The following is a 115,343-nucleotide window of genomic DNA, read 5'->3' on the forward strand; positions in this document are numbered from 1 at the left end:
TCTTGCTTGTATCGGCATTGTGCTAAAAATCGGTTGTAACGGTGGATAATATATCACTACTAGCATGAGTAGTAATGAAATGATAACCGCCCCTACTAAATACACGTTCCCAAATGGATTACGATGAAAAACAGAATGCTCACTACGACAATCAAATACATGAATAAGCTGAGCAAGTACCAACGTCGCGAACGCTACAGTTTGTGCATATTTGAGTTCATTTGGATGTTGGTTATACGCAATAATAAACGCTACTAACGTCACTGCCCCAATTAAAAAACCTCGACTTATTATTTTCCACGCAAGCCCTCTAGCGAATACCCCTTCTTTCGGGTGGCGCGGCGTTCTCTTCATCACATCTCCTTCAGCCTTATCCAAACCTAATGCCATCGCTGGTAAACCATCAGTAACTAAGTTCACCCATAAAATTTGAATAGGAACCATCGGCAGGGGTAATGCAAGTAACATCGCAAATAACATAACTAAAATTTCTCCAACATTTGATGCTAATAAATATCGGATGAACTTACGTATATTCTCGTATATATTTCTTCCTTCTTTAATCGCTGACTTAATTGTAGCAAAATTATCGTCTAGTAAAACAAGTGAAGAGGCTTCTTTTGCAACATCTGTTCCTGTAATCCCCATCGCTATCCCAATATCCGCTGTTTTTATAGCTGGAGCATCGTTCACTCCATCACCTGTCATCGCTACTATATGCCCTTGATTTTGCAGTGCCTTAACAATTTTTAATTTATGTTCAGGTGATACACGAGCGAATACATACGTATCTTCTACAACATTTTCTAATTCCTCCACATCCATATTCGCGAGTTCTACTCCTTCAACAACGCGTCCATCTGGTGGCAAAACTCCTAATTGTTCAGCAATCGCCATTGCTGTCACTTTATGATCACCTGTAATCATTACTGTTCGAATACCAGCTTCTTTACACTCTTTTACCGCCTGCGCCACTTCTGGTCTTGGTGGGTCAATCATACCTTGTATCCCAACCAACATAAAATCTTTTTCAACGTCTCTTTCATGTTCAATAGAATCCGTTATTTTTAAAGGTTTAAACGCAACTGCAATTGTTCGAAGCGCTTGACTACCTAAGCTATGAATAGCCGCCTGTACTTCTTTTCTATATAGCTCACTTAACGGCTGTTGCTTATCCCCCCATAAAATCGTTTGACTCATTTGTAAAAGAACATCCGGTGCTCCCTTCGTAACAATAAACTTTTTCCCCTCTCGATCTCGTACAATAACACTCATCATTTTTCGAGTTGAATCAAATGGAAATTCACGAATAACTTCAAATTTCCCTTTCAATGCCTCACGTGTTATCCCAGCTTTCATTGCTGCAGCTACAAGCGCTCCCTCTGTTGGATCTCCATCTAATACGTACGCCTTTTTCTTTTGAATAATATTTGCATTGTTACATAGTGAACCAAATGTAAGTAGCTGATAAAGTGCTTTTGTCTTAGCTGGATTCACTTCTTTTTCACCTTTCATAAAAGAGCCATTAGGTTCATATCCTTGCCCTGTCACTTTCCACAATTCTCCGCCTGACCACATATGTGTTACCATCATTTTGTTTTGCGTCATTGTTCCCGTTTTATCAGAACATATAACGGAAGCACAACCTAACGTTTCTACGGCTGGTAACTTTCGTACAATTGCTCTCTTTTTTATCATACGCTGTACACCAAGTGATAAAGCTACTGTAACAATTGCTGGCAACCCTTCTGGAATAGCCGCAACAGCCAGAGACACACCAGCTAAAAACATATGATATACTTCATTCCCTTGATACACACCAGCTAATACAACGAGTGCTGTCAAAATAAGAGCCACAATAATTAATATTTTTCCGAGCTGTTCTAACCTTCTTTGCAGTGGTGTTTCCATTTGCTCTGCATTTTGTAACATATTTGCAATTTGCCCCATCGCTGTATTCATACCAGTTGCTACAACGACTCCTGTACCAGATCCTCGCGTAATCATTGTCCCCATAAAAGCCATATTTTTTTGATCACCAATTGCAACATCTTGCCCTTGCAATGCTTCTACCTTCTTTTGTACAGGTACGGACTCCCCTGTCAAAGCAGACTCTTCAATATATAAACTTGATGCTTCAACAAGACGCACATCAGCCCCAATACGATCACCACTGGAAAACTTAATAATATCACCTAAAACAAGTGCTTTAGATGGTGCTTTTACCCACTTTCCATTCCGCATTACAGTAACTTGTGGAGCGGCTAGTTCCTTTAAAGCTTCCAATGATTTTTCAGCTTTTCTTTCTTGAAAAAATCCGAGAATACCATTGATAATAACAATGGCAACAATAGCAATAGAATCAATGTATTCACCTAAAAACGCAGAAACAATTGTTGCTCCAAACAAAACGAGTACCATGAAATCTTTAAACTGTGCTAAAAATACCATTAGTGCAGAAGGCCTTTTTGCTTCTTCTAATTCATTAGTACCAAATTTCTTTACGCGCCCTTCTGCTTCTTTCTCTGTAAGTCCAACCTTTACATTCGTATTCGTTCTTTCTTCCACTTCATGTGCCCGCATTCCATACCAGTTCATCCTGCCATCGACCTCCTGATTCCAGACATACTCTATTGAAAGCTTATTCAGCCTCGTCCAAAAAAATGCTATAATTAACTTTTAGTTAGAAAGGAGTGTTCATTTATGGCATTCGATGGATTATTTACAAGAGCAATTACACATGAAATTGCAAATTCTCTTTACACAGGAAGAATTTCCAAAATATATCAACCTTCAAAGTATGAGATTTTATTACATATTCGAGCAAACGGAAAGAACCAAAAACTAATTCTTTCGTCTCACCCTACATATGCGCGTCTGCACTTAACGAATCAAAACTACGATTCACCAGCAATACCGCCAATGTTTTGTATGCTTCTTCGTAAACATTTAGAAGGTGGGTTTATTGAAAAAATTGAACAAATTGACTTAGAACGTATTATTCAAATTACAGTTCGCAGTCGGAATGAAATTGGAGACGAATCATTAAAAACATTAGTAATCGAAATAATGGGCCGACATAGTAACATTATCTTAGTAGATACGAAAACAAACGTTATTTTAGATAGCTTAAAACACATATCTTTAGCGGTAAACCGCCATCGTACTGTATACGCTGGAGCTGAATATATTGCACCACCAGCACAACATAAAATTAACCCACTTCAGATTGAAACAAATGATGAATTTATTAGACCACTAGACTTTCTATCTGGAAACATGGATAAACAGCTTGTCGGCACCTTTACGGGAATATCCCCGTTATTCGCAAAAGAAGTAGTGAAAAAAGCTGGTATGGTAAATGAAAAAGCATTAGCGGATGCATTTTTCTCCATACAAAAACCATTATTAACTCATACATATTCACCAGCGATGACTACTTCAAATGGGAAAGAATTCTTTTATCTTTTCCCTCTTGCACACTTGCAAGGAGAAGATAAGACGTTCTCATCTGTTAGTGAATTGCTTGATCGTTTCTTTTTCGGAAAAGCAGAGCGCGATCGTGTAAAACAACAAGCTCATGATTTAGAACGCTTTATGCAAAATGAAAAAAATAAAAACGAGAAAAAACTCATTAAACTCGAAAAAACACTGCAAGATGCTGGAAAAGCAGATAAATATCAACTATTTGGAGAGCTACTTACAGCTAATATGTACGCTTTGAAAAAAGGCGATAAAGATATTGAGGTCGTTAATTATTACGATGAAAATGGCGGAACTGTAAAAATCACATTAGATCCTTTAAAAACACCGTCTGAAAATGCACAACGCTATTTCCAAAAGTATCAAAAAGCAAAAAATTCAGTTGTTGTTGTAGAAGAACAAATCGAAAAAACCAATGAAGAAATTCTTTATTTTGATAGCTTACTTCAACAAATGGAAGCTGCTTCTTCAAAAGATATTGAAGAAATTCGTGAGGAATTAGCTGAAGAAGGTTATGTGCGCAATCGCAAAACGAAAAACGCAAAGAAAAAGCCTACTAAGCCAGTATTAGATAAATATTTAGCAAGTGATGGCACAGAGATTTTCGTTGGTAAAAACAATAAACAAAATGATTATTTAACAACGAAGTTTGCCCGCCGTGATGAAATTTGGTTACATACGAAAGACATACCTGGCTCTCACGTTGTCATTCGTTCTTTAGAGCCTGCTGAAGAAACTTTACTAGAAGCTGCCAAAATTGCCGCTTATTACAGTAAAGCGAAAGAGTCTAGCTCTGTACCTGTTGATTTCACTAAAATACGCCATGTGAAAAAACCGAGTGGTGCAAAACTTGGTTTTGTTACGTACGACAATCAGCAAACCGTATATGTAACACCAGATGCTGATATTGTAATGAAATTAAAAGCGTAAATACAAAAATGCGTTGCTTATAAGCAACGCATTTTTTATATTCGTTCACACTAGTTCATATACCCATTTACTAATTCATAACATCTTGCTTTTGTCATCTTATATTTCTCTTCTGAAGCTTCTATACGCCTCATCGTTCCATTATTTGTATCAGTACCAATTGCTTTAACTTTACTTTCTTTTTCTTTAACCCACGCAATTTGTTTCGTTTTTAACGACTGAAACGCATCAGGTGACATCGTACTTTTTAATGTACTGTAAATTTCATTTAGTTTATTATCCCACAGTTCATAATTTCCTTCTATTTCATTTACTATATCATTGGTTGACATAGCATTCGTATGTTTTTCTTGTTTATCTATAGCAGCTAATTCACTTAAAACATTTGCTCTATCTATCTTTGAAGAAGATTCTTTTTGCGATTGTTTCTCTTCTTTTGAGCCTGTATACGCACTCGAATCCTTTCTCTGTACTTGTTCTGTTTCTTGAATATTTCTTTCTTTCGTTACCTTTTCATACCTATTTTTATCTACATTGTATGAAATAAGAGATGTTTTCGCATTTACAGTAATTAATCCGTTACTATCTTTGAATATGTATTTCTTATCGCCACTATTTTCTTCACTTACAAATGACACATTCTTATCGTCTGGCATTTTTAAAATTCTATTTGCTTCTTCTTTTGTAAGTTTTAAATCTTCAGGAAAAACGAATGACCATTTATCCATTAACCATTCCCCTTCTTTATACACCAAATGAAATTCCCAATCTTGGGCCGCATGACCTATTTCATCTTCTAAACTTAATGTATGTACCGTTAAATTTTCTTTATCTTGTGAAGAAGAAAATCTTATTTCAGTTTGAAAATAATTTGGGAATGGTAACATATCAGTCTCTCTCGATCTATTAAAGTTAGCAAGCAATTCAGGAAGCTGATTCTCTACAAACTTTTCTGAAACCAATCCTTTAACTCCTTTTTTAGCTGTCTCTAAATCCCCAGGATTATTTCGGCTCCATCCATTTTCTTTTTCCATCTCACTAAACGCATTTGCTATTCCATCTACACTCTTTCTTACAATCTTTTTTGCTTCTTTTTCTGTCACTTCTGGCGCTTCATCAAGCTGGTCAATCATTTTATTCACTTGAACTTTGTTTTCACTTGTTTCACACCCCGTTATAACAAGCATACTAGCGGCCAAACAAAATGACATTACTTTACTTAATTTCTTCATACACTCACATTCCTTAACCCAATTTTTTCGTTACATCTCTTTACCTACAAAAAAACGTAACAATCCCTTATTATACCAATTTTTTAATTTATTTATACAAAAAATATAATACTTAAATTAAAAAGATTTTGTTTGCAAGTTTACATTATTGTTCATTCACATAAAAACTTACTGTAAAAATTTTATATATATTTATTTTACATCCGTCTAGTTTTTTTGACACACAGCTACCCTCTTCTCTTTTATTCTAAATAAATATATTGGCACAATTCTTGCTTTATTAATGTAAAAAGGAGGAATTAAAATGAATATAAGAATAACTAACATCCAAAAACAACTACATAATTACGGAATCGACGGGTTACTTATTACAAAGAAAGAAAACCGTCAATATGCAACAGGCTTTACAGGTAGCGCTGGCGTCGTCTTAATCTCTGCCGATCAAGCTGTTTTTATCACTGATTTCCGCTATGTAGATCAAGCGAAATCACAAATAAAAGATGCTGAAATTATTATGCATAAAGGAAATTTAGAAAAAGAAATTGCACATCAAGTATCGAAATTAAACATTCAAAAACTTGGAATTGAAGAAAACAACATGACATTGCAACAATATAAAAACTTGCAAAAATACGTACAGGCGGAAATGATTCAAGTGTGCGAAATTATCGAAAATATTCGTATCATTAAAGACACGCCTGAAATAGAAACAATGAAAATTGCAGCTAATATCGCGGACGAAGCATTTCACCACATTCTTACGTTTCTAAAACCAGGAATAAGTGAAAATGCTGTACGAGATGAATTAGAATTTTTCATGCGAAAAAAAGGGGCTACATCTTCTTCATTCCAAATCATTGTAGCCTCAGGCGTTCGTTCTTCACTTCCCCATGGAGTTGCATCAAATAAAATAATCGAACGAGGGGATATCGTTACATTAGACTTCGGTGCACTTTACGACGGATATTGTTCCGATATAACACGTACTGTAGCAATAGGGGAACCATCGGAAGAATTCAAAAAAATATACAATGTTGTACGAGAAGCGTTAAAACGTGGGACTGAAGCGATTAAGCCTGGAGAAACTGCGAAAAGTATCGATGATATAACGAGGGATTACATTACAGAACATGGATACGGTCAATACTTTGGCCACTCTACTGGGCACGGTCTTGGGTTAGAAATACATGAACCTCTTCGCTTATCTCAAGAAAGTACGGCTACTTTAGAAGAAGGTATGGTTGTTACAGTTGAACCTGGTATTTACATTCCGAACTGGGGCGGTTGTAGAATTGAAGATGATATCGTCATTACAAAAGATGGATATGAAGTTATTACAAAATCAAATCGAGAACTAATTGTTATTCCTTGTTGAAATCACGACCTTTTTTAAAGGAGTTTTTCGTTGCACATAGAATTCTTTCTCTGGAGTCATCGTTTAAGAGGGGGAATTTAAATTGAATTTTGTAATTGATAAGATAGATGGGTTACAGCCTGAATTTTCAAATCTTGTTTCCATGATGAATTACGCTCGCTATACAACAATGCAAGGGGTGGAAGGTTTAACAATTGAGGAACTTGATTATTTATATGATAAGGACACAAATTCAATTGGCATGTTATTGTACCATATGGCCGCTATTGAATTTTACTACCAGATTCATACTTTTGAAGACCGTGAACCAACGGAGGCTGAATTAGAACGCTGGTTACCTGGCATTGAATTAGGCGATCTTGGACGTGAGAAAATAAAAGGAAACGCTATAGAATTTTACATAAATACATTACAAGAAGTACGTTCCAAAACAATCGAGACTTTTCAATCGTTACCTGATGAATGGTTATTTAAAACGACAGACTTTTGGTATGACAAACCAGCAAATAACTATTTTAAGTGGTTTCACGTTTTTGAAGATGAAATCAATCATCGTGGACAAATTCGTTTAATTAAAAAGATGCAAAAAGCTCAAGCAGTAAAATGAGGAAATGCCACCGAATAAGGTGGCATTTTCTTTTATTCATTAACGAATAGCTTTTCGTTTACTATTTTAGTGACTACCACTACCAACATTAAAATGCATATTAAATATAGCATTTTCGCAATAAACAACCACCCTTGAAACATTACAATTCCATCTATTATCTCATTTCCTTTCCATAACAAAAACGGAATTGTACTGATTATAATGACAAATTCGATGCTGAAAACCATTTTCTTTTTTCGACTATATGCTTTCCATTCATTCCAGCGATACATAGGAGCAAAAATCAATACTCCTATACATAATATAACTGGTACCCATTCACTGTTAAGAAATTGTCCTGAAATAACTGATAATAGTAAACAAACTAGCACACCATAATATCCTATTTTTTCTCTCATTCGTACTCCCCCATTCTACTTCTCCTTTAATATGTAACTTGCTATACTTATAACAATTCTTAGAAAAATAACAACTATAATTACAAGATAAAGACCGTTTGCAGAAGACATCCATTCTTGAAAAATAGACATTTTCTCCATTTGTTTCTGACCCTCTATTAAAATAACCCCTGCGAACAATGAGCAAACAACAATGATACCTATCATAATTCCAATACTTTTCTTACTATATTGTTTCATACCATCCCAGTTATATAAAAGTATAAATACAAACCCGAAAACAAGTATAATACTTATCCATTCATTGTTTGTAAATAGCTTTAAAATGATTAATAGACTACAAGATATGATAAACCCCCAAAATCCAATTTTTTTGTGCATAAGCCCTCCTCGAATTCCATTTTTAGGATTAATTGTATTGTAACATCCATTTTCTATCCTTACCATTGCAGTACATGAAATTTTACCTTTTTTTCTGTTTCTTATACTCACATACTTTCCCTACTTTCATACAATAAACTACACGATTGCCTAAGGATGTGAATGTTATGGGAGTTGAATTAACGCTATTACACGCTCTCTATGTTATTTGTTTACTCACTATTATTACCTTTTTTATTCTCCGGAAAGATACTACAATTATTTGTATCGTTTTTATCTTTTTATTAGCATTAACTGCTACAAGTTCTATCCCTCTTGCCGTTAGCGGCATTTTTCAAAGTTTTATTTACGCCATTACTGAGCTATTACCAACTATATTAATCATTTCTATTATCGTATCGATGAGTAACCTACTCGTTCATACCGGCATAAATGATACGATGATTTCACCATTTACAAAGATGATCCGTACCCCTACCCTCGCCTACTGGATTATTGGCCTTTTGATGATGACAATTTCTTTCTTCTTTTGGCCTTCTCCCGCTGTCGCCTTAATGGGAGCTATTTTATTACCGGTTGCTGTACGTGTCGGTCTTCCTCCAATTGGAGTAGCAATTGCTATGAACTTATTCGGTCATGGGATTGCTTTATCCGGCGACTTCGTTATACAAGGCGCACCAAAATTAACCGCAGACGCTGCTGGTCTCCCTGTTTCCAGCGTCGTATCTGCAAGTGTTCCACTCGTTATCGTTATGGGCGTTGTGACAACTTCCGTCGCTTTTTTCTTCTTACGAAAAGAGTTTCATACAGGCTTAGCTATACAAGAATCTATTCTATCAACTGAGTCTTCTAAAACGCTCACTTCATTATCTCCTCGCACAAAGAAATGGCTCGCTATTTGTATCCCTATCGTATATATCATTGATATCCTTTGCATGATTCAATTTCAACTACAAGGAAGCGACGCAACTGCACTTATCGGCGGAACAACTGTTATTATGATTATCATCATTTCTCTCATCGCCTACAAAGGTAATGGACTGAATAAAACGACCGATTATTTCATAGAAGGGCTCCAATTTGGCTTTAAAATTTTCGGACCAGTTATTCCTATCGCTGCACTCTTTTATTTAGGAGATAGTGGCTTTGTGAAAATTATCGGGGACTATTTACCGAAAGATTCACATGGAATCATTAACGACTTAGGCATCGCTTTATCTCAAACTGTTCCTTTAAATCAATATGTATCGGCAGGGACATTAACCATCGTTGGTGTCATTACCGGCTTAGATGGATCAGGTTTTTCAGGTATATCACTTGCTGGTTCCATTGCCAATCTTTTTGGAACAGCACTTGGCCATGGAACAGCTACATTAACAGCACTCGGGCAAATTGCAGCTATATGGACCGGGGGCGGGACGTTAATTCCTTGGGCACTTATTCCTGCTGCTGCGATTTGTAAAGTCGATCCATTTGAACTTGCACGCCGAAACTTTTTACCGGTTGTTATCGGTTTAATTGTCACCACGATCGTTGCGATGTTTATCCTATAACGTAAGCAAGTGTTCTCTTGCTTACGTTTTTTGCTTGTAAAATTCATCATGAATTATCAGTTTTCAAGAGGGATTCGTTATTACTTAGCGAAATTATATTAGGAGAGTAATTATTTCAAAACGTTTACGAGAAACAGATTACTGCAATTAGAAAAGGGGACATACCTATGAATGAATTGATTTTCGTCTTATTAATTTGTCCATTACTTATCTTTATCGTTTCTGTTATTGGAACGCGCAAGACGAAAACGTATTACGTAATGCCGATTGTAACGTTTGCTAGTTTTTTAATAATAGGTGTTATCGCCTTTACTCCAAAATTTTTCTTTTGGGTTGGCATGTACAGCATCTTCTCATTTATTGTTTCTTATATGACTTTATTGTTTGTAAGAGGATATGAGCTTGCAGAAAGCGCTAAGTAGTTAAGGAGATTGTAATATGATTTTCTTTGATATTGATGGAACTTTACTTGAAGTTTTAACAATGATATAAAAAACGACCGCGTTCCCCCGCGGTCGTCTTTTTTCGTGTTACGCTGTGATCCAAGCTTCGTTAGCTGGATTTTTACGCCACTCTTGTAATTTCTTCGTTTCAGCTTGTCCAATCATACCTTTTTCTGCTGCAACTTCAGTTAATGCACTGTAATCACTTAAAGAATATGATGCTACGTTCGCTGCTTCTAACTTTTCTTTTCCTGCTTCTAGCTCGTATGTGAAGATTGATACGATCCCTAATACTTCACAGCCAGCTTCGCGAAGTGCTTCTACACATGTAATTGCACTACCGCCAGTTGAAATTAGGTCCTCTACTACTACTACTTTTTGACCTTTTTCAGCTTTTCCTTCGATTTGGTTCCCTTTACCGTGACCTTTTGCTTTACTACGTACGTAGCACATTGGTAAATCCATACGATCGCTTACCCATGCAGCGTGCGCAATACCCGCAGTTGCTGTTCCTGCAATAACTTCTACAGTTGGGAAGTGCTCTTTAATCAACTCTTCTAATCCAGCTGCAATCGCTTGACGTACTTTTGGATAAGATAAAGTTAAACGGTTATCACAATAAATTGGTGATTTCATACCTGAAGACCATGTGAATGGATCGTTCGGTTGTAAAAATACTGCTCCAATTTCTAATAAATGCGATGCGATTTCTTTTTTCATACTGTTACACCTTCCCACTGTTGTTTTACTGTTTTATACGCTTCAAGCGGATTTTCTGCTTTTGTAATACTACGTCCAACTACGATGTAGCTTGAGCCAAGTTCCCTCGCACGTTTCGGTGTTGCTACGCGCACCTGGTCATTTACATCATCGCTTGCAAGACGAATCCCCGGTGTTACTGTTACAAATTCATTTCCGCATACTTCACGTAATTTTGGAACTTCAAGTGTTGAACAAACAACGCCATCAAGTCCACTTTCTTTCGTTAGTTTTGCATAATGAGCAACCGCTTCTTCTAACGTTTTCTCAATGCCAATCTCTTTTTTCATCATAGCTTCCGAAGTGCTTGTTAGTTGTGTAACTGCAATACAAATCGGTCTCTCTTTTCCTTCTTGCTTACCTTCCTCTAATCCCTCAATCGCAGCTTTCATCATACTGCTTCCCCCTGCAGCATGAACATTTACCATATCAACATCTAGACTAGCTAGGCTACGCATAGCGCTTTTTACTGTATTCGGAATATCATGAAGTTTTAAATCTAGAAAAATCTTATGTCCTTTTTCTTTTAAGTACGTAATAATCGCAGGGCCTTCTTTGTAAAATAACTCCATACCAACTTTGACAAATAACTCTTCCCCTTCAAAGTGGCGCAAGAATTGTTCTACATCTTGTTTCCCTGGAAAATCTAATGCAACGATTAACGACTGTGACATGTTTGCTTCCAGCTCCTTCCTTGACATTCCGAAATGTGATCAAATCCTAATTCATCTAGTAATGCTGGTAACTCTTCAATAATTGTCGGACATACGAACGGATCGATAAAGTTCGCTGTACCTACTGCAACTGCGCTTGCGCCAGCATAGAAGAATTCAATTACATCTTCCGCTGTCTCAATACCACCCATTCCGATAATCGGAATGTTTACCGCTTGGCTTACTTCATGTACCATACGAATTGCTACTGGCTTAATCGCAGGACCTGATAATCCACCTGTACGATTTGCTAAAATTGGTTTAGCTGTTTTTAAATCTAGACGCATACCAAGCAATGTATTAATCATCGTTAAACCATCTGCACCTGCATTTTCAATCGCTTTTGCAATTTCCACAATGTTTGCCACGTTCGGTGACAACTTCACGTATACAGGTACTTCAGAAACCTCTTTTACTCGCTTCGTTAAATCAGCAGCAATTTCAGGATTTGTACCAAAGGCGATACCACCTGTTTTTACGTTCGGACAAGAAATATTTAATTCTAGTGCATGGACATTAGGCGCTTTAGAAATTTCCTTCGCAACCGCTACGTAATCCTCAGCTTGTGAGCCTGCAACGTTTGCAATAATTGGAAGGTCAAATTGTTCTAACCATGGTAATTCCGAATTCATTACTTTGTCTAATCCCGGGTTTTGAAGTCCGATTGCATTTAGCATGCCGCCTGGTGTTTCAGCAACACGAGGCGTCGGATTTCCATAACGTGGTTGTTCTGTCGTCGCTTTAATCATGATTGATCCTAATACACTTAAATCGTAAAACTGTGCATATTCACGACCAAACCCAAAGCATCCAGATGCCGGTATAATTGGATTTTTTAATGATAATCCTGGTAATTCAACTTGCAATCTGTTCATAGTACAACCTCCCCGATTGGAAATACTGGTCCGTCGCTACACACCTTCTTGTAAGAATGTCCACTTGGATCTTCTTGTAAGTGGCATACACACGCGAAACAAGCTCCAATACCACAGCCCATACGTTCTTCTAATGAAATATAGGCTTTTTTCTCTTTGTAACGTCCTTCTAATGCACGAAGCATCGCTAACGGACCACATGAATAAAGAATATCAAAGTCAATTCCGTAATTATCAATTACATCTGTGACAAATCCTTTTGTACCGTGTGTACCGTCTACTGTTGCAACGTACGTATCACCAAGTTCTGCAAATTTTTCTTCATAGAAAACTACATCTTTCGTTTGAAAGCCTAAGATGTGAATAACACGTACACCTTTTGCAACGAGGCGCTGTGATAATTCATAAAGTGGTGGTACACCAATTCCCCCGCCTACTAGTAAAGCTGTTTGACCAGCTTCTGCTTCTTCTACAGGAAAACCGTGTCCTAATGGTCCTAGTACATCTACCATTTCACCTTGTTTTCTAGTTGCTAATGTTTTTGTCCCTTGTCCTTCGGCACGATATAGCATTGTAAATTCGTTCTTCTCTTGATCTACATTACAAATACTAATTGGGCGGCGCAGAAGGGGCGCAATGCCCTCTGCTACCTTAATGTGTACAAACTGCCCTGGTTCGTTCATTTGCTGTACTAAAGTTCCTTGAAGCACTAACTCGTAAATGTTTTTTGCGATTTCTTTTTGATTAACGACGATCATATTTTGCTTTTGCATCATGCATGTACCACCTCGTGACGCTTTGTTTGCGTAATTTCTTTCATTGAATGAGCTGAGAATGTCATAGATTCTAATACTCGTAAGATTGCTCTTGTTGTATCAAGTGATGTTAAGCAAGCCACACCATTTTCTACTGATTCACGGCGAATGCGGAAACCATCACGCGCTGGTTGTTTACCTTTTGTTAATGTGTTAATTACAAACTGTGCTTTTCCTTGACGGATAATATCTAGTAAGTTGTAGTCTTCAGAATCAATTTTGTTTACAACTTGTACTGGGATATTTTGCTCTTCTAATGATTGTGCTGTTCCAGCTGTTGCTAATAAGTTATAGCCGATTTCGTGGAAACGTTTTGCAATTTCCATCGCCTCTTCTTTATCTTTATCCGCTACAGTAATGATTACTGATCCGTGCGTTGGGATGTTAATTCCTGAAGCAACTAATCCTTTATATAATGCTTTTTCCAGCGTTAAGTCTTTACCCATTACTTCCCCTGTTGATTTCATTTCAGGTCCTAATGTTGTATCAACTGAACGTAGTTTCGCGAATGAGAATACCGGAGCTTTTACATATACTTCTTTCTCTTCTGGGTGATAGCCCGTTCCGTATCCTTGCTCTACTAGGTCTTGCCCTAAAATAACTTTCGTTGCAACATTCGCCATCGGTACGCCTGTAATTTTACTTAAGAACGGTACTGTACGGCTTGCACGTGGGTTTACTTCAATTACGTACACTTGATCTTTGAATACTACAAACTGGATATTTAGTAATCCAACAATGTTTAATCCTTTTCCAAGTGCAATTGTATGTTCAATGATTTGTTCTTTTAGTTTTTCAGATAAACTTTGTGGTGGATATACTCCAATTGAGTCACCAGAGTGAACTCCAGCGCGTTCAATATGTTCCATAATACCTGGAATGAATACATTCTCACCATCTGAAATTGCATCTACTTCAATTTCTTTACCAACCATGTAACGGTCGATTAATACTGGGTGATCTGCATGAACTTTAACTGCATTTTTCATGTAGTGCAGCAGTTCTTCTTGACGATATACGATTTCCATCGCACGTCCACCTAGTACGTAAGATGGTCTTACTAATACTGGATAACCAATTTCTTCTGCGATTGCTACCGCTTGTTCTACAGTCGTTGCTGTTTTACCAACTGGTTGCGGGATACCAAGTTTTGTTAAAGCAGCTTCAAATTTATCACGATCTTCTGCACGGTCTAAGTCTTCAAGTGATGTTCCTAAGATTTTCACACCGTGAGCCTCTAATTTCGCCGCTAAGTTAATTGCCGTTTGTCCACCGAACTGAACAATAACGCCTTCTGGTTTTTCTAAATCAATGATGTGCATTACATCTTCGATTGTTAATGGTTCAAAGTATAATTTGTCAGAAATACTGAAGTCTGTTGAAACTGTTTCTGGATTGTTATTAACAATGATTGCCTCATATCCAGCTTCTTTAATTGCCCATACAGAGTGAACTGTTGCATAGTCAAACTCAACCCCTTGACCGATACGGATTGGACCAGACCCTAGTACAACAACACTCTTACGATCTGTTATCACCGATTCATTCTCATCACCATATGTGCTGTAGTAGTATGGTGTTGCAGATTCAAACTCTGCCGCACAAGTATCTACCATTTTATAAACAGGAGTTATATTGCTTTCTTTACGCATATCGTAAATTTCACGCTCCGTTTTGTTCCAAGCAGCTGCAATGTAGTGATCACTGAAGCCCATTTCTTTCGCAGCTTGTAGTACTTCCATATTTCCTACATTCGCTTTTACTTCGCGTTCCATATTTACGATGTTTTCAATTTTTTGTAAGAAGAAGAAGTCCATTTCACACCATTCGTTGATTTCTTCTTTCGTTACACCTTGACGAATTGCTTCTGCTACAATAAACAGTCGCTCATCGTCTGCTTTAATAATGCGTTTTTTCATTGTTTCTTTATCAAGTTCTTTTAAGTGGTCTAATTCTAAGTGATAAATGCCAAGCTCTAAAGAACGAACCGCTTTTAATAATGATTGCTCTAAGTTACGTCCGATTGACATAACTTCACCAGTTGCCTTCATTTGTGTACCAAGTGTTCTGTTTGCTGATTCAAACTTATCAAATGGCCAGCGTGGAATTTTTGAAACAACATAGTCTAATGCTGGCTCGAAGCAAGCGTAAGTTTTTTGTGTTACTGGGTTTATGATTTCATCTAATGTTAAGCCGACTGCAATTTTCGCTGCTAATTTTGCAATTGGATATCCAGTCGCTTTAGATGCTAGTGCAGATGAACGACTTACACGTGGGTTTACTTCGATTACATAGTATTGGAAGCTATGTGGATCTAGTGCAAGCTGAACGTTACATCCACCTTCAATTCCTAATGCACGAATAATTCGTAATGAAGTGTTTCGTAACATTTGATATTCACGGTCGCTTAATGTTTGGCTTGGTGCTACTACGATAGAATCACCTGTGTGAACCCCAACTGGATCGATGTTTTCCATGTTACATACTACAATCGCGTTATCATTCGAATCACGCATTACTTCATATTCAATTTCCTTACAACCAGCAATGCTCTTTTCTAATAAACATTGTGTTACTGGACTATGTTTTAATCCACCGGATACGATTTCAATTAGTTCTTCTTCATTACTACAAATTCCGCCACCTGTTCCTCCCATTGTAAATGCTGGGCGAACAATAACTGGATAACCAATTTCTTTTACAAATTCATGTGCTTCTTCCAGCGTATGAATGATCGTACTAGATGGAATTGGTTCATTTAAATCCTGCATTAATGTACGGAATAAATCGCGATCCTCCGCTTGCTCGATAGCTGATAATTTCGTTCCTAAAATTTCAACTCCGCATTCTTCAAGTATGCCTGATTTCGCAAGTTCAACAGCCATATTTAACCCTGTTTGACCACCTAATGTTGGTAAGATTGCATCTGGACGTTCTTTACGAATAATACGGCTTACGAATTCTAATGTTAATGGTTCGATATATACTTTATCTGCTGTTGCAGTATCTGTCATAATTGTTGCTGGGTTAGAGTTAACAAGGATTACTTTGTAACCTTCTTCTCTTAGAGATTGACAAGCTTGTGTACCAGAGTAGTCAAACTCCGCTGCTTGCCCAATTACAATTGGTCCTGATCCGATTACTAAAATTGTGTTAATGTCTAGGCGTTTTGGCATAACTCTTCCCCTTCTTTCTTGAAGTTTTCAATCATTGCTAAGAAATCTTCGAATAAATCATTTGCATCTTCAGGTCCTGCTGAAGCTTCTGGATGGTATTGTACTGTAAATGCTGGGAACTTCTTATGACGAAGACCTTCTACTGTTCCATCATTTAAAGCAACATGTGTAATTTCAAGCTCTGTATTTTCAACTGATTCTTCTTCTACTGCGTAACCATGGTTTTGAGATGTAATTGCTACTTTTCCAGTTGCAAGATTTTTTACTGGATGGTTTAAACCACGGTGACCGAATTTCAACTTACTTGTATTTGCACCAGATGCTAGAGCGAACAATTGATGTCCTAGGCAAATTCCGAATAAAGGAACTTTACCGATAATGTCTTTTAACATTTCAATTGCTTCTGGTACATCTTTTGGATCCCCAGGTCCGTTACTTAACATAATTCCATCTGGGCTAAGGCGTAAAATTTCTTCTGCTGTTGTGTTGTAAGGAACTACAATTACATCACAGTCACGCTTATTTAATTCTCGTAAAATACCATGTTTCATTCCGAAGTCTACAAGTACAACTCGGTGTCCGCGTCCTGGACTTGGGTATGGATCTTTCGTCGATACGCGTTTCACGTGATCTGTAAATACTGTCGCTTTTAATTGGCTCACGATGTATTCTACATCTGCATCCATGTTACAAAGGCGTCCGCGTAATGTACCGTATTGACGAATTTTTCTCGTTAATTTTCTCGTATCAATTCCTGCTAATCCCGGGATGTTTCTTTCTTTTAAGTAATCATTTAACGAAATTTCATTACGGAAGTTTGATGGATGATCACAAATTTCGTTTACGATTAAACCATTTACAGATGGGTGAATCGATTCGAAATCGTCACGGTTAATGCCGTAGTTTCCGATTAATGGGTACGTGAATGTTACGATTTGACCGCAATATGATGGATCAGATAATGTTTCTTGATATCCAGTCATTCCTGTTGTAAATACAACCTCACCTGACTTTTCGATTTCTCCTCCGAAACCTTTTCCAATTAATACTGTTCCATCTTCTAAGATAAGTTGTCTTTTCATACTAATGCACTCTCCTTTTGCCATGCGATCTTACCACCAACGATTGTCATTACCGGCCATCCTTGGCATTTCCAACCTGCGAATGGTGTATTTTTTCCTTTTGATAAGAATGTTGTTGGATCAATCTCTTCTTCTTGTTCTAAATCAATGATTGTAATATCAGCTGTTCTACCTTCTTTCAGGCGACCTGCTTCTAAGCCAAATGTATCAGCTGGCTTTTCTGTTAAATATTGAATTAACTGTTCTAGCGTAATAACTCCTTTTTTCACAAGGTTTGTGTATAGAAGCGGGAATGCTGTTTCAAAACCAGTAATTCCGAATGGTGCTCTTTCAATTCCTTGTGCTTTCTCTTCCGCTGTATGCGGTGCATGGTCAGTTGCGATCATATCGATCGTTCCATCTAATAAACCTTCAATTAATGCTGCATGGTCTTCTTTTCCACGAAGCGGTGGGTTCATTTTAAAATTAGGATCAGCTGATGGGATATCATCTTCACATAACACTAGGTGATGTGGTGTTACTTCTGCTGTTACTTTAATTCCAGCGCGTTTCGCATCACGGATTACACGTACTGAACCTTTCGTACTTACGTGACATACGTGATAGTGACAATCTGCTGCTTCCGCAAGCAATATATCCCTTGCAATATGTACAGATTCACATACTGATGGGATACCGTTTAATCCGTGTTTCTCAGAAAACTTCCCTTCATGTACACAACCTTTATTAATAAGCGTATTCTCTTCACAGTGCGCAACTACTACCATATCTAATTTTGCTGCACGTTTCATAGCCGCTAACATCATGCTCGCATCTTGTACGCCTACGCCGTCATCTGTGAAAGCAAATGCTCCAAGTTCTTTTAATGTTTCGAAATCTGTCATTTCAGAACCAGCTTGACGTACTGTAATTGCTCCGTATGGTAGTACGTTGACATGTGCTTTTTCTTTAATACGATTTTGCAAGTCTTCCATATGTTCTCTGCAATCTGGTACCGGACGTGTATTTGGCATTGCACAAATTGTAGTGAATCCACCTTTTGCCGCTGCTAGTGTACCTGTTTCAATTGTTTCTTTATGTTCACCACCTGGTTCACGAAGATGTACGTGTACATCTACTAATCCAGGTGCGATTAACTTTCCGTTCACATCGATTACTTCAGCATTATCTGCCGTAATATTTTCTGCTACCTTAGCGATTTTACCGTCTTGTACGAGAAGATCTGTTGCTACAATTTTTCCTTCTTCATTCATATAACGACCATTTTTAAACAAGTAATTCATGTTTCATTCCTCCTAATACATTTGGTAAGGCGCGTTTTAGTACAGCCATTCTTACGTAAACTCCATTTTCCATTTGTTTAAATATGCGTGAACGCTCACACTCAACAAGTTCACTTGCAATTTCAACATCACGGTTTACGGGAGCTGGATGCATAATAATGCTTCCTTCTTTCATACGCTTTTCTCTTTCTACTGTTAATCCGTGTTTCTCATGATATTCTTTCATAATGTCTGTTTCATAATGATCATGACGCTCATGTTGTACACGGAGTAACATCATTACATCCACTTCTGGAACAAGTTCATCTAATGGTTTGTATGTTCCAAATGTGTTGTCTTCACCTTTCCACTCTTCTGGACTTGCAAAGTAAATTGTTGCACCAAGCTTCGTTAATGCTTCTGCATTAGAACGTGCTACTCGGCTATGACGAACATCTCCTACTATTGCAATCTTCAAACCTTCAAATCTTCCAAACTCTTGTTTAATTGTAAGAAGGTCGAGTAGGCACTGCGTTGGGTGGTTTCCACATCCATCTCCAGCGTTTAAGATCGGGATATTCACCTGATCTTTTAGTTCATCGAAGTAGCGATCTTGCTCATGGCGGATGACCACTGCTTTTGTTCCGATTGATTCTAGTGTTCTTATCGTATCGTATAAAGTTTCTCCTTTTTGTACGCTAGATGCATCAGCTGAAAAGTTTAAAACATCTAGTCCTAATCTCTTCTCAGCAACTTCAAAGCTAAATCTCGTTCTCGTACTATTCTCAAAGAACAAGTTTGCAACAAAAGTTTGCTCTGTCGTTTTGCTCTCTTTTCCATTCGCAAAATCTTCTGCGTCTTTTAGGATTTCTGAAATTTCTACTTCCGATAATTCACTCATCGTTAACAAATGGCTCATCGTCATCCCTCATCTTTCTGATTTTTATGTTACCACTTTTGTATTTTTATAACAACCTTTGCATAAAAATACCCTAGTCATGTAAGACTAGGGTGCAAGGAAGAAGCCACCCTTTTCCGTCTCACAGGACTGAATTAAAAGGTTATTTTTATGAAGCAATCTGCTTAGATTGTTTTGTATGTTTTTCTTGTTTTGATTCTGGTAGTAGTAGATTTAACAGTACACCTACAATTGCTGCAAGCGCCATTCCTTCGACTTGGAATGAATCCCCTACGTGAAGTACCGCTCCACCAATACCGATTACTAGTATTATTGATGCAATCATTAAGTTTCGTTTGTCACTTAAATCTGTTTTATCATCTACCATCATGCGTAATCCGCTTGATGCGATTACACCGAATAGTAAGATTGATACCCCGCCCATAACTGGTGTTGGGATCGAATGAATCAGTGCAGAAATCTTACCGATAAATCCGAACATGATTGCGAATACTGCTGAACCGATGAATAAGTATACACTGTATGCTCTCGTAATTGCTAGCACACCGATGTTTTCACCATACGTTGTATTCGGTGGCCCACCGATTAGTGATGCAATTAATGTTGCTACTCCGTCACCGAAGATCGAACGGTGTAAACCTGGTTTTTCAATTAAATCTCTTTTAATAACATTTCCAAGTACAATTTGATGTCCGATATGTTCTGATATTGTTACTAGTGCAACTGGTACCATCAAGAGTACAATCTTCCATGAAAACTCTGGTGTATATGTTACAAATGGTACTGTGAAATCTGGTACAACAAACCATTTTGCCTCAGCTACCGGCTTTAAGTCTACTAGCCCTTGGAAGTAAGCGAAGATATATCCGCCGATAATGCCAAGTAACACTGGTATGATACTGAAAAATCCTCTTCCGAATATCGAGCAAATGATTGTAATTGCTAATGTTACTAATGCTACTGAAAAATGTGTAAAGCTGTATTTGCCATCCGCACCGTTCATCGCCATGTTAACTGCTGTATGTGCTAAAGCTAGACCGATTACCATTACTACTGGACCAACTACGATTGGTGGTAGTAGTTTCATAATCCACTCTGATCCTGATTTCTTAATTCCGAGTGAGATTAAGATGTACACAAGCCCTGCTAGCAAACCACCAAGCATTGCTGCTCCCGGCCCACCTGCCGTTTTCGCTGTTATAATCGGTGCGATAAAGGCGAATGATGATCCTAAATATGCTGGTACTTGACCTTTCGTTATAAGAAGAAACGCTAGCGTTCCTAATCCACTTGATATTAATGCTACTGATGGATTCAATCCTGTTAAAAACGGAACAAGCACTGTTGATCCAAACATCGCGAACAAATGTTGTATACTTAAAAATAACCATTTTCCCGGTTTCGGTACTTCATTAACGTCTAACACTGGCTTTTGTTCCATTGTTACATCCTCCTTCAGTTTAAATCTTTGCAATAAAAAAACTCTTTGTGCCTGTGCACAAAGAGTCCTATACTTTCGTATGCCAAATTTGACATATGAAAGCCAAGACCCTTTGGCAGCCTCACAGGACTACATTTAAAAGGGCTTTACTTATCGTATATGCTTACTCGATCTTGTTGATCTGTCTCTTGCAAATCAACTTCGATACGCTCTTCACTTGATGTTGGAATGTTCTTTCCTACATAATCAGCGCGAATTGGTAATTCACGATGACCTCTATCAACAAGAACCGCCAATTGAATTTGAGATGGTCTACCTAAATCCATAAGAGCATCCATTGCTGCTCGAACTGTTCTTCCTGTATATAATACGTCATCAACGAGGATAACTTTTTTCTTCGTAATATCTACAGGGATATCAGAACCTTTTACAAGTGGTTCTTTATTTTTGGATTGTAGTGTTAAATCATCACGATATAACGTAATGTCTAACTCTCCAACTTCCATTTCTTTTCCTTCAATTTGACCAATTCGTTCTGCCAAACGTTGTGCAATAAAAATTCCACGAGTTTTAATTCCGACAAGAACACAATTATCGACACCTTTATTTCGTTCCACGATTTCATGACTAATTCGTGTTAAAGCGCGGCGAATCATTTGGTCATCTAAAACGACAGCTTTCTCTTGCATGCTCTACACCTCCAAGCTTTTTTTCTTGCGTGAGAGTAATGGTATAAAAAAAGTCCTCTCAGCGTGTGCGAGAGGACTTTTGAAAAAAGGGTACAACATACCCTAAGTATTTCAAACCGTTACCTTCTCAACCTCACGGGGCTGTGTTAAAGGATCATTATTTAACTGTTGTCAGTATCTCAGTTTTCTTATGATTTGTCAATACTATTTTCGTAAAATATTTAATGCGTCTTCAAACACTTCTGGAATCGGTGCCTCAAACTGAATATATTCACCAGTACGAGGATGATCAAAGCCTAAAATACCCGCATGAAGTGCTTGTCCATTCATATCTAATGTTTTCTTCGGACCATACTTCGGATCTCCTGCAAGTGGATAGCCAATATATTTCATATGAACACGAATTTGGTGCGTACGTCCCGTTTCTAAGCGACATTCTACAAGTGTAAAGTCTTTAAAACGTTCTAACACTTGGAAGTGCGTAACAGCGTTCTTACCATTTTCATCAACTGTCATACTTTGACGCTCTTTCTTATCACGACCAATTGGTGCATCGATAGTTCCCTTATCATGCGGAATCACACCGTGTACAATCGCTTTGTAACGTCTCGTTACTGTTTTGGCTACAAGCTGATTTACAAGCGATTCATGTGCCATATCATTTTTAGCAACCATTAATAGTCCAGATGTATCTTTATCAATACGATGCACGATACCTGGACGCATTACACCGTTAATGCCTGATAAGTCTGTACAATGGTGCATAAGGCCGTTTACAAGTGTACCACTTGTATGCCCTGGTGCTGGATGTACAACCATGCCACGTGGCTTATTTACAACAAGCACATCTGCATCTTCATAATAAATTTCTAAATTTAAATCCTCTGGTTGAATATCTAGCGCTTCTGGCTCAGGAATCGTTACTGTAATTTCATCTTCTTCTTTTACTTTATAATTCACTTTTACTGCTTTCCCGTTCACTGTCACAACATCATCTTTAATCCATTGCTGTACTTGTGAACGTGACCATTCGTTATTTATCCCTGTAACGAATTTATCAATTCGCTCGTTTTTTTGCTCTGCTGCAACTGTTACTTGTACTACTTCACTCATTCAATTACTCCTTCGCTTTCTTGCCTTCTAATAATGTTTGAATAATAATTAATACAACACCAATACATAATGCTGAATCAGCTATATTGAATACTGGATAGTTGTACGAGAAAATATACACGTGAATGAAATCCACTACTTCTTGTCTAAATACACGATCAATAAAGTTACCAATTGCCCCGCCCAAAATTAGACCTAACGAAATACCTAGAAGCTTGTCTGTTTTCGCATACTTTTTCATATAAAATACGATAAACACTACAAAAACAACTGTAATAATGTAGAAGAACCACATTTTATTTTCTAAAATACCCCAAGCAGCGCCTCTATTTCGATGTGATGTTATGTATAATACATTGTCGATAATCGGAATACTCGTACCCAATTCCATGTTCTTTACAATTAACCACTTCGATATTTGATCGATAGCAATGACAAATAACGCTATTACATAATATATCATTTTCATTTCCCCCACAAAGACAGTGTACCTCAAAATTTTAGCATAGCTGCTACCTTTTCACAATGAACCTTTATAGAAGAATAAAATAAATTAAAAAAAGGTAATATAATATCGTTGTGCGTATTCATACATTTACCTTTTCATAGAAGAATTCATGAATCGTACGAGCAGTCGGCATTGTCTTCATTTGCTTTGTCGAAATTAATCTCCCCGTCTCTTCACAAATACCGTACATGTCTATTTCCATTTTAAATAATGCGCGTTCTACATCCTTTAAATCCTCTTTTATATCATGTAATAGCAATTTTTTCTTTATCTCTTCCTTAATTTCATATCCAAGCTCTTGGCTGAACTCGACATCATATTTGTGCATTACTTCTTTAGCTAGTCTCTCTTGCAACTCTTTTCTCATCAATTGCAATTCTTCTTTTATTTCCATGTAAATTTCATTCACGTGTACATTCCTCCTAGCTGTAATGTACAGTTAGTGTGTCCGAAATTTATTTGCTTACCTCACACACATTTTTCCTTCACAGGAAAGAGTCTGAAAAGTTTTTTTGATATGCCATCAACAAAAAAAACTGACTGCATGAATAGCAGTCAGTTTTTTATTATTTTATATAGTTTTCTTTAACAACTGTTGCACAACGCTCACATAATGTTTCATGTTCAGCATCTTTACCAATTGTTTCTGAAACTACCCAACAACGTTCACATGTTTCACCAGTTGCTTGCGCAACAACAACCGCTGTATGTTCATACTTCGGTGCATCTGCTGGCGCTTCATCCATCATACCACCAAGTTTATACTCAGAAACGATGAATAATTGCTTTAAGTCTTCGCTAATAGACTCTAACATAGCTTTCATTTCTGCAGTTGGATATAGCGTAATGCTTGCATTTAATGACTTACCGATTACTTTTTCATTACGAGCTACTTCTAGTGCTTTTAACACGTCATCACGTAATGTCATAAATGCATCCCATTTTGTTTTTAACGCTTCCGCGTCATCTAATTGTACAGCTTCTGGCATATCAGTTAATTGTACACTTTCTTCTGTTACGCCTGGAATGTATGGCCATACTTCATCAGCTGTATGCGGTAAGATTGGTGTTACAAGTTTTGTTAACGCAACAAGAACATCATATAATACAGTTTGAATTGCACGACGATCTTCGTGATTTGCACCTTCAATGTATAAAATGTCTTTTGCAAAGTCTAAGTAGAATGAACTTAAATCAATTGTACAGAAGTTATGAATTGCATGATACACAGCAGCGAAGTCGTATGTCTCATATGCTTCTTTAACTTTTGTAATTAAGTCATTTAATTTCACTAACATGTAACGATCTACTTCACGAAGTTCAGCTACAGCTACTGCATTTTCACTTGGCTTAAAGTCGTCTAAGTTTCCTAATAAGAAACGGAATGTGTTACGGATTTTACGATACACTTCTGCTACTTGTTTTAAAATATCATCTGAAATACGTACGTCAGATTGATAGTCAACAGAAGATACCCATAAGCGTAAAATGTCTCCGCCTAATTGATCCATAATTTTCTTCGGTACGACGATGTTTCCAATCGACTTACTCATTTTACGTCCTTCACCATCTAATACGAAACCGTGACTTAATACGCCTTTATATGGAGCTTTACCTGTTACAGCAACTGCTGTTGATAATGAAGAGTTAAACCAACCACGATACTGGTCAGATCCTTCTAAATATAAATCAGCTGGACGCTGTAAATCTTCGCGCTCTTCTAATACCGCTTGGTGAGAAGAACCTGAATCGAACCATACATCCATGATGTCTGTTTCTTTACGGAATTCGCCATTTGGGCTACCCGGATGTGTAAATCCTTCTGGTAATAGATCTTTCGCTTCACGCTCGAACCATACGTTAGAACCGTGTTCACGGAATAAATCTGCTACATGGTTAATTGTTTCATCCGTAATAATTGGATCACCATTCTCAGCATAGAATACCGGAATTGGCACACCCCATGCACGCTGACGAGAAATACACCAGTCACCACGGTCACGAACCATATTATGAAGACGAGTTTCTCCCCATGCTGGTACCCATTTCGTTTCCGCTACAGCTTCTATTAATTCTTTACGGAATGCTTCAATAGATGCAAACCACTGTGCTGTCGCACGGAAAATAATTGGTTTTTTCGTTCTCCAATCATGTGGGTATGAATGTGTAATGAATGTTAGTTTCAGTAACGCGCCTACTTCTTCTAATTTTTCTGTAATTGGCTTGTTAGCTTTATCATAGAATAAGCCTTCAAATCCAAGTGCTTCATTTGTTAATACACCTTTATCATCGACTGGGCAAAGTACTTCTAATCCATACTTTTTACCAACAACGAAGTCATCTTCCCCGTGTCCTGGTGCTGTATGAACACAACCTGTACCTGCATCTGTTGTTACGTGATCTCCTAGCATAACTAATGAATCACGATCGTAGAATGGATGTTTTGCAACTGTGTACTCAAGTTCGCTACCTTTTACTGTTTTCACAACTTCAGCATTTTCCCACTCTAACGTTTTTGCAACTGTCTCAAACAGCTCAGAAGCAATGATAAATTTCTCATCATTTACTTTTACAATACTATATTCAAGCTCTGGGTGAACAGAAATACCTAAGTTTGCAGGTAATGTCCAAGGTGTTGTTGTCCAAATGATGTACTTTTCATCACCTTCTAATACATTCTTTCCATCTTTTACAGGGAATGCTACGTAAATAGATGCTGATTTTTTATCTTGATATTCAATTTCAGCTTCTGCTAAAGCAGATTCACTCGTTGGAGACCAGTAAACTGGTTTTTGACCTTTATAGATATAACCTTTTTTCGCCATGTCACCAAACACTTTAATTTGTTGTGCTTCATAAGCTGGCTCTAAAGTAATATATGGATTATCCCAATCTGCACGTACACCTAAACGCTTAAATTGTTCACGTTGACGTTCTACTTGTTCATATGCATACTCTGCACATAACTTACGGAACTCAGCAACTGTCATTTCTTTACGTTTTACGCCTTTATTTGTTAAAGCTTGTTCAATTGGTAAACCGTGCGTATCCCATCCTGGAACATATGGCGCACTAAAACCAGTCATTGATTTATAACGAACAATAAAGTCTTTTAATACTTTATTTAATGCATGTCCCATATGAATGTCACCATTCGCATATGGAGGTCCATCATGCAATACAAATAAAGGACGACCTTTTGTATGTTCTTGTACTTTTTCGTAAATATTCATTTCAGCCCATTTTTCTTGCATTGCAGGCTCACGTTTTGGTAAGTTCCCACGCATTGGGAACTCTGTTTTCGGCATCAGTAATGTATTTTTGTACTCCATGCTCAATTCCTCCTTACATGTATAAAAGAAATACTTAAAAAACGGAATAAAAAAGAGACTTTCTCATCCCAAAAAGGGACGAGAAAGTCTCCCGCGGTACCACCCTAGTAGATCATATACATATGTATAGAATCCTCTTTATATTCTTAACGCGAATACACGCCTACGCTTACTCTATTTATTCAGCGCGGAACTCCAGGGTGATATTCCCACTATCTCCTTATCCTGAGCTTACACCATCCTCAGTTCGCTATATAAGGTTTGAAAAGGTACTTATCCCTATCTTCGTTTTTCTTAATAAATATGTTGTTTAAAATTATATGTAATAATGAGAAAAACGTCAAGCTTACACTGTTTCTTCTTTTTTCAACAGTTCATCTACTTCGTCTTCTAACTCAATTAGTTTATCCCAATCATCGTTGTTTAACATTTCAAGCTGTGTTTCTAATAACATACGGAAACGAGTTCGGAATACTTTCGCTTGTTTCTTTAGCTCTTCAATATCAAAAGCAACTTTTCTTGATTTTACTAATGCTTCGTTAATAATACGATCAGCATTCTTTTCAGCTTCACGCACAATTAATTTCGCTTCTTTTTGCGCATTACGTTTTACTTCTTCCGCTGCTTCTTGCGCAACAACGATAGATTTGTTTAACGTATCTTCAATATTAGAGAAATGATCTAACTTCCCTTCTAACTGCGCAACTTTTTCTTCTAAAGCTTTTTTCTCACGAATGACCAATTCATAATCTTTGATAATTTGATCAAGAAACTCATTTACTTGATCTTCATCATAGCCACGGAATCCGCGACCAAATTCTTTGTTATGAATATCTAATGGTGTTAACGGCACAACGCCACCTCCAAGTAGTTATCTAAATTTCCTCTTTCAATTATATCTTTTCTTCGACAAAATAGGAGGATTTCCTTCTAAAAAACCAATCATTTTAGTATACCATACAAAATTCTCCATTTGTCGCGTTTTGTTCTACCTTCTACAGAAAATAATTTACTTCGGCCATATCCTCTAACAGAAAAAACATCTCCTGGATAACATTCATAAGAAGTTTGCTCCACTGTTTTCCAATTGACTTTTACTAAACCATTTTTTATGAAAGGTTGTACTTTCTGTCTAGATAAATGTAACATTTCAGCTAACATAACATCTAAACGAAGTGAAGAAACCGTTCCAGATTTCTCCCCCCACGTTTCATGTATTTGTAGAATTTGTTCTCCTTGTACTGCTGATAAGGAGACTTTTACTTTTCCTATTGCTTGTAAGTTCATCTCAATGTACGATACGATTTCTTTCGCAACTACAATTTGGGCACGATTTTCTTGCAGCAAAATATCACCACATTTTTCTCTCGTTAAACCAAGAGACATAAATGTACCTAATATTTGCCTATGTTCTAGCGTATAAAACTTGGAAGGATAGTCAATTTCTAATACTTCTACTTGAAATTCTTCTTCATTTAATTCTAGATAGTCTGGATAAATGAGTGCTCTTTTACGCTCTGCATTAGGCGTTGCACCACCAAATTGCACAGCGACATCTCCTTGTCCAATTACCATAGAAACAATTTGTTGCTGTCTTGGATCAAGGAAATCTGTTAATTTCACTTGATGGTACTCCGCTGTTCGCTTCCACTCCAGCACTTTATCTACAAAGACCTCTTCATCAGGCCTAAAATGTTCGTAAATGCTCATGTATTTAACCTCTTACTATAAGAAATAGCTGAACAAACTGAACAAACCACTTTTAGCAAGTTTTAACGCAAAAATCGCAACGAGTGGAGAAATATCAATCATACCAAGCGGCGGAATAAATCTGCGGAATGGTTCTAAATACGGTTCACAAATTCGCGCCAAGAACTCTCCAAAAGATGATTCCTTTGCACCAGGAAACCATGATAGGAGAATGTAAATAATCAGTGCCCACGAGTAAATCTCGATAGCAGAACTTAACACCATTAAAACTGTTGTCATGGCGTATTACCACCTCTTTATATTTGTTTCTTCTTCTTCACCGAATAACTCTGAAATTGCACCAACAATATCAACATTTTCAGGTGTACACATAAATGTTTTCGGTCCTATTTTTTGAATGTCCCCGCCTATAGCGTATACAGTACCACTTAAAAAGTCAACGATACGTACCGCTTGATCAGTAGACATTCTCTGCAAATTAATTACAACAGCTCGTCTACCTTTTAAGTGGTCCGCAATCCCTTGTGCTTCCGAATATGTGCGTGGTTCTAATAAAACAACTTTTGAAGATTGTTTTGCTGTTTCAATACTCACAACATTTTGCTTCGGTTGCGCTTTTGGAAACGTAACATCTTGTTGTTCTGGTGGATCTTGCTGCTTTTTCATGTCTGTTTGCTCCTTTTCATAACCATATTGAGCTGCTTCTTTTTCTTCCGGTGTATCAAAAAAGAAGTATTTTACTTTTGACCAACTCATAATAAGATTCTCCTTCCTTTTACGCTTTTCCTACTAAAATCGTTCCCAAACGAATATATGTAGCCCCTTCTTCAATTGCAATCGTGTAATCGTTGGACATTCCCATTGATAATTCTTTACATGGCGCATGTAATAACTCTAGCTCCTGCACCTTTGTTTGCAACATACGTAATTCCTTAAAACAGCGTCTGATTTCTTCCTCTTCTTCTGTAAATGGAGCCATCGTCATTAGTCCAACCACTTCAATTTTATCGAATTCTTGCAAACTTTGAATAAAAGAAACAACCTCTTCTATTGCTAATCCTTGCTTCGATTCTTCAGATGAGGTTTTCACTTGAATAAAGCATTTCACTTTCTTATCAGCACGTTTCTGAATTTCTTTCGCCAGGGAAAGACGATCTAACGAATGTAAATAATCAATTTCATTAATGATTTCTTTTACTTTTCTCGTTTGTAATGAGCCAATAAAGTGCCAATTAACTTTTGAACCGAAATGCTCATATTTCTGTAAGAAACCTTCATTTCTATTTTCACCTAAATCGATAATTCCAGTTTCAATTACTTCGTTTGTTTTTTCAATCCCTACAGTTTTTGTCACTGCAACAAGTTTAATATCTTGCAACGAACGTCCAGCTCGAACGCAAGATTCTTTAATAGCTTCGTTTACAATTACTAAATTTTCTTGTACTGTCACTTGCTTCCTTCCTCCTTAAAACCTATGAAACTCAACATTCTTCCTGTCTTACCTTGATCACGACGATGAGAGAAAAATAGTTGCTCTTCACAGCTTGTACAAAGAGATGACATTACAATATGCTCTTCTTTTATGCCTGCTTGTACACATAATATACGATTAATTTCTTTTAAATTAATTGCGTACTGCCCGTCAGAAATTTTTTGATGAGGAACAGCACCGTTAATTACTTTCTGTGCTGCTGTTAATACACGATCATCCACAACATAACAACAAGATCCAATCGACGGTCCAATTGCAACATGAATTTCATCACTTGAAATACCTTCTGCATTCCACTTTTGAATCATTTCCTTTGCAATCTCTTGTACAGTGCCTTTCCATCCAGCATGCGCAAGTCCTATCATACCATGTGATGGTGCATAAAAATAGAGCGGAACACAATCCGCGTAACAAGACGTTAACAGAACATCTTCATTACTCGTATAAATGCCATCTGTTTTTGAAATGCCGTCCTCATATGAATAAACGCCACTTCCTTTTTCCTGTTGCCCTACTTTTTCAACATGATGATCATGAACTTGTTCAGAGCAAATCCAGTTTTCTAATGGTTTTTGTAACTTATTTGCTAAAATGCGTCTGTTTTCATGAACGTTCTCCACGATATCATTCACATGTAATCCTAAATTCATCGCATGAAAGGAGCCCGTACTTATCCCACCATCTTTTGTCGTAAATCCAGCAGTAATGTTTCCAAGTTCTTTCCACGCTTGTAAATACAGTATACCGTCCACATATTTAAATGGTTCTCTCATAATAAAGCGGCTCCTTTTAATTAAAATAACAGAAAAAAGCATGGTACTTCCTGTCTATTTTACCATACTTTTATTTTTTCATAATCCTAACAGAAAAAAAAGAGGAATTTGTAATATTCTTTATGAAATTGTCGGTGTTTGTATTGATTCTGTTACAGTATTAACAGGATCTACTCTTACAAGTATGACATCCTCCCCAATTTTCACAATTTCCTTCCAAGGAATTACAATCTCAACATCTTTTCCAAAAATACCTAGCATACGTGTCTGTTTGGAAATAATAACAGAACAAACTTGCCCTGTGTTCATATCAATTTCAATATCTCCAATATTCCCAATCCTTTTTCCATCTGAAATATTTATAACATCCTTCATCTGTAACTCTGAAATTCGTATCACCATTTTTACCCTCTCCCCCTTATATGACGAATTGGAAGCTGTTTCTCATATTTACAGGAAGCCACCTATACGAAACACCATGCTAGTTTCATTATATGAACACTAATCCCCTACTATGAGCACAAACCATATTACATATAAAAAGGTCTCACCATAATTGGTGAGACCTTATCCTTGAATCGTTTTATTCATTTGTTTAATGGCTGACTTCTCTAAACGTGATACTTGCGCTTGGGAAATCCCAATTTCTTCTGCAACTTCCATCTGTGTCTTTCCTTGGAAGAAACGTTTTCTAATAATCATTTTCTCTCGATCATTTAAACGCTTCATTCCTTCTTTCAATGCTAGTTCTTCAACCCACTGCTCGTCCTTTTGTTTTTCATCACTTAACTGATCCATAACAAAGATAGGATCTCCTCCATCATTATAAATCGGTTCAAATAATGAAACTGGATCTTGAATCGCATCTAAAGCAAATACTATCTCTTCATGAGTTACTTCTAGCACTTTTGCAATATCCATTGCTGTTGGTTCTTTTGAATTTTCTGCAATTAACTTCTCTCTTACTTGCAAAGCTTTATACGCAATATCTCGCAATGAGCGCGATACGCGAATCGGATTATTATCACGCAAATATCTGCGTATTTCCCCAATAATCATCGGCACAGCATACGTTGAAAATTTTACATTTTGGCCTAAATCAAAATTATCAATTGATTTCATAAGTCCGATGCAACCAACTTGGAATAAATCGTCAACATATTCTCCTCTGTTATTAAATCTTTGGATGACGCTCAGTACAAGACGTAAGTTTCCATTCACTAATTTTTCTCTTGCGCTTATCTCTCCACTTTGCATTTCACGAAATAATTTACGCATCTCTTCATTTTTTAATACTGGAAGTTTAGCTGTATCAACACCGCAAATTTCTACTTTGTTTCTCGTCAAAGTGTTCCCTCCTATCGGGAGTTGCTGTACAGTGTAAAGTATTTCCTTTGAAGGGGATTTTATGCATATGGTTTTTTCACTATTTTTCATTTAAATTATCTTTCCTAATACAACTAAATAGAATAAGACCAGCCTACATAACGGCTGGTCTTATTCTTCACACCATTTTATTAAATTCTTTTCGTAATCTTTTTATAATTCTTTTTTCTAAACGCGAAATATATGACTGTGAAATCCCAAGCATATCCGCCACATCTTTTTGCGTCTTTTCCTCTCCTCCAGCAAGCCCAAACCGAAGTTCCATAATTTGTTTTTCACGATCATTTAATTGGTGTAATGCTTTCATTAAAAGGTGACGATCTACAGTAGCTTCTAAATCTTTTGTAATAATATCATCATCTGTACCTAACACGTCAGACAACAATAGTTCATTCCCATCCCAATCAATGTTTAGCGGTTCATCAAAAGAAACTTCCGAACGATTTTTGTTATTCCGACGTAAATGCATTAAAATTTCATTTTCTATACAACGCGATGCATATGTTGCTAATTTTATTTTCTTTTCTGGATTAAATGTATTTACCGCTTTAATAAGGCCGATTGTTCCTATACTAATTAAATCTTCAATATTTATCCCTGTATTTTCAAACTTTCTTGCTATATATACAACGAGCCTTAAGTTGCGTTCAATAAGTAATGACCTTGCTGCCTGATCTCCTTTTGGCAATTTATTCAAAAGAACTTCCTCTTCTTCTTTCGTTAACGGTGGTGGCAACGCTTCACTTCCACCAATATAATAAATTTCATCGGTCTTAATTCCTAATTTCAGCAATACTTTATACCAAAGGTATACTAAATAAAATTTTAATTTCATCATATTATCCCGCCTCTCATTATTAAGCGATCACCATTTTTTGTGAAATCAACATTTTTGGATGCACAATACATTGATACTCCCCATTAGTAGACAGTTGTTGTGTATTTAATCCAATTAATACTTTGTTTACAACAATAGAACTACCTTCATGATCAACTTGCACACTGTCAGGCTTAATTGCCCACAAAAATTGACTTTCTACTCCTACTGCACGGAAAGGAATTAAACGTAATTTTGTCGCCCAACCAGAATCATTTTCTGGTATTTGAGGAATTTCTGTTTTGGAATAAATTTGTTCTGTTAACCAAGATGGTAAGCAATGTTCTAATGATGAAACATGCATAATCATAACGGGTGTTTTTGTTAATGGGTCGTAAAGTTGGTTCCCACTGTCAATAAGACCTGCCAGTTCTAGTTCTTCTTCGGCTAATTGAATTTTTACTTTTACAATTTGGTCATAGTGTATTTTCGTGACCTCTACGCTTTCAATACGCTTTTTAGAAAAATAATAAATTACCGGAAAACCAAAAATAACAAATAACCAACTAATTGGATCGCCGTAAGAAATTGACTGAGATTGAACCAATCCATTTACCATTTCATTCGTTTGCAAAAAGAAATGAGTTCCAATTAATCCTCCGCCAACCATAAAGGTTACAAAGTAAAAAGTAAAAACAGTTTGTGCATAATTTCTAAATGTTGTAAATCCAAATGCTGTATACACAATAAGTAACGAGTACAGTAGTTTCATAATTGGATGTGTCATCATAGAAGCAAAAGGAGTAAAGGCAAAAATAACAATAGTTGAACCTATAAATGCCCCTAACACAAGCCTCCATCTTTTGATCTTCTTTTTTAACACGGTAGCTGTTAATAAAAGCAAAAGAAAATCAATGCAGGCGTTTAACAACCAAACAACGTCGGCGTAAACAACCAAACAATTCACCTCTTTTTTCAAGTTGAGACTAGTATAATGCATATCCAATAGGAAAGTGTGTCAATTTGCGGAGGTGTTTTTTTGTTATTTTGTGATTTCTAGACATAATCTGTCGGTAAAAAATAAAAGTACAAATTCATAGAATGATATACTCTTATTTTCACCAACAAAATATATTGAAATATACGAAATAAAAAAAGACCTGCTTAGCAGGTCTTTTCCATTTAAAAAACAAAAAAGGAGCATGAAAGCTCCTTTTTTTATCGTCTACGACGGTTACGTAAAAATGCTGGAATATCGATATCATCTGAATCTGAATGACGCTCATGTACAACTGGCTCTTCACGCTTCATTTCACGCTTTACTTCACGTTGTTTTGAAGGTTGAGCTACTGGTTGTTGCTGTTGTTGCGTGTGGTTCGCATTCGGACGAATAATTGGTTTTGGTGGTTGAGTTGCAATGCTATCATCAAAACCAGTTGCAATTACAGTTACAACGATATCATCTTTTAATCCTTCGTTAATAACAGAACCGAAGATCATATTTACTTCTGGATCTGAAGCTGAAGCTACGATATCTGCCGCTTCTTGTACTTCATATAAGCTTAAGTTAGCGCCACCCGTAATGTTCATGATAACACCTTGAGCTCCATCAATAGATGTTTCTAGTAATGGACTAGAAATCGCTTTTTTCGCAGCTTCTGCAGCACGATTTTCCCCGTTACCAGAACCAATACCCATTAAAGCAGAACCTCTATTAGACATAATTGTCTTTACGTCTGCAAAGTCTAAGTTAATTAAACCTGGTGTTGCAATTAAATCCGAAATACCTTGAACACCTTGACGTAATACGTTATCAGCTTCACGGAATGCTTCTAACATTGGCGTATTTTTATCAACAATCTCTAATAAGCGATCATTTGGAATTACAATAAGAGTATCTACATTTTCTTTAAATGCTGCAATACCAGATGCTGCTTGCGTCGCACGCTTACGTCCTTCAAAAGTAAATGGACGTGTTACAACACCAACTGTTAAAGCACCTAATTCTTTTGCAACTTGAGCAACAACTGGAGCTGCACCAGTTCCAGTTCCACCGCCCATACCGGCAGTTACGAAGACCATATCCGCACCACGAAGTGCTTCTTGGATCTGTTCTTTACTTTCTTCTGCAGCTTTTTTCCCTACTTCAGGGTTTGCGCCTGCACCAAGTCCACGCGTTAATTTTCCACCAATTTGCATTTTCGTTTCAGCTTTTGATAGATTTAATGCTTGTGCATCAGTGTTCACAGCGATAAAGTCTACACCTTGTACACCGTGTTCAATCATACGGTTTACAGCATTGTTTCCGCCACCGCCGACACCGATAACTTTTATATTCGCTAATTGATCTTGAGTAGTATCAAACTCTAACATGTCGAAATCCCCCTAGAACCTCATTTTTCGTGTCCAATTTTAATCCCATAAATAACGGAATACACGTTTTACTTTTGACATCATGCGGTCATCATTTTGATTATTATTGTTTTGATTACGAGTTTTTTGTTTTGCAGGTTGCTGTTGTACCGGCGTTGGTGCTGGTGCTGGTACTGGTTCAAAATGCTCTTGCTTTTCCTGCACATTTTTCCCACGTAATTTAGCTTTTTGATAAGAATGTTTAATTAATCCAACTCCACTTGTATATTGGGGCTCACGCACACCAATATAATCAGGAGTTGCTACACGAACATTTTCATGTAAAATATCATATGCAAGGTCAAGAACACCTGGCATAGAAGCAATTCCACCAGTTAGTACATAACCAGAAGCCACTTGCTTTACTCCTAACTTACGCACTTCATCTTGAACAAACATTAAAATTTCCTCTACACGAGCCTCTATTATATCCGATAATTCCAACTGAGAATATTGTTCTGTTTGATCACTTCCCATAATAGGAACCGTAAACATCTCTTCTTCAGATGCTGTATCATAAAAAGCATGTCCATATTTCAACTTAATTTGATCTGCATTTTCTGTTGAAGTTTTCAACCCAATCGCAATATCCTTCGTTATATGGTCTCCACCTAATGGTAATACGCTCGTCGCTTGTAACTCTCCATCTTTAAAAATAGATAAAGTTGTAGATCCTCCCCCCATATCAACAAGGGCTACTCCTCTATTTTTTTCATCTGAAGATATAGCAACTGTTGCAGCCGCTAAAGGTTGAAGACAAATATCAACAATTTCAAGACCTGCTTTTTCTACACAACGAAGTAGGTTATGTAGTAAAGTTCTCGAGCCTGTAATAAGTGTACCTTCCATTTCTAATCTTACACCGATCATCCCGCGTGGATCGTTAATCTCGTCAAGACCGTCTACGATGAACTGTCGAGGTACCACATCAATAAACTCACGTTCTGGAGCAATTGACACAACTTGTGCTGCATCTAGAACGCGTAAGACATCTTCATTCCCGATTTCACGATCTTCATTTGAAACAGCGACTACTCCGTGACAAGGAAGTAGCTGTACCTGGTTTGCATTGACACCTACTACAACTTGCTCAATGTGGATTCCCACCATGCGCTCAGCTTGTTCAATTGCTTTTTTAATTGATCGAACAGTCTCGTCTATATCAACTATCGATCCCTTCTTTAAACCATTTGATTTTACATTTCCAACACCAATAATGTTTAAGCTGTCATTAACCATTTCACCAATGATGACTTTAACATTGGATGTACCGATGTCAAGACTAACATATATTTCATTGCTGTTCATTCTTTGGCACCTCCTTCTTTATTTATACCATACAACTCAATATATGGAACAACAATCGCAACTTTACTATTTATAAGAAAAATATTCAACGTCTTTATACGTTTCCCTTTTTTAACCCTATATTTTTCTTATTTTTATTTAGCATTCAATTAAGAATATCGCAGTAAACTATGAATAACTGCTTATCTTGAAATAATTCTATTTCGAGTGTAAAGTTTACCGCCAAGTATAAGTCTACACTAAGATGTACTCATAGAAAAGTGAAACTTGTACCAATACTAGTATGAATCTAAGAATTTTTACATATTTTTCATCAAATGAACCATTCTTCTAAATTCGTATACATATAATAGAACATTCGTTTCGTTTTTTCTGCTATAATCAACGAAAACTACCATTCTATTCTTTTTTTTCTTCCGCACCTAATTCTTTCGTATATGCACCTACTTCTAAGTCAATTAATACCTTCTTACCTGGCTCAATTGTTTTTAAAATAAGCGGATAGGCTTCCATACGTTTTGCAAAATTTTGAATCGTAGTGCTCACTTCATAACCTTCATTCATATATAAAGTAAGATGATCTTCATTCGCATTCGTTGGTGAATAGCGAATCTCCGAAATAGATTTTAAAATAGCTGGTGTTAATTTTTCTAGTTCAGCGATTAACTCCTTCATTTTCTCTTCTTTAAAAGGTTCGAAAATCGGTGCTGCAACAGGAAGTTTTCCATTAGGTAGTACATCAAGCGTTTTTCCATTTTCTAATAACGGTTGTAATTTTCCCTCTTTATTTATATAACCAATCGTTAAATATTCTTCGATATGAATATCAATCTTGTTTGGAAAACGTTTTTTTACATTTACTGCTTTAATTTCTTTTCGCTTCGTTAAGTTTTCTTCAGCTTTATGTGCTGTCACTCGGAAATAACTTGTATCATATGTCACGCCTGAATCCTTCATTACTTGCTCATCCGTCATATAGTGATTTCCAAACACACTAATCTTTTTTATATTACTAAGCGGAGACCGAAAATAAATTAAAAAGAGCACTAATAAAAATAAAATTGATATGTATAAAATCAATCGATGATTAACATTTTTTTTGTTTTTTTTCTTTTGATTTTTCAATTTTGGTACACGATCTTGTAGTTTAATCACTTTACTATTATTCATGTACGATCCCCCTATGTAACATAAAGAACGGCATGTTCCTCATGCCGTTCTTATCTTCTTATTATAACATAAATGATAATGAGCGGAACGAATAACCGTTATCTTCCAATGATTTCTACTTCTGTATGCATATCTACATCAAATTTATCCTTAATTGTATGTTTTATTAATTCAATTAAGGACAATACATCTTGCGCTGAAGCTCCCCCGGTATTAACAATAAAATTGCCATGCATTTCAGAAATTTGAGCTCCACCAATCCTATAACCACGAAGCCCTGCTTTTTCTACTAAATCTCCTGCAAAATGTGGGATTGGATTCCGAAATACACTTCCTGCACACGGGTGATTCCATGGTTGCGTTTCACGGCGGTAATCTTTATTATTTTGCATGCTACGTACAATTTCTTCACGTTTTCCCGCCTGTAATTGAAACTCCGCCTCTAAAACAATACCAGGACGTTTCGTTTGCAATACAGATGCCCGATAAGAAAACTCCAGTTCTTTATTCATTAACCAGTCAATTGTACCGTCTTCAAACAGAATGAGAGCCTTCGATAATACACTCGATATATCCGATTTATGTGCACCTGCATTCATATATACTGCACCACCGACACTTCCTGGAATACCGCTTGCAAACTCCAATCCAGCTAACCCTTGACGACTAAGTAAAGTTGACAATTTAATAAGAGGATATCCACTACCAACTCTTACCTTATGTTTTTCGACCTCTAAGTGATCTAATCCTTCTCCTAAACGAATAACAACACCTTCTATGCCTTGATCAGATACAAGAAGGTTTGAACCGCGCCCAATTACAGTCCACTTCGTTTTGTATTGCTTTACTAACTGTAATGTTTTTTCAATACCGGCTACATGCTTTGGCACAATTAAAATATCCGCTGGTCCACCTATTTTCATAGTTGTATAACGTGCTAACGACTCATTAACTAAAACACGACCAACGTCTGCTTCTATAAGCTCATTTACTAATTGTTCCATAGACAATCTCCCCCATATTAAGTCTCCTTATGACAATAATATGCAGGGCGTTCACCTAACGTTATCCCTCTATTTACGGGCAGTACAGCTCCTAAATCAAAATTCGGCGGTAACAAAGAAGTTAGGCGAGAATCGGGATGCCAGTAAACATCCGATTAGTGAAAGGTAATAATCAACGAGAAAGAATCACTCCCCACTGATAAAAGCCTCACTTTATTTTTTTACAAGCTTATTCATTACTTCATACAGCTTATTTGCTGCATCTGGAATACCTAGTTGCTTAGCAGCTAGCTTCATATTTTGTAATGTTTGTGCATCCAATAAAATCTCATCAATATCACGAATAAGCGTTTCAGCTGTTAAATCTTTTTCAAGTAACATTTTTGCCGCTCCTTTATCAACAACTGAACGTGCATTCTTTTCCTGATGATTATTTGTTACGTACGGACTCGGTATTAACACACTTGGTTTTCCTAACGCTGTTAATTCTGCAAGTGTTGTTGCCCCAGCCCTTGAAACAACAAGGTCTACACCAGTTAGTACCTCTGGCATATTATGAATGAACGGCTTAATAATAACATTGTTCGGGTTCCCTTTTTGCTTCACGGCTTCCATCACTTTGTCATAATGTACTTCACCTGTTACATATAGTATTTCGTAGCTTTTGTTCCCAAACTGTTCAATTGCTTCTACGAAGGCATCGTTAATCGGTCTAGCTCCACGACTTCCACCAAATATAAGTACAGACTTTTTAGGAAGAGAAAGCCCAACTGAACGTTTCCCTTTCATTCCATTTTGATCCATTACCTCTGATGCTCGCGGATTACCTGTCATTACCACTTTTGACTCTGGAAAATGCTCTGTAGCTGCTTCAAAACAAACAGCAACTTTATCAACATAACGACTTAAAAATTTGTTCGTTACACCTGGTACACTATTTTGTTCATGTACAATAGTTGGAATACCTAATTTGGCTGCAGCGTATACAACTGGTCCACATACATATCCACCCGTTCCAATTACGATATCCGGATTAAAACGACGAATATATCGTTTACTATCCTGTACACCTTTTAGAAAACGCATTACTGTTTTCACATTATCTAATGATATTTTTCGTTTAAATCCACTTATAACAATAGATTGAAATGGTATACCTGCTTTTGGAACGATTGTACTCTCTAGTCCATTTTCCGTACCAATATATAAAAATCTTGCTTCTGGATTTAACTTTTTTATTTCTCTAATTAAAGCAAGAGCTGGATAAATATGACCACCAGTACCCCCACCACTCACTAATACACGCACTACTAACTCCTCCGCTTCTCTTTTCTTATTTCCATTATATTTATTTCTATATACATATTGCATTTTTACACACATACGAAAAACCCTGTCTTATAAACAGGGTTTAGTAGCGAGAATGGCGACTTATATTTAATAATACACCTACTGCCATTAACATTAATGTCAAACTTGATCCACCATAACTTAAAAACGGCAAGGTAATACCCGTAACAGGCATCAGTCCTGTTACAACACCAACATTAATCATTACTTGAATCGCAATCATCGCCACAATACCTACTGCTAAAAACGTACCATATAAATCTGGCGCTCCTAATGCGATACGAATCCCGCGCCATAATAATAGACTAAATAATAATAACACAAATGAACCACCAATAAAACCTAATTCCTCGGATAAGATCGCAAATATAAAGTCAGTTTGTGGTTCAGGTAAATAAAGAAATTTTTGTCTACTTTGTCCAAGTCCAAGCCCAAATAATCCACCAGGTCCAATTGCGAGTAATGATTGGATAATTTGAAATCCACTTCCAAGCGGATCTGACCACGGATCTAAATATGATGTAATGCGTTTCATTCGATACGGTGCTGATGCAATTAACCCTACAAATCCTGCTACACCAATCAAACCAAACATTGCAAAGTGAAAGACCCTCGCTCCCGAAATAAATATCATAATGATACATGTCCCAACCATTACCGTTCCTGTCCCAAGGTCTGGCTGTAACATAATCATCCCAAAAGCAAGAAACACAAAACTAAGAGCCGGTAATAAACCACGTTTAAAAGATGTAATCAATTTTTGCCGTTCCGCTAAAAACTTTGCCAAGAAAATAATCATCGCAAACTTCATAAATTCTGACGGTTGAATCGAAAATGCTCCGATCCCAATCCAACTTCGTGCTCCTCCTCGAACAAGACCTACTCCAGGAATAAGAACGAGAATAAGAAGAATGAAGCAAACTAGCAAAATTACTTTTGAATACGTACGCCACACCCAATAATCAATTTTCATAATAAAAAACATAGCTACTACACCAAGACCCGCAAACAGTAATTGTCTTTTTGCAAAAAAGAATGAGTCCCCCATTTTATAAGAGGCCCAAACTGCACTCGCACTATAAACCATAATCATTCCGATTGTCAACAATGAAAGTGTTACGATGATGAGCATAAAATCAGGCGTTTTCTTCATTACCCACAAACACCACCTCTTTAGGCAGAACCTTTTGCCCTATGTAACAAAACATCAGTAGGTGTTAGCCTACTGATGTTTTGATTTACTTTATATAAGTTTATGCACAGCTTGTATAAAAATGTCTCCTCTTTCTTCAAATGTTTTAAATTGATCCCAGCTTGCACACGCTGGAGAAAGAAGAACAACATCACCTTCTTTAGAATGAGCATAAGCTTTCACCACTGCTTCATCTAAAGTATCGACACTTTCAATTATATCTAATCCCGCTTTTTCTGCCGCTCTTACTAGTTTGGGAGCTGTTTGTCCAAATGTTACAATCGCTTTTACATTTTTGAAATACGGAATTAAATCATCGAATTCATTTCCGCGGTCAAGCCCACCTGCTAGTAACACAATCGGTTGTGTAAACGCAGATAGTGCTTTCTCAGTCGCTAACATATTCGTTGCTTTTGAGTCATTATAAAACTTACGGTTGTTAATCGTTGTTACATATTCTAAACGATGTTTTACACCCGTAAAACGTTTTAACACGACCGTAATTGCTTCATTAGAAGTACCTAATAATTTCGCAATACTCATCGCAGCTAAAATATTTTCTAGATTATGTTGACCAGGTAAAACGATATCGCTTACTTCAACAACTTTTTCACCTTTGAAATAAAGAGCGTTATCTTTTATACACGCGCCATCTTCAATTTCTTTCGTTGTCGAAAACAAGATTTTTTGACCTTTAGTATCCGCAGATAAAGCCATCACATCTGCATCATCCGCGTTTATTACACTATAATCGTTTTCTGTTTGGTTTTTAAAAACATTTGCTTTTGCTAAACCATATTCCTTCTTCGTCCCATGATAATCTAAGTGGGCTTCAAATAAGTTTAAGAACGCTGCAATTTTAGGTTGGAACGATTCTACTCCCATCAATTGGAACGATGAAAGTTCTGTAACTACAACTTCATTTTCTTTTGCATCCTGTGCTACTTCACAAGCTACAGTTCCTATATTCCCTGCAATAACAGGATGCTTTTGTCCTTCTTTTAACATTTCAAATGTCAGCATTGTTGTCGTCGTTTTACCATTAGATCCTGTAATTCCAACAAATGGCGCTTTTGAAATACGATATGCTAATTCAACTTCCGTAACAATTGGAATTTGCTTTTCTTTCGCAGCAACTAATATTGGATTAGAATACGGGATTCCTGGATTTTTAACGACAAGAGAAATATTTCTCTCTAATAATTCTAAAGGATGGCCACCGCATACAACGTCCATTCCTTTTGCTTGTAATTCTGCAGCAAGTACATTGTCTGCTAAAGGCTTTCCGTCATTTACAATGACATTCGCCCCTAACTTTTGTAACAATGTAGCTGCTGCATAACCACTTTTTGCAATGCCTAATACAAGAATATTCTTATTTTGAAATTCAGTTACAGTTTTCAATTACATCCACACCCCGATATAAATTCCTAACACAGCTAATAAAAATCCTGCAGACCAAAACGTCACAACAACACGCCACTCTGACCAACCACATAATTCATAATGATGGTGTAATGGACTCATTTTAAAGACACGTTTTCCTGTTGTTTTAAATGAAATGACCTGAATAATAACCGATAAAGTTTCCATGACGAATACTCCGCCAATAATTACAAGTAGCAATTCTTGTTTTAATAAAATCGCTACAGCTGCAATGGCTCCACCTAAAGCTAATGAACCTGTATCTCCCATAAACACTTTTGCTGGATTCGCATTGAATACTAAAAATCCAAGTACAGCTCCTACCACTGCCATACAGAATATCGCTACTCCAAATTGCTCTTGTGCCACAGCAATAATACTAAATGCTCCAAATGCAATAGCAGCTGTTCCTGATAATAAACCATCTAAACCGTCAGTTAAGTTAACTGCATTTGATCCACCAATAAGCATAAATAGTACAAGTACAAAATACGCCCAACCTAATTCAAACTTAACATCCGTTCCCGGAATCATGATGTATGTGTGGAACGCTTGCCCTTTTCCAATTAAAAAGAATGCAATAGCAATAACAAGCTGCCCTACTAATTTTTGTTTTGATGTTAAACCAAGATTTCTCTTCTTAACTACCTTTATGTAGTCATCTAAAAATCCGATTAATCCGTAACCAAACGTCACTAATAGTAATAACGAAACCTCTGCACCTAAATAATTAAACTTAATCGCCATAATAAGTGAAGTTACCATCATAGATACGTATATGACGATACCACCCATTGTCGGTGTCCCTGATTTTTTTTGATGTGACTTTGGTCCCTCATCACGAATACTCTGTCCGAACTTTAATTTTCTTAAAAATGGAATAAACAATGGCGAAAGGGCAACAGAAATTAAGAATGCTACCCCAGCCGTTACTAATAAACCTTGCTCAAGCACATGTAGTCCTCCTCTCACGTTGTTACTCTTCGTTGTTTAAACGCCCTGTAATTGCTTCTTTCGCAACTTCTCGATCATCAAAATGATGAACTTCTTTACCAATAATTTGATACGTTTCATGACCCTTACCAGCAATAATAATGATATCATCTGCTTTCACTTTAGTGATTGCATGGTGTATCGCTTCTTTTCTATCAATAATCACTTCATAATTATTTCCACTTGCACCATGTACCATATCATCTAAAATAGCCGCTGGATCTTCACTTCTTGGATTATCTGATGTGTAAATTGCATGAGTTGCATATTTTGTTGCAACACTTGCCATTATCGGTCTCTTCGTTCGGTCCCTATCGCCACCACAACCAACGATACAATACACATCACCTTTTGCAAATTGTTTTGCAGTTTTTAATACATTTTCTAAACTATCCGGCGTATGTGCGTAATCAACAATAACTGTATAATTTTGTCCTCCATCAACAACTTCAAAACGCCCTGGAACCCCAGCTAGTTCCTTTATAACAGCAATGATTGTTTCTAATTTCACACCCGAAACAAGCCCTGCTGCTGTTGCTGCAAGTACGTTATATACATTAAATTTACCTATTAATTTCATCGTAACATTTACACTTTCATACGGTGTGACAAGGGTAAATGTAGTTCCGCCACTCGTCATAACGATATTTTTTGCCATAATGTCACTTGTTGTATCAATACCATATGTTACAACAGTTGCTGCAGTACTTCTCATATACTCTTCTGTTACATTATCATCGCTATTCAGCACAGCGTACTTTTCACGATTATGATTATAACTATTGCCAAGCTGTGCAAATAGTAACCCTTTTGCATGTTTATATTCTTCCATCGTTTTATGATAGTCTAAATGATCTTGTGTTAAGTTCGTAAACACCGCTACATCGTAATCACATCCGTGTACACGACCAAGATCTAACGCATGTGACGAAACTTCCATTACCGTGCTGTCCACACCTTGTTCAACCATTTTTGAAAACGTCTGTTGAAGTGTTAGTGCATCTGGTGTTGTATTTTTCACCTCAAATGTTTCATCACCGATTTTCATATTAATCGTTCCAATTAGCCCTGTTTTATGACCATGTGCTCGCATAATCTCATCCATAATATGCGATGTTGTTGTCTTTCCATTTGTACCTGTAATTCCGATTAAATGTAACTTGTGTGTCGGTTGACCATAAAAATAATCAGCTAAAACCGCTAACGAACGAAAAGTATTTTTCACAAGTACAACTGGAACGTCAACATCAATTGGTCTTTCCGCAACAATAGCAGCCGCTCCTTGTGCCGCTGCTTGCTTAGCAAAATCATGGCTATCAACCGTATATCCTTTCATACATACAAATAAGCTTCCTTCTTTCACTTTACGTGAATCAGCTTCTATAGATGTGATTTCTGGATTTTCTTTTGGAACAACTGGAAAATCATGCAAACATGATAAAAGTGTATGCAACTTCATTTCACTAAACCCTCTCTACATTGTTTATTTATCTTTTTTTCAGTAAGCAACACATTACCTCCTATATAAGGAGGTAAGTGCTACTGGCCTATTTATGACTGAGACACTTATTGTCTCAAGTTAAGTAACTGTTCTATAAAGAACTCACTTCCACCAATTGTACCATAAAACGTACTATGTTACCTTTAATTCCCGAAGTAAATTCTAATTTTTGAGCCTTCTTTTACTTTAGCTCCCGCTTCTGGTGATTGCTTAATTACTTTCTCTCCATCTCCACTTATATCAAGCTGCAAATCGACGAGTTGTGTTTGTAAATCTTTCTTTTTCATTCCAATTAAATTCGGAACTTCCACAGTTGGTGTATCGCCCCATTTATATTCTTTTTCAACTTGTTCTTTTCTCGGTTTCACTCCCATAACAGGAAGCGCATCTCGAAGGATATTCCCGACAATTGGAGCTGCTACCACTCCACCAAACTGTGTAACCCCTTTTGGATTATCAACAGCAACATACACAACAATCTCTGGATCATCCGCTGGAGCAAATCCGATAAAAGATACAATATAATTATTCTCTAAATATTTACCATCTTTCACCTTTTGAGCAGTACCCGTTTTTCCACCTACACGATATCCATCAATATAAGCACCTTTACCAGAACCTTTCGCTACAACATTCTCTAATGCATAACGAACTTTTTCTGAAGTTTCCTTGGAAATAACTTTTCTTTTCTCAACAGGTGTCTTTTTACTAACAACTTGATTATTTTTCGGATCAATAAACTCCTTAGCTATATACGGCTGATACAATGTTCCACCATTTACAGCCGCCGCTACAGCTGCTACTTGTTGAATTGGTGTAACAGAAACCCCTTGGCCGAATGAAGTTGTCGCTTGCTCTACTGGACCAACTTTATCTAAATTAAATAAAATCCCACTGCCTTCACCTTGCAAGTCAATCCCAGTCTTCTGCCCAAAACCAAAATTACGAATGTATTTAAATAATCGGTCTTTACCAAGGCGATCACCAAGTTCAATAAATCCCGGGTTACATGAGTTTTGAACGACTTCTAAAAACGTTTGACTGCCATGACCTCCTGCTTTCCAGCATTTCAATCTAGCTCCACCGACTTCAGCTGCTCCATCATCATAAAACGTATCCTTCTCTAAGTCTACTAAATTTTCATTCAATGCTGCAGCTAGTGTAATGATCTTAAATGTTGAACCAGGCTCATACGTACTCCACACTGGTAGATTTCTGTTATACACTTCTGGAGAGACACTTTGAAAATCCGCTGGATCAAAACTCGGCCGACTAGACATACCTAAAATTTCACCATTTTTAGGATTCATTGCAATTGCAATCATACCGTCTGGATTATAAGTTGACTCCGCAATATTCATTTCTCTTTCCATAATCCTTGTAATACGCGCATCGATTGTTAATCCTAAATTCAAACCGGCTTCTGGCTTTTTGAAATCATCACCAACATTAGGCATCCTTTGTCCTTTCGCATCTGCAAAAAAACGAACATGACCTTTGTCCCCATTTAGCTCTTTATCATAATATTTTTCTAGCCCCATAAGACCTTGGTTATCGCTACCTGCAAAACCTAATACATGTGATAAAAAGTTTCCAAATGGATAGTACCGGATAGAATCCTCTGCGATATACACGCCCTTCAAACTTAATCCTCGTACTTCTTTCGCTTTGTCATGTGATATTTTCCTTCCGCCTTTATCTAACCTTACAATCGATTCTTTTTTTGTAATTCTTTTATAAATCTCATCTTTTTCCACACCTAATACTGCAGCTAACTTCTCTGCAGTCTCTGCTGGTTTTTCAATTTGCCTCGGTACAACAAAGACAGTTGGAGCACTTTTATTCGTGGCAAGTTCCACACCATTTCGGTCTAAAATTTTCCCACGTTCGGGTTCAAAAGTAATATTACGACTCCATGAATCTTTCGCACGATCCGTTAACATATTCCCAAGAAAAAATTGCACATATCCAAGACGAATATCGATAATAGTGAAAATAAGTATACCTGATATAAGTATAAAAATAAGTCGTTTTCTAACTGTTACATTTGATACACGCATATCGGAACAAGCCTCCCTTACGCCTAGCTTGTTCCAATATATGCTTGTACTTATTTAATTAGAACTTCTTCTCTTTTACCATTACGGCTTTTCTGCTTCTTGTTGTGGTTCGAGTGGCGGTACGAGTGTGACACCTAATTCTGTACCAGGTTGTAATAATGTTCCTTCCGCCACACTTTGCTCTGTTACGTATCCTGTACCAGAAGGCTTCAAGTTAAGCTGTAATGTCTTCGCTAAATTCATAACATCACGCAGTGCCCATCCTTGTATATTTGGCATTGTAGGCTTATCTCCTACCAAGAAGACTCGGTCGCCTTTCAATGTTTGTTCAGTTGCTTTTGGTACTTGTTGCTGTACTTTCCCTTCACCTAGTACGATTGGACGAAGTTTTGCTTTATCAATTGCTTTCCCCGCTTCAGCCATCGTTTTACCAGTTACATCTGGAACAGTAGTTTGTTGTTCTTTCAGATGTTTTTTCGGATCTTTCACTTCATTTGGCTTAATCTTTAAATACTCTAAACTATTTTTTGTTACATATTTAAAAATATCAGCTAAAGGCTGTGCACCGTTCTCATCATCTTTTAATTTCGGCTGTTTAACAGCTACATACACAACAAGTTGTGGGTCGTCCATTGGTGCCATACCTAAGAATGAGAATATATAATTCTGTCTTCCTGTCATATAGCCGCCTTTTCCATCCGGAATTTGCGCTGTCCCTGTTTTACCACCAACTGAATATCCATCAATTTTATAAGCTGTCCCTGTACCTTTCGGAGATGTAACAACACGTTCTAATAACTGTCTTACTTGCGCTGCTGTTTCCTTTGTAACAGGTTTTCCTACTTCTTCTGGCTTATGTTCTAATTTTACTTTGTCTGTTATTGGATCTACAATTTTATCAATTGCATAAGGTTTCATCATTTTCCCATCATTTGCAATGGCCGTTGCAGCTTGTACAAGCTGAATTGGTGTTACAGTGGAACCTTGTCCAAAAGCTGTTGTCACTTGTTGTATTTGCTGATCAAATAAAATTGTATTCGATCCTTCACCTGATAAATCAATGTTCGTTTTTTCATCTAATCCAAAACTATGAATATATTTTCGGAAACGTTCTGGACCAAGTTTTTGATCTCCTAAAATTGCAAACGCTACGTTTGAAGAACGCTCTACCCCTTCATCAAACGTGATAGAGCCCCAACCAGCACCACCGTTATGATCTTTTATTTTCCTATTTCCGACTTGATATGTCCCGGACTGATAATAATCTTGCCCTTTGTACACACCTTCATTAATAGCTGCCGCTAACGTGAAAATTTTCATTGTTGATCCAGGTTCAAATGCATTGGCAATTGCGTCATTGAAGAAATATTTAATTTGACGATCATTAGGGTCATAACTAGGTTTAGTAGACATCGCTAATATTTTTCCGGTTTTTGGATCTGCAACAATCCCTATTAAACTTTCTGGCTCATATTGCTTACTTGCTGCTTTCATCGCGTCTTCTAAATAACTTTGGACACGTTGATCAATTGTTAAATAAGCGTTATCTCCATTTTTAGGTGCCTTTACATTAACTTTTCCACCATCAAGGGATACACCTTTACGATCACCTGTATACGCTACTTCTCCATTAGAAGCACTTAAGTATTTATCCAAGCTTTTTTCTATGCCAAATTGACCTACCGAGGTTCCATTCTCATTTGGTTTTGCATGACCTATAACGTAAGATGCAAAATCACCGTTTGGATACACCCTTGCATTTTCTGTAATAAAAGATATTCCCGGCAATTTCAACGCTTCTATTTGTTCCTTCTTTTCTTTCGTCAAATCCTTGCCTAACGTTCCAAATTCGACTTGACTTCTACCTTCCTTATTTAAAGAAGCTAAAATATCCTCTTCGCCTTTTCCAAGTACTCCTGCAATTTTCTTTGCAGTATCTTCTTTATTCTCAACAGAGTTAGCACCTTTTAGCGCAGCTACTATTTTATAAGAGTTTGCGTCTTGTGCTAACACATGACCGTTTTGATCATAGATGGTTCCTCGGTTCGCTTCAAGAACTCCTTTTTTACTATGCTTTTGTTTAGCAAGTGCATCTAAATCCTGATTATGAACTGTTCCTGTTGATTGTATGTAAAAAAATCGGGCTAATAACAGCAAAAAGAGCAGGAGGAAAAATATCATAAAATAACCTGCTCCCTTATTGGTATGAAATTTAGTCATATTCTTCTTCATCGTTCCTTCACACCTATTGCCTTATTTGAGGCCTTTCACATTATTCGCATTAATTTCTAGCCCATGTTTTTTTGCAACTTCAGCGATTCGTTCATAGCGACTTAACTTCTCTACTTCAGCTTGTAATTCTTGATTTTCTTTTTGCTGCTGTACAATTTTTTCTTCTATCGTCGCTGCTTCTACATTAACTTGATAAAGGCCTGCTTTATTTCCAATAAACGCGACACAGGCATACAATAAAAAGCCAATAAACGCTACATACAACAGTTTTTCGATTCTTGTAATTTTCGCTTTAACCTTCGGCTTAGCCATCTGCTGTGGGGGCGTTTGAATTTGCACCTCTTCTTGCGCTTGTTGTTTGTACTTTACAGCTAAATTAGTCATACCTCTCTCTCCCTTTTATCGTTTTTCAGCGATTCTCAACTTCGCAGAACGCGCACGATTATTTTCTTCTAGCTCTATATCAGAAGGTAAAATCGGTTTTCTTGTAATAAGCTTTAATTTCGGCTTAAATTCATCAGGAATAATCGGTAATCCTGGTGGCAATTGTGGCGTTGTACTATTTCGCTTAAACGTTGTTTTACAAATACGATCTTCCAATGAATGGAATGTTATAACACTAACCCTTCCACCTGGCTTAACCATCTCAATAGCAGATTCCAATGCTTCTTCAAATACTTTTAATTCATCATTTACAGCTATACGAATTGCCTGAAACACCCGCTTAGCAGGATGCCCACCAGTTCTACGAGCAGGAGCCGGAATACCTTCTTTAATTAGCTCTACTAATTCTCCTGTCGTTTCAATAGCTTTATTCTCACGATAAGCTTCAATTTTTCTTGCAATTTGTTTTGAAAATTTCTCTTCACCGTATTGGAAGAAAATCCTTACAAGTTGTTCATATGACCAGCTATTTACAACATCATATGCCGTTAATGGGGCATCTTGATCCATCCGCATATCTAACGGTGCATCATGATGATAACTAAAGCCTCGCTCTGGTGTATCTAATTGTGGGGATGAAACACCTAAATCAAATAAAATACCGTCTACTTCTGTTATACCTATTTCTTGCAGTTTTTCAGCTAAATAACGGAAGTTACTCTTTACTGTTATAAACTGTTCACCGTATGAAGAGAACTTTTCTTTCGCGTTTTGAATCGCTATCTCATCTTGATCAAACGCTATTAATTTTCCACCTTCAGTTAATTGGGATAATAAATAAGAACTATGTCCTCCTCCCCCCAGTGTACAATCTACATATGTACCATCTGGCTTTATATCTAAGCCGTCTACTGTTTCCTTTAAAAGCACTGTTACGTGTTTAAACATTGTTGCACCTACTCTTTTTCCAATTAATTATGTTGAATGTATCCCTTCCTCTAAGCACATATTTCACGCTTAGAGAATGAAATAATACGAAAGAACGACTCATTTAACTTACCAACAAAGGCAACATACTATACAAATCGCTATTTTCTTTTATTATATACTAAATTTTATCATCTTTTGCGGGAATTTAAATAAAAAACTGTCGAAAAAGCGAATAATACGTTTACATTTTGTGCTATTTTGTCATATATTTAAGTATCCAACACAATTACCATATCCAACACTTTTTTGATTGATAATTCAGAAAAAAATCACTTCACAGTAAATTCAACGGAATAAAAATAAAATCCTGCTCCAAAGAGCAAGATTTTATAGTTTTATAACATGATGTTTTCCGTCCCAAGAAAAAGGGTTTTCCATTACACGATCAACGAAATCCAAACCAAACTGATTTAAATAATAACATACATTCCACACACGTTCTTGCGGCGCACCTAATGGACGAAGTGCGAATTGTATACGGCGGAATTTATTTAGCTCAACCTCATACTTTTTCTCAACATTTCTTTTCAACATTCTTTCCAGCAGTTCAATTTGTTCATTAATTTTCAATTCGTTTTTCCCTGCAAACGCACCTAATCCTGGCTCTATTTTCTTTACAAATTGCTGTAAAGATATATGAATATCGGCAATTTCTTTTTTCGCCTTTTCAAAATGATCATCAATCGGTTCCTCTACTCGATTAGACAACCAGTTTTCACGCAGTTTATCGACATCATTTAAAAACGGATCACTTTCTCTCAATTGCAGATCGAATAAATCTGTCGCTATATCTCTCTCCACATAAGTAATTGTAAGACGAGGAACGACAGGTGGCATTTGAAAACCGACAGTATGGAATACTTGTTGTAATTCACTCCAATAAGCTAATTCCCCTGGACCTCCAATAAATGCGAGCGTAGGAAATACATACTCTTGCATAAGAGGACGCGTTACAACATTATTACTAAAACGTGCCGGATTTCTCTCCATTTCTTCAATCAACTCTTCATATGAAAAGGAATGCGCCCCATCCTTTCCAACAAACTTACCTTGATGCTCTTCAAGCAATACTCGTTCATTATCTATTTCCATGAATATATGCACTGCATGAGACTTCGTTTCAATAATCGGTTTGTATCCTAGTTCTTTAATTACTTCCTGCTGATTACGAAGCCCCTCTTGCACCTCTTTATACTTACTTATAATTCGCTTAAAAAATGGAATTTCTAACTTTCTTAATTCAGGATGATGTGAATCAACAAGGATTAAACCAGAATTAGCAAAGATTTTCGTAATAAGATGAGCAAAGAAATCTACATACGTATTCGATTTTTTCAAAGCATCATCAACAAATTTTAATACATCCTTTGTAAAATTTGTTTCTGGGTATGTTTTAAAAATCTCTTCAATCCAACTTCTACAATCTTCAACAGAAAGTTCAGACTCAGAAGCACTCGCCTTTTTCGGATTACGATCATAAAAAATAGTTTTTTTCATCTTTTTATTTTTCGCTACAAAAGTATGGTTAATCTCATCCATATCATGATCTTCACCCGCAATCCAGAAGACAGGGACAACTTTAACTCCTAAACTTTCTTCCTTTTCCTTTGCAAGCTGTAAAATTGAAATAACTTTATGAATTGTATAAAGCGGTCCAGTTAATAACCCCGCTTGTTGTCCAGCTATAACAACATATGTATTTTCATCTCCAAGCGCTTTTACATTTTGAAGTGTAGATTCTCCCGCTTGTAATTTTGTATTATATTCTAATAAATGCGCTACTAAATCTTGGCGGAAAAACTCCCTTTCACGCAAATCATGTAAACGTTGTTTAAAAGCATCTTCTGTTAACATATAATCAAAACATGACTGTATCTCTTTTTTACCGTTCATATAGTCCGCTACAACACCTTGTTGCGGAACAGAGATTTCTTTTATCTCCATATAATTCTTCCTTTCGTATCCAGTTCTCTCACCAATCCACATTGTAGTCAATGTTTCACTTAAAAGCAAAGAATAACACTTATACTCTTGTTTCTAACCCCTTTATTGCATCGAACAAAAATTGAAGTATCGGAACTGGTCGTTGCTGTTTCTTAGCCTCTTCTAATACATACCCAACAATCGCATTAATTTCCGTCTGTCTATTCGCTCTTACATCCGCTAACATAGAGGATGTATTACGAGACGTTCCTTCACACACATTTCGTACCATTTGCCATACCATTTCTTTTTCTCCTCTAATAAGAAATGCGACCTCCTGAAACACTTGCTCCATCATTTGATAAAAAAAACGATTCGTGATTAATTCACCATTCTTAACTCCCAATAACGCTGTCAACGGATTGATACATACATTTACTACTAATTTTTTGCGCATAATCTCTTCCCAATCTGTTTCTATTTGAACTGGAAAATAAGCAACCGGAAAAGAATGAAATATTTTTTTAAAATGTATAGATTGGCCACAAACCACTCCAAATCTCGTTACACCTACTCCAGTATGATGAACGATGTGCCCTCCCTCTTTTTTCGCACCATGTTCTACAATACCAACAGCTATATTTTCACTCCCTATTTGCAGCATCTTTGGAAGATGCGACATTCCGTTTTGCAAAAAGATTAATGATGATGCACCTTCCACAAACGGTAGTATGTCATCTATATGATATTGCTTCACAGCAATAAATATATAATCTAAATTTTGCGCTACCATACTTTCTATCGGTAAAACAGCTGGATATACTGTTTCACATCTTCCATCTCTAATACAAGTTACACCTGTTTCATTTAACTCTTCAGCTTGCTTAGCTGTTCTTGTAAACAACGTAACATCTTGGTTACTTTTTTGTAAATAAAATGTATACAATAGACCAATAGCACCTGGTCCGACAATTCCAATTTTCATTTTCACACAAGGGATTCACATTAAGCGCCCTTGCCTCCCCCCCTTTTTTATATCTTTTTAAAGTACATAAGCACACCCTATAATTTCGTTGTCCTCTGCCAAACAAATACACTCTCACTTTTCACTATGTATATACTGCCTATTAATACGCTTATACTCTTAGTTTAGCAAATCCTCAAAAAAATAATAAAAGAAATATACTATCTTCTTCATAAAAATAAAAAAATGAGTTATACTATTATTATAAATATTTTTACTTTTCTGCATTCAACGAGATAAGAAAAGGATGTGATGTAATGGGATTCCCAAAAGTTGAGCGCTTGCTCATCAATTATAAAACGTTAGATGAATTCAAAAAATTTAAAGGGTGCGGAGCCCAGGAACTATCTATGCTGGAAGAATTGCAAGCAAACATTATTGAAAACGACAGTGAATCTCCATTTTACGGTATTTATTATGGCGGATCACTAATCGCACGTATGAGTCTATATATGAAAAGAAACGGCGGAGAACCATTCGAAATTACAGGTCCTTACCTAGAACTTTATAAACTTGAAGTATTACCAACTTTTCAAAAACAAGGATTCGGACAAATGCTTGTAAATCATGCGAAACAACTCCAATTTCCTATTAAAACGATAGCGCGTATTCATTCAGCTGGTTTTTGGGATAAATTAAATTTCAGCCCCGTATCAGTAACTGATGGAGATTTTTATATTTGGCATCCAGAAACAAATTTGAATGCGGTTACAAATGAAGAATCGGCTTAAGAAATAAAAAAAACAGCTGTATAACAGCTGTTTTTTTATTTCTTAAGCTTCTCTAACTTCTCAGTCGAGCGAGCATTGTTTCTTTCCGCTACCATTACACTTCTTTTTTGATCGATATAATCAAGCAATGTTCTATACTCTTCCTCATATACTGATAATCGCTCCAGAAGACGCTCTCTTTCTGTTTGTAATGATTCAACTTGTTGTTGCAACACCGTTAAAGAGTTTTCATCTTTATAATTTTGCAAGAAATCAATAACATCATTCAACGTAATTGACGTAGGTTCTAACACTTTTGTCTCTTTCACTTCATAATTTTCTACTTTACGAAGTTGCTTCGCTTCCTCAATACGTTCTTTATATTGCTTTCTTACGTAAGAATTCCATCTAAATCCACATGCTGCTGGTGTACGAGATAAATTTTTCCCCACTTCCTTAAAGGCAGAAAGTTGTGTTCCACCTTCTCGAATATGCCGGAGTACTACTTCTGCCAGAAGCAAATCTTCATCATCAGTCCAAGCATCTTGTCTTGTTGTCGCCATTTCTCTAGTCCTCCCTATGCATTTTTTATTAAGCATATGCAGTTACTAGAAAAGATAGAATACAACAACTAAAGATTAAGACAAAAAAAATAAACGCAGAAGATATCTTCTGCGTTTATTTTCCCGCAATTACTTGCTGATTACTTCTTTACCTTTGTAAGTACCGCATGCTTTACATACACGGTGAGCTAATTTCGCTTCACCACAGCTTGGGCACTCTACCATACCAGGTACTGATAATTTGAAATGCGTACGACGCTTTCTTTTTACTGTTTTAGAAGTTCTTCTAAAAGGTACAGCCATTCTTCCCACCTCCTTAAAAGAAATAGTTATTTTCATATGAAGGCCTGAACCAGTCTTCCGATTATTTGTCAAAAAACTTTGCAAGTCCTGCCAATCTTGGATCAACAGTCTTTTCTTTGTCTTCTTCCGAAATCACTTGCCAGTCTTGACCTTGCGTCGGTGCTCCACCAGAAACATCATCACTGAAAATTTGCATTGGAATCTCCAAAAGTATATTTTCCTTGATTACGGGCAGTAAGTCAAGTACTTCTCCTTCTAAACAATGAATTTCAGCTTCAGTTTCAAATTCTTCTTGTGAAGTTTGGAACACCTCAGTTGTTTTAATGTCAAATGGTAATGTCACATCTACTAAAGAGCGAGAACATGGTAAAACCATGCTTCCAGTTATATGTAGATGAAACGTAAACTTACCGGAGCCAAAATCAACTCTTCCCGTTACATGAACAGGATTAATTTCACGAATATCTTTCTCGACCTCTTTTAGCTCACTTACATCTACCATCTCATCCAATGTCAATCCTTTATTTCTCAATTTATTCAATTGATGGATGGACCATTTCATATCATATCACCTCAAGGCAACAAACAAAATTATAGCTAGCCATTTTATATTTGTCAATGTTTTTTCTTTACACTATAATGAAGTCATCATAGTAAATAATATATAGAGTATCACGTTTTTCAAAAAGATGCTACATCGAAAGGAGAGATTACCATAAAAGCTGGTGGTATTGTTGTTGAATATAACCCTTTTCATAACGGTCACCTTTATCATGTGCAACAGACAAAAAAGTTAACACAATCCGATATAATAATTGCCGTTATGAGTGGTCCTTTTTTACAGCGTGGTGAGCCCGCACTCATTTCCAAATGGTATCGCACTAAAATGGCCTTAGCAAACGGCGTAGACCTTGTTGTAGAGCTTCCATACGTCTTTGCAACACAAAAGGCTGAAACCTTCGCAAATGGTGCTATTTCCATTTTAAATGCCCTACATGTTTCTGAAATTTGTTTCGGTAGTGAGGATGGACAAATCGAAAATTTTTATAATACCATCTCCGTACAAAAAAACGAAGAAGAGACTTTTAACTGCCTTGTAAAACAATTCATGGACGCTGGAAATAGTTATGCAAAAGCAACATCGGATGCTTTTTCACACATTTTAACATCCGAAAAAAACATAGATATGTCACAACCAAATAATATTTTAGGCTTCCAATACATTAAAGCAATTCTGTCACAAAATAGCTCTATACAAGCTCAAACTATAAAAAGATTCGCCTCTCATTATCATGATGAAACATTTAATGACCAACATATTGCAAGCGCGACAAGCATTCGGAAACAACTCTTTAGCGAAGAAGGATCATTTACAACAATTGAACCTTTTCTCCCACAGGCAACCACTTCGCTTTTAGCAAATTACAAACAAAACTACGGGATATTACATAATTGGGAACAATACTTTTCATTTTTTAAATATAAACTCATGACAATGTCTTCAGGAGACTTACGACATATATATGAAATAGAAGAAGGTTTAGAGCATCGTATTTTATCAAAAATACAAAACAGTTCCTCCTTCTATTCATTCATGGAAGCATTAAAAACAAAACGTTATACATGGACTAGACTACAAAGAGCTTGTACACACATTTTAACAAACACAACAAAAGAGGAAATACGTAGCGCAAATATAGAACAACATGCACCATATATCCGCCTGCTAGGCATGTCACAAAAAGGACAAACTTATCTTTCAAAAAACAAGAAAAAAATCGAACTTCCAATCCTTACTCATACAAAAACATTTGACCATGCTGCTTTAGATATAGAGAAAAAAGCAAACTCTGTATATTTCTCCATCATGCACGAACCGTTACGCACGCAACTATTAAAACAGGATATAACACACCATCCTATTCGCTATGATGAAACAACTACAAAATTCCTATAAAAAAACCGCTCTATTTCAGAGAGGTTTTTTCCTTATCCATCTTTTCTAAATATGTTAACGCATCATCCAGCGTATCCACTGGTACAATTTTCATTTTTGTTTTAATGTCCTTTGCAGTCTCAAGTGCATTTTTATAGTTCGATTTCTCCGCTCCTTTTTCATTTGGCGCAAAGAACACCTCAGCCCCAGCATCGCTAGCAGCCACCACTTTTTGATTTATACCACCAATCGGGCCAACTTCTCCTTTTTCATTAATTGTACCTGTTCCAGCTATTTCATGTCCTTTTGTTAAGTCTTCTTCCACAAGTTGATTATATATTTCTAATGTGAACATTAAACCTGCGGATGGTCCACCAATTTCATGAGAATTAATTTTCACTTTCGGATCGACCACTAATTCTCTTTCCGTAACGATAGAAACACCTATACCGACACGTCCATTCCCATTAGGAATCGTCTTTACATTTAAATTTTCTTTCAATTGTTTTCCATTTCTCATGTACTCAATACTTACAGCATCGCTTTCTTTTTTCCCAGTCATATATTCAATAAATTGCTCCGTCTTTTCAAATGTTTTTCCATCAACAGCTATAATAACATCACCAAGCTTAAGCTTTCCTTCTGACGGCATTCCTTTTGCCACACCAGCAACTAATACACCTTTATTTTCAAAAGAAACGGAGCGATTTGCACGTTTATATGCATTATAAATTGCTGCATTTTGTGAATCTTTCATCGCATAATTTTGGCGAAATTGATATTCTTCATCACTCTCACCTTTTTGCAATATTTCTTCCGCTTTTGAAATATGTGTATATTTATTAAACTGTGCCGCTATTAAATTCACCACATTTGCTGGTCCCATTGAAACCGTAACAAGCATAAAATCACCAGATTCTTTCGTTCCACCCTCAACTTGAACGTAAGGCTCTAATTTGGCAGCCATTCCTGGTTTTGTTACATAATACGGTAAACGCACGTAAACAAGTAACATCGCCAATATAACCCCTATTAAGATTGCATATATAAACCGAAAACGCTTAAACATTATGTTTCTCCTTCCACTGCTCAATTAATAAATAAATATTTGAAACATGTTTTTCCGCTTCTACTTCTCCAACTCGAATAATGTCTTCAATGTTTGTAAAAGCACGTGAACTAAATTGCTCTACAGCTGGTCGCATCATTAAATCCGATGCAATTTGCCGATTCATTACAAGCTCATGCTGCATAATTTCTATACTTTGCATGATTACGTCATAAATGGACGTAACATCGCCATTCACCTTAATTGGAGACACATCCACAGCGATAACAATATCAGCCCCTAATTCTTTCACAACCGATACTGGGATACGATCAATAACCCCACCATCCACTAATAATCGTCCATCTATTTTTTCTGGTACAAACACTCCAGGAACAGATATGCTAGCCCTCACCGCATCTGCAACTGGTCCACTTGTAAAAACCACTTTTTCCCCCTTCAATATGTCAGTAGCCACAACAGCCGTCGGGATATCTAACTCTTCTAAATTTTTATTATATGTAAACATTTTAATCATATCTTTGACACGTTTTCCAGCAATAAATCCCATTTTCGGTACCGTGAAATCTAAATAATACTTCCGCTTGAAAACAGATGCCAATTTATACAATCTTTCAACGTTACTACTTGCCGCATAAAACGTACCTATTAGCGCCCCCATACTACTTCCTGCAATCATATGAATAGGGATACCAGCTTCCCTTAAAACCTTTATTACACCAATATGAGCAAACCCTTTCGCTCCTCCAGACCCAAGTGCTAAACCAATCTTTGGTTCTTTCATTTTTCTCACCCTTTAATTTTTTTCATTCCTTTTTCATACTTATGGTCTAAATTCACTACGTATCCACGTATACTGAAATGAACGTTTTTTGGGACAAAGGGGGATTTACTTACATGTATGAAAAATGGAAAACCGCTTTCCTTACCATATCAACGCTTTTTTTAACCTTTTCTCTTGTACTCCACCCCCAAGCCGCTTTACAAGCTTCTATTCGCGGGTTAAATATATGGTGGGAAGTTGTATTCCCTTCACTACTACCGTTTTTCATCATTGCGGAACTTCTAATTAGTATCGGTGTTGTAAAATTTATTGGCGTTATATTAGAACCACTCATGCGCCCACTTTTTCGCGTTCCAGGGATAGGTGGATTCGTTTGGGCAATGGGAATGGCTTCAGGTTTCCCTGCAGGCGCCAAACTAAGCGCTAGACTACGAAAAAGCAACCTTTTAACTCAGATTGAAGCGGAGCGCCTCGTTTCTTTCACAAATTCTTCTAATCCACTTTTTATTTTCGGTGCTGTGTCTATCGGTTTTTTTAATAATCCAAAATTAGGGATTATATTAGCGGCTGCCCATTATTTAAGTAACTTTGCTGTCGGATTAATTATGCGTTTTTACGGCCATAATACCGCTTACAAAAATAATACACACACTACAAAAAAACGCCGCTTTCAAAACCCTTTTTTAATTCTTCACGAGACACGCTTACAAGAAAAAAGACCAATCGGTAAATTACTTGGGGATGCTATCGTTTCTTCTATTCAAACATTACTTATGATTGGCGGATTTATTATTTTATTCTCTGTGTTAAATAAAATGATTACTGTATTCCACATTACAGCAGCTCTTTCTTTTATTATGCAACATATTTTATCATTCTTCCAACTAAGTACAGATTTTAGTATACCTATATTATCAGGTGTTTTCGAAATGACACTCGGAAGCCAAATGATTAGTCAAATAAATGAAACCCCCCTCTTACAACAAGCTATGGTAACAAGCTTCATTTTAGCATTTAGCGGTCTTTCTATTCAGGCACAAGTTGCTAGCATATTAGCTGAAACAGACATCCGATTTAAACCCTATTTTTTCGCACGAATTATTCAAAGTATTCTTGCCCCTATTTTTACATTTATATTTTGGACACCATTTTATGAGAAAGTAAGTTCTTTCTCACCTATGCAAAAAGATATTCCTGTATTTTTATCCAAGCATCCTTCTATACTACATGAAATTTGGACATCTTTTATACATTACGGACCAATTTTCACATTATTTTGTCTATATTTATATGTTATTTTATTATTTTTTCGCACGTATAAAGAAAAACCCCGTTCACTTTAACGGGGTTTGAAACTTTTCTTTTAAAGCACGCTCTACAATAGGAGGCACAAGATCTACTACACTCCCTCCATACCTCGCAACTTCTTTCACAATACTCGAGCTTAAAAATGAATATTGGTTGTTTGTCATAATAAAAAATGTTTCAATATTTTCATCTAATTTTCGATTCATAGAAGTAATTTGCATCTCATATTCAAAATCAGAAACTGCTCGTAAACCACGTAATATTGCATTTGCATTACGCATTTTTGCATACTCTACTAACAGCCCACTATGCGAATCTACTTTTACATTCGGGATATCCTTTGTCGCTTCTCGAATTAGTTCTAATCGCTCTTCAACTGAAAAGAATGGTTTTTTAGATGAATTGTTTAAAACGACTACGTACACCTCATCAAATACTTTTGCTCCCCTTTTAATAATATCCAGATGCCCAAGGGTAATTGGATCAAAACTTCCTGAAGAAATAGCTATACTTGTCATTCTGTCCCCTCACCTTCATACTTATAAATCGATATTGCAGTAATCCCATAATTCTCAGCTCGTACTTTTACAAGCTTTCCTATTGAATCAGGTAAAACTACATCATTACCATGCTCTGCCATAATTAATCCATCACTATGTAGCAATCCATGTTGATCCATTACACTAATTAAAGATACAATTTTTTGCTCTTTATATGGTGGGTCTATTAATATAAGATCGAATGACATTTCACGTTTTATAAGCGCCTTTACTGCACGTTCCGCATCATTTCGATATACTTCAGCTTGTTCCTGTATTCTACAACTTTCTAAATTTTGATGAATTACTTTTATCGCTTTACTATCCCTATCAACAAAAATCGCTTTATCGATCCCTCTGCTCAAAGCCTCAATTCCAAGGCCACCACTACCACCAAATAAATCAAGGGCGATACCACCATCAAAATAAGGACCTATCATATTAAAAATAGATTCTTTTACTTTATCTGTCGTTGGACGTGTTGTATTACCAGGAACCGCTTTAAGTGGGTGTCCTTTACATTTTCCTGAAACTACTCTCATCTGTTGTCACTACCTTTATTTCAATCTATCGAGCGATTATAGAAAGCCATTCCCACTTTGGTAACCGTTAACAAATTACATTCACCAAAATATTAGAAAACTCAGCATCAAATAACCACTCATTATTTTTATGTATTCATCTCATCATTCACTAATATGAATCCAATATGTATATTAGTTCCACTTTATCTTTTTTATCCTATCACAAAATAAAAAAAAGAAAAATAAAAAGCCTGACATAAAATTTAATTTCATTATGTATATCTTCATTTAGATTGGACATAAATAATTATAACAACATCACCTTCGATGTTGTTGCCAACCGCGGAGAAGACTTACGTTTCCCCATAAGTTCTTCCTCCGGTTTCTCCTCTCCCTTTGCCTTCTTACTAGTACATGCTAGTATAAGAAGGGCCCTGCTATGCAGGGTTTTTTTTCTTTGTGTGCTTTTCATTTAAAAAGTGAAATGGTACAGTAAAAGAAAGAGGAGGAAAAAATATGATTCAACGCTTTATAGAACTCGGAGAAGGCTACTCTGATTTATATGAATTACTTGAAATTGCCAAAACAAATCAAGAACGTATAGCACATATGTTACAATTTGAAACGATAAAAAACGATAAAAAAGTGTGTTCGCTTGTTGTAATATTAAAACCAACTACTACTGGTGATTTCCAACCATTATACATATGTCGTGAAGGCATTCCTGTATTTGAAAATAAAAAAAGTAAACGTGTCATTTTATTTGAAGAAACGGCAGAGCAACTCGGAAAAAAAGTGGCTACTTTTACTGTAAAGCCATCTACAACTTTCCCAGAAAAAGAACTATTTTTTAATCATTTAATTGGTATTTTACGAATGAACAATTTCATTCCTCCGATGAAATAACACTTTATTTCAATTAAAAAATCCCCCGCTAAATTTAGCAGGGGATTTTTTCTATTAGCTATAATCGTATTCTTTTGCTCGATCAGGACGGGAATTTTCAAATTCCGTTTTTAAATACGGGCGATACGACTGTTCTATCTTTTTCACAAAAGGAAGTTTGTTCAACTTATGCATCATATGCTCAATTTGTTCCATGTCACAATATACTACAGCATATTTTAATCGTTTTGATATGTAATGTATATTACCATATTTCCTTAAAATCTTGGCATGTTTCAATGAATGTAAATAAACAATCATACTTTGTCGTTGCCCGAACATAATCTTCTCCATCTTCTCCTTTTAAAAACATATATTTTATATTCTATGAAAACCAATCAGAAATTTATAACATTACAGGACAAACTCTGTATACGTTTTCTTCCAACTTCTAAAAAACGGGGTACATCACCCCGTTTTTTTACAACCACAACCTCCGCCAGTACCACAACCTCCACCACAGCCACCAGCATCAAAGAATGGATTTCCTGTTGGTACTTTAATGGAAGAAGACACTTCCGAACCGATTGCTACACTAACTTCATCTAATAACTTCTGCAAAGCAGTTTCTGCTCTTTTAAAAGCTGCAACCTTATCATGTAAGTCCACAGAACGCTTTAATTCTCTCATTTTCATCGATACGGTAGTGTAGTCAGGATGGTATTTTCCAAAGCGCTGTACTTCCTCATACCGTTCTTTCATCGCTGTAAATTGCTGAATTAACGTCTGAAGTTCTATATCTTCATGTAATTCTCTATAATACTTACGATAATCTTCTGCTATATCTGAACAGATAATCGCTTTTGCAAGCTGCTCTGCCTTATCTAATATTAATACGCTTTCTAGCGTCGCTACAATCATGAGAGACACCTCCGAGTATCCATCATACCACATTTAGATTAGAACTACTAATTGAAGTGACTTACTCAAAAGAAAGATATAATGAAACTATTTTCACACTATATCCGTACACACTTATACATTAATATGTTCCGCTATATTATATTTAAGAACATCCCATTTCCCACTATTTTGTTTCACATAACTAATACACGCATTTTTTAATGGTGTCTTAAATGTAATTTCATCTGGTTCAATGGCATGTAAAATTGCTTTTATCGCGTGTGAGTGAGCAACAATAATAATACGTTTGCCAAAATGAGTTGTTGCAACATCTTCTAAAGCAGCAAAGCAACGAGCTACAATCTCTTCATCTTGCTCCATACCTTCTACTTTACCCTCAGCAATCAACTCTCTAACAGTCGCAACTGGCTTCCCTGAAGCTTCTCCAAAATTCCGTTCAACAAATCGATTATCTAATAAAATCGATTGTAATCCAGCCGCCTTTGCGATTTCATTAGCCGTTTCTTGCGCTCTAATTAACGGGCTACTTATAATGATATCCCACGTTTCTTCTTGTAAAGCAGCTGCACTTTGACTCGCTTGCTTCTTACCAACTTCATTAAGCGGAATATCTTCTCGTCCCTGAATAATTTCTTGAAAATTCCAATCAGTTTGTCCATGTCGTACTAAACAAATTTCCGTCATGCTGCAACTCCTTTTTAAATAATCAATCTCTATTGTAACAAAAGTTCTGCATGACGGACATATTTTTCACTTGTAATTAGGTTGCATTTTGTTGCTTCATATACTGAAACATATCAATCATGATGGAAGCAACAGCCAATTGATTTTGAAATTTTTCCACTTTATCTGGTATTGTTTTTTTGAAATGTTGCATCGCCGCTAACTCAAAAGCCTCTTTTTCTTCAGGATTTCGTGTTAATTTTCTATACCAGTACGGTTGCTCTCTAATATAGCGAGATAAATCCTCATCAGCCTTTATAAACTCCATAATTTCTGCTCTCATCATCTTTCCCCCTAATCCTTTTGAAAGAAAAACGGGTTATTTTCTGAAGTACTTTGTTCTTGCTGCGTACGGTTACCTTGAAATTGCTGAATAACTTGTTGCACGCTCCCAATAGCACTCGTCACATTAGCTAAATGGTTCTGCATTTGTTCCACGTCCAACTTTTTAAAAAAAGAAAGCATTTGCCCCATCACATCAGCAGTTTTTTCCTCTTCAGTTCGATTATCTTCTTCTTTTTTATTTTCTTTTACCGAAGAAAACGCAGGCGCTCCATCCGGTCTATAAGTTGCCCATATTGGATCTTCTTCACCCAGTAAGTACCATTCTTCATAAAATTGTTGCCAAGTTTTGTGACCACTTCTAACCTCATGAACCATTTTAGGGTGATGGTTTACAAATTCTTTAAACTGTTGAACCGATGGATGTAACGGCCCTTTTGTTGTTGGCATAATCCTCACCTCTCCATGTATATCTACTATATAGTAAGAAAAAAAAGGCACATGGTTCGCCTATTTTTAGACGATTCATGCACCTTTTTTTCTGCTATTTGCATACGGTCAGATTCCCACCTACAATTCAGTGAATACGAAGTAACTAATTAGGTGATGTAACACCCCACCGCTTACAGTTTCGCTTTATTTTCGAATAAAGTTTTGTGTATAAAATTTATCGTATACACCAACACCTAATCCTGTAAATTGTTCATTTAATAAATTCTTTCTATGCCCCTCACTATTTAACCAACCTTGCACTGCCGCAATTCCATCACTATGTTGCGCCGCTATGTTCTCACCAGCAAGTTGAAATCCTACTTTCCCGCGCTGCAAACGATCTCCTAGCGTACCTAATGTAGGTGAGTCATGAGAAAAATAATTATTGTCTTTCATATCTTTACTGTGACCAACAGCAACATCTGCCGTTTCCTGATCCCATGTTAATAATGGTAATTTATGACGACTTCGAATGATATTTGTTAAATCAAAAATTTGTTGCATATTCCCATTTTCTACTTGTTTTATCTTTTCTGGAGTCAATGGTTGTTCTGCTATTAATTCACCTGAATAAACGAGCTGATATGGTCTTTGGCGTAATAAAGTTTCATCATCCATATAACGAACACCCACAAGCTCATGTGTAAATTGATCAAAATACAATTGCGCCCATCCATCTTCTACAGGTATTAACGGTTGTTCCATGACTTCGGTATCAGATAGTTCAAATTGATAACTATTTTTCCCTCTTTTTAATGAAATTTCATGCGAAAGCGGACTTTTTTTATATACTTCTTCATATTTTTCATTTATATAATAAGGTGGAACCTTAACTTGTTCACCAGCAGCGTACGCCGTTATAACTTTACGTTCAGAAACTCCGAATTGAACATACTGAGTTAAATCCTGATTGTATACCCACCATTCATATCCGTATGCAGATGGCTCTATTCGAGAGGGTTCTCCCCACTTCGCTAATAAATTTTCAGAGTCTTCACCAATCATATTTAAAACAGTGTCTGAGGAGTCTTCCTTAATTTGCTTTTTCTTTTTCACAATTTTATTTTCTTGCTTTGATTGAGATGGGGTTAATATATATTGTGAAACGAGTAATTTCCCGTATAAATCAACAGCTAAAATTAAAATTGTAATCATTACGATACGCAATAATTTCTTCAAACGATATACCTCCTGAACAAAACATAAAATTGAGATATACACAAATCCTTTTCTTTCTTTTTGTGTGTACCGTACTCTTTTCACTATATCATATTTTTGTGAAAAAAGTCTGGATTATCCCTTTTCTCTCAATATGAATTGCACTTTCTTATTATTCATACTATTATAAAAATAATGGTGTAACATTAAAAAAGGAGGTATTATATGCAATTTACAAATACGAAATTTAATGGAGCCGTCGTTGAATTAACTCTTTTAACTGAAATCATGGAAAACAACCACTTCGTACTTGCTGGACAGTGGGATTATGAACGGGTTACATACGATTATAAATTTGAAATATTAAAGGATGTTTATTATTTGCGAGTGCAAGGCGTTGCTGTTGAAGGTGACATTGGCAGTAGACACGCTGAAGTAAAACTACTCCCTCCCTTATTAGGAAAACATTATTATCCTCACGGCGTTGAATATGGCGATGATGAGACTTTCCCAACGAATGTACTTCAAAAAAGTGAACAACTCCTACAAAATGTCGAAAAAGAGTTAAAGGAACTTCAAATTATTGATTAACAAAAACAAGCGCATCAATATGATGCGCTTGTTTTTTCCCTCCCCTAAGAATGAATCGTTTTTTTTACTGGATATCCATAAATAGATCCATCTTTTACTTTAATCTCATCTTCCCAAGGAACCTTATATTTACCTTCAGCTAAATCTTTTACAAACGTATATGGATTTTCTTTCACCCCACCAGGAGTTGCTACATATCCTCTTGAACCTAGATTATATATATTATTTTCTAATCCCCATCCTAATCTAGCCTGATCTGCTAGTTCTGGATATACTTCAGCAGTAACAATCTCCCAAGGATTTCGATGCCCCTGTACTAAAGTAGTCCCATCAAAATTACATACTTGTCCTTCACCAAAGTAATAAAATACACCATCATAACCCGCTAAGTTTACCGACAATGTATACATTAAATTCTGCCATGCATTTGAACGATTGGTTAGCATCCATTGTTCACTAACTTGTGTGCTATACCCAGAAATACGAATCAAGACATTTGCACCTTTATAGGCCGCTTCACGAGCTACTTCAGGGAACATGCCATCATGACAAATACAAACAGCTAATTTACTTCCTCCAGGTCCATCACAAACAGGTAAACCTAAATCTCCAGCTTTCCAAGGCTCGACTGGCACCCAAGGATTTAGCTTACGATACTTCAAAATCATTTCACCTTGTGGATCAATAATAACTGCTGTATTATATGGCTCTCCACCATCAGGGTTTTTTTCCATTATTGAAAAAACACCATATACTTTAGATTCCTTACATGCCTCAGCAAATAAGTCTGTTTCTGGCCCAGGCACTGTACATAAAAATTCTTCTGTAGTCCATTTTTTTGTATTGAGCCCTTGTGTACTATATTCAGGAAATACTATCAATTCTAATCCAGGGTAACCTGATTTGGTCGAATGAATTGTTTTTATGATTTGTTGAATTTGTTTATCAATGTCTGCACGTGACTCTACTACTGGTACTGGATATTGAATTAGCGCTGTCAAAAAACCACTAATCGGCTTTACCATACTTCCACTACTACCCATTTAAATTCCCCCTTAAAATAGTTCGTGTTTATTAAAGATAACAATATATTTTTGTAACTCTCTAAAAAACTTGCACCACATATGGAATTATTACGCATGAAAGCTAGTAGTAAATTTTATATCCACTTTTAGTACACGCCTACACTAACTTAACATAAATAATTAGAAAATTCAATCTTTCATAAAAAACTAAAACTAAGTAAAAAAAGCGTATGGAATCCCATACACTTTTTTTACTTAGTTTGTAAATACGGCGGCAATTGTTGCAACTGCTCCTTATCCTTTTCACGTTCTCTACGTGCCCATCTAAAGAATACATAGCCTATAATTGTACCGTACACTATTTCCTGGACAATTTTCATTATGATACCACCAGTTTGCTGGTCTTGTACTACTGGCATCCAGTGCAAAAATTCCGGTCCCGTTATATTTAAATCTGATAAAGTGCCCGCTGGTACACATAGTTCCATCGCTTTCATCCAAGCAGCCGGATCCGTATACGTTGCAAATAACGGGGCTGTCGCAAAAATTATTAACGCACAAGCTGGCGTTAATAATATACCATTAGCAAACATGTAACCAAGTTTCTTTATATCACTTAACGTTTGATATTCTGGTAATGGATTTAACATCGGCCACCACATCATGATTGCTGTAAAAAACAATATAGCGAGACAAATAGGATGAGCAATTTGACTTTGTTTTACCGTATCAAAAACAACTGGTAAATGATAAAAAGAAAACAGGCCGTTAAATACAAACAACGCAATAAGTGGTTTAGCAAATACCTTTAATATAATTTGAACGAACTTAAAAGAAGTAATGTAACGATATAACCAAGTTGGTATACCAAGCAACAGTAACGGTGGAACTGCAATATACATGACTGCCATTTCAAACATATGAGCACTAAATATAATATGGCCAATTAAATCAATAGGCCCTCCCTTTACAAAATACAAAAGAACAATACCAGTCGTAAAATAAAAAATTTGCTTCTTACTTACCTTCGTCGCATTTTCAAATCGCATTCTATAAGGTCCAATAATTAAGAAGTACCCAATAAGAATCGAAAGCATAAATAATAAAAAAATTGGACTCCATAAAGCCTGAAAACCAAATATCCACAAGTTACTCATTTTCACACCTACCTTCGTAAGGTTATCCCATAATATGAAGAGGGAGCTGTGACAACACAAGCTCCCTTATATTTCACTTTTCAAATCCACACAATTGTCATAAAAGCTAAAATTGTAATTAACCCTATTAGCAGGCCAGAGTAAAGAAAGAAACTTGCTGCTTCATGTCCTTTATGGCTCATATGCATAAAATAATACAATTGAAAAATTACTTGTACCACTGCTAATAGTAAAATAAATGGCACAGAGAAAGTCGGACTAAAAGTTTTTGGATACGCCACTGCTACAAATGCAACTAATGTTAAAAAAATCATTAATGCAAACGTAATAACTTGATGCTTCATTTCCTCCGCACTTTTTCTCTTCCGATAAACAAGATCAACTTTAGGATTATTTGTTTGCTTTATCGCCATTGTTTATCCCACCATTCCCATTAAATATACTACAGTGAAAATAAACACCCAAACTACGTCAATAAAGTGCCAATAAATTGATGCAACATAAAACTTCGGTGCATTGTATAAATTTAGACCTCTCTTCGCATTTCTAAAGATTAATGTTAAAATCCAACACAACCCAAACAATACGTGGAGTCCATGTGTACCAACAAGAGCATAAAACGCAGAGCCAAACGCACTACTTCTCATAGTATGCTTAAATTCATGTGTATAATGATAAAACTCATATATCTCAAACCCTAAAAATCCTAAACCTAGCAATACAGTTACTAGTAACCAAAGTTGCATTTTCTTAAAGTTAAAGTTTTTCATGTGATACATCGCATATACACTTGTTAAGCTACTCGTTAATAAAAGCATCGTCATAATGAAAACGAGTGGCATTTGGAACATTTCTTGAGATGTTGGTCCACCATTTGTAGAATTCTTTAATGCTAAATATGTTCCGAATAAGGAAGCGAACAACACTGTTTCGCCTCCAAGAAATAACCAAAAACCGACAAACTTATTTTTCCCTTCAAGGGTTGCTTTTTCAGGCTCTGCTGGAAATGTTTCATTCGTTAATTTTTCATCTACATGCATTATGCCTTGCCCCCCTTATCATCTAAATCTTCCTTATGAATATGGTATCCATGATCATCGATTACTGAACGTAGGAACATTGCGCCAAATGTAATGATTAAACCAACAATTGCTACTAATAACCAGAACTTATCTTTTCCGCCCTGCATATACATTGCACCAAATGCCGCTATAAACAATCCGAAAGAAATGACAAATGGTGAAAACGAAGGATTTGGCATATGAATATCACCAACTGGTTCCGCTGCTGTCATCTCTTTATTACCTTCACGTTTTTCAATCCAAAACGGATCTAATCCGCGAACAAATGGTAGTTGTTTAAAGTTATATTCTGGTGTCGGTGCTGGCATCGTCCATTCTAATGTACGTGCATCCCACGGATCACGACCAGCTTTTTCTTTTGATACTGTCGTTTTAATTACATTGAATAGAAGAACAATCGTCCCAAGAGCCATAAACACCGCTCCGATAGAACTAATCATATTCCCCATTTCCAACCCTTGCCCTTCAAGATATGTGTAGTAACGGCGCGGCATACCAATCAAGCCAAGGAAATGCTGAATAAAGAACGTTAAATGGAAACCGATAAAGAATAGCCAAAACGTTATCTTTCCTAATGTTTCATTTAATACTTTATTAAACATCAGTGGCCAATAATAATGAGCTCCTGCAAGTAAACCAAATACAACACCGCCAACGATTACATAATGAAAATGTGCTACTACGAAATAATTATCATGAAATTGATAATCAGCTGGTGCAGATGCTAGCATAACCCCTGTAACTCCACCCATGACGAATGATGGAATGAAAGCTACTGCCCACATCATCGGTGTCGTAAAACGAATATTTCCGCCCCACATTGTAAAGAGCCAGTTGAATATTTTGATACCAGTCGGAACCGCAATCGCCATTGTTGCAACTGAGAAAATAGCATTAGCAACTGGACCAAGTCCAACAGTAAACATATGATGCGCCCATACCATAAATCCTAAAAATCCAATTAATACAGTCGCAAACACCATCGATGAATAACCAAACAATCGTTTTTTCGAAAATGTCGCGAAGATTTCTGAGAATATTCCGAAAGCTGGGAGTATAAGAATGTATACTTCTGGATGACCGAAAATCCAGAATAAATGCTCCCATATAATTGTATTCCCACCCAATGCTGGATTAAAGAAGCTTGTTCCAAATAAACGATCTAACATTAAAAGTCCTAATCCTACAGTTAACGGTGGAAAAGCGAATAATATAAGCGAAGATGTTACAAATGTCGTCCATGTAAACATCGGCATACGCATATACGTCATTCCTGGCGCACGCATATTAATAATGGTGACAAGGAAGTTAATCCCTCCAATTAATGTACCAATACCTGAGATTTGCAAACCGAGTACATAGAAATCAACACCATGACCTTTAGAGGCTAAAGCTAAAGATGCATAAGATGTCCATCCTGCATCAGGTGCTCCACCTAAAAACCAACTTAAATTTAAAAATACTCCACCAAAGAAAAATAACCAAAATCCGAGTGAATTCAAAAACGGGAACGCTACATCACGTGCACCAATTTGAAGTGGTACAGCGGCGTTCATAAATGCAAACACGAGTGGCATAGCTGCGAGGAAAATCATTGTTGTACCGTGCATCGTCAATACTTGATTATAAGCATCCCCAACAAGAAAAGCGTTGTTAGGAATCGCTAATTGAAGGCGAATAAATAGAGCTTCTATTCCGCCTATTACAAAAAACAATCCACCTGCAATTAAATAGAGAATGGCAATCTTTTTATGGTCTACTGTCGTTAAATAATCCCATATGACAGCACCCATCCCCTGTTTTTTTGCTACAGAACTCACGTTTTCAACCTCCCCTTCGCGAATAATCCCTCTTTACTTTTCAACTTTTAACGTTTGTAAGTATGCATTTAATGCATCAATTTGATCATCCGTTAAGTTGCCATATTTGCCAGTCATTTTGTTTCCTGGCTTCATATTTTCAGGATCTTTCAGCCATTTTTTTAAGTTTTCTTCATTGTTTTCGGCAATACCGGCAACCATATCGCGATCCGCAAAGTTTGCTAAGTTTGGTGCGATACGAGCGGAAGGTGGTCTACTATCATTAGATCCAACTGCGTGACAACCAATACAGCTTTTATTAAATATTTCTTGGCCCTCTTGCGCCTTTGTTGAAGCTACTTCTTTCTTCCCATCAATCTTCTTCATATCAGCAAGCCAATTTTTGTACTCGCTTTCATCTAAAGCTTTCACTTTAAATTGCATTAAAGAATGTGATGGGCCGCAAAATTCTGTACAAAAACCATTATAAGTGCCCGATTTATCTGCCTTTAACCACATTTTGTTCACATTGTCTGTATTTGTATCCATTTTCCCAGCTAAAGATGGAACCCAAAATGAGTGTTTAATATCGGCACCCTTCAAATTTAAATACACTTTCTTACCTGTGGGGATGACTAAATCTTGCGAAGTTACTATCTTTTCTGATTTATAAGAAAATTCCCACCAATAAAGATTCGCTGTTACATCAACAACGATAGTATCTTTATCAATATTCTTTTTCTCCATCGCACTTACATCAGCAAGTTTGAATGTATATGTAACCGTTGGAACAGCTAAGATTAGTAAAAGAATAATCGGAATAACTGTCCATATAATTTCTAGCTTGTGATTTCCTTCAACTTGCTCTGGAATATAATCTTCCTGACCTTTCTTTTGTCGGAAACGCACAATTACATACAAGAAAATAATAGTAACTACTAGTACTACTCCTACCATGATTGCACTCGCCAGTAGAAGTAAATCATATTGCATTTTTGCTACTTCTCCTTGCGGAATTAAAGTAGATTGAAAGGCTTTACCGCATCCCCCTAACAGTAAAGCCAGCAGTGAAACGAACGAAAGCAGTCGCCACTGTTTCTTCATACAAACAACCCCCACTTTCCTTGTGAATTAGATTGTACTTTATAGTTAAGTAAAGTAAATCTCAACGTAAAGAAATCCAATTATGTCGTTGTCTTAGAAGAATGTAACTACAATCATTGATACAAATAAGATTGTTAAATAATTTAGGGAATAAACAAACATTTGCACGGACCATTTTATGTCATCTTTCTTACGGAATCCATAAAATCCTAAAGCGATCCATCCGATGTTAAGCAGTGTTGCAATTACCATAAATGTTATCCCTAGTCCACTCATATAAAATGGTAGTGGTAATAAACATACTGTCCAAATCATAATTTGGCGTTTCGTAATTTCAAATCCATGAACTACAGGAAGCATTGGAATTCCTGCATTTCGATATTCATCAACACGTTTCATCGCTAATGCAAGGAAATGTGGGATTTGCCAAATAAACATAATTAAAAATAACATCCAAGCAATTGGATGACCTAAAGATGGATCGATTGCTGCCCATCCAATTAAAGGTGGAACTGCACCAGATATACTACCTACAACAGTATTTAGTGTATACTTTCTCTTTGTCCATAAACTATATAGAACAACATATGTGAAAGCACCAATAAATCCCATTAAGACTGCCATTGGTGTTGTTAATAATAAAAATACAAAACCAAGAAGTAATATGACTAGTCCAAATGTAAGTGCAAATCCTGGTTTATACTTTCCAGTAACCGTTGGACGGGTCTTTGTTCTTTCCATTAATGGATCGATGTCTCGATCAATGTAGTTGTTTAAACAACATACCCCTGCCATAACTAATCCAGAACCAACGATTGTAAAGAATAACTTATCCAGATTGTCCATTACACTTAATCCATTAAAGTGTAGTGCCAACCAAAATCCTGTAAATACAGTAAGTGTATTTGAGTTTACAATCCCCATTTTAACGAGTGCTTTTAAATCTTGTATCCGAGTTGTTTCCGGTACACTTGTAACAGCGGACTCATCATGCAGCTCACTTGTTGCATGGTTCATCACTCTAACCCCCTCTTAAAACTTTCATCTTTCTTTTTGCGCCTATTTCAAATGAAATAATTCGCTTCTATATAGCAATATTATTACAGTAGAAACATTGTTAACCCATTCTACTACTAATCTACGCCCATACTCCAATATATTAAATCATATTTCCCGAACATTTTGTGAAGAAAACATGAACTTTTTGTGTCGAATATAAAAAACTTCATTCTGACTTGTCCTTATCATAACATGATGTTACCTTCTATAATAAACTATTTTATCCTATTTAACACGTATTCTCCCCATTTCTTTTCAAAATAGCCTATTTTTCACCTAAATTTTTCCTTAGGAACCCTGTTTTTACACCTATTTTCTCCCCCTTTCCTTTCCCCTCCATTTCTTTGCTATTTTATTATTTTTTATATATCATAGGAACTAGCGCGTTTTATTCTATACATAATGGAATGAAAATATTTCGCAATAACTTCATAGCAGAAAGATGGTGAAAGAGATTGCAACGCTTTATTAAATGGTTAGCAGTCATTACAAGCCTTGATTTATTAATAGTTTTATTAGGAGGCGCTTTAGTTACAAAAACAGGTTCTGGTCAAGGTTGTGGTAAATCATGGCCACTTTGTAACGGTGAATTTGTTCCATCTAATTTATCAATGGAAACTATTATTGAACTTAGCCACCGATTAACATCAGGATCAGCTGGAATTCTTGTCACTCTCCTTTGTATTTTGTCCTGGAAATATTATAAACATGTGCGTGAAACAAAAACGTTAGCAATTTTATCCTTCGTATTTTTAGTTGCACAAGCATTAATGGGAGCAGCAGCAGTTGTTTGGGGACAAATGCCAGCTGTACTTGCTATCCATTTCGGTATTTCCTTAATTTCATTTGCTTCTGTCATTTTATTAACGTGTCTTATCTTTGAAATTGACCAAAAATTTGATGCACGTTCTCTTATTATGGACAAAAAAATGAAATTTCATATTTATGGTGTAACAATTTACAGTTATATCGTTGTCTACACAGGTGCTTTAGTACGTCACGAACGAGCTAGCTTAGCCTGTCCAGACTTTCCTTTATGTAGCAAAAACAGACCTATGCCAACTCAACTACATGAATGGGTTCAAATGGGCCATAGAGTTGCAGCAATGTTAATTTTCGCTTGGATACTTTACGCGATGATTCTCGCTATTCGTCATTACAAACAGCAACCTGTAGTATATTGGGGATGGATCATTTCATTTATCCTTGTTACACTTCAAGCTGTAGTAGGGATTTTAGTTGTATTTACAAACGCTAGTTTAGCAATGGCATTGTTACATTCTCTATTCATTTCTTGCTTGTTTGCCGTACTATGCTATTTAGTTATGTTAGGAACAAGAAGTAAAGTGAATGCAAAAGAAGCCGGATCAACTTCTAAACAAACAAAATAATTTAAAACTAAAATCCCTTGCCAATTCGGCAAGGGATTTTTTGCAATAAAGAAAAGAGCTGTATATTTACACAGCTCTTTTTTTATTTTAGTGATCTAATTCAATAAGTAAATCACCCGTTTGAATTGCATCACCATCGTTAACATATACTTTTTTCACTTTACCATTGAACGGCGCTTGAACTGTCGTTTCCATTTTCATCGCTTCTGTAATTGCCATAGAATCGCCTTTTTTCACTTCATCGCCTTCTTTTACAACTACTTTAATTACCGTTCCTGGCATTGTTGCACTAATGTGATTTGGATTTTCACGGTTTCCTTTCACACGTTGTGCAACTGTTGCTTTCACACTCTCGTCTTTCACGACAATTTCACGTGGTTGACCATTAAATTCCAAGTAAAGGACACGATTTCCATCCGGCTGTGGTTCTCCAATTGATACAAGTTTAACCATCAATGTCTTACCTTGTTCAATTTCCACATCAATTTCTTCACCTAGTCTCATACCATAGAAGAATGTCGGTGTATCAAGTACAGATACATTTCCATAAAGCTCAGCAACTTTTTCATAGTCCATAAATACTTTTGGATATAATGCATATGCAACTACATCAAAAATTGTTACTTCGCGTCCAAGTTTATGGAATAATTCTTCTTTTAACGCATCGAAATCTACTGGCTCTAGTAGTTCACCTGGTCTTACTGTTAACGGCTCTTTCCCTTTTAAAATAATCTTTTGCAATTCTTTCGGGAAACCACCGTACGGTTGACCTAAATCACCAGAGAACATTTCAACAACAGATCCAGGGAAGTCCAAAGCATGTCCACGCTCTAAAACATCTTGTTCTGTCAGGTGGTTTTGAACCATAAATAACGCCATATCGCCAACAACTTTTGATGATGGTGTTACTTTTACAATATCTCCAAACATGTCATTCACACGACGGTACATTACTTTCACTTCATCAAAGCGATCTCCTAAACCAACCGCCTTCGCTTGTTGCTGAAGATTACTATACTGTCCACCTGGCATTTCATGCATATATACCTCTGTGTGAGGTGCATTCATACCACTTTCAAACGGTGCATAGTATTTGCGTACATCTTCCCAATAATGAGATAGCTTTTCTAAAGAATCGATATTAACATCTGGTTGTCTTTCATTTCCACCTAGTGCATAGAATAATGTGTTCGCACTCGGTTGTGACGTTTGACCAGCCATAGAACTCACTGCTACATCGACAATATCAACACCTGCTTCAATTGCCTTCGTATACGTTAATATACCATTTCCACTCGTATCGTGCGTATGCAGGTGAATCGGAATCGATACCGTCTCTTTTAATGCTGAAACTAAATCATATGCTGCGTTTGGTTTTAGTAAGCCAGCCATATCTTTAATACCTAAAATGTGAGCTCCCGATGCTTCCAACTCTTTTGCTAAGTTTTTATAATAATTCAAATCATATTTACTACGTAATGGATCATGAATATCTCCTGTGTAGCACATTGTTGCTTCTGCAATTTTACCAGTATCTCGTACAGCATCAATTGCAACTCTCATACCTTCTACCCAGTTTAAACTATCAAAAATACGGAACACATCAATGCCTGCTTGAGCAGAACACTCCACAAATTTTTGAATTAAATTATCTGGATAGTTTTTGTAGCCAACTGCGTTTGACGAACGTAGTAACATTTGAAATAAAACGTTCGGCATTTTTTCACGAAGATCTAGTAATCGTTCCCATGGATCTTCTTTTAAGAAACGATACGCGACATCAAACGTTGCACCGCCCCACATTTCAGCTGAGAATAGGTTTGGTAACATTCTCGCTGTTGGCTCTGCAATTTGATGTAAATCTTTTGTACGAATACGAGTTGCAAGTAATGACTGATGTGCATCACGGAATGTTGTATCCGTTAAAAGTACACGGTTTTGATCCTGTACCCATTTTACTAATCCATCTGCTCCACGCTCGTCCAAAATTTGTTTCGTTCCATTTTGGATTGGCTCTGAATGTTTTAAACATGGAATACGAGCATCTGGGAATATTGGCTTTTCTTTTTTCCCTACTCCTGGGAAGCCATTTACTGTTACTGAACCAATATAATTTAACATTTTCGTTCCGCGGTCTTTACGTTTCGGGAATAAGAATAGTTCAGGTGACACATCAATAAACGAAGTATCATATTCTCCTGATAAGAAGTTTTTATGTTTTACTACATTCTCTAGGAATGGAATATTTGTTTTAATACCACGAATACGGAATTCTTTTAAGTTACGTTCCATTTTTGCAGCAGCTTGCTCAAAAGTAAGTGCCCAAGTTGTAACTTTTACAAGTAAAGAATCGTAGTATGGTGTAATAACTGCACCTTGGAAGCTATTTCCTGTATCAAGACGCACACCAAAACCACCGCCTGATCGATACGCCATAATTTTTCCTGTATCCGGCATAAAATTATTTAGTGGGTCTTCAGTTGTTACACGAGATTGGATTGCAAATCCGTGTACAACCACTTCCTCTTGCTTCGGAACACCTACTATTTTACTATGTAATGCATGTCCATCAGCTATTAAAATTTGCGATTGAACGATATCGACTCCTGTGATCATCTCTGTAATCGTATGTTCTACTTGAACACGTGGATTTACTTCAATAAAGTAAAACTCATCATCTTTTACAAGGAATTCTACTGTTCCTGCATTTAAATAGTTTACATTTTTCGTTAACTTCACAGCAGCATCACAAATACGCTGACGCAGATCATCTGAAAGTGATACACTCGGTGCTATTTCTACAACTTTTTGATGACGACGTTGTACAGAACAGTCACGCTCGTATAAATGAACAACATTGCCTTCTTCATCTGCTAAAATTTGTACTTCTATATGTTTAGGTTTTTCAACGAATTTTTCGACGTAAACTTCATCATTACCAAAGGCTGCTTTCGCTTCTGATTTTGCTCGATTATATGATTCTCCTAATTCCTCACTAGTACGCACAATACGCATACCACGACCGCCACCACCAAGGGACGCTTTAATAATAATCGGGTAATCATACTTTTCAGCAAATTTTTCGACTTCTTCTAATGAATCTACTGGACCATCACTACCAGGTATAACTGGAATTTGTGCTAGCTGCGCTTGTGTTCTTGCTTTCACTTTATCTCCAAACATATCTAAATGCTTACTTTTCGGACCGATAAAGATAATTCCTTCTTCTTCGCAACGTTTCGCGAATTGAATATTTTCTGACAAGAAACCATATCCAGGGTGGATTGCATCTACATGATTACTTTTTGCAATCTCAATAATGCCTTCAATATCTAGATAAGCATCAATTGGTTTTTTTCCTTCCCCAACTAAATAGGACTCATCGGCTTTATAGCGATGATAAGAACCACTATCCTCTTTCGAATAGATTGCAACTGTTTTTAATCCAAGTTCCGAACAAGCTCGAAACACACGAATTGCAATCTCTCCACGGTTAGCTACCAATACTTTTTGAATACGTTGCAGCTTTGTCATGATTTTCCCCCTCTACTTTCCTACCACTCTAGAGATAAAATATATACACACCTTAAAAAGCGTGAAGTTCTTCACTTTCCACATTATATTATACTTAGAAAGCTTCACTTTATTTTTATCCATCATACCTTATTTTTTAACAAATGATAAGTTTTCTGTGCAATTTGTTTCACAAAAATAGTATAGCATACCTCTTCCTTTTCTAACAACTCAATTGTATATCACATTTAAACAAATGTGATATATCTTTTAACTGAAAGAGAAATTAATACATCATATTTAAAACTACTTGAAAATAAAAAACACATCCTGCTCTAAAGCACGATGTGTTTTTTATTTTACAACTACAAGATGTGGTCCATTTTGTTCTCTTTCTTTTATTACACTATTCTGTTGTTTTTCTTCTCGTTTTACATGACTAGCAATATTAAGTAGTATTCCCATCGCAAGTAGATTAGCTATTAAGGAACTCCCGCCATAACTAATAAACGGTAAAGGTACTCCCGTAAGCGGTATTAATCCAGACATACCACCAACATTAACAAAAGTTTGCACTCCCATTAAACTTGCAATTCCGATTGCAATTAAACTTCCAAACGGATCTTTACATTTTTGAGCAATCCTGAATGAACGAATAATAATAAGTAGCAAGCAAATTAAAATAATAGCTACACCAATAAAACCTAACTCTTCAGATATAATAGCCATAATAAAATCTGTTTGCGGTTCTGGTAAATATCCATATTTTTGCACACTATTTCCTAATCCCCGACCATTTAGCCCTCCTGAAGCAATTCCAATAAAAGAATTTACCAATTGGAATCCATCATTCTGAGGATCATTGAATGGATCAAGGAAAACTGAAAAACGTGCCTTTTGGTAACCACTTAATTTATAATTAGCCAGAAAATATAGCGCCGGAATCCATACTATAGAAGTTAAAACAATTCGTTTAATCCATAAGTTAATCCGTACCCCTGAACAAAGAAACATAATCCCGACTGTTCCTGCAATTAACAAATCGGTACCTAAATCATTTTGCTTTAAAATTAAAAACATTGCCATTCCAACAAAACCAAGTGTAAGTCCCGATCCTTTAAAAACAGGTGTATTTGTCTCTTGTCTTCTTGCAAAAAAGCGAGCTAATATAATAATAATTGATAATTTAACAAATTCAGCCGGCTGTATACCTAATATCCAACCTTTTGCACCATTTATTTCCTTACCAAAAATCAAGGCTGCTGCTAGTAAAGCAATACTTCCTAGCCCCATTGCCGATAAAATTATTCGTTTCCTCCAAAACTTATAAGGTAATGAAGCCACAATTGCTAACAATACCGTTCCAATAGCTAAAGTTATTAATTGTTTTTTAAAAAAGTAATTTGCTGGCCAGTTATGCCTCGAAATCGCAACAATGGAACTCGAACTATATACCATTATAACTCCCAGCACACATAAGATAACAAGAGGAAGTAACAATGAATAATCCATTGATTTCCATACTTTTTTCATTTCATTTCCTCTTTCTGTTTCAATTTAATTATTGTTGTATTCCATATGTACATTGATTCTTCCTGCTTTATTATACAAATAAAAAGCTCAAACTAATTTAGTTTGAGCCCCCTTATTTGAACCCGTTATTGTTGTTTGTTTGTAAACGCTTCATGAAGTGCAGATAACTCACGTTCGAGCTCACCTAACATTGCTTTCCCTTGTTCTTCTGCAATAAGACCAAGGCGAACTGCAAAATCGACCTCGCGGGATAGTCCAAACATTTGTGTGTCTAACACTTCTTCATATAATGGACATTGCGGCATTGTAAGATGGTCCATTTGCACCTTAATAAGTCTTAAAATCTTCTCTGCATCCGCTTGTAGAAGGGCTAGTGCCTTTTCCTGATGATTTGCTACTGTCTCAGACGCCAAATTGATTCCCTCCGTTTCCGTCCTACTCTCCTCTATCCTATCTATTAATATTAGCGATAGTTTTAATAAATTGCAATAGAAACATTTTTTGTGACAACAGTGTCTAATGCTATTATACTGAAAAGTGGGAGTATAACACAAATGGGGGAACAACAATGAGCGAAATTTTATTTATTAACGGAAAAGTACGTTTTCCAATCACTATTGATCCAACTGTTTGGATCTTTGATGATCGAAAAGTAGATTTGACAACTTACTTTGATGAAACTAGAGAAAACACGTCTGAACTAGAAACTTATTTAAAAAACACTTCAGAACATTGGGATCGTGAAATTCGTGATGGTGCTGCCTTCCCGCCGATACAACAAAGTGTAAAGAAATATAAAAAAGAACAACTAATTACTGGAACATTTGGTATTCCGTTCCATCCATTCCTTGCTAACGCTGAAATTTTAGAGGACGCTACGCAAGTTGAAATTGAAACGGTAGATCATACAATGACACTTCCATTAGAAACTGTCAAAAATGCTATACTAGGCTTTTCAAAAGAAGGAAAGCCATTAAAAGAAGACGGACCTGTTCATCTCTATTTCAATGATGGATCTAATCGACAAAATCCAATCCGGAACATCCGTAAATTTACAATTATTTAAAGAAAAGGAGTGAGCTTAAGCTCACTCCTTTTTACAATAAATCTGCTGCTAGTTGAGCTAAATTAGATCGCTCCCCTTTAACAAACTTCACATGACCACTAATGCGCTGTTCTTTAAACTTCTCTACAACATACGTTAGGCCATTATTATATTCATCTAAATATGGGTGATCAATTTGCTGAGGATCTCCCATCAATACAATCTTACTCTTTTCCCCTACCCTAGTTAGTATCGTTTTCACTTCATGCTTTGTTAAATTTTGTGCTTCGTCAATGATAATGAACTGATCTGGAATACTTCTCCCGCGTATATAAGTAAGGGCTTCTACTTCAATCGAACCCATTCCAGCTAAAATAGCATCTAACTCTCCTGGCTTTTTCGTATTAAATAAATACTCTAGGTTATCAAAAATTGGTTGCATCCATGGTCTTAACTTTTCTTCTTTTTCTCCTGGTAAATAACCGATATCTTTTCCGACTGGGACAATTGGTCTTGCAACGAGTAATTTTTTATATAACCCTAAATCTTCTGTTTGCATAAGTCCCGAAGCTAACGCAAGTAACGTTTTTCCTGTGCCGGCTTTCCCCGTTAATGTTACAAGCGGAATATCTTCACGAAGCAACAATTCTAATCCCATAATTTGCTGCACGTTTCGTGGTCGTATCCCCCATACTTGTTCATTGTGAAAAATAAGTTTCTTTACCTTCTTACCTAAGTGATCCACAATGCCAAGCGCCGAACTAGAGCCCCCTAATGCATCTTTCATTACTACAAATTGATTTGGGTAAAAAGGATGATTCGCAATTTCAGATAGAGGCAATTCACCTTTCTCATAAAAATAATCCAATTGTTCTTTTGATATATATCCTTCTAAAAAGCCAGAATATATATTTTCTACTTCAATTACGCGATCACTTAAATAATCTTCAGCCTTCAAACCAATTGCATCAGCTTTTACCCTTACGAGTACATCTTTACTTACTAAAATAACAGACTTCCCGTCCTCTTTTTCCTGTTCTTCTAAAGATAGATTTTTTGCTACAGCTAAAATTCGATTATCATTTGTTTTTTCTACAAAAATATCTTGTAGTTGCACAAATGAACGATGGTTTAATTCAATACGAAATGTTCCGCCATTTTCTAGCGGGATACTTTCATGCAGCTTTCCTATTTCACGAAATTTATCTATTAACTTAGATACATAACGAGCATTTCGTCCTACTTCATCCATATAACGTTTTTTCGAATCAACCTCTTCTAATACAACTGCTGGAATCACTACTTCATTGGTTTCAAATGAAAAAATAGATAAAGGATCCTGCAAAAGTACATTCGTATCTAACACATAAATTTTATCCAACCTGTTACCCCCTGACTCCACTTTTAAATTTGTAGAACAAGGGTTTCATCCATAAAATATGGACGAACCATTGTTATAATTATATGTACCGTGTAAACGAGGTAGAATCGAAAATCATAGTCATTAAACCTTTTATTTATTCTTTATTCATTTCTATTCAATATATTACTTTTTATTATAATTATTAACGTTAAATCACAATAACCGATTACAAAAGTGAATAAACGAATTTCTTATTTAGCACATTTATAATTCTCTTATTCCTACTAGTACTTCGTTATCCAGCTTTTTGGCCGCCCGAAGATCGTATGTTTTTTCATATGTTGGTTCAATTGCAAGTTTCGCTCCATAAAACATAACATCACGTACTTCTTGCACATTAACTTCTATTACAGTTAATTTCAAAGAAATACCTTCCATTCTATCTGTCAAAATTTCACCTGCACCACTTATGGAAAATACGGATTCATTCGCCATTATAGTCAATACTACACCTGTATTATGCCTTATATTTTCCACAATACGTGAACGTTGATCTACTGCAAATCGAATACTAGTTTTGCTCACTGCATACACCCAAGAAATAGCACTTACGTTAGGAACTTGTTTTTCGAAATCTGTCGTTGCTATCATCACAATACACTCTTTACGCAACGTTTGTACTAAACCCTCTGTTAAAGTAGGCTCTACTACATTCGCCATATTTTCACCTCCAAACATACTTGGTATATCCTTATCATAACTTATTTTTCGAATTGCGAAAATATTATTTTTTCCCACTATTATTCAAAAACATTATACTTCCATGATATACTTATACTGATAGAATTCGTATTGAGGTGACGAAATGAGAGTCAAATGTATGATTTGTGATAAAAAAGATATGTTAGATGATGAAAATCCTACGGCAAAAAAACTGCGTAATCGCCCTATTCATACATATATGTGCATGGAATGTTCGGAACGAATTGCAGAGCGTACAATGGAACGTCATGCAAGTGGTAATTTCCGATTATATCGTGATAAAAAAGTCGAAGACGATTGGTAAAATGTAAATAAGTCCTTACTCATATAGATAAGGACTTATTTATATTTTTCTGGCTCGCGGTTCATCTGATCCAAGAAACAATCAATGGCTTCTAGCGGAAACCTTGCAGATTTCCTTTCCCCATTCATTTCATATGTAATTAAATACATTTCCTCGTTCTTTTTAACTTCCACATCTTTTAATTTATGTTCTTCATATATCATATTTTGAAATAACAAATACGTTTCTTTTGCAGCACTATCATCCGGACGTGCTTCCGCAACTGTTTTAATTGTTAACCAATTATATAGTGCATCTTGTACTGAACGCATAAAACTTCGCCCCCTCACCCTGCTTTTTGTTGTTTCGCTTGACGCAAACGCAATCTATAAATTCCAAGTACAATTGCCGCTACAACAAGCCCTTCTCCAACAGGTAAAAATACAGCAAAAAAGGTTAATACTGTACATCCAATTGCTAATGATATGTATATTACTATATTTTTTAGTACAGACAACTTTCTAGCAAATCCTAAATTATAGACGAGAGCACTTAATATAATAATCGTCCCATAAAGTAACCACATTCCTAACTCTGGATTTTCATCAACTTTACATAATTTCGCAAAAAAAGACATTCTTTCTAACACTATTTATCCCCCCCTTCTCATAAAAAACAAAATTTCTTTATGTACTTAATACAAGAGTAACCTGCGAAAAAAATACTGTCCACTAAAAAGAGTAAATATTCTAAAAAAAATAAACATAATAAAACAGCTACCTTAAAGGTAGCTGTTTTATTTTTTATGCTTCTACAGATTTCTTTTTCTTAGCAGCTCTTTCACGTTCGCTCTTATCAAGAATCTTTTTACGTAAACGAATTGATTCTGGAGTTACTTCACAGAACTCGTCATCGTTTAAGTACTCTAATGACTCTTCTAGAGTCATTAAGCGTGGTTTTTTCATTGTTGAAGTTTGATCTTTCGTTGCAGAACGAATGTTAGTTTGTTGTTTCATTTTCACAACGTTAACTGTTAAGTCGTTCTCACGAGTATGTTCTCCTACGATCATACCAGCATATACTTCTGTACCTGGTTCAACGAAGATTACACCACGGTCTTCAACTTGCATAATGCCGTATTGTGATGCTTTTCCTGTTTCAAGTGAAACTAGAACACCTTGGCGACGTCCACCCACTTGTCCAGCATGTACTGGTTGGTAGCAATCGAATGTATGGTTTAAAATACCGTAACCACGAGTTAATGTTAGGAATTCTGTTGTGTAACCAATTAAACCACGTGCCGGAACCATGAAAGTAAGGCGAACTTGACCGTTTCCGTTATTCACCATATCTAACATTTCACCTTTACGTGCACCCATTGATTCCATAATAGAACCAGTGTATTCTTCAGGAACATCGATTTGTACGCGCTCTACAGGTTCACATCTTACGCCATCGATATCTTTAATAATTACTTCAGGCTTAGATACTTGTAGTTCATAACCTTCACGACGCATGTTTTCAATTAAGATAGATAAATGCAATTCCCCGCGTCCAGATACGATCCATGCATCAGGAGAATCTGTATTATCTACACGTAAACTTACATCTGTTTCTAATTGTGAACGAAGACGCTCTTCAATTTTACGAGATGTAATAAATTTACCTTCACGACCTGCAAATGGGCTGTTATTTACAAGGAATGTCATTTGTAGCGTTGGCTCATCAATACGTAATAATGGTAAAGCCTCTTCATGCTCAACCGGACATACCGTTTCACCTACGTTGATGTCTTCCATACCTGAAACAGCTACTAAATCTCCAGCTTTTGCTTCTTCAATTTCTTGACGTTTTAATCCAATGTAACCGAATAATTTCGTTACGCGGAATTGTTTTACACTTCCGTCAACTTTCATTAAAGCAACTTGTTGTCCAACCTTCATTGTACCGCGGAATACGCGTCCAACTCCAATACGTCCAACGTAGTCGTTGTAATCAAGAAGTGCTACTTGGAATTGAAGTGGCTCTTCGCTGTTATCAACTGGTGCTGGAATATGTTCGATAATTGTATCGAATAATGATTTCATATTCTCTTCTTGATTTGCCGGATTTGAATCCAAGCTTGCTGTTCCGTTCATTGCTGATGCAAATACAACTGGGAACTCTAATTGATCTTCGTTTGCACCAAGTTCGATGAATAAGTCAACTACTTCATCAACTACTTCATCAGGACGAGCGAAGTCACGGTCAATTTTGTTTACAACAACGATTGGAGTTAAGTTTTGCTCAAGAGCTTTCTTTAAAACAAATCGTGTTTGTGGCATACAACCTTCATATGCATCAACAACAAGTAGAACACCATCAACCATTTTCATGATACGTTCTACTTCTCCACCGAAGTCAGCGTGACCTGGTGTATCTAAAATGTTAATTCTTTTATCTTCATAGTGAATCGCTGTATTCTTCGCTAAAATTGTAATACCGCGTTCTCTTTCTAGATCATTTGAATCCATTGCGCGTTCTTCAATATGTTCATTCGCACGGAATGTCCCCGCTTGACGTAATAACTGGTCAACAAGTGTTGTTTTACCATGGTCAACGTGGGCAATAATTGCTATATTACGTAAATCTTGTCGTTTTTTCAACATGTCCAACTCCTAATGTCTTTTTAATCCTTCTCTATTATAAGAGCGAAGGGGATACAATAGCAATTAAAATAAAAGCAAGAATGAAAATATAGTTGTATTCTTACTTTTGTGAAAGTAAAATGAGATTGGAGGGTGAAGAAATGGAACACATTCAATATCGCTTTTTATTAACCGCAATTATCGGTGTTATTTTCTTAATCGGTATCGGCATTATGATTGCTGAAAATAGTCCAATCGGTATTATTATTTGCATTATCGGTACATTTGTTGCAGTTGGATACGGTTTTGTAACAAAAAGAAAAATGCGCAAATCACAATAACGCTAAAAAGTAAGAAGCTTATACATAGCCTCTTACTTTTTTTGTGGCTCTGATATAAAAGATAACACTTCTTCATACACTCCTGGTTTTGCAACTAGCACACTGTTCTTCTCTATGATAGAAAGTGACGCTCCAGAGAATGTCGTTACCTTCCCTCCAACTTCTTCTACAATTATCTGTCCTCCGCCAAAATCCCATGGTGATAATCTCGGCGTTACATATGCATCTATTCTTCCTGTTGCAACGTACACCATCTCTAACGCTGCACAACCATACGATCTCGTGCCCCTTGCTTTCTTAACAAGTGCCATCATACTTTCCATATTAAGCAATGGATTATCTGTAAGCCATATCGCATTTAAAGCTACAATACCTTGCTCTACAGTTCCTTTTTCCAATTGAGGAATTGATATATCATTACAAAAAGCTCCAGATCCCTTGACTGCATGATATAGTTCATCATGTACTGGATCATAAATAAGTCCAATCTTTCCGATACCGTTCTCATAAATCCCAATTGAAATTGCAAAATTTCTTTTTTGATGAACAAAGTTCATCGTGCCGTCAATTGGATCAATTAACCAAACAACCCCGTCAGAAGACGTTATCTCGTCTCCATAACCTTCTTCTCCTAAAATATTATGATTCGGGAATGTTTCTTTAATTTTCCCAATTAAAAACTGTTCTATCTCTCGGTCCATATTTGTAACTAAGTCAGCTGCATTGGATTTTGTTTCTATAATAAGTGCTTTTTTCATGGATGCTATTAAATGCTCTCCTGCATCCCGAATCCACCGTTTGGCGTGTGCATCGATGTCTTTCCATACTTCTTGCATGTTTAAACACTCCGATCTTTACTGTTCACAGAAAAAACGAACCCTTTATAAGGTTCGCACCAACTAATTTTTTATACATATACTATTATTACGCTTCTAAACGAATCATTTCAAGTCTTAACACTTCTAACTTTTGTACACACTCTTCTTTTTTCTGTTTATCATCTTCCATCATCGCATCATATAAAGTTGCTAATTCATAATCTAGCTCCAAACGTAGCACCGGTATTCTCTTTTCGGCATCTGTTCTCTTTAACGCATTAATCACCTGTCTCATATTATTTGCCTCCTCCCAATATTCGTCTGCCCTCGGACTAGAATTAATTAAATTTTCTGATTTTTTGTTTTATACTATACTATGTTGGATAAATCATCTATGCAACAAAATTATATTTTTTTATTTAAATTTTTTTGTGCTGTTTTTTTTATGAATAGTACAAGCTATGCTAAAATAAAAGCAAAATAGGAGTTGGAGGAACAATCATGACAATACAAACATTCAAGTCAACTGATTTTGATGTCTTTACAGTTGATGGTCTCGAAGAACGAATGAGTGCAATTAAAACGAACATTCATCCTAAGCTAGAAGCTTTAGGGGAACAATTTGCAGAATACTTATCCCAACACACTGATGAGAACTTTTTTTATCATGTTGCAAAACACGCACGTCGCAAAGTCAATCCACCAAACGATACTTGGGTTGCTTTTTCAACAAATAAACGAGGATATAAAATGCTACCGCATTTCCAAATCGGCTTATGGGGTACTCATGCCTTCATATACTTTGGTTTAATCTATGAGTGTCCACAAAAAGTTGAGACGGCTCATGCCTTCTTAGAACATTTAAATGATTTAAAAACAAATATTCCAAATGACTTCGTTTGGTCCATTGACCATACTAAACCAAGTGTGAAATTACATAAAACACTTGAAACCGAAGACTTACAAAAGATGATTGAACGACTAGCTACTGTAAAAAAAGCAGAATTATTAGTTGGTATTCATATATCACCAGAGGAGTTTTCAGCAATGACCAACGAACAATTCCTTGCTAAGATTGAATCTACGATGCAATCACTCCTTCCTTTATATGCACTTTGTAATCGATAGTAGAAAACGGACAATTTATATTGTCCGTTTTTAGTTGTTATCACATTATATCACTTCAGTTTTTATTTTTCAAAATATTTTTTACATTTTTACAAACTTTTGTTCTTCGACTTCCTTTGCTCTTTGAATAGCACGATATATAGAGTATCCACTTACTTCTTGAAACTCTTTATCAATTTTCTTTTCTTCTGCTTTCGATGGAACAATCTCTTTAAAACGACGATATAAACCCATTAATTCTTCTCTTATAATTCCTTTTTCATAAGCTTTCTCAATTGCTTCATAAAACTTCACAATAATAACCATTTCCTCATTTGACCAATCATAATCTAACGGATATTGATATTCCATTTCGCACCTCATTTATCATTTCTTCTTGTTTCATTATGCTATCTTAAAGAGAATATTTTATTCTTCATTATAGCCACTCTGCATTATACACTATTTATTCATTTTAATGGAATTGTCTTCCTCTATTCATTAGTTGAGGCTAACTATTAAACATACTCACCTTAAAAATATTTTTTTCTATACATCTATAATTATTGGTGATATAATGCTTTTGTTTTATAGAAAATAAAGTGAAGCTACCATCTCAAAACCGATTTTTTGAATGGCAGAAAAACAAGCCTCATTCTAAAAAAAGAACTTACCTTTTTTAGAGCAGGATTATATAAAACAAATTATACTAAATATTATGAAGAAGAAGGGGTGTATAGATTGTCCCAATACGAAACACCATTGTTTACCGCTTTAGTTGAGCACAGTAAGCGAAATCCAATTCAATTCCATATTCCTGGTCATAAAAAAGGACAGGGCATGGATCCTACATTTCGCGAATTTATTGGGCATAATGCATTAGCAATTGATTTAATTAATATTGCGCCACTCGATGATTTACATCATCCAAAAGGTATGATTAAAGAAGCACAGGATTTAGCAGCCGCTGCATTCGGTGCAGATCATACTTTCTTTTCTATTCAAGGTACAAGTGGCGCTATTATGACAATGGTGATGAGCGTTTGCGGTCCTGGTGACAAAATCCTAGTACCACGAAACGTGCATAAATCAGTAATGTCAGCTATTATTTTCTCAGGTGCAAAACCGATTTTCATGCATCCTGAAATCGATCCGAAACTCGGTATTTCTCATGGAATCACAATTCAATCTGTCAAAAAAGCACTTGAAGAGCACTCAGATGCAAAGGGCTTACTTGTTATTAACCCAACGTACTTTGGATTTGCTGCAGACTTAGAACAGATTGTACAATTAGCACATTCTTATGACATCCCTGTACTAGTCGACGAGGCTCATGGTGTTCATATTCATTTTCACGATGAATTGCCGATGTCAGCGATGCAAGCTGGTGCAGACATGGCAGCAACAAGTGTTCACAAATTAGGAGGCTCTTTAACTCAAAGTTCTATTCTTAATGTGAAAGAAGGCTTGGTGAATGTAAAACATGTCCAATCTATTATTAGCATGCTTACAACTACATCAACTTCTTACATCTTGTTAGCATCACTTGATGTTGCGAGAAAACGTCTTGCTACAGAAGGAACAGCACTCATAGAACAAACAATACAATTAGCTGAACATGTTCGTGATGCTATAAATTCTATTGAGCATCTTTACTGTCCTGGAAAAGAAATGTTAGGTACAGATGCTACCTTTAACTATGATCCTACAAAGATAATTGTATCTGTAAAAGATTTAGGTATTACCGGCCACCAAGCTGAAGTATGGCTTAGAGAGCAATATAACATTGAAGTAGAACTCTCAGATCTATACAACATACTATGTCTTATCACTTTAGGAGACACAGAAAGTGATACAAATACACTTATTGCAGCATTACAAGATTTAGCAGCAACATTTAGAAATAGGGCAGATAAAGGTGTTCAAGTACAAGTAGAGATTCCAGAAATTCCAGTGCTAGCACTTTCTCCTCGAGATGCTTTTTATTCGGAAACAGAAGTCATTCCATTTGAAAATGCAGCGGGTCGTATTATAGCTGATTTTGTTATGGTTTATCCGCCAGGGATTCCAATCTTTACTCCGGGGGAAATTATTACACAAGAAAACTTAGAGTATATTCGTAAAAACTTAGAAGCAGGTTTACCTGTACAAGGTCCTGAAGATATGACATTACAAACATTACGTGTTATTAAAGAGTACAAGCCTATCAGTTGATAGGCTTTTTTTTCACCTTTTTTCCTTTTCTTCATACGATACTAAAGAATGTAACGTATAGGTGGGGATACTATTATGATTGTAATAGGCCGTTCTATTGTACATCCTTATATTACAAATGAATATGAGCCATTTGCAGCAGAGAAACAACAAATTTTATCAATAATGGCAGGAAATCAAGAAGTTTATTCCTTCCGAACAGCTGATGAACTCAGCTTTGATCTCAATTTACGAGTTAATATTATTATCTCTGCACTAGAACTTTTTCAAAGTGGATTTCAGTTTCGCACATTTCAACAATCCTTTTGCAACCCCCAGTATTGGAAAAGAACATCCCTTGGAGGATTCGAGCTTCTTCCAAACATACCACCTTCTATTGCCATACAAGATATTTTCAAAAACGGAAAACTATATGGAACTGAATGCGCAACCGCTATGATCATTATTTTTTATAAAGCTTTATTATCATTGTATGAGGAAGAAACTTTCAATCGTCTATTTGCAAACCTTTTACTTTATACATGGGACTACGATCAAGATCTAAGACTCATAACAAAAAACGGTGGCGATCTTGTTCCAGGTGACCTCGTTTACTTTAAAAACCCACAAGTGAATCCAGCTACGATTGAGTGGCAAGGAGAAAACACAATCTATTTAGGAAATTTCTTTTTTTACGGACATGGCGTAGGTGTAAAAACAAAAGAAGAAATTATTTATTCATTAAATGAACGACGAGTCCCTTACGCTTTTATTTCAGCTTTTTTGACCGATACTATTACCCGTATAGATAGCCGTATAATGAGCCAATACGCTTCTTCTAGTACACCACAGACATCCATAAGCTTTATTCCAATTAGAGATGATGCAATCGTTGCAACAGTTGGCCATACAACTACAATTTATTAAAAAAGCGCCTACACATGTAGGCGCTTTTTCTTATTATTAAGCTTTTGTATGTTCTTTATGGTCACATTCGCAATGAGATCCACATTTCCCGTATAGTACTGTTGATTTTTCATCTTCAAAATGTCCAATTGTTCCTTCACATACTTGGCATACGATTGTTCCCATTTTCATTTCCCCCTGAGTTTTAATAGTAATCTATTTATCTATCATTAAGCTTTCGCATTATCTTTTCTAGCACAGTCACAATTTGTTCCACATTTTCCGTAAAGTACTGTCGTTTTCTCATCTTCAAAATGTCCGATTGTTCCTTCACATACTTGGCATACGATTGTTCCCATTTTTCATTTCCCCCTAAGTTTATGGTCCTAAAAACTTTTAGCTGTCCATTTCCTATCAATTATTGGGCTTTTGTATGCTCTGTGTGATCACATCCGCAAGATCCACATTTCCCGTAAAGTACCGTTACTTTCTCATCTTCGAAGTGTGCAATTGTACCTTCACAATCTTGACATACGATTGTTCCCATTTTTCATTTCCCCCTAAGTTTATAATCCCAAAAACTTTTTTGTAACCGCTTAACTTTCTGTCTTTATTTTAATATGTTATACTTTTTACGTCAATAGGTTTTTAGTATAACACATTAAATATTTTAAATTTTAATTAGTATGCGATATTCAAATAAAAAACAGCCATATTTATAAGTACGACTGTTTCACATTAATTATTCTTCATATTCCGCATGTAAAGAAGTTGACGGAACTAGAAATTTGAAAAACTGAGCTAACTCCTTCGCTTCCTCTTCTGATCCTAATTTAAAAATCTCCTGTATATATTGAACATTCTCTACATCATCTCTTCCGAGTAAAGTAGACCTTCCTGTTTGCATACAAACAATGAGCGGTTTTCCAAAAAACATATTTGTATAAATAACACCAAAATCATAACGTGTATCATGTGTCATAAACCCTAAAAATCGTACCTTCACACTTTCATGCTCATCATACAATTTTTCAAACATTGGTTTCCACCTTTCTACATCACGTTTCATTAATAGTATATTAAACAAAACATGTAATACTCCTTTTAATTGTCAAAAAATTCAGTAGGATGTAGAATGATAGTATTCTACTAAGTTAGGGGGAACTTATATGCAACACGCCTTTATTACGCTTGTACCAAAATCCAACCAACAATCTGTTTCAATAGATGATATAAAACAACTTTTTCATTATTATAAAACAGTTACTTCTAAAACTGGTGCCCAAATTAATTACACGTATACAAATACCGCTTTTCCTTATGAAATTTTAGATACATCTACAACAACATTAAAACTTCAATCTAATCACGACCGGTATGACTCAATTTATATTGGTGTTGGTATAGAAAATGAACAATTTTTCATCCAAGTTTCTTTACCACCTAATGCAACATATGGTGACAAAGGGAAAGCAAATGAATTTTGCCGTTTTTTAGCGAAGAAATTAGAAGGAGAGTTACAATTATTTAATGGAAGAACAATGTATTTTTATAAACGTTAATTTAAAAAATAAATAATACGATTAAAAATAGTATACAATTCGAACATGTAAGAAATAACGCTTGCTTTCTTACGTGTAATACAAAATACGCTATTACATAGGCTAAATACAGGAATACGAAAAAAAGAATAACTTTATAATGAAACTTATCACCATTCGATAATGTTAATACAGTGGAAAAGCCACTCCATAGTAGTAAATGATAAAATATAACATGTAATATTTTCATGGAACCTTCTCCTTTGACATGCTCTATTTTATTAATATATGGGGTTAAGTTTGAATCAATTACATATTATAGGATGATATATATTACCTTTGAAGTAAGTTACGCCTAAATCATTTGTTAAAGTATTATATATTCATTCGACAAGTACGTTTAAAGACCTTGCAAGTCATTTGATGAAAATAAAAATAGCCCCTCTCTTACAATAAGAGAGGGGCTATTTACATTACTTAAATTATTTTACAATGTGAATTGGCATTCCAAGAGCAACTTCAGCTGCTTCCATTGTGATTTCACCTAATGTTGGGTGAGCATGGATTGTTTGAGCGATATCTTCAGCTGTCATTCCAGCTTCGATAGCTAAACCAATCTCAGAGATAATATCAGAAGCACCTGCACCTGCAACTTGAGCACCTACAAGAAGACCATCTTCTTTACGTGTTACAAGTTGTAGGAAACCGTCAGTGCTGTTTAATGATAATGCACGACCGTTAGCAGCGAATGGGAACTTAGATACAGTTACAGTCATTCCAGCTTCTTCAGCTTGTTTTTTAGTGTAACCAACAGATGCTAATTCTGGATCAGTGAAGCATACTGCAGGAATTCCGATGTAATCGATAGCTGATGCATGGCCACTAATTGCTTCTACAGCTACTTTACCTTCGTAAGAAGCTTTGTGAGCTAATGGTGGTCCAGGAACGATATCACCGATTGCATAGATGTTTGGTACATTTGTACGACATTGCTCATCGATTTCGATGATGCCGCGGTCAGTCATTTTAACTCCAACTTGCTCAAGACCGATTTCTTGAGTGTTTGGACGACGACCTACAGTTACTAATACGTAATCTGCTTCTACAGTTTGGATTTCACCTTTAACTTCAAAGCTAACTTTTACGCCAGTTTCTGTTTCTTCAACGCCTTTAGCCATAGCTTTTGTATGGATATTTACGTTACCTTTTTTCTGTAGAGCACGTTTAACAACAGAGCTCATAGCTTTTTCGAAACCAGCTAAGATTTCGTCGCCAGCTTCTACTACAGTAACTTCTGTACCGAAGTTAGCATATGCAGTACCTAATTCCATACCGATGTAACCGCCGCCGATTACAACAAGTTTTTTAGGAATTTCAGGTAAGCTTAAAGCACCTGTAGAGTTGATAACACGTTTAGAGTATTTGAATCCTGGAATTTCGATTGGTGTAGAACCAGTTGCAAGAACAGCATTTTTAAACGTATAAGTTTGAGCTGCATCTTCAGTCATAACGCGTAATGTATTAGCATCTACGAAGTAAGCTTCACCGCGAATGATTTCAACTTTGTTACCTTTAAGAAGGCCTTCAACACCGCCAGTTAATTTCTTAACTACGCCGTTTTTCCATTCTTGAACTTTTGTAAAGTCAACTTTTACGTTCTCTGCAGTGATACCCATGTCATCAGAATGCATTGCATTCTCATAACGATGACCTGCATTGATTAACGCTTTTGAAGGAATACATCCAACGTTTAAGCATACGCCACCAAGGTTAGCTTTTTCAATGATTGCTACCTTTTGACCTAATTGTGCTGCACGAATTGCCGCAACGTATCCACCAGGACCTGCACCAACAACGACTGTATCTAATTCAATTGGGAAATCTCCTACTACCATTGTTATTACGCCTCCATTACTAATAATTGTGGGTCATTCAATAGACGTTTAATTTGGTTTAACGCTTTTTGAGCAGTTGCGCCGTCAATTAAACGATGGTCAAAGCTTAGAGATAATGCTAATACTGGAGCTGCAACGATCTCACCATTTTTCACAACTGGTTTTTCAGCGATACGGCCGATACCAAGGATTGCTACTTCTGGGTGATTGATAACTGGAGTGAACCATTGTCCACCTGCAGAACCAATGTTTGTAATTGTGCAAGAAGCACCTTTCATTTCAGTTGGAGCTAGACGACCTTCACGTGCTTTACCAGCAAGATCATTGATCTCGTTAGAAATAGTGAAGATAGACTTACGATCTGTATCTTTAACAACTGGTACTAATAGACCTTTGTCTGTATCAGCTGCGATACCGATGTTGAAGTAATGTTTATGAACTACTTCTTGAGATGCATCGTCTAAAGAAGTGTTTAACATTGGGTATTCACGTAATGCAGATGTTAAAGCTTTAACAACGTATGGAAGGTAAGTTAATTTAATACCTTTGTCAGCTGCTACTGCTTTGAACTTCTTACGGTGAGCAACAAGCTCAGTTACATCAACTTCATCCATTAATGTTACGTGAGGAGCTGTGTGTTTAGAGTTAACCATTGCTTTCGCAATCGCTTTACGGATACCACTCATTTTCTCACGAGTTTCTGGATATTCACCAGCTGGAATTGGTTGTGCTTTTGGTGCTTCTTCTTTCGCTGCTGCTGGAGTAGCTTCTACTGCTGCTGGAGCCTCAGTTGCTGCTACAGTTTGTCCACCATTTGCAAATGCATCGATGTCAGCTTTTACGATACGGCCGTTCTTACCAGTACCAGCTACTTTATGAATGTCTACACCTTTTTCACGAGCGTATTTACGAACAGATGGCATAGCGATTACGCGCTCATTTACTACTTCTGCAGTTGCTGCTGGAGTAGCTTCCGCTGCTGGAGCTTCTACTGCTGCTTCTTCAGCTTTTGGAGCTTCATCATGATCGTCACCTTTAAATTTAAGGTTTTCGTATCCAGGAGCATCAAATTTAATTAATGTATCTCCTACGATTGCAACTGTTCCTTCTTCTACAAGTACTTCAAGTACTTTACCTTTAACAGGAGAAGGGATTTCTACTACTGCTTTATCATTTTGTACTTCAAGAAGTACATCGTCTTCATTTACTTCATCGCCTGGTTTAATAAACCATTTTACGATTTCACCTTCGTGGATACCTTCACCGATATCTGGTAGTTTAAATTCAAATGCCACGGAATTCAGCCCCCTGATTCATTTCATTATTATGGAATATGTACAAAAGAAACCAGCATGTGCTGATTTCTTTTGCACATGAAAAACTAAAAATTAGAAGTTCATTACTTTGTTTACAGCTTCAACAATATCCTTGTGGTTTGGTAACCATACGCTCTCTGCTTGAGAGAATGGGAATACTGTATCAGCAGCTGCAACACGTACAACTGGAGCTTCTAAGTTTAAGATTGCACGGTCGTTAATTTCCGCTACAACGTTAGCTGCAATACCAGCTTGTTTTTGAGCTTCTTGAACTACAACTACGCGACCTGTTTTTTCAACAGAAGCGATGATTGTTTCGATATCTAATGGTTGAACTGTACGTAAGTCAACAACCTCTAAAGAGATACCTTCTTTTTCAAGTTCTTCAGCAGCTTTTAATGCAGCGTGAACCATAGCACCGTAAGCGATAACAGATACATCTGTACCTTCACGTTTGATATCAGCTTTACCTAAATCAATTGTGTATTCGCCTTCTGGTACATCTTGACGGAATGAACGGTACAATTTCATATGCTCTAAGTAGATAACTGGATCGTTGTCACGAATCGCAGAGATTAAAAGACCTTTAGCATCGTATGGAGTAGATGGAATAACAACTTTTAGACCAGGTTGTTGAGCCACTAATCCTTCTAAGCTATCAGCATGTAGTTCAGGAGTATGAACACCACCACCGAATGGAGAACGAACTGTTACTGGAGCAGTCCAACGTCCACCAGAACGGTAACGCATACGAGCCAATTGACCAGAAATTGAATCCATTACTTCAAAAACGAAACCGAAGAATTGGATTTCTGGAACTGGACGGAATCCTTCAAGTGCAAGACCAACTGCAAGTCCACCAATACCAGACTCTGCAAGTGGAGTATCCATTACACGATCTTCACCAAATTCAGCTTGTAAACCTTCAGTAGCACGGAATACACCACCGTTTACACCAACGTCTTCACCAAATACAAGTACGTTAGGATCATTTTTCATTTCAACGCGTAAAGCATCAGTGATTGCTTGAATCATTGTCATTTGAGCCATGGCTTACTTCGACTCCTTTTCTTTGTAAATTTCATATTGTTCAGCTAAGTTGTAAGGCATTTTTTCGTACATGATTTCCATTAAATCAGTTACTTTTTGTTTTGGAGCTTGGTCAGCCTTAGCAATTGCTTGTTTGATATCTTCTTTTGCTTCTTCGATTACTGTCTCTTCAACTTCTTGAGACCATAGGCCTTTAGCTTCTAAGAACTTACGGAAGCGTACGATTGGGTCTTTTTGTTCCCATTCGTTTTCGATATCTTTTGTACGGTAACGAGTTGGGTCATCACCAGCCATTGTATGTGGACCGTAACGGAATGTTAAAGTCTCGATTAAAGTAGGGCCTTCGCCATTTACTGCGCGCTCACGAGCGAAAGCAGTTGCTGCGTATACAGCTAATGGATCCATACCGTCTACTTGAATTCCGTAAATACCTGCTGCTACTGCTTTTTGTGCTACAGTTTTAGCTGCAGATTGCTTTTCTACTGGAGTAGAAATTGCATAACGGTTGTTTTGAACAACGAAGATTGCTGGAGCTTTGAATGCACCTGCAAAGTTCATACCTTCGTAGAAGTCACCTTGTGAAGCACCACCGTCACCAGTGTAAGTAATTGCAACAGATTTTTTACCACGTAGTTTCATACCTAACGCAACACCAGCAGTTTGGATGATTTGCGCACCGATAATGATTTGTGGAGCTAATGCATTTACATTCTCAGGCATTTGGTTACCCATAAAGTGTCCACGAGAGAATAAGAATGCTTGGTATAATGGTAATCCGTGCCATACTAATTGTGGTACATCACGGTACCCTGGTAAGATGAAGTCTTCTGCTTCAAGTGCGAAATGACTCGCTAATTGAGAAGCTTCTTGTCCAGCTGTAGGTGCGTAGAAACCTAAACGTCCTTGACGGTTTAAAGAAATAGAACGTTGATCTAATACGCGTGTATACACCATACGACGCATTAATTCTTTTAATTGATCATCAGATAATTCAGGCATAGCTGCTTCATTCACAACTTCACCGTTTTCATTTAAAATTTGTAATGTTTCAAATTGAGCTGCGATAGCTTTCATTTGCTCATCAACATTAAATAGGGTCTTTTTTGTTTTAGTACCCATTCCGTTCACCTCTTCCTCTCTTGAACCATATTCTGAAACGCTTTCACTGGCTATTTTCCAGTTTAAAAAGCGCAACGATGTAAACCAACATGTTTGTCTGTCGGTTGAGAATAATTTTGTGTACCTAACAATCTGTACTAATGTTTTTTCAGAAACATATTAATACAATCTTGATCACGTTTTTTAGTTTACAACTATTCTAATTACGATGTCAATTACTTTGAATACGTTTTTTTATAAATAATATGCAGGTTTCTACTACACAAACGTGTTTTTATTTTTTACATCTGTATTAGTAAGCATTGACCTACTGTTATATTATTCCCTTTTTCACTTATTTTTTCTCTTAGAATAATATGTAAACGATTTAATTCTCTTTAGTTTTTCTCTCTTCGTAACAAAAATATACAAACTACTCTTCCTTTTTTAGGTAAATACCTATACATTTCCACCCCCTCTTCCATACATTATAGTAACCGCAGTATTAGCGGGAAATGATAAAGGAGGTCATCTCATGTACGGATACTCATATTGCTATCCAACTTGTTCATATCCTTCCTACGGTTATGGCGGTTCTTGTGGCGGGTCTGGACGCGGCTTCGCCTTAATCGTTGTGTTGTTTATTCTTTTAATTATCGTTGGTGCTGCTTGCATTCGCTAATGTAAAACGAAACAACTATGGAAAGAAAAAGACGGCTTTGCCGTCTTTTTCTGTTTATCACATACATAACTACTCTATAATAGAACGATTTCCAAAATGCCTACCCTTTCTTGCCGATGACTTTTTCCCTCTCCTTTGGTAGACTAAAGAGGAAAGGAGAGATTACATATGCTTACAATGAAAGATGTTATTCGCGAAGGAGATCCTATTTTGCGCGACGTTGCAGAAGAGGTGTCATTACCGGCAAGCGAAGAAGATACAACTACCTTAAAAGAAATGATTGAATTCGTAATAAATAGCCAAGATCCTGAAATGGCTGAAAAATATAGTTTACGCCCTGGAATCGGATTAGCGGCTCCGCAAATCGGTGTTTCCAAAAAAATGATTGCAGTTCATGTAACCGATGCGGATGGTACATTATATAGCCATGCATTATTCAATCCAAAAATCATTAGCCATTCTGTTGAACGTACATATTTACAGGGTGGTGAAGGCTGTCTATCTGTAGACCGCGAAGTACCTGGTTATGTTCCTCGTTATACAAGAATTACAGTAAAAGCAACTTCTATTAACGGCGAAGAAGTAAAATTGCGTTTAAAAGGTTTACCAGCAATCGTATTCCAACACGAGATTGACCATTTAAATGGCGTTATGTTCTATGACCATATCAATAAAGAAAATCCTTTTGCCGCTCCTGATGATTCCAAACCTCTAGAGCGATAATAATAAAGAGGCGGAAGATTAACTTCCGCCTCTTTATTATGAAATGGGTTCCATATTCACTTATAGCAATCCAGCCCACTTTAGTCCATGATATATACCGTCTTCACTAACATCCTTTGTCACATGATTTGCAAGTTTTTTCAAGTCTTCATGGCCATTTCCCATCACAATACCTGTGCCAACGGCTTCAATCATTTCTAAATCATTTAAACCATCTCCAAATGCATACACTTGATCACGATTAAAACCTAACTTTTCAATGTATTTCTCAATTCCTTTTGCCTTAGAACCACCATTCGGAATGATATCCATTGAATATGCATGCCAACGAATAAAATGAAAATCTGGATAATGATTAATAAACTTTTCCTCTTCATTTACTTCACAAAAAAGTAGTGTTTGATAAATATTACGTTCCTCATAAAAATTAGGCTCATATGCTGGATGCTCAAAGTTTAAGCTTCCAAAGCCTTCTTTCACATAATCATGATATTCCACTGATGCTCTCATATCTTGATGGTCAAGATATACAAGTGGATATCCTTCTTGTTTTGCAAACTGAGTAAACTTATGTAAAGCATCTGGATGTAACGGATTATTAAATATTACCTCATCTTCAAAGACAACGTATTGTCCATTAAAACTAACATAATTATGTATATCAAGTTCCTTACGAATATCTTCGAACATAAATGGCGCGCGCCCTGTCGCAATTGCTACATGTACACCTTTTTCTTGTAACTGTTTTACTGCATCTCGTGTAGATTGTGGAATTTTTTTATCATGATCTAATAATGTTCCATCAATATCAAAAAAGACAATTTTATCATTCATTTGTCAAAATCCTTTCTGGCACTCTATATTCCTATTTTGAATATCACTTTTCAAATTCTAAAAAAAAGTATAACATATTAAACATCTGTGAAGAAAGCGTTCCCTTTCTGACCTTATTTGTAAACTTTGCATATATATATTAGTAAAACATGTGGATACTTGTTCGGATGAATTTTCTTTTCCATTCTTCCTCATACTATACCTATAACTAACGGCTACTAATCGTTACTATAGAATAACTTTCACTGTATGGGAAAGGACAAGACTCACCATTCACTTTTGTCCTATCTCTTATATCAGAGATAGAATTCTCACTAGTAATATGCATGTTTAAAATAAGGAAAGGAAGGAGTAATCATGCTGAAGAAGCTGAAGAAAAAGCTCAAGCGTTATTTAAACGGTCTAGTCCGTAAAAAGACAATCGCTTAAATTGTGCCCATTTCGGGCTTTTTCTTCATTCTCATTCGAAAAAACATGAAAATCGTGACTGTTTGCTTTATAATAAGTAACAGATAATGCAAAACATAGACAAGGAGAGGTTTTCCAAATGATTTTTAAAGTATTTTATCAAGAAAAATTAACTGAGGTTCCAGTACGTGAAAATACAAAAGTTTTATATTTAGAGGCTACGTCTGAAAAGGATGTTCGTACAAAATTAAATAAGTTCGCATATAATATCGAGTTTGTTCAGTCTGTTACTGGCGCTCATCTTGAATATGAAAAAGAAAACGCTGATTTAACATTAGCGGAAATCGTATAGCGATATGAAATTTCTAAAAAACGACCAAGTTGCTGTATTTGCTCTCGGTGGGCTTGGTGAAATCGGTAAAAATACATACGCTGTTCAATTTCAAGATGAAATTATTATAATTGATGCTGGAATTAAATTTCCAGAGGACGAACTTCTCGGAATCGATTATGTAATACCAGACTACACTTATTTTGTGCGAAACGAAGATAAAATTAAAGGGTTATTCATTACACATGGTCACGAAGATCATATCGGCGGAATCCCTTACCTATTACGTCAAGTGAACATCCCGATTTACGGCGGAAAATTAGCAATTGCACTCATCAAAAACAAATTGGAAGAACACGGCTTACTTCGTAAAGCAAAACTTTACGAAATTCAAGAAGATGACGTTATTAAATTCAAAAAAACGTCTGTATCCTTCTTCCGTACAACTCACAGTATTCCAGATTCGTACGGCGTTGTTGTGAAAACACCTCAAGGTCAAGTTGTTCATACAGGTGATTTCAAATTTGATTTCACACCAGTTGGTGAACCAGCTGATTTAACAAAAATGGCTGAAATCGGTAAAGATGGCGTGCTATGTCTATTATCTGATAGTACGAACAGTGAAGTTCCAAACTTTACTATGTCTGAGCGTCGCGTTGGTGATAGCATTCAAGACATTTTCCGTAAAGTAGACGGACGGATTATATTCGCAACCTTTGCATCAAATATTCACCGCTTACAACAAGTTATTGAAGCTGCTGTTGAAAACAACCGTAAAGTAGCTGTGTTTGGTCGAAGTATGGAAGCAGCGATTGAAATCGGACAAAACCTTGGTTATATTCGTTGCCCGAAAGATACATTCATAGATGCATCTCAACTAAACCGCTTACCAGCTAATAAAGTTGTTATTTTATGTACAGGTAGTCAAGGTGAACCGATGGCAGCACTTTCACGTATTGCAAACGGTACACACCGCCAAATTCAAATTATTCCTGGAGATACAGTTGTTTTCTCTTCTTCACCAATTCCAGGAAATACAATTAGCGTAAGTCGTACAATTAACATGTTGTACCGCGCTGGCGCTGATGTAATTCACGGGAAACTTTCAAATATCCATACAAGTGGACACGGTGGACAAGAAGAACAAAAGTTAATGTTACGTCTAATTAAACCGAAGTACTTCATGCCAATTCATGGTGAATATCGTATGCAGCGTATGCACATGAACATAGCAAATGATTGTGGTATCCCTGAAGAAAATTGCTTCATTATGGATAATGGCGATGTTCTTGCTTTACGTTCTGATGAAGCTAGCGTAGCTGGAAAAATCCCATCTGGTTCGGTCTACATTGATGGAAACGGTATTGGGGATATCGGCAATATCGTATTACGAGATCGTCGTATCCTTTCTGAAGAAGGACTTGTAATTGTAGTTGTAAGCATTGATATGAAAGAATTTAAAGTTGCAGCAGGACCTGATATCATCTCACGCGGTTTCGTTTACATGCGTGAAAGCAGCGATTTAATCAATGATGCACAAACATTAATTACAACTCATTTAGAAAAAGTAATGGAGCGTAAAACAACACAATGGTCTGAAATTAAAAATGAAATTACAGACACATTAGCTCCATTCCTATATGAGAAAACGAAACGCCGTCCAATGATTTTACCAATCATTATGGAAATATAAGAAAAAGGACAATGCTATGAAGGCATTGTCCTTTTCTCTTATCTTAAAAAGTGTTTAAATCGATCCACTTCATCGTCATGACCAATGACAATTAATATATCTCCTGCTTGAATATTCTCCGTAGCCCGAGGGGATACGATAACTTCTTTACCTCGTTTAATTGCTACAATATTCAATCCAAACTTCGCACGAATATCTAATTCAATTAAAGAGTGCCCATCAATTTTTTTATTCGCAATAATCTCTACAATACTATGCTCATCTGAAAGCTCAAGGTAGTCTAACACATTGCTTGATGCAATATTATTAGCAATCCTTTTTCCCATATCACGTTCTGGATGCACAATATGATCTGCACCTATTTTACTTAACACTTTTTCATGATAATCATTTTGAGCTTTTACAGTAATATTTTTTACACCCAATTCTTTCAAAATCAAAGTAGTTAGAATACTTGAATTTAAATTATCTCCAATAGCAACGACTACGTGATCAAAATTTCGAATACCAAGGCTTTTTAATACCATCTCATCTGTTGAATCTGCAATTACAGCATGCGAAGCTATATTTGCAAATTCATTAATTTTATCCTCATCTGAGTCGATTGCCATTACTTCCATACCTAATTGAGCTAGTTCTCGGCAAATACTTCCACCAAAGCGACCAAGTCCAATGACAGCAAATTCTTTTTCTTTCTCACCCACAGGAATTCCTCCAATAACTTCAAGTACTATTTATTTTCAGTGTAACACACTTTATATGCGTCACAAAAACTGTAATTAGCTCTTATTTTTGTTTTTGTATATAAAAATATTGTTGCAAGTAAAAAGCGATACCAACAAGTAACATAGCAAATACAAATATATTTCCAAACGAACTAAATGTTTCAAAAACGAATAATAATGTTTCTTGACCAAAAAAGGCAAATAGAAGCTGTATGAATGCAAATAACAACGCCCATATGTAATGATGTTGATGGAATAAATAATGCGTTGCACCTAAAAAAGCAATAAACGAAAAGATAAAGATCCACCAATTTTCTAAAAATAGTTGCCAACTAGAAAATTGATATCCATTTACTAATATCGCAATAAGCGCGATAACTGCCATCGTCGGCACACTCCAAAATAATGCCCGTCCTCTAAAGAAACGAGTGCCTTTAACATCACCTTTTTCATGTGCAATATATGTTAGTACTACTGTGCTTATATACAAAACAGAAAGAATTGTTAAAACGATAATAAGCCAAAAATGTAATTGATAATATTCATGTTCTATATTTGTCACGATTGCAGCTAACATGCATGGAATTAACATTCCCGTCCAACCATCTACTTTTCTTTCATTCCAAAAGACCGTATTACCAATCCTTATTCCTAACAACATAAAAATAATGATACCTAATACAAATAACGTAGTTTTATTCCCTACTAAACTCGTTGAGAAAGCAATTAATCCAATAAATAAAAAGAGCACAAACCCATTCATAATTTCTAGTACAGGTGATAAATATCTCTTCACCCATTTGTATGTTTCGTCATATTCATTATTATCGACTAAACGATAGGCATAAAAACTTATCCCAAAATAAACCGCCGCAATAATAACATACGCATATAAGACGAAACATAAAATCGCACTGCTAATTTGCACGTAATTCCCCACCCTTTTTTCTATGTTTCACATTGATTTTACACACTTTTCATACTAAAAGTAAACATATATAAGTTAGTCAAATAATTAATAATGAGCAGTGGCTAAAAACCCCCTGCTCATTATTAAAACAGTCCAATTAACTTTATTCTTTCATTTGTATGTAAATGTCTAAAATCACTCTATACGAGCGTTACTTACACCTCATAACAAAAAGTTTTTTGGAACCTTCAATAAAGCGGAAGTTTTATTTTCTATTCCCTTTCCACTTTACATATTGGCTTAAAAATGTAATTGCCTTTTCAATCACTTCTTCGTCTGGTTTTAATTTTGCATGATGTAAACCATATTCTGAATTTACTCCAAGCCAAAACATAAATCCAGGGATTTCTCGAAGCATATAACCAAAATCTTCACCTGTCATTGCCTCAGTACATGTAATAACATTCATATCTGTTTGTTTATGTACAAATTGCATAAACTCTCTTGTTAACTCTTCATGATTATATACTTGATGATACATTGCTCCGTAATCTATAATCGCCTCACACTGGAAAGAAGCTTCGATACCTGCAACAATTGCCTCAATTCTGCTTTTCACACGCTTCATTGATTCCACTGATAATGTTCGAATCGTTCCTTCTAAACGAGATTTTTCTGCAATAATATTTTGAACCGTACCACCTGTAATTTTCCCGATTGTAATTACTGCACTATCAAGAGGATTTACATTGCGACTAATAACGGATTGAAGCTGTGTAACAAGATGACTCGCTGCAACAATCATATCATTTGCAGTATGCGGATAGGCAGCATGGCCACCTTTCCCTTTTAAATCAATATATAATTCTGAAGTATTAGCAAATAACAGTCCTTCTTTCGTTGCAATTGTCCCTACAGCGTATTCTGGTGCAATATGAAGACCAAGAATTATATTTGGTTTCCATTCTTTTAACTCTTCACTTTCTAACATAGGAAGAGCACCGCCTGGTCCTTCTTCTGCTGGCTGGAATAGAAATACAAGGTCATCATCTATTCTTTCGCTCACAGCTTTCGTTAGAAGGCCTAAACCGATTGTTGTATGTACATCGTGGCCACATGCATGCATCATTCCTTCATGAATAGAAGCAAACTCATATCCAGTTTCCTCTGTAATTGGCAGACCATCTATATCTGCACGATAACCTATTATTTTTTCTGGATTTTTTCCATTTACTTTAACGATTACACCCGTTTTCCATGTCTTCACTTCCACAAATTCAAGAGAAAGTGTTCCTATATAATCTAAAATATACTGTTGTGTTTTCCATTCCTTAAATCCAATTTCCGGAATTCTATGTAGATCTCTACGAATTTGGACAAATTTGCTTACTGTCATTTTTGCACCTCTATCTATAAAAAGCGTAAGAGCCCATTTACGCTCTTACGCTTTTTTTACTTTTTATTTCTCTGGGTTTAATTGACGAAGCTCTTGTTTAATTTCTGTTTTTGCTTTTGTCTTCTCATCAATTTCTTTAATTACACGTGCTGGAGTACCTGCAACAACTGTGTATGGAGGCACATCTTCTGTTACAACAGCTCCTGCTGCTACAACTGCACCTTTACCTACTGTAACACCCTCTAAAACAACTACGTTTGCACCGATTACTACATCATCTTCAACGATAACTGGTTTTGCAGAAGGTGGCTCAATAACACCTGCAAGTACAGCACCTGCACCTACGTGACAGTTTTTACCGACTGTTGCACGTCCACCAAGTACTGCGTTCATGTCGATCATAGAACCTTCACCAATTACAGCACCAATGTTAATTGTTGCATTCATCATAATTACAGCGTTGTCACCAATTTCAACATGGTCACGAATAATAGCACCTGGCTCGATGCGAGCTTTAATACCTTTTAAATCAAGCATTGGAATTGCAGAATTACGACGATCGTTTTCTACAACGTAGTCAACGATGTGCTTATTATTCTCATCAAGAATTGTCTTAATTTCAGACCATTCTCCGAATAATACACCTGATTTTTTATTCACAAATGCTTGTACTGTTTCAGGGAATGTTACTTCTTTTAAATCCCCTTTTATGTATACCTTTACAGGAGTTTTCTTTTCACTTTTTTGAATAAACGAAATAATTTCGTTAGCGTCCATCATTTTCATTCTTGTTGCCTCCTAAATCCATTTATAATGTTACTCTACCAAACGAAAGAGCGAGTAGCAAGATAATAATCTTATTTTTCCCTTTGAATTTCTTCTATAATTTCTAAAAATGCTTGTACTTGCTTCAACTGCCTTGCCGAGTCACTTGTTAACAACCATGTTTCTCTCGTCAGTTGAACAGGTGTTTTATACATATTTTCCTGTACTTCCTTTAAAACAGTAGAAGGTAAAAGGGCGTAACCTATACCATTTAAAACAAGTTGTTTGCATGTTTCAATTTGGTCAACTACAATCGTTCGCTTAGGCGGATTAGAAAATAAACCATACCACCAATTTTGTATTTGTCCATAATAAGTTGAGTCACTTTTAAATTGAATGAACGGTCTATTTGTTTCTTTTAGCATCGAAATATCTTTTATTTCTTTATCAACTAAATACAGTTCATCTTCAAATAATTGTTGCTTTTGACCTTTATATTCTTGTGTTCCCCTCAGTATAGCAACATGAACGTCTCCTTCATAAAACTGCTTTTGCACTTCACTACTCCATCCAGTAAACAGCGATATCTTTACAGAAGGATATTTATGCACAAACTTTTTCAAAACAGGAGGGAGCCAATATTGACCAATAACTGATGCAACAGCTATTTTTAAAGTTCCATGAGTTTCCGTTCTAAAAACAGCTAGCTCACTTTTTATATCCTCTTCCTTTTGCAACATTTCTTTGGCATAATTTGCAACTTTTTCCCCTTCAGGTGTAATTGTCAATCCTTTTTGTGAGCGAATAAAAAACTTCATTCCCCATTGTTTCTCCATAGATTGTAATCGTTGACTCAGCGCAGGTTGTGAAACAAATAAACGTTCCGCCGCTTTTCTCATATTTGATTCCTGAGCTAACACAACCATCATTTGAAAATCATCAATTTGCAACTTTCTCCCTCTTTCCTTAGCTTCCATACACCTTATTCCATTAAGCTTTCATTCAGAAAATACAATTTTTCAGCGCAAACTTCCCTTATGTTTTATGTCTTTTTTAATATAATACATACACAAGTGATATGCACGAAAAAAAAGTGACTTCTTCGTTTCTATGAAGTCACTTTTCTCACGTTATCGATTATGTTGCCTTACTTTCTTATTCAACAATTTTAAAATAGCCCGACGTGTTAAAATCCCCTCAAAATAGCCTTCTTCATTAACAGCGCAAATAAAAGGATGATCAATTGTCATTTCTAAAGCTTTTGCAAATGAATCTTCTAATTTAAGAAAAGGTATATCTTCCTTCATCACCTGCTCTACTTTCATATCATCAAGTCTTTCAAACTCAATACGCTCTAATCCTAATATACCATCTAATATCATGGCCGTACTAATCAAACCATGTAATTTATACATTGGATCTAAGACAGGTATCGCCGAATATCCAGATTTCACAAGAACGAGTAAAGCATGTTCTAAACCATTTCCAATTTGGACATGAGCTACTTTTTCCGATGAAATCATTAAATCCTTCACAAGAATTTGTTGAAATTCGTCTTTCGGAATACTAATCATATTACATCCCCCATTTTCCCTTTTTCCTGCTTATGTTCATAACTCTATTCACATTTTATGACAGCGTTTTCATATTATTATTTTGTCCTAAATTTATTTCAATAAAAATACAATCACACAGCTATTTTAGCATACAGCACAAAAAAAAGACTACCATTCCGGTAGCACTTAATACCCTTTATTTTTTAATCTGTAAAATAACCTTGTGATTTTTTTATATTGCATCACATCTGTCTGTTTCAAACCATTCTCAATGTCCGTAAGTTCCACAGCTAAAATTTCACTTGCATAATTTTGCTGAAATAAAATATCTAGTAGTAAACTTTCTTCTTCCTTCGTTAAAACAACTTCCCTTTGCATATACCCCTCTCCTTACACTCGCATCGTTACTCACTCTTATTATATAAAAAATTTAACCTATTTAATAGATGTAATATTCAGTTTTTACCAAAAGATATGTAGCAATTATAAACATACAAAAAATCATTTCGTATATCGATTTGCATAACTAAACGCCGCATAAGCATCCGGCTTAATTTTTGCAGTTAATCCCATCGCTCGAATTTTTTCTGTCATATCTAAAATAAATTCTCTTGTTAAACCATCATTCCCAATGTCTAAATGAATTTCCATTATGAATCCAGCCCCATCTTGAGCATAAGGATGCAATAACTCCCATATTGTTTGTATATGAGTAGGCGTAAATAGACATGCGATTTCTTGACTAAACTGCGTTTCTAAATATATTTTCTCACGTAAGGTCGCTGGCTTATCTTTTACTGATCTATGGTGTAAACAACCCCAGGCACCTTTTCCAACACGATGAATATGGATTGCTGTAATAAACCTCGTATCCTTTTGATGCGCTTGCGAGTCTGTCCCAATGGATAATCGATACAAATTTCGCGGATCCTTTTCAATGAAACTACAAATACGGTTAAAGACCATATCAAAATTTAAATGTCTCTCTGAAACATTGTAAAATTTATGTGCACCGTCCACAGAGTCACGTCCTTTCAATTAGACAGACTTTTCGTATTCTCATTGTATGGGACAAAAACTAAAATTATAACTTCCTATCCTTTATTCGTTTCAATATTTCGAATTACAAAGTGACAAACTTGACACGTATAAATTACATTTTGATTAGATTGAGCCGTTAATACATGAATAATCTCAGCAGAACTTTGACAATTAGGACAAATCACAACTGGTAAACGTTCCATACGATAACCTCCTAGTTATATTTCTCCCGCTATTTGCAGAACCCAGCAATTGTGAGAAGTTTAGCTTCACATATTCACCCGGTTGACGGGACTACTTATCCACATGGATAAGCAAACTTGCACGGATTAAATTTTCATTTTAATACCATTGTAGGAAAAATCAAAAACTTCTATACATTACGCTGGAAAGTAATAGAACTAAAAAAGGTACTGCCATATGGCAGTACCTTTTTTATATGTATCAAGAAATGATATCGTAAATCTCAATTGCAACCATGTCGATATTATCGAATTGGTACACTTGAGGTTTTTCACCTTGTTGATACACTTCTAACTCATACATTTCACTTTTATCGAAAAATTTCACGCTACATTTGCGCTCACCGTTCACTTCAAAATAGCGTTGTGCTACTTCACCGCTTTCAGCTTGTTCTTGTAGACTAACAAGTCGAGTTAAAATTCCTTGGAGTAGAGACATGAAATCTCTCCTTTCTCTGATCTTCCTACCAATAGGTTTTACAGCTATACTCATTCTATCCGTCATAACAGAAAAAATGTTCCACACTCTAGGATAAAGGTTATTAGCCAGAAACTCAACTAAAATTTGTCGAAATGCGAAGGAAAAAACAGAAAGAACATATTTCCTCTTCTTTATTGCGGTTTTCATACTGGAAGAATATAATAAAAAACAGAAAAAGGGAGGAATTACAATGAAAAAAATTGAGGTTTATACACAACCTGATTGTCCGCCATGTGTTATTGTGAAAGAATTTTTGAAGCATAATAACGTTGCATATGAAGAATTTGACGTAAAAAAAGACCCTGCTGCTCGCAACCGTCTTTTAAACGACTATGATTCCTATTCAACTCCAACAGTCGTAATTGATGGCGAAGTAGTTGCAGGTTTTCAAATTGAAAAGTTACAACAACTACTCAATATAGAATAGGAATAGGTAAATACCTATTCCTATTCTTATCCCGCTGTTTGTAGGTAGTAAAACTCCCACTAATTAAAAGTTTCACTTTATAATTGTTGCAACCTTTTTATTTCAGTTAAAAGTTCCTGACTTTCATGATATCCTGCTAACTTCCATTTATCTTGATCCCTTTTCAATGTTACAATTTGATATTGTCCACTTTTTGTCCGCTCATATACATATAAATTTTTATGCTCTTGATCATACGACATTTTCGTTTCTGAATTAAAAGAAAACGGTGCTTCTTTTGCCGGAAGTAAATATTCACCACTTTGTTTATCACTTCTGCTATTTTCATCTGTAAATACTTGAAGGAAATTATCTGTAAAATACGGTGATAACGTCTCTATCATCTTATTCATCGGCAAATGCTTCCCACGAATTGAAAACTGGGTTTCATAGCCTTTTTGTATCGTTGTAAATACTTCTTTCCGATCCACTTCCACTTCCTCTTTCCCTAAAACAGTCGTAACACTATAACCAACTAGAAAGGCAACACATACAAATAGAACAAGCCATATTCCATATTTCCTCATTTTTTCACCTTCCTTTTAAAAGAACTTGTCTTTGTAGTATTCATTGTAACAATGATTATGCAAAGAAAGGACAGATTTCGTTCGTAAAATCTTTACAACGATAGACAGCATTTTCATCACCATTTTCACTATTACCAATTTATGATAAAAACAAACAAAAAATGCACGAATCTCTTCGTGCATTAAAATAAAACATCTTCTTCATATAAATATTCATATGATAAATCTATAAATAAAAAGTTGTCATCATCTATTGGGAAAGAAAATGTTCGTACCATTTCGCCCGTTTCGATATCTGCATATAAATCTGAAAGCCTTGCCTTATTCTCAAAACGCATTTTCATGATATTCTCGAGAAAATACGGGCGCCAACTCCAGTTCTTCATATAATAATCCGGCATCACAATCCATTCTCCATCTTTTTTCATAACATTTCCTGATTGTTGGAAACCATCTTCATTACAAATAAATATGCGAAAACTATACTGTGATACACTTTGACTAAATTGTAATAACCAATCATTGATATCTTCATTCTTTTTTTGTTTTGATAAAACATCGCCAATGCGATCGCGTAACATCTCTGTTAAATTATAAATTTTTTGTAACTTCTTCTTTTCATGTTGAATAAACTGATGACATTCATTACCAAGTCGCTCTTTCAAAACATTCGTTTCAATAAAATCAGGTAAACATTCTTTCAAATAATTACCTTGATAATATCTTCCGCCGTTCTTCCAAGCATATTGCAGTTGATAAAAAGCATCTATTTCTTCATATAACAAAGTTGCACCAATTCTTCTAGCAAGTAATGATAAAGAATATAAAATATCTTGATAAGATTGTAAAAGTGCTGTTTGCCTTAAGTTCGTTAAATCTACTTTTAAAATATCAGGTGCTAACACGCTAATACGCTCTAAATTACTTGTGCCCGTTCCGACTTTATTAATCGAAATTTGAATACCATATGTACGATAATACATAAGCAAATGATTAAATTGCTCTATATCTTCTTTACATTCATGCTCTGTAATCTCTAAAACAATTTGTTTTAAATTTAAACCTTGTTCTTCATACCTCAATAAAAGTTGAAGCAAGCTTTCATCATCATCATTCATTAATACATTAGCATTCCGATGTATAAATAATAATAATTTTTGATCGCTTTCTAAATAACGATTTAAAGCTTTTTCTACTATAATATTATCCGCTTCCAGTTGAAATTCACTTGGAATCGAATCATCGTGAAAGAAAGAAGCTAAACTTTGTATGCCCTCTTCTGTTTGAATACGTCCTACTACTTCGTATCCAATTACAGTATGCTCATCAGCACTAAAAATAGCTTGATAATAAGGAAGGACTTTATCCAAGTTACTCATTACATCTAATGCATCTATCAACGTGCTTCCCTCCCTTTACTTTTCAAAAATTATAACATGATATTTACGGAAAAATAATAAAAAATCCCTTCAGTTTTCCTGAAGGGATTAGAGGGGTAAAATGCTAAGGGGAATTAGCAATTCTACTATGAAGAAAAAAGAGGTCTTAAATATAACGTATATATGACCTCTTGTAAACACTTTTCTTTCATATGTCACAATTCCGTCACATTTAACCATAAAAAATGAATCAAACATTCATTTTTTTATCCCTTTTAAAATGGATATTGATGTAAATGTTGTCCTCCATCCATTGTCATGCAAGTTCCATTTATGTACGCAGCTTCATCTGAACATAAATAATAAGCTAGACCAGCGATTTCTTCTGGCGTACCCAGCCTTCCAAGCGGAACACTTTGTATCGTACGTTTAGCCATTTCTTCTGAAATCCATAATTTATCAGCACCGCCCGTACGTTCAATTGGTCCTGGCGCGATAGCGTTAACTCGTATTCCATATTTACGTCCCCACTCAACAGCGAGCGTCTTCGTCATCGCTAATACTCCTGCCTTCGCTGCAGCCGAATGAATAACTCCTGGACCAGCATCCCATGCATATGTTGCTACCATGTTAATGATATTCCCTTTTATACCTTTTTCAATCCAATATTTTCCGACAGCATGACTACAGTAAAACGTACCATTTAACACAATATTAATGACTGAATTCCAGCCATTCACAGATAAATCTTCTGCTGGACAAATAAAGTTTCCAGCTGCATTATTTATTAAAACATCAATTCTCCCAAACTTCTCATCAATCTGTTCAATCATTTTCTGAATGTCATCCGTATTTCTTACATCCATTTGTACAGGTAATACTTGCCCTGGAAATTGTTCAATTTCCAACTTTGTTTCCTCTAGTTTTTCCTTTGTACGTCCTGTAATAACAACTCGTGCCCCTTCTTTTGCAAAACGAGTCGCCATTCCTTTTCCCATTCCACTCGATCCACCTGTTATAATAACTACCTTTTCTTTCACATACATCCCCTCCAAAAAATGAATACATATTCATTTTATCACTTTATTTAATAGAAATCTTTATATTTTTAAACTTTTCTGATATTTTAACGTAAAGAACTTTCTTTTTATTCATTTTTTTTCGTAATCTATACTACTTTTTTATTATGTAAAGTATATTTTAAATAAACTGAAAGGAGATTTGAGTAGCCTATAAATGGAATAAAAACATTGAGGTATACTCATATTTTTATGAAGCACATTACAAGAAGAAATTTTTTAAAAATTGGTATGCGTACTTGTCTCTATTCATTTATAACCAGCAGCATCGGATACTACTATGCTAAATATATAGAGCCCCATTTCATTTCTTTTACACAGCACACATTAAAATCACAACTCATCCCAAAAAGTTTTCATGGTATGAAAATTCTTCAATTCAGCGATTTACATCTCGGATACTATTTCTCGCTTCAACATTTATCTAAAGTTGTTTCTAAAATTAATGCTGTAAATCCAGATATTGTCCTTTTTACCGGAGATCTCATTGATAATTATCAAACGTATACTGACACTCCTTTCGTTGCATCCATTTTAAAAAATATACAAGCCCCCTTCGGTAAATTCGCTATTTATGGTAACCATGATCACGGTGGATATGGAACTGAATACTATGAGCACATCATGCGTGAATCAGGATTTGAGCTATTGCTAAATAGTGAAAAAAGAATTCGTCTAATGGATAATAGTGAAATTTCTATTTTCGGTCTCGATGATATACTACTAGGCAAACCAAAAATAGAGAAAACATTAGCGCATGCACGGCAAAGTACTTATAACATTGTTCTTGTTCACGAACCAGATATCGCGCCCCAAGTTTCTAGATATCCAATCAACTTGCAACTTTCTGGTCATAGTCACGGCGGACAAGTACAAATTCCTTTTTTAGGAACTATTATTACACCTTCACTCGCCAAAGACTATATTGAAGGCTTCTATACAATTCAGGATTTAACTCTCTATGTCAATCGAGGCCTGGGAAGAACACGTGTCCCATTTCGTTTTATGTCAAAACCTGAAATCACAATTTTTACACTCCAACATTCGTAATAATTCGCCTATTTTCTTACA

The 115,343-nt window shown here is 36.1% G+C and carries 121 protein-coding genes and 1 other annotated feature (1 of these 122 running past the window's edge); of the genes, 24 read left to right on the forward strand and 97 right to left on the reverse strand.

Annotation, left to right across the window (positions count from 1 at the left end; all coding sequences use genetic code 11):
- A protein-coding gene (locus tag BUA87_RS19990; RefSeq protein ID WP_001104774.1) for a calcium-translocating P-type ATPase, SERCA-type crosses the window boundary here: on the reverse strand, positions 1-2,598 show its 5' portion. Its footprint begins 126 nt before the window's first position; 2,598 of the gene's 2,724 nt are visible here — the first part of the coding sequence; it begins with the start codon at positions 2,596-2,598; its stop codon lies off the left edge, out of view.
- Positions 2,599-2,703: 105 nt separating this feature from the next.
- Here BUA87_RS19990 and BUA87_RS19995 point away from each other — a divergent pair, with 105 nt between their 5' ends.
- Positions 2,704-4,413, forward strand: coding sequence for an Rqc2 family fibronectin-binding protein (locus tag BUA87_RS19995; RefSeq protein ID WP_000863271.1), 1,710 nt, complete (start codon positions 2,704-2,706; stop codon positions 4,411-4,413).
- Between the two features lie 50 nt (positions 4,414-4,463).
- Here the strand turns inward: BUA87_RS19995 and BUA87_RS20000 are convergent, their stop codons facing one another.
- Positions 4,464-5,645 (reverse strand): lysozyme inhibitor LprI family protein, encoded by a 1,182-nt coding sequence (locus tag BUA87_RS20000; RefSeq protein ID WP_072940530.1) that lies wholly within the window; start codon positions 5,643-5,645, stop codon positions 4,464-4,466.
- A 304-nt stretch (positions 5,646-5,949) separates the two neighbouring features.
- Between BUA87_RS20000 and BUA87_RS20005 the strand changes: the two genes are divergently transcribed.
- Together BUA87_RS20005 and BUA87_RS20010 are read left to right on the forward strand one after the other, a co-directional pair.
- Entirely contained in the window at positions 5,950-7,020 is a 1,071-nt protein-coding gene (locus BUA87_RS20005) for a M24 family metallopeptidase (protein ID WP_001026209.1), read from the forward strand.
- Positions 7,021-7,102: 82 nt separating this feature from the next.
- Positions 7,103-7,627 (forward strand): DinB family protein, encoded by a 525-nt coding sequence (locus BUA87_RS20010; protein ID WP_072940534.1) that lies wholly within the window; start codon positions 7,103-7,105, stop codon positions 7,625-7,627.
- Positions 7,628-7,659: 32 nt separating this feature from the next.
- Here BUA87_RS20010 and BUA87_RS20015 read toward each other — a convergent pair whose 3' ends face one another.
- Positions 7,660-8,028 carry a YoqO family protein gene (locus tag BUA87_RS20015; RefSeq protein WP_002181188.1) on the reverse strand — a complete coding sequence of 123 codons (369 nt, stop codon included), beginning with the start codon at positions 8,026-8,028 and terminating at the stop codon, positions 7,660-7,662.
- 15 nt (positions 8,029-8,043) lie between these two features.
- Positions 8,044-8,475 carry a YoqO family protein gene (locus BUA87_RS20020; protein WP_072940569.1) on the reverse strand — a complete coding sequence of 144 codons (432 nt, stop codon included), beginning with the start codon at positions 8,473-8,475 and terminating at the stop codon, positions 8,044-8,046.
- 101 nt (positions 8,476-8,576) lie between these two features.
- Here BUA87_RS20020 and BUA87_RS20025 point away from each other — a divergent pair, with 101 nt between their 5' ends.
- Both BUA87_RS20025 and BUA87_RS20030 read left to right on the forward strand, forming a co-directional pair.
- Positions 8,577-9,962 (forward strand): hypothetical protein, encoded by a 1,386-nt coding sequence (locus BUA87_RS20025; protein ID WP_016512381.1) that lies wholly within the window; start codon positions 8,577-8,579, stop codon positions 9,960-9,962.
- A gap of 167 nt (positions 9,963-10,129) precedes the next feature.
- Positions 10,130-10,384 carry a YbeF family protein gene (locus BUA87_RS20030; protein ID WP_001003933.1) on the forward strand — a complete coding sequence of 85 codons (255 nt, stop codon included), beginning with the start codon at positions 10,130-10,132 and terminating at the stop codon, positions 10,382-10,384.
- Between the two features lie 108 nt (positions 10,385-10,492).
- Here the strand turns inward: BUA87_RS20030 and pyrE are convergent, their stop codons facing one another.
- The 39 genes from pyrE to panE all read right to left on the reverse strand — a co-directional run bounded on the left by pyrE (position 10,493) and on the right by panE (position 54,196).
- Positions 10,493-11,125 carry an orotate phosphoribosyltransferase gene (gene pyrE / locus BUA87_RS20035; RefSeq protein ID WP_000711449.1) on the reverse strand — a complete coding sequence of 211 codons (633 nt, stop codon included), beginning with the start codon at positions 11,123-11,125 and terminating at the stop codon, positions 10,493-10,495.
- On the reverse strand, positions 11,122-11,838 hold the full coding sequence (pyrF, locus tag BUA87_RS20040; RefSeq protein WP_000083496.1) for an orotidine-5'-phosphate decarboxylase: 717 nt from the start codon (positions 11,836-11,838) through the stop codon (positions 11,122-11,124). Before pyrF ends, pyrE begins: the two co-directional genes overlap by 4 nt.
- Entirely contained in the window at positions 11,823-12,752 is a 930-nt protein-coding gene (gene pyrD / locus BUA87_RS20045) for a dihydroorotate oxidase B catalytic subunit (RefSeq protein ID WP_001081049.1), read from the reverse strand. Before pyrD ends, pyrF begins: the two co-directional genes overlap by 16 nt.
- Positions 12,749-13,528 carry a dihydroorotate oxidase B electron transfer subunit gene (gene pyrK, locus BUA87_RS20050; RefSeq protein ID WP_000983359.1) on the reverse strand — a complete coding sequence of 260 codons (780 nt, stop codon included), beginning with the start codon at positions 13,526-13,528 and terminating at the stop codon, positions 12,749-12,751. Before pyrK ends, pyrD begins: the two co-directional genes overlap by 4 nt.
- Entirely contained in the window at positions 13,525-16,743 is a 3,219-nt protein-coding gene (gene carB / locus BUA87_RS20055; RefSeq protein WP_001126128.1) for a carbamoyl-phosphate synthase large subunit, read from the reverse strand. The genes pyrK and carB overlap by 4 nt, the downstream gene beginning before the upstream one ends.
- A complete protein-coding gene (locus tag BUA87_RS20060) occupies positions 16,728-17,825 on the reverse strand; it encodes a carbamoyl phosphate synthase small subunit (RefSeq protein ID WP_000828670.1) in 1,098 nt (365 codons plus the stop codon). The genes carB and BUA87_RS20060 overlap by 16 nt, the downstream gene beginning before the upstream one ends.
- Complete coding sequence (gene pyrC / locus BUA87_RS20065) at positions 17,822-19,108, reverse strand: dihydroorotase (RefSeq protein ID WP_072940537.1); 1,287 nt, start codon at positions 19,106-19,108, stop codon at positions 17,822-17,824. Before pyrC ends, BUA87_RS20060 begins: the two co-directional genes overlap by 4 nt.
- The gene (gene pyrB, locus BUA87_RS20070) at positions 19,092-20,006 is read right to left on the reverse strand and encodes an aspartate carbamoyltransferase (RefSeq protein WP_000018860.1); all 915 of its coding nucleotides are present in this window, start codon (positions 20,004-20,006) and stop codon (positions 19,092-19,094) included. Before pyrB ends, pyrC begins: the two co-directional genes overlap by 17 nt.
- A gap of 148 nt (positions 20,007-20,154) precedes the next feature.
- The gene (uraA, locus tag BUA87_RS20075; RefSeq protein WP_072940540.1) at positions 20,155-21,447 is read right to left on the reverse strand and encodes a uracil permease; all 1,293 of its coding nucleotides are present in this window, start codon (positions 21,445-21,447) and stop codon (positions 20,155-20,157) included.
- A gap of 146 nt (positions 21,448-21,593) precedes the next feature.
- A complete protein-coding gene (gene pyrR / locus BUA87_RS20080; RefSeq protein WP_001156491.1) occupies positions 21,594-22,136 on the reverse strand; it encodes a bifunctional pyrimidine operon transcriptional regulator/uracil phosphoribosyltransferase in 543 nt (180 codons plus the stop codon).
- Positions 22,137-22,340: 204 nt separating this feature from the next.
- Positions 22,341-23,249 (reverse strand): RluA family pseudouridine synthase, encoded by a 909-nt coding sequence (locus BUA87_RS20085; protein ID WP_000005832.1) that lies wholly within the window; start codon positions 23,247-23,249, stop codon positions 22,341-22,343.
- A 4-nt stretch (positions 23,250-23,253) separates the two neighbouring features.
- Complete coding sequence (lspA, locus tag BUA87_RS20090; protein ID WP_000642180.1) at positions 23,254-23,712, reverse strand: lipoprotein signal peptidase LspA; 459 nt, start codon at positions 23,710-23,712, stop codon at positions 23,254-23,256.
- A 124-nt stretch (positions 23,713-23,836) separates the two neighbouring features.
- Entirely contained in the window at positions 23,837-24,166 is a 330-nt protein-coding gene (locus BUA87_RS20095; RefSeq protein WP_001002956.1) for a TraR/DksA C4-type zinc finger protein, read from the reverse strand.
- A 157-nt stretch (positions 24,167-24,323) separates the two neighbouring features.
- A complete protein-coding gene (gene ileS2 / locus BUA87_RS20100; protein WP_072940543.1) occupies positions 24,324-27,089 on the reverse strand; it encodes an isoleucine--tRNA ligase in 2,766 nt (921 codons plus the stop codon).
- 71 nt (positions 27,090-27,160) lie between these two features.
- Positions 27,161-27,384, reverse strand: a binding site (T-box leader).
- Between the two features lie 51 nt (positions 27,385-27,435).
- Entirely contained in the window at positions 27,436-27,942 is a 507-nt protein-coding gene (gene divIVA, locus BUA87_RS20105; RefSeq protein ID WP_001131611.1) for a septum site-determining protein DivIVA, read from the reverse strand.
- Between the two features lie 89 nt (positions 27,943-28,031).
- Positions 28,032-28,799, reverse strand: coding sequence for a YlmH family RNA-binding protein (locus BUA87_RS20110; RefSeq protein WP_000029713.1), 768 nt, complete (start codon positions 28,797-28,799; stop codon positions 28,032-28,034).
- A 15-nt stretch (positions 28,800-28,814) separates the two neighbouring features.
- A complete protein-coding gene (locus BUA87_RS20115) occupies positions 28,815-29,078 on the reverse strand; it encodes a YggT family protein (protein WP_000214324.1) in 264 nt (87 codons plus the stop codon).
- 6 nt (positions 29,079-29,084) lie between these two features.
- The gene (locus BUA87_RS20120; protein ID WP_000119129.1) at positions 29,085-29,555 is read right to left on the reverse strand and encodes a cell division protein SepF; all 471 of its coding nucleotides are present in this window, start codon (positions 29,553-29,555) and stop codon (positions 29,085-29,087) included.
- A 19-nt stretch (positions 29,556-29,574) separates the two neighbouring features.
- Positions 29,575-30,249: a YggS family pyridoxal phosphate-dependent enzyme gene (locus BUA87_RS20125; RefSeq protein ID WP_000218011.1), complete on the reverse strand. Its 675-nt coding sequence runs from the start codon at positions 30,247-30,249 to the stop codon at positions 29,575-29,577.
- Positions 30,246-31,064 carry a peptidoglycan editing factor PgeF gene (gene pgeF, locus BUA87_RS20130; protein WP_001209012.1) on the reverse strand — a complete coding sequence of 273 codons (819 nt, stop codon included), beginning with the start codon at positions 31,062-31,064 and terminating at the stop codon, positions 30,246-30,248. Before pgeF ends, BUA87_RS20125 begins: the two co-directional genes overlap by 4 nt.
- Positions 31,065-31,184: 120 nt before the next feature.
- Positions 31,185-31,466 carry a YlmC/YmxH family sporulation protein gene (locus tag BUA87_RS20135; RefSeq protein ID WP_000236749.1) on the reverse strand — a complete coding sequence of 94 codons (282 nt, stop codon included), beginning with the start codon at positions 31,464-31,466 and terminating at the stop codon, positions 31,185-31,187.
- A gap of 165 nt (positions 31,467-31,631) precedes the next feature.
- Complete coding sequence (sigG, locus tag BUA87_RS20140) at positions 31,632-32,411, reverse strand: RNA polymerase sporulation sigma factor SigG (RefSeq protein ID WP_000197755.1); 780 nt, start codon at positions 32,409-32,411, stop codon at positions 31,632-31,634.
- A 157-nt stretch (positions 32,412-32,568) separates the two neighbouring features.
- Positions 32,569-33,288, reverse strand: coding sequence for an RNA polymerase sporulation sigma factor SigE (sigE, locus tag BUA87_RS20145; RefSeq protein WP_000976948.1), 720 nt, complete (start codon positions 33,286-33,288; stop codon positions 32,569-32,571).
- Positions 33,289-33,307: 19 nt separating this feature from the next.
- Positions 33,308-34,225, reverse strand: a complete 918-nt coding sequence (spoIIGA, locus tag BUA87_RS20150; protein WP_000261975.1) for a sigma-E processing peptidase SpoIIGA — start codon at positions 34,223-34,225, stop codon at positions 33,308-33,310.
- A 260-nt stretch (positions 34,226-34,485) separates the two neighbouring features.
- Entirely contained in the window at positions 34,486-35,640 is a 1,155-nt protein-coding gene (ftsZ, locus tag BUA87_RS20155; RefSeq protein WP_000888984.1) for a cell division protein FtsZ, read from the reverse strand.
- Between the two features lie 39 nt (positions 35,641-35,679).
- Positions 35,680-36,987, reverse strand: a complete 1,308-nt coding sequence (gene ftsA, locus BUA87_RS20160) for a cell division protein FtsA (RefSeq protein WP_001087557.1) — start codon at positions 36,985-36,987, stop codon at positions 35,680-35,682.
- Between the two features lie 399 nt (positions 36,988-37,386).
- A complete protein-coding gene (gene divIB, locus BUA87_RS20165; protein ID WP_001065789.1) occupies positions 37,387-38,157 on the reverse strand; it encodes a cell division protein DivIB in 771 nt (256 codons plus the stop codon).
- 98 nt (positions 38,158-38,255) lie between these two features.
- Positions 38,256-39,161 (reverse strand): UDP-N-acetylmuramate dehydrogenase, encoded by a 906-nt coding sequence (gene murB, locus BUA87_RS20170; protein WP_000437027.1) that lies wholly within the window; start codon positions 39,159-39,161, stop codon positions 38,256-38,258.
- Between the two features lie 213 nt (positions 39,162-39,374).
- Positions 39,375-40,469: an undecaprenyldiphospho-muramoylpentapeptide beta-N-acetylglucosaminyltransferase gene (gene murG, locus BUA87_RS20175; RefSeq protein WP_024927913.1), complete on the reverse strand. Its 1,095-nt coding sequence runs from the start codon at positions 40,467-40,469 to the stop codon at positions 39,375-39,377.
- Positions 40,470-40,572: 103 nt separating this feature from the next.
- Positions 40,573-41,664 (reverse strand): stage V sporulation protein E, encoded by a 1,092-nt coding sequence (spoVE, locus tag BUA87_RS20180; RefSeq protein ID WP_000753524.1) that lies wholly within the window; start codon positions 41,662-41,664, stop codon positions 40,573-40,575.
- A 90-nt stretch (positions 41,665-41,754) separates the two neighbouring features.
- On the reverse strand, positions 41,755-43,107 hold the full coding sequence (murD, locus tag BUA87_RS20185) for a UDP-N-acetylmuramoyl-L-alanine--D-glutamate ligase (protein ID WP_000860103.1): 1,353 nt from the start codon (positions 43,105-43,107) through the stop codon (positions 41,755-41,757).
- A complete protein-coding gene (mraY, locus tag BUA87_RS20190; RefSeq protein WP_000893060.1) occupies positions 43,108-44,082 on the reverse strand; it encodes a phospho-N-acetylmuramoyl-pentapeptide-transferase in 975 nt (324 codons plus the stop codon). It lies immediately after the preceding gene.
- A gap of 22 nt (positions 44,083-44,104) precedes the next feature.
- Positions 44,105-45,580, reverse strand: coding sequence for a UDP-N-acetylmuramoyl-L-alanyl-D-glutamate--2,6-diaminopimelate ligase (gene murE / locus BUA87_RS20195; RefSeq protein WP_000766289.1), 1,476 nt, complete (start codon positions 45,578-45,580; stop codon positions 44,105-44,107).
- A 185-nt stretch (positions 45,581-45,765) separates the two neighbouring features.
- Positions 45,766-47,682, reverse strand: a complete 1,917-nt coding sequence (locus tag BUA87_RS20200) for a stage V sporulation protein D (RefSeq protein ID WP_001266235.1) — start codon at positions 47,680-47,682, stop codon at positions 45,766-45,768.
- A gap of 81 nt (positions 47,683-47,763) precedes the next feature.
- A complete protein-coding gene (locus BUA87_RS20205; protein ID WP_002094122.1) occupies positions 47,764-49,863 on the reverse strand; it encodes a penicillin-binding protein in 2,100 nt (699 codons plus the stop codon).
- Between the two features lie 72 nt (positions 49,864-49,935).
- Positions 49,936-50,298 (reverse strand): cell division protein FtsL, encoded by a 363-nt coding sequence (gene ftsL, locus BUA87_RS20210; protein ID WP_000182804.1) that lies wholly within the window; start codon positions 50,296-50,298, stop codon positions 49,936-49,938.
- Positions 50,299-50,313: 15 nt separating this feature from the next.
- On the reverse strand, positions 50,314-51,246 hold the full coding sequence (gene rsmH / locus BUA87_RS20215) for a 16S rRNA (cytosine(1402)-N(4))-methyltransferase RsmH (RefSeq protein ID WP_000472508.1): 933 nt from the start codon (positions 51,244-51,246) through the stop codon (positions 50,314-50,316).
- Between the two features lie 369 nt (positions 51,247-51,615).
- Positions 51,616-53,232 carry a bacillithiol biosynthesis cysteine-adding enzyme BshC gene (gene bshC, locus BUA87_RS20220; protein ID WP_000403041.1) on the reverse strand — a complete coding sequence of 539 codons (1,617 nt, stop codon included), beginning with the start codon at positions 53,230-53,232 and terminating at the stop codon, positions 51,616-51,618.
- Positions 53,233-53,311: 79 nt separating this feature from the next.
- The gene (panE, locus tag BUA87_RS20225; protein ID WP_002094123.1) at positions 53,312-54,196 is read right to left on the reverse strand and encodes a 2-dehydropantoate 2-reductase; all 885 of its coding nucleotides are present in this window, start codon (positions 54,194-54,196) and stop codon (positions 53,312-53,314) included.
- Between the two features lie 296 nt (positions 54,197-54,492).
- Here panE and BUA87_RS20230 point away from each other — a divergent pair, with 296 nt between their 5' ends.
- Positions 54,493-54,966: an N-acetyltransferase gene (locus BUA87_RS20230; RefSeq protein ID WP_000506690.1), complete on the forward strand. Its 474-nt coding sequence runs from the start codon at positions 54,493-54,495 to the stop codon at positions 54,964-54,966.
- Between the two features lie 35 nt (positions 54,967-55,001).
- Here BUA87_RS20230 and BUA87_RS20235 read toward each other — a convergent pair whose 3' ends face one another.
- The 3 genes from BUA87_RS20235 to BUA87_RS20245 form a co-directional block, all read right to left on the reverse strand.
- Positions 55,002-55,508 carry an RsfA family transcriptional regulator gene (locus BUA87_RS20235; protein WP_000246469.1) on the reverse strand — a complete coding sequence of 169 codons (507 nt, stop codon included), beginning with the start codon at positions 55,506-55,508 and terminating at the stop codon, positions 55,002-55,004.
- Positions 55,509-55,637: 129 nt separating this feature from the next.
- The gene (rpmF, locus tag BUA87_RS20240; protein WP_001984764.1) at positions 55,638-55,811 is read right to left on the reverse strand and encodes a 50S ribosomal protein L32; all 174 of its coding nucleotides are present in this window, start codon (positions 55,809-55,811) and stop codon (positions 55,638-55,640) included.
- Positions 55,812-55,872: 61 nt separating this feature from the next.
- Positions 55,873-56,373 (reverse strand): YceD family protein, encoded by a 501-nt coding sequence (locus BUA87_RS20245; protein ID WP_000872146.1) that lies wholly within the window; start codon positions 56,371-56,373, stop codon positions 55,873-55,875.
- 213 nt (positions 56,374-56,586) lie between these two features.
- Here BUA87_RS20245 and BUA87_RS20250 point away from each other — a divergent pair, with 213 nt between their 5' ends.
- The gene (locus tag BUA87_RS20250; protein WP_025118125.1) at positions 56,587-57,768 is read left to right on the forward strand and encodes a nucleotidyltransferase; all 1,182 of its coding nucleotides are present in this window, start codon (positions 56,587-56,589) and stop codon (positions 57,766-57,768) included.
- A 10-nt stretch (positions 57,769-57,778) separates the two neighbouring features.
- Here BUA87_RS20250 and BUA87_RS20255 read toward each other — a convergent pair whose 3' ends face one another.
- The gene (locus tag BUA87_RS20255) at positions 57,779-58,816 is read right to left on the reverse strand and encodes a SepM family pheromone-processing serine protease (RefSeq protein WP_000476299.1); all 1,038 of its coding nucleotides are present in this window, start codon (positions 58,814-58,816) and stop codon (positions 57,779-57,781) included.
- Positions 58,809-59,600: a patatin-like phospholipase family protein gene (locus BUA87_RS20260; protein ID WP_000662590.1), complete on the reverse strand. Its 792-nt coding sequence runs from the start codon at positions 59,598-59,600 to the stop codon at positions 58,809-58,811. The genes BUA87_RS20255 and BUA87_RS20260 overlap by 8 nt, the downstream gene beginning before the upstream one ends.
- Positions 59,601-59,713: 113 nt before the next feature.
- Here BUA87_RS20260 and ylbJ point away from each other — a divergent pair, with 113 nt between their 5' ends.
- Complete coding sequence (ylbJ, locus tag BUA87_RS20265) at positions 59,714-60,943, forward strand: sporulation integral membrane protein YlbJ (RefSeq protein WP_000273089.1); 1,230 nt, start codon at positions 59,714-59,716, stop codon at positions 60,941-60,943.
- On the opposite strand, the gene coaD is transcribed toward ylbJ, so the two are convergent.
- Both coaD and rsmD read right to left on the reverse strand, forming a co-directional pair.
- A complete protein-coding gene (coaD, locus tag BUA87_RS20270; protein WP_000200601.1) occupies positions 60,935-61,426 on the reverse strand; it encodes a pantetheine-phosphate adenylyltransferase in 492 nt (163 codons plus the stop codon). The genes ylbJ and coaD overlap by 9 nt on opposite strands.
- The gene (gene rsmD, locus BUA87_RS20275) at positions 61,423-61,989 is read right to left on the reverse strand and encodes a 16S rRNA (guanine(966)-N(2))-methyltransferase RsmD (RefSeq protein WP_001266976.1); all 567 of its coding nucleotides are present in this window, start codon (positions 61,987-61,989) and stop codon (positions 61,423-61,425) included. The genes coaD and rsmD overlap by 4 nt, the downstream gene beginning before the upstream one ends.
- Before the next feature lie 498 nt (positions 61,990-62,487).
- Between rsmD and BUA87_RS20280 the strand changes: the two genes are divergently transcribed.
- Complete coding sequence (locus BUA87_RS20280) at positions 62,488-62,877, forward strand: DUF7147 family protein (protein WP_000616017.1); 390 nt, start codon at positions 62,488-62,490, stop codon at positions 62,875-62,877.
- Positions 62,878-62,931: 54 nt separating this feature from the next.
- Here the strand turns inward: BUA87_RS20280 and BUA87_RS20285 are convergent, their stop codons facing one another.
- The 6 genes from BUA87_RS20285 to BUA87_RS20310 form a co-directional block, all read right to left on the reverse strand.
- A complete protein-coding gene (locus BUA87_RS20285; protein ID WP_002082261.1) occupies positions 62,932-63,198 on the reverse strand; it encodes a YlbG family protein in 267 nt (88 codons plus the stop codon).
- Positions 63,199-63,324: 126 nt separating this feature from the next.
- The gene (locus BUA87_RS20290) at positions 63,325-63,777 is read right to left on the reverse strand and encodes a YlbF/YmcA family competence regulator (RefSeq protein ID WP_000634361.1); all 453 of its coding nucleotides are present in this window, start codon (positions 63,775-63,777) and stop codon (positions 63,325-63,327) included.
- Positions 63,778-63,891: 114 nt separating this feature from the next.
- Positions 63,892-64,464 carry a histidine phosphatase family protein gene (locus BUA87_RS20295; protein WP_072940546.1) on the reverse strand — a complete coding sequence of 191 codons (573 nt, stop codon included), beginning with the start codon at positions 64,462-64,464 and terminating at the stop codon, positions 63,892-63,894.
- A 76-nt stretch (positions 64,465-64,540) separates the two neighbouring features.
- Positions 64,541-64,786 carry a YlbE-like family protein gene (locus BUA87_RS20300; RefSeq protein WP_001200990.1) on the reverse strand — a complete coding sequence of 82 codons (246 nt, stop codon included), beginning with the start codon at positions 64,784-64,786 and terminating at the stop codon, positions 64,541-64,543.
- A gap of 11 nt (positions 64,787-64,797) precedes the next feature.
- Complete coding sequence (locus tag BUA87_RS20305; RefSeq protein ID WP_001143345.1) at positions 64,798-65,235, reverse strand: YlbD family protein; 438 nt, start codon at positions 65,233-65,235, stop codon at positions 64,798-64,800.
- A gap of 186 nt (positions 65,236-65,421) precedes the next feature.
- Positions 65,422-66,456, reverse strand: a complete 1,035-nt coding sequence (locus tag BUA87_RS20310) for a CAP domain-containing protein (RefSeq protein WP_000735387.1) — start codon at positions 66,454-66,456, stop codon at positions 65,422-65,424.
- Positions 66,457-66,660: 204 nt separating this feature from the next.
- Between BUA87_RS20310 and BUA87_RS20315 the strand changes: the two genes are divergently transcribed.
- Entirely contained in the window at positions 66,661-67,026 is a 366-nt protein-coding gene (locus tag BUA87_RS20315; RefSeq protein WP_001160948.1) for a YugN family protein, read from the forward strand.
- A gap of 44 nt (positions 67,027-67,070) precedes the next feature.
- Here BUA87_RS20315 and BUA87_RS20320 read toward each other — a convergent pair whose 3' ends face one another.
- From BUA87_RS20320 to ctaB, 7 genes are all read right to left on the reverse strand, one after another.
- The gene (locus BUA87_RS20320; RefSeq protein ID WP_000535802.1) at positions 67,071-68,069 is read right to left on the reverse strand and encodes a formamidase; all 999 of its coding nucleotides are present in this window, start codon (positions 68,067-68,069) and stop codon (positions 67,071-67,073) included.
- Between the two features lie 233 nt (positions 68,070-68,302).
- Positions 68,303-69,208 carry a cytochrome c oxidase assembly factor CtaG gene (gene ctaG, locus BUA87_RS20325; protein WP_000069031.1) on the reverse strand — a complete coding sequence of 302 codons (906 nt, stop codon included), beginning with the start codon at positions 69,206-69,208 and terminating at the stop codon, positions 68,303-68,305.
- An 80-nt stretch (positions 69,209-69,288) separates the two neighbouring features.
- Positions 69,289-69,621, reverse strand: a complete 333-nt coding sequence (gene ctaF, locus BUA87_RS20330) for a cytochrome c oxidase subunit IVB (RefSeq protein WP_000985703.1) — start codon at positions 69,619-69,621, stop codon at positions 69,289-69,291.
- 3 nt (positions 69,622-69,624) lie between these two features.
- Entirely contained in the window at positions 69,625-70,248 is a 624-nt protein-coding gene (gene ctaE / locus BUA87_RS20335; protein WP_000557861.1) for a cytochrome c oxidase subunit III, read from the reverse strand.
- Complete coding sequence (ctaD, locus tag BUA87_RS20340; RefSeq protein ID WP_172794245.1) at positions 70,248-72,083, reverse strand: cytochrome c oxidase subunit I; 1,836 nt, start codon at positions 72,081-72,083, stop codon at positions 70,248-70,250. Before ctaD ends, ctaE begins: the two co-directional genes overlap by 1 nt.
- A 60-nt stretch (positions 72,084-72,143) precedes the next feature.
- Positions 72,144-73,193, reverse strand: coding sequence for a cytochrome c oxidase subunit II (gene coxB, locus BUA87_RS20345; protein WP_000745273.1), 1,050 nt, complete (start codon positions 73,191-73,193; stop codon positions 72,144-72,146).
- A 93-nt stretch (positions 73,194-73,286) separates the two neighbouring features.
- The gene (gene ctaB, locus BUA87_RS20350) at positions 73,287-74,210 is read right to left on the reverse strand and encodes a protoheme IX farnesyltransferase (RefSeq protein ID WP_001015053.1); all 924 of its coding nucleotides are present in this window, start codon (positions 74,208-74,210) and stop codon (positions 73,287-73,289) included.
- 497 nt (positions 74,211-74,707) lie between these two features.
- Here ctaB and ctaA point away from each other — a divergent pair, with 497 nt between their 5' ends.
- Positions 74,708-75,643, forward strand: coding sequence for a heme A synthase (ctaA, locus tag BUA87_RS20355; protein WP_001188740.1), 936 nt, complete (start codon positions 74,708-74,710; stop codon positions 75,641-75,643).
- A gap of 87 nt (positions 75,644-75,730) precedes the next feature.
- Here the strand turns inward: ctaA and pyc are convergent, their stop codons facing one another.
- The 3 genes from pyc to BUA87_RS20375 all read right to left on the reverse strand — a co-directional run bounded on the left by pyc (position 75,731) and on the right by BUA87_RS20375 (position 81,102).
- A complete protein-coding gene (pyc, locus tag BUA87_RS20360; protein WP_000164055.1) occupies positions 75,731-79,177 on the reverse strand; it encodes a pyruvate carboxylase in 3,447 nt (1,148 codons plus the stop codon).
- 333 nt (positions 79,178-79,510) lie between these two features.
- Complete coding sequence (locus BUA87_RS20370) at positions 79,511-80,689, reverse strand: FtsW/RodA/SpoVE family cell cycle protein (RefSeq protein WP_000758407.1); 1,179 nt, start codon at positions 80,687-80,689, stop codon at positions 79,511-79,513.
- 125 nt (positions 80,690-80,814) lie between these two features.
- Positions 80,815-81,102, reverse strand: coding sequence for an Fpa/YlaN family protein (locus BUA87_RS20375; RefSeq protein ID WP_000135694.1), 288 nt, complete (start codon positions 81,100-81,102; stop codon positions 80,815-80,817).
- A 155-nt stretch (positions 81,103-81,257) separates the two neighbouring features.
- Between BUA87_RS20375 and BUA87_RS20380 the strand changes: the two genes are divergently transcribed.
- Positions 81,258-81,755, forward strand: coding sequence for a molybdopterin-binding protein (locus BUA87_RS20380; protein ID WP_001289810.1), 498 nt, complete (start codon positions 81,258-81,260; stop codon positions 81,753-81,755).
- Positions 81,756-81,786: 31 nt separating this feature from the next.
- Here BUA87_RS20380 and BUA87_RS20385 read toward each other — a convergent pair whose 3' ends face one another.
- Both BUA87_RS20385 and BUA87_RS20390 read right to left on the reverse strand, forming a co-directional pair.
- Positions 81,787-83,115, reverse strand: coding sequence for a PhoH family protein (locus BUA87_RS20385; RefSeq protein ID WP_000358083.1), 1,329 nt, complete (start codon positions 83,113-83,115; stop codon positions 81,787-81,789).
- Between the two features lie 246 nt (positions 83,116-83,361).
- On the reverse strand, positions 83,362-83,817 hold the full coding sequence (locus BUA87_RS20390; RefSeq protein ID WP_000024600.1) for a pyridoxamine 5'-phosphate oxidase family protein: 456 nt from the start codon (positions 83,815-83,817) through the stop codon (positions 83,362-83,364).
- A 145-nt stretch (positions 83,818-83,962) separates the two neighbouring features.
- On the opposite strand from BUA87_RS20390, the gene BUA87_RS20395 reads away from it, so the two are divergent.
- Positions 83,963-84,163: a YlaI family protein gene (locus tag BUA87_RS20395; RefSeq protein ID WP_002093346.1), complete on the forward strand. Its 201-nt coding sequence runs from the start codon at positions 83,963-83,965 to the stop codon at positions 84,161-84,163.
- A 35-nt stretch (positions 84,164-84,198) separates the two neighbouring features.
- Here the strand turns inward: BUA87_RS20395 and BUA87_RS20400 are convergent, their stop codons facing one another.
- From BUA87_RS20400 to typA, 3 genes are all read right to left on the reverse strand, one after another.
- Positions 84,199-84,474: a hypothetical protein gene (locus BUA87_RS20400; RefSeq protein WP_001258136.1), complete on the reverse strand. Its 276-nt coding sequence runs from the start codon at positions 84,472-84,474 to the stop codon at positions 84,199-84,201.
- A gap of 14 nt (positions 84,475-84,488) precedes the next feature.
- On the reverse strand, positions 84,489-84,791 hold the full coding sequence (locus BUA87_RS20405) for a YlaH-like family protein (RefSeq protein ID WP_000893662.1): 303 nt from the start codon (positions 84,789-84,791) through the stop codon (positions 84,489-84,491).
- A 154-nt stretch (positions 84,792-84,945) separates the two neighbouring features.
- Positions 84,946-86,790 carry a translational GTPase TypA gene (gene typA, locus BUA87_RS20410; protein ID WP_000914752.1) on the reverse strand — a complete coding sequence of 615 codons (1,845 nt, stop codon included), beginning with the start codon at positions 86,788-86,790 and terminating at the stop codon, positions 84,946-84,948.
- Between the two features lie 140 nt (positions 86,791-86,930).
- Here typA and BUA87_RS20415 point away from each other — a divergent pair, with 140 nt between their 5' ends.
- Positions 86,931-87,110, forward strand: a complete 180-nt coding sequence (locus BUA87_RS20415) for a DUF5325 family protein (protein WP_000400123.1) — start codon at positions 86,931-86,933, stop codon at positions 87,108-87,110.
- 32 nt (positions 87,111-87,142) lie between these two features.
- Here BUA87_RS20415 and BUA87_RS20420 read toward each other — a convergent pair whose 3' ends face one another.
- Together BUA87_RS20420 and BUA87_RS20425 are read right to left on the reverse strand one after the other, a co-directional pair.
- Complete coding sequence (locus BUA87_RS20420) at positions 87,143-87,946, reverse strand: inositol monophosphatase family protein (RefSeq protein ID WP_072940550.1); 804 nt, start codon at positions 87,944-87,946, stop codon at positions 87,143-87,145.
- An 88-nt stretch (positions 87,947-88,034) separates the two neighbouring features.
- Complete coding sequence (locus BUA87_RS20425; protein ID WP_001250164.1) at positions 88,035-88,223, reverse strand: hypothetical protein; 189 nt, start codon at positions 88,221-88,223, stop codon at positions 88,035-88,037.
- Positions 88,224-88,429: 206 nt separating this feature from the next.
- Between BUA87_RS20425 and BUA87_RS20430 the strand changes: the two genes are divergently transcribed.
- Positions 88,430-89,056, forward strand: coding sequence for a YktB family protein (locus tag BUA87_RS20430; RefSeq protein WP_000155318.1), 627 nt, complete (start codon positions 88,430-88,432; stop codon positions 89,054-89,056).
- 81 nt (positions 89,057-89,137) lie between these two features.
- Here the strand turns inward: BUA87_RS20430 and BUA87_RS20435 are convergent, their stop codons facing one another.
- Positions 89,138-89,407, reverse strand: coding sequence for a UPF0223 family protein (locus BUA87_RS20435; protein WP_072940553.1), 270 nt, complete (start codon positions 89,405-89,407; stop codon positions 89,138-89,140).
- A gap of 369 nt (positions 89,408-89,776) precedes the next feature.
- Between BUA87_RS20435 and speA the strand changes: the two genes are divergently transcribed.
- Positions 89,777-91,249, forward strand: a complete 1,473-nt coding sequence (speA, locus tag BUA87_RS20440; protein ID WP_000084899.1) for an arginine decarboxylase — start codon at positions 89,777-89,779, stop codon at positions 91,247-91,249.
- A gap of 75 nt (positions 91,250-91,324) precedes the next feature.
- Positions 91,325-92,155, forward strand: a complete 831-nt coding sequence (locus tag BUA87_RS20445) for a protein-glutamine gamma-glutamyltransferase (RefSeq protein WP_000635337.1) — start codon at positions 91,325-91,327, stop codon at positions 92,153-92,155.
- Between the two features lie 36 nt (positions 92,156-92,191).
- Here BUA87_RS20445 and BUA87_RS20450 read toward each other — a convergent pair whose 3' ends face one another.
- The 4 genes from BUA87_RS20450 to BUA87_RS20465 all read right to left on the reverse strand — a co-directional run bounded on the left by BUA87_RS20450 (position 92,192) and on the right by BUA87_RS20465 (position 93,173).
- Positions 92,192-92,320, reverse strand: a complete 129-nt coding sequence (locus BUA87_RS20450; protein WP_000536796.1) for a GapA-binding peptide SR1P — start codon at positions 92,318-92,320, stop codon at positions 92,192-92,194.
- Positions 92,321-92,364: 44 nt separating this feature from the next.
- On the reverse strand, positions 92,365-92,493 hold the full coding sequence (locus BUA87_RS20455) for a GapA-binding peptide SR1P (protein ID WP_000536803.1): 129 nt from the start codon (positions 92,491-92,493) through the stop codon (positions 92,365-92,367).
- Positions 92,494-92,552: 59 nt separating this feature from the next.
- Positions 92,553-92,681: a GapA-binding peptide SR1P gene (locus BUA87_RS20460; RefSeq protein WP_000536778.1), complete on the reverse strand. Its 129-nt coding sequence runs from the start codon at positions 92,679-92,681 to the stop codon at positions 92,553-92,555.
- Positions 92,682-92,876: 195 nt separating this feature from the next.
- Positions 92,877-93,173 carry a DUF3055 domain-containing protein gene (locus BUA87_RS20465; RefSeq protein WP_000462038.1) on the reverse strand — a complete coding sequence of 99 codons (297 nt, stop codon included), beginning with the start codon at positions 93,171-93,173 and terminating at the stop codon, positions 92,877-92,879.
- A 130-nt stretch (positions 93,174-93,303) separates the two neighbouring features.
- Between BUA87_RS20465 and BUA87_RS20470 the strand changes: the two genes are divergently transcribed.
- Complete coding sequence (locus tag BUA87_RS20470) at positions 93,304-93,696, forward strand: DUF1885 family protein (RefSeq protein ID WP_001163297.1); 393 nt, start codon at positions 93,304-93,306, stop codon at positions 93,694-93,696.
- A gap of 1 nt (position 93,697) precedes the next feature.
- On the opposite strand, the gene BUA87_RS20475 is transcribed toward BUA87_RS20470, so the two are convergent.
- From BUA87_RS20475 to pdhA, 5 genes are all read right to left on the reverse strand, one after another.
- Positions 93,698-93,925 carry a hypothetical protein gene (locus BUA87_RS20475; protein WP_000697470.1) on the reverse strand — a complete coding sequence of 76 codons (228 nt, stop codon included), beginning with the start codon at positions 93,923-93,925 and terminating at the stop codon, positions 93,698-93,700.
- 232 nt (positions 93,926-94,157) lie between these two features.
- On the reverse strand, positions 94,158-95,570 hold the full coding sequence (gene lpdA / locus BUA87_RS20480; RefSeq protein WP_000260104.1) for a dihydrolipoyl dehydrogenase: 1,413 nt from the start codon (positions 95,568-95,570) through the stop codon (positions 94,158-94,160).
- Positions 95,571-95,575: 5 nt separating this feature from the next.
- Positions 95,576-96,865 (reverse strand): pyruvate dehydrogenase complex dihydrolipoyllysine-residue acetyltransferase, encoded by a 1,290-nt coding sequence (gene pdhC / locus BUA87_RS20485; protein WP_000863420.1) that lies wholly within the window; start codon positions 96,863-96,865, stop codon positions 95,576-95,578.
- A 93-nt stretch (positions 96,866-96,958) separates the two neighbouring features.
- Positions 96,959-97,936 (reverse strand): pyruvate dehydrogenase complex E1 component subunit beta, encoded by a 978-nt coding sequence (gene pdhB / locus BUA87_RS20490; RefSeq protein WP_000068163.1) that lies wholly within the window; start codon positions 97,934-97,936, stop codon positions 96,959-96,961.
- A gap of 3 nt (positions 97,937-97,939) precedes the next feature.
- Positions 97,940-99,055 carry a pyruvate dehydrogenase E1 component subunit alpha gene (gene pdhA, locus BUA87_RS20495; protein ID WP_000536895.1) on the reverse strand — a complete coding sequence of 372 codons (1,116 nt, stop codon included), beginning with the start codon at positions 99,053-99,055 and terminating at the stop codon, positions 97,940-97,942.
- A 514-nt stretch (positions 99,056-99,569) separates the two neighbouring features.
- Between pdhA and BUA87_RS20500 the strand changes: the two genes are divergently transcribed.
- Both BUA87_RS20500 and def read left to right on the forward strand, forming a co-directional pair.
- Positions 99,570-99,716, forward strand: coding sequence for a YjcZ family sporulation protein (locus BUA87_RS20500; RefSeq protein WP_000274562.1), 147 nt, complete (start codon positions 99,570-99,572; stop codon positions 99,714-99,716).
- A 168-nt stretch (positions 99,717-99,884) separates the two neighbouring features.
- Positions 99,885-100,439 (forward strand): peptide deformylase, encoded by a 555-nt coding sequence (gene def / locus BUA87_RS20505; protein WP_000957039.1) that lies wholly within the window; start codon positions 99,885-99,887, stop codon positions 100,437-100,439.
- A 60-nt stretch (positions 100,440-100,499) separates the two neighbouring features.
- Here def and BUA87_RS20510 read toward each other — a convergent pair whose 3' ends face one another.
- Complete coding sequence (locus tag BUA87_RS20510) at positions 100,500-101,273, reverse strand: Cof-type HAD-IIB family hydrolase (protein ID WP_000998269.1); 774 nt, start codon at positions 101,271-101,273, stop codon at positions 100,500-100,502.
- A gap of 547 nt (positions 101,274-101,820) precedes the next feature.
- Here BUA87_RS20510 and BUA87_RS20520 point away from each other — a divergent pair.
- Together BUA87_RS20520 and rnjA are read left to right on the forward strand one after the other, a co-directional pair.
- On the forward strand, positions 101,821-102,033 hold the full coding sequence (locus BUA87_RS20520; protein ID WP_000576435.1) for a DNA-dependent RNA polymerase subunit epsilon: 213 nt from the start codon (positions 101,821-101,823) through the stop codon (positions 102,031-102,033).
- 4 nt (positions 102,034-102,037) lie between these two features.
- A complete protein-coding gene (gene rnjA, locus BUA87_RS20525; RefSeq protein WP_000670375.1) occupies positions 102,038-103,705 on the forward strand; it encodes a ribonuclease J1 in 1,668 nt (555 codons plus the stop codon).
- 38 nt (positions 103,706-103,743) lie between these two features.
- On the opposite strand, the gene BUA87_RS20530 is transcribed toward rnjA, so the two are convergent.
- From BUA87_RS20530 to BUA87_RS20570, 10 genes are all read right to left on the reverse strand, one after another.
- Positions 103,744-104,409, reverse strand: coding sequence for a potassium channel family protein (locus BUA87_RS20530; protein ID WP_000504032.1), 666 nt, complete (start codon positions 104,407-104,409; stop codon positions 103,744-103,746).
- 82 nt (positions 104,410-104,491) lie between these two features.
- Entirely contained in the window at positions 104,492-105,358 is an 867-nt protein-coding gene (locus BUA87_RS20535; protein ID WP_001167322.1) for a hypothetical protein, read from the reverse strand.
- A gap of 247 nt (positions 105,359-105,605) precedes the next feature.
- On the reverse strand, positions 105,606-106,736 hold the full coding sequence (locus BUA87_RS20540) for an N-acetyldiaminopimelate deacetylase (RefSeq protein ID WP_000218677.1): 1,131 nt from the start codon (positions 106,734-106,736) through the stop codon (positions 105,606-105,608).
- A gap of 63 nt (positions 106,737-106,799) precedes the next feature.
- Positions 106,800-107,522, reverse strand: coding sequence for a 2,3,4,5-tetrahydropyridine-2,6-dicarboxylate N-acetyltransferase (gene dapD, locus BUA87_RS20545; protein ID WP_000783241.1), 723 nt, complete (start codon positions 107,520-107,522; stop codon positions 106,800-106,802).
- 71 nt (positions 107,523-107,593) lie between these two features.
- Positions 107,594-108,478: a LysR family transcriptional regulator gene (locus BUA87_RS20550; RefSeq protein WP_002094125.1), complete on the reverse strand. Its 885-nt coding sequence runs from the start codon at positions 108,476-108,478 to the stop codon at positions 107,594-107,596.
- Positions 108,479-108,631: 153 nt separating this feature from the next.
- Positions 108,632-109,075 (reverse strand): cyclic-di-AMP-binding protein CbpB, encoded by a 444-nt coding sequence (gene cbpB / locus BUA87_RS20555; protein ID WP_072940557.1) that lies wholly within the window; start codon positions 109,073-109,075, stop codon positions 108,632-108,634.
- 168 nt (positions 109,076-109,243) lie between these two features.
- A complete protein-coding gene (gene abbA / locus BUA87_RS20560; protein ID WP_001188692.1) occupies positions 109,244-109,435 on the reverse strand; it encodes an antirepressor AbbA in 192 nt (63 codons plus the stop codon).
- Positions 109,436-109,558: 123 nt separating this feature from the next.
- On the reverse strand, positions 109,559-110,077 hold the full coding sequence (locus tag BUA87_RS20565) for a ribonuclease H-like YkuK family protein (RefSeq protein WP_000348490.1): 519 nt from the start codon (positions 110,075-110,077) through the stop codon (positions 109,559-109,561).
- 74 nt (positions 110,078-110,151) lie between these two features.
- Positions 110,152-110,301 (reverse strand): hypothetical protein, encoded by a 150-nt coding sequence (locus BUA87_RS31405; RefSeq protein ID WP_000440540.1) that lies wholly within the window; start codon positions 110,299-110,301, stop codon positions 110,152-110,154.
- Between the two features lie 241 nt (positions 110,302-110,542).
- Positions 110,543-110,779: a YkuJ family protein gene (locus BUA87_RS20570; protein ID WP_000055151.1), complete on the reverse strand. Its 237-nt coding sequence runs from the start codon at positions 110,777-110,779 to the stop codon at positions 110,543-110,545.
- Between the two features lie 232 nt (positions 110,780-111,011).
- On the opposite strand from BUA87_RS20570, the gene BUA87_RS20575 reads away from it, so the two are divergent.
- The gene (locus BUA87_RS20575; protein WP_071713520.1) at positions 111,012-111,248 is read left to right on the forward strand and encodes a glutaredoxin family protein; all 237 of its coding nucleotides are present in this window, start codon (positions 111,012-111,014) and stop codon (positions 111,246-111,248) included.
- Between the two features lie 77 nt (positions 111,249-111,325).
- On the opposite strand, the gene BUA87_RS20580 is transcribed toward BUA87_RS20575, so the two are convergent.
- The 3 genes from BUA87_RS20580 to fadH all read right to left on the reverse strand — a co-directional run bounded on the left by BUA87_RS20580 (position 111,326) and on the right by fadH (position 114,233).
- Positions 111,326-111,814, reverse strand: coding sequence for a DUF3993 domain-containing protein (locus BUA87_RS20580; protein ID WP_001233805.1), 489 nt, complete (start codon positions 111,812-111,814; stop codon positions 111,326-111,328).
- 182 nt (positions 111,815-111,996) lie between these two features.
- Complete coding sequence (locus tag BUA87_RS20585; RefSeq protein WP_000564307.1) at positions 111,997-113,214, reverse strand: EAL domain-containing protein; 1,218 nt, start codon at positions 113,212-113,214, stop codon at positions 111,997-111,999.
- Between the two features lie 254 nt (positions 113,215-113,468).
- Complete coding sequence (fadH, locus tag BUA87_RS20590) at positions 113,469-114,233, reverse strand: 2,4-dienoyl-CoA reductase (protein ID WP_000660913.1); 765 nt, start codon at positions 114,231-114,233, stop codon at positions 113,469-113,471.
- Between the two features lie 231 nt (positions 114,234-114,464).
- Here fadH and BUA87_RS20595 point away from each other — a divergent pair, with 231 nt between their 5' ends.
- Complete coding sequence (locus BUA87_RS20595) at positions 114,465-115,322, forward strand: metallophosphoesterase (RefSeq protein ID WP_071713552.1); 858 nt, start codon at positions 114,465-114,467, stop codon at positions 115,320-115,322.
- Positions 115,323-115,343 lie beyond the last annotated feature (21 nt).

Origin of the sequence: Bacillus sp. bc15 (genome assembly GCF_900142585.1) — a bacterium.
GTDB classification, from domain to species: domain Bacteria; phylum Bacillota; class Bacilli; order Bacillales; family Bacillaceae_G; genus Bacillus_A; species Bacillus_A cereus.

Coding starts and splice junctions, on each gene's coding strand:
- rnjA (WP_000670375.1), top strand. CDS start 102,038: ATGAAATTTCTAAAAAACGACCAAGTTGCTGTATTTGCTCTCGGTGGG.
- ftsZ (WP_000888984.1), bottom strand. CDS start 35,640: ATGTTAGAGTTTGATACTACTCAAGATCAATTAGCGAATATAAAAGTT.
- BUA87_RS20595 (WP_071713552.1), top strand. CDS start 114,465: ATGAAGCACATTACAAGAAGAAATTTTTTAAAAATTGGTATGCGTACT.
- murB (WP_000437027.1), bottom strand. CDS start 39,161: ATGGAACAATTAGTAAATGAGCTTATAGAAGCAGACGTTGGTCGTGTT.
- BUA87_RS20580 (WP_001233805.1), bottom strand. CDS start 111,814: ATGAGGAAATATGGAATATGGCTTGTTCTATTTGTATGTGTTGCCTTT.
- cbpB (WP_072940557.1), bottom strand. CDS start 109,075: ATGATTAGTATTCCGAAAGACGAATTTCAACAAATTCTTGTGAAGGAT.
- divIB (WP_001065789.1), bottom strand. CDS start 38,157: ATGAATAATAGTAAAGTGATTAAACTACAAGATCGTGTACCAAAATTG.
- dapD (WP_000783241.1), bottom strand. CDS start 107,522: ATGAAAATGATGGACGCTAACGAAATTATTTCGTTTATTCAAAAAAGT.
- pdhB (WP_000068163.1), bottom strand. CDS start 97,936: ATGGCTCAAATGACAATGATTCAAGCAATCACTGATGCTTTACGCGTT.
- pyrB (WP_000018860.1), bottom strand. CDS start 20,006: ATGAGCCATTTGTTAACGATGAGTGAATTATCGGAAGTAGAAATTTCA.
- BUA87_RS20320 (WP_000535802.1), bottom strand. CDS start 68,069: ATGGGTAGTAGTGGAAGTATGGTAAAGCCGATTAGTGGTTTTTTGACA.
- BUA87_RS20200 (WP_001266235.1), bottom strand. CDS start 47,682: ATGCGTGTATCAAATGTAACAGTTAGAAAACGACTTATTTTTATACTT.
- BUA87_RS20005 (WP_001026209.1), top strand. CDS start 5,950: ATGAATATAAGAATAACTAACATCCAAAAACAACTACATAATTACGGA.
- BUA87_RS20445 (WP_000635337.1), top strand. CDS start 91,325: ATGATTGTAATAGGCCGTTCTATTGTACATCCTTATATTACAAATGAA.
- lpdA (WP_000260104.1), bottom strand. CDS start 95,570: ATGGTAGTAGGAGATTTCCCAATTGAATTAGATACAGTCGTTGTTGGT.
- BUA87_RS20290 (WP_000634361.1), bottom strand. CDS start 63,777: ATGATTGTAGCGACGCTAGAAAGCGTATTAATATTAGATAAGGCAGAG.
- BUA87_RS20085 (WP_000005832.1), bottom strand. CDS start 23,249: ATGAGTGAAGTAGTACAAGTAACAGTTGCAGCAGAGCAAAAAAACGAG.
- BUA87_RS20110 (WP_000029713.1), bottom strand. CDS start 28,799: ATGAGCATTTACGAACATTTTAGGCCTGATGAAGAGGTCTTTGTAGAT.
- BUA87_RS20315 (WP_001160948.1), top strand. CDS start 66,661: ATGCAATTTACAAATACGAAATTTAATGGAGCCGTCGTTGAATTAACT.
- BUA87_RS20400 (WP_001258136.1), bottom strand. CDS start 84,474: ATGCGTTCAGTACAAGATGCACTATATAATTGGTTAACAATTAAAACA.
- rsmH (WP_000472508.1), bottom strand. CDS start 51,246: ATGTTTAAACACGTAACAGTGCTTTTAAAGGAAACAGTAGACGGCTTA.
- sigE (WP_000976948.1), bottom strand. CDS start 33,288: ATGATGAAATTAAAATTTTATTTAGTATACCTTTGGTATAAAGTATTG.
- panE (WP_002094123.1), bottom strand. CDS start 54,196: ATGAAAATTGGAATTGTCGGACCAGGTGCTATTGGTCTATTGTATACA.
- BUA87_RS20030 (WP_001003933.1), top strand. CDS start 10,130: ATGAATGAATTGATTTTCGTCTTATTAATTTGTCCATTACTTATCTTT.
- BUA87_RS20435 (WP_072940553.1), bottom strand. CDS start 89,407: ATGGAATATCAATATCCGTTAGATTATGATTGGTCAAATGAGGAAATG.
- ctaB (WP_001015053.1), bottom strand. CDS start 74,210: ATGAACCATGCAACAAGTGAGCTGCATGATGAGTCCGCTGTTACAAGT.
- BUA87_RS20420 (WP_072940550.1), bottom strand. CDS start 87,946: ATGCAAGAAGTATGGAAAGACATCGATGCACACGCCAAACGGTGGATT.
- pyrD (WP_001081049.1), bottom strand. CDS start 12,752: ATGAACAGATTGCAAGTTGAATTACCAGGATTATCATTAAAAAATCCA.
- BUA87_RS20575 (WP_071713520.1), top strand. CDS start 111,012: ATGAAAAAAATTGAGGTTTATACACAACCTGATTGTCCGCCATGTGTT.
- ctaG (WP_000069031.1), bottom strand. CDS start 69,208: ATGAGTAACTTGTGGATATTTGGTTTTCAGGCTTTATGGAGTCCAATT.
- ctaE (WP_000557861.1), bottom strand. CDS start 70,248: ATGCATGTAGATGAAAAATTAACGAATGAAACATTTCCAGCAGAGCCT.
- murE (WP_000766289.1), bottom strand. CDS start 45,580: ATGAAGTTGCATACACTTTTATCATGTTTGCATGATTTTCCAGTTGTT.
- BUA87_RS20430 (WP_000155318.1), top strand. CDS start 88,430: ATGACAATACAAACATTCAAGTCAACTGATTTTGATGTCTTTACAGTT.
- BUA87_RS20465 (WP_000462038.1), bottom strand. CDS start 93,173: ATGTTTGAAAAATTGTATGATGAGCATGAAAGTGTGAAGGTACGATTT.
- pyrE (WP_000711449.1), bottom strand. CDS start 11,125: ATGAAAAAAGAAATCGCATCGCATTTATTAGAAATTGGAGCAGTATTT.
- BUA87_RS20450 (WP_000536796.1), bottom strand. CDS start 92,320: ATGGGAACAATCGTATGCCAAGTATGTGAAGGAACAATTGGACATTTT.
- BUA87_RS20025 (WP_016512381.1), top strand. CDS start 8,577: ATGGGAGTTGAATTAACGCTATTACACGCTCTCTATGTTATTTGTTTA.
- pyrR (WP_001156491.1), bottom strand. CDS start 22,136: ATGCAAGAGAAAGCTGTCGTTTTAGATGACCAAATGATTCGCCGCGCT.
- BUA87_RS20285 (WP_002082261.1), bottom strand. CDS start 63,198: ATGTTCGGGCAACGACAAAGTATGATTGTTTATTTACATTCATTGAAA.
- abbA (WP_001188692.1), bottom strand. CDS start 109,435: ATGCAAAGGGAAGTTGTTTTAACGAAGGAAGAAGAAAGTTTACTACTA.
- rsmD (WP_001266976.1), bottom strand. CDS start 61,989: ATGAGAGTAGTTTCAGGAAAATGTAAAGGACACCCACTTAAAGCGGTT.
- BUA87_RS20135 (WP_000236749.1), bottom strand. CDS start 31,466: ATGGTGATACGAATTTCAGAGTTACAGATGAAGGATGTTATAAATATT.
- BUA87_RS20300 (WP_001200990.1), bottom strand. CDS start 64,786: ATGAGAGCAGAAATTATGGAGTTTATAAAGGCTGATGAGGATTTATCT.
- BUA87_RS20475 (WP_000697470.1), bottom strand. CDS start 93,925: ATGAAAATATTACATGTTATATTTTATCATTTACTACTATGGAGTGGC.
- BUA87_RS20115 (WP_000214324.1), bottom strand. CDS start 29,078: ATGACAACAGTTTTAATGGTGTTAAGTTCTGCTATCGAGATTTACTCG.
- BUA87_RS20020 (WP_072940569.1), bottom strand. CDS start 8,475: ATGGTAAGGATAGAAAATGGATGTTACAATACAATTAATCCTAAAAAT.
- BUA87_RS20255 (WP_000476299.1), bottom strand. CDS start 58,816: ATGTTTAAGCGTTTTCGGTTTATATATGCAATCTTAATAGGGGTTATA.
- BUA87_RS20015 (WP_002181188.1), bottom strand. CDS start 8,028: ATGAGAGAAAAAATAGGATATTATGGTGTGCTAGTTTGTTTACTATTA.
- BUA87_RS20235 (WP_000246469.1), bottom strand. CDS start 55,508: ATGGCGACAACAAGACAAGATGCTTGGACTGATGATGAAGATTTGCTT.
- coxB (WP_000745273.1), bottom strand. CDS start 73,193: ATGAAGAAACAGTGGCGACTGCTTTCGTTCGTTTCACTGCTGGCTTTA.
- BUA87_RS20120 (WP_000119129.1), bottom strand. CDS start 29,555: ATGAGTTGGTCAAAAGTAAAATACTTCTTTTTTGATACACCGGAAGAA.
- BUA87_RS20305 (WP_001143345.1), bottom strand. CDS start 65,235: ATGCCAACAACAAAAGGGCCGTTACATCCATCGGTTCAACAGTTTAAA.
- BUA87_RS20455 (WP_000536803.1), bottom strand. CDS start 92,493: ATGGGAACAATCGTATGCCAAGTATGTGAAGGAACAATCGGACATTTT.
- BUA87_RS20390 (WP_000024600.1), bottom strand. CDS start 83,817: ATGGCGAATGTAGTAGAGCCTACTTTAACAGAGGGTTTAGTACAAACG.
- rpmF (WP_001984764.1), bottom strand. CDS start 55,811: ATGGCTGTACCTTTTAGAAGAACTTCTAAAACAGTAAAAAGAAAGCGT.
- lspA (WP_000642180.1), bottom strand. CDS start 23,712: ATGATATATTATGTAATAGCGTTATTTGTCATTGCTATCGATCAAATA.
- BUA87_RS20395 (WP_002093346.1), top strand. CDS start 83,963: ATGAGAGTCAAATGTATGATTTGTGATAAAAAAGATATGTTAGATGAT.
- uraA (WP_072940540.1), bottom strand. CDS start 21,447: ATGGAACAAAAGCCAGTGTTAGACGTTAATGAAGTACCGAAACCGGGA.
- pyrC (WP_072940537.1), bottom strand. CDS start 19,108: ATGAATTACTTGTTTAAAAATGGTCGTTATATGAATGAAGAAGGAAAA.
- BUA87_RS20570 (WP_000055151.1), bottom strand. CDS start 110,779: ATGTCTCTACTCCAAGGAATTTTAACTCGACTTGTTAGTCTACAAGAA.
- BUA87_RS20380 (WP_001289810.1), top strand. CDS start 81,258: ATGAGCGAAATTTTATTTATTAACGGAAAAGTACGTTTTCCAATCACT.
- BUA87_RS20060 (WP_000828670.1), bottom strand. CDS start 17,825: ATGAAAAGACAACTTATCTTAGAAGATGGAACAGTATTAATTGGAAAA.
- BUA87_RS20205 (WP_002094122.1), bottom strand. CDS start 49,863: ATGATATTTTTCCTCCTGCTCTTTTTGCTGTTATTAGCCCGATTTTTT.
- BUA87_RS20245 (WP_000872146.1), bottom strand. CDS start 56,373: ATGAAATGGTCCATCCATCAATTGAATAAATTGAGAAATAAAGGATTG.
- typA (WP_000914752.1), bottom strand. CDS start 86,790: ATGTTGAAAAAACGACAAGATTTACGTAATATAGCAATTATTGCCCAC.
- BUA87_RS31405 (WP_000440540.1), bottom strand. CDS start 110,301: ATGGAACGTTTACCAGTTGTGATTTGTCCTAATTGTCAAAGTTCTGCT.
- ftsL (WP_000182804.1), bottom strand. CDS start 50,298: ATGACTAATTTAGCTGTAAAGTACAAACAACAAGCGCAAGAAGAGGTG.
- BUA87_RS20415 (WP_000400123.1), top strand. CDS start 86,931: ATGGAACACATTCAATATCGCTTTTTATTAACCGCAATTATCGGTGTT.
- pgeF (WP_001209012.1), bottom strand. CDS start 31,064: ATGAGAGAACCATTTAAATATGTGGACGGTATACTGTATTTACAAGCG.
- ylbJ (WP_000273089.1), top strand. CDS start 59,714: ATGTATGAAAAATGGAAAACCGCTTTCCTTACCATATCAACGCTTTTT.
- BUA87_RS20280 (WP_000616017.1), top strand. CDS start 62,488: ATGATTCAACGCTTTATAGAACTCGGAGAAGGCTACTCTGATTTATAT.
- carB (WP_001126128.1), bottom strand. CDS start 16,743: ATGCCAAAACGCCTAGACATTAACACAATTTTAGTAATCGGATCAGGA.
- ctaD (WP_172794245.1), bottom strand. CDS start 72,083: ATGGGTGCTGTCATATGGGATTATTTAACGACAGTAGACCATAAAAAG.
- bshC (WP_000403041.1), bottom strand. CDS start 53,232: ATGGAGATAAAAGAAATCTCTGTTCCGCAACAAGGTGTTGTAGCGGAC.
- BUA87_RS20540 (WP_000218677.1), bottom strand. CDS start 106,736: ATGACAGTAAGCAAATTTGTCCAAATTCGTAGAGATCTACATAGAATT.
- pyc (WP_000164055.1), bottom strand. CDS start 79,177: ATGACAAAGCTGCAACGTATTCAAAAAGTATTGGTAGCTAACCGTGGA.
- BUA87_RS20260 (WP_000662590.1), bottom strand. CDS start 59,600: ATGAAAGAACCAAAGATTGGTTTAGCACTTGGGTCTGGAGGAGCGAAA.
- BUA87_RS20550 (WP_002094125.1), bottom strand. CDS start 108,478: ATGGAAGCTAAGGAAAGAGGGAGAAAGTTGCAAATTGATGATTTTCAA.
- BUA87_RS20370 (WP_000758407.1), bottom strand. CDS start 80,689: ATGAAAAAAGTATGGAAATCAATGGATTATTCATTGTTACTTCCTCTT.
- ileS2 (WP_072940543.1), bottom strand. CDS start 27,089: ATGGAGTACAAAAATACATTACTGATGCCGAAAACAGAGTTCCCAATG.
- BUA87_RS20230 (WP_000506690.1), top strand. CDS start 54,493: ATGGGATTCCCAAAAGTTGAGCGCTTGCTCATCAATTATAAAACGTTA.
- BUA87_RS20460 (WP_000536778.1), bottom strand. CDS start 92,681: ATGGGAACAATCGTATGTCAAGATTGTGAAGGTACAATTGCACACTTC.
- pyrK (WP_000983359.1), bottom strand. CDS start 13,528: ATGATGCAAAAGCAAAATATGATCGTCGTTAATCAAAAAGAAATCGCA.
- pdhA (WP_000536895.1), bottom strand. CDS start 99,055: ATGGGTACTAAAACAAAAAAGACCCTATTTAATGTTGATGAGCAAATG.
- BUA87_RS19995 (WP_000863271.1), top strand. CDS start 2,704: ATGGCATTCGATGGATTATTTACAAGAGCAATTACACATGAAATTGCA.
- coaD (WP_000200601.1), bottom strand. CDS start 61,426: ATGACAAGTATAGCTATTTCTTCAGGAAGTTTTGATCCAATTACCCTT.
- spoVE (WP_000753524.1), bottom strand. CDS start 41,664: ATGAAGAAAACGCCTGATTTTATGCTCATCATCGTAACACTTTCATTG.
- ftsA (WP_001087557.1), bottom strand. CDS start 36,987: ATGAACAGCAATGAAATATATGTTAGTCTTGACATCGGTACATCCAAT.
- BUA87_RS20470 (WP_001163297.1), top strand. CDS start 93,304: ATGCAACACGCCTTTATTACGCTTGTACCAAAATCCAACCAACAATCT.
- BUA87_RS20425 (WP_001250164.1), bottom strand. CDS start 88,223: ATGAGACAGGTGATTAATGCGTTAAAGAGAACAGATGCCGAAAAGAGA.
- ctaF (WP_000985703.1), bottom strand. CDS start 69,621: ATGGCGATAAAGCAAACAAATAATCCTAAAGTTGATCTTGTTTATCGG.
- def (WP_000957039.1), top strand. CDS start 99,885: ATGCTTACAATGAAAGATGTTATTCGCGAAGGAGATCCTATTTTGCGC.
- BUA87_RS20295 (WP_072940546.1), bottom strand. CDS start 64,464: ATGACGGAAATTTGTTTAGTACGACATGGACAAACTGATTGGAATTTT.
- BUA87_RS20510 (WP_000998269.1), bottom strand. CDS start 101,273: ATGAATGATAAAATTGTCTTTTTTGATATTGATGGAACATTATTAGAT.
- BUA87_RS20000 (WP_072940530.1), bottom strand. CDS start 5,645: ATGAAGAAATTAAGTAAAGTAATGTCATTTTGTTTGGCCGCTAGTATG.
- BUA87_RS20500 (WP_000274562.1), top strand. CDS start 99,570: ATGTACGGATACTCATATTGCTATCCAACTTGTTCATATCCTTCCTAC.
- BUA87_RS20520 (WP_000576435.1), top strand. CDS start 101,821: ATGATTTTTAAAGTATTTTATCAAGAAAAATTAACTGAGGTTCCAGTA.
- pyrF (WP_000083496.1), bottom strand. CDS start 11,838: ATGTCACAGTCGTTAATCGTTGCATTAGATTTTCCAGGGAAACAAGAT.